Raw genomic sequence first — 115,343 nt, forward strand, 5'->3', positions numbered from 1 at the left:
TGTATTAGGCACGCCGCCAGCGTTCGTCCTGAGCCAGGATCAAACTCTCCGAAGAAAATTTGTGACTCATAAATGTTGCTGACTTAAAAATTTTAAAACGTTTGGTACGCTTTTGGTTTTGTTTAGTTTTCAAAGATCATTTTCGCTTCCTGCGAAGCTTTATTAGAATAACAAATCACCTTTACAAAGTCAAGCGTTTTTTTTACTTTTCTTTTTCTCAGGCACCGTTGCTCTCACACGTTTTTCGCGGCAACGAATAATAATATACCACGCTGATTTCCCCATTGCAATAGCATTTTTATCTTTTTGCAAAAAAAATGTTATAAAAGAAAACGCACTGAAATCAGCGCGTTTCTGACTCATTTTCTGAATGAAGGAGATTCAGAAGTTTTTGTTTCATTGAAAGAAATTCAGGCGATGTAAAAATATGCTCCGTTCTGGGCCGGCCGAAGGGAACGGGTATTTGTTCAATGATCCTGCCCGGCCTCGGAGAAAATACGGCAATCCTGTCAGAAAGATAGATTGCCTCATCCATATCGTGTGTGATAAAGAGAGCTGTTTTTCCAGAGGTTTCACATATTCTGATAAACCATTTTTGAAGATCAAGCCTTGTCATCGCATCAAGCTTTCCAAAAGGTTCATCCAATAATAGAAGGTCTCTGCCGCTCAGAAAGGCCCTGAGAAAGTTAGCCCTCTGTCTCATTCCTCCGGACAGCATAGATGGATAATGATGTTCAAATCCCTCAAGACCGAACTGCGGAAATAATGAGAGTGCTTCTGCGCGAGCTTTGTCTTTTCCTGTTCCCTGAAGCTCCAAAGGCAAAATAACATTTTCAAGAATCGTTCTCCATGGAAACAGGACATCGCTTTGAGGCATATACCCGGCGTGACCTGTTTGATTCGTTATATCTTTCCCTCTGTAGTGAACAGATCCGACGCTTGGGCTGTTTACCCCGGCGATGATATCCAGAAGCGTGCTTTTTCCGCATCCGCTTGGACCAATGATGCTGACAAATTCCCCTTTTTCTACTATAAGATCAGATGGAAGCAGGACGGTCTGATTTCCAGGATAAGTTTTGCCTGCTCCTTTAAGCGTCAGCATGCTACTTTCCATCCTTCGGCAAAAATTCGTTTGTGTAGGCTTCACTCGGTTCAATGTTTTCTTCAATCAGTTTCTTATCATACATCCAGTCCGCATACCGGTCCCAAACCTCTTCTTTTTGAATGCCCCATTGTTCTGCATCGCCCTTATAATGCTTACTTAGCCACTTCTGGCTCTCCTTTACAAGTTCTTTATTTATTTCAGGCACATGTTTAATGAGAATATCCGCTGCCTCGTCCGGACTTTCAATGGCAAACTCATATCCTTGTGCTGTGGCCTGCATGAAAGCCCCGACCACGTCCTTCTCTTTCTTTATTTTCGACTCGCTTGCAGCAAGGACTGGTGTGTAGTAGTTAAGCGCAGGGTCAAGATCCTTAAGATAGATATAATTCAGTTCGACCCCCTGTCTTTTAGCTTCAATTCCATCCCATCCTTCAAAAATCCATTGAAAGTCTGTATCCCTGCCTATCGATTTAAAGAAATCAGTCGCACCGAGCGTGACGTAATCCACTTTATCAAAGTCTGCGTCATCCTGGTTCATAACAGCACGGATCACTGCTTCTTCAGTTGGTGAACCCCAGCCGCCGTACCGTTTCCCTTCAAAATCTTCAGGCGATACAATTCCCTCTTCTTTCAAAGAGGCAAACGCGGATGTATTTTCCTGAATAATAGCTGCAATTGAAACGACCGGCAGGCCGGCAGATCGTGCATGCGTGATATTTTCCTGGTGGCTGACTGCAAAATCAATCTCGCCCGATGCAAGAATTTGGTCTGCGCTTACTCCCTCACCCGGTTCTACAATTTCAACGTCCAGTCCCGCTTCCTTATAGAAGCCTTTCTCTTTAGCAGCATAAATACCTGTATGATTTGTGTTTGGAAACCAATCCAGCATGACCTTTACTTTTTTTGTTTCTTCAGTTGAGGCGTTCTCAGCTGAACCGCATCCTGTCATCAAAATGGATGCACTGAATACTGTGACGAGAATTTTCCGCAGATTTTTCATTGAATTCCTCCATATCAGTTTTGCTTGTGCGCTTTGTACTTCCAGGGCATTGCCAATCTTGCCAGCAGTTCAATGGCAGCAAAGATTAAGAGACTTAGTGCAACAATAACAATGATCACTGCAAATACCTTTTCTGTTAGAAAAGACTGCGAGGATCTGGTGAGTATAACCCCAAGACCTTTGCTTGCCCCCAGCCATTCACCGATTACCGCCCCCATCACGCTGTATGTTCCCGCAATTTTCAAACCGGAAAAAAAATACGGCATAGAAGCGGGCAGCTTTAATTTAAGAAAGAGCTGGCGCTTACCGGCTCCCATTGTTTTCATCAGCTTGACCATATCCCTGTCAGCCTGGCTGAATCCGTCTGCCAGATTAATAGCAATCGGGAAAAAACAGACTAGCGCTGTTACAATAACCTTCGGCAGCATTCCAAAGCCAAACCAGATAATCAAAAGCGGTGCCAGAGCAATAATCGGAATTGTCTGCGAAAGAACGAGCAGCGGTTCCACAGCACTTCTAATCCATTTGGACTGGTCGATTAAAACAGCAATGGCCACACCTGCAGCTGCCGCAATTAAAAGTCCAAGCAATGCCTCAGAAAGCGTCTGAAGGATATGCACACCGAGCGTTCCTCTCATTTCAAACAATGTAAGAAAAATGTCTGTTGGCTTCGGCAGGATCCACTTCTCAATTTCAAAAAGCGCGACAGCCATTTCCCACATGAAAAGTAAAACAGTCAGAACTCCTGCCGGCAGCGCCATTCCAGGTAAAGATTCAGCGATATTTCTGGAGTTTTTCATCCATAGTTACTCCTTCAGCAGGGCGATAATGAATCTTCATATGCGTCATCACTTCGCTTGCACCTGCAGCGATACAGGCATCCTGAGCCTGTTTGACAATTTCAAGCAGATGATTGAGCTCACCTTCCATAACGGTCTCCATCGCGCCAACTTCATATTTGACACCCGACTGCTGCACCACTTCGATGGCTTTGTCGACAATCTCGTATGTATTCCCGTCTGCTGATTTCGGAAGTACCTGAAATGCTAGATTTACACTGGACATGATTAATTCCTCCTTTTCTTTCTGTGAATCTCTTAGAAAACGCAAAAAAGGCTGCCGGTTAGGGCAGCCTTAAGCATTCGCAAAGTTCATGGAAAATAGACTCTTTTCCTGTATCCCTCCGCTGGCATTACCCAGATCAGGTTAAAGGGTCGATACAAGAATCAGTATCCTCTCAGCCGAGTTCACTCAGCTCCCCCGCTTCTATAAGATTCATGGAAACTATAGCAAGTTTTACAGGACTTGTAAAGAAAGGAAAACACTTTCCGCTATTTTCTGAAAAAAAATAGAATTTAGGCTTGTCGAATTTTGCAGTTTCCTGTATAGTAGTGTCTAAATCATATATCGCATTTGACCACTTGGGGAGCCGCCGGCTGAGAGTGAACGTTATGTTCTGACCCGTTGAACCTGTTAAGTTAAAGCTTACGTAGGGATGTGGCGATGGATTCAAGTGATAACCCAACCAAAGCAGTGCGTGGAAACCATCCGACATTCCCCGCATTGCTTTTTTTCATGGAGAAAAGGCCCCGGTCGAATGCCGAAAAGGGGTAAAATCGTGCAAACAAATAAGCGCCTGGTTTTTTTATTAGAAGCAGCGATTCTTGCTGCAATTGCCTTCCTTTTGGATTTAGCAACAAGCTTTATTGGCAAAATGCCGCAGGGAGGTTCAATTTCACTTGCAATGGTGCCCGTACTGATCATGGGATTTCGCCACGGTCTAAAAGGCGGACTGCTGACAGGCTTTCTCCTCGGCCTTCTGCAGACGGTCATGGGCTATACGACCATTGTCCATCCTGTACAGGGTTTTCTAGATTACTTTGCCGCCTTTACAGTAGTTGGGGCCGGAGGTATTTTTTATAAACAGATTCAGAACTCACTTCATCGTTTAAACAAAGGGCGCCTGATCCTTTATGTCACACTTGCCGCTTTCCTTGGAAGCTTCCTGAGATTTGCAGCCCATACACTCGCAGGCGCCGTCTTTTTCGCTGAGTTTGCTGGAGATCAGCCGGTGCTTCTCTATTCAGCAGGGTACAATGCATCCTACATGATTCCGACATTTATCATCTGTACGATCATTCTTGTGCTGATGCTGCTGACTTCAAAAGCGCTGATAGTAAATAGAAAATAGAGAAAAGCACTGGAAATCCGGTGCTTTTTATCATAATCTCTTCTTTTTCAGCATGTATTAATAGTAATAGATTTCCTAATGGAGGCCATGAAATGAATCTCACATACTCCCTCATGCTGATTGCTTTTTTTCTATCCATCTGTCATTTTTTGTATGGCTACTTTGAAGCGCTGCGGATCAGCGGCGAAGATGGCCCTGTCAGAGGATGGTCCGTTGTTTTTTCATTTCCGCTCGGATTTGTTTTTGCCTATTTTGCAGCGGTTTTTAACCAGCAAATCTGAACAAAAGCGCAAGCGCCAAGGCCCGCTCCGATAGGCAGATAAGAATCCGGCGGAAAAGTCCGGTTTTGACTTTTTTGACGGATTTGTTCTGACAGAGGATCTAGGCGCTTCCGCTTGCCGATGATAACTTTGTTATGTTATCAACGGCCTTTTATTTTTTATAATTCCCTTAACAAAAAGTAGAACCCGGCAGATGTCTGCCGGATCTTTTTTTATGCCTCCGGCGGGATTCGAACCCGCACTCCTTTCGTAAGCATAGGCTAAGGGGAACACGCTTCCCTACGGATTTTCACCGGCAGGAATTCCGCCTGCCTCAGCATAGCTGCTTTTCGGTGCTTCTGAAACCTTTGCCTTGCGACCCGGTTCTACTGTTTCCGGCGCTCTTCCCTTCTAGAGCTACGGAGGCTTATTAAGAGTCCCTGCTTCACAGAGACTCCCGCGGGAGTTTACAGCAGGTTTTCTATTAAACTCTCAACATAGTCGTTCATGTTTCCAAAAGAATATCCTGTCATTTGTGCTTTTGTCACATCCAGCGTCCAGTCACCCGGAAGACCGTACGGGGACGCGTTTTCTTTTGTCACTTCCCCTGTAATGACTGCGGGTTTGTCTGCAGCTCTCTCAATCCTGCCGATCAGTTCTCTCAGGGAGAAATTGTCTTCAAACGCTATATTATACGCTCCTGTCAGCCTTTCTTTTCCTGCATGAAATAGAAAACCTGCAGCATCTTCAGATGAAGTGAAGCTGAAAGAAACATTGTCATTTTTCGCGCCAATGGGCTCTTCCTTTTTCACTTTGTCTACATGAAATAAGAAGCGCTCGGTGTAATCATCTGTTCCGATGACCAGAGCAGGCCTGACAGCCGCAACAGGCACTTTCGCATTCTGGAACAAATACGCTTCGGCACCGCGCTTTGCCTCCTGATAACCGGCCATTCCCCCATATTCTTTACGGTGTTTAAAGGTCGGTTCGAACAAGAGCGGGTCAAAATCCGTTTCCTTTCGCTCTTTGCCAAATTCATAGACAGCCATTGTTGATGTAAAGATATAATGGCCTATTTTACCCTCAAGCGCTTCATAAGCCGTTTTGGCTTCAAGCGGCGAGAAACAGGATTGATCATAGACAGTGTCCCATTGCCTTCCTTCAAAAGCCCGGGTCATTGATTCTTTCTTTTCCCGGTCAATGACAAGACGCTCAACCCCGTCTCCAAAATCATCCCGGGTTCTTCCTCTTGTTGCAACCGTCACAATCACTCCGTCCTCGAGCAGCTTATGAACAAGTCTCTTCCCAAAAAACTGTGTGCCTCCAAGTATTAACGCGGTTTTCAATGCAGTTTCATCTCCTTTTATGTATTCAGCCGCGCTGACAATTCCTTCAGATTCCAGCCGAATGCTGTCTCCGGATGATCGGTGCCTTCAATCTCGTACGTATCCTCTCCCACTTTTTCAGGAGAGTACCGTTCATAGAACCCCTTCGACGGGTTGTCATTCATCACCCACAGCATCATCGATTGATAGTTCAACTTTATCAGCTCCTCTGCTGCCGCACGAACCAGGCACTTACCAACACCTGAGCCTTGTGCTTCTTTCAGAAGATAGATGGCGTATAATTCGCCGTCATAGCCGTATTCCTGAGACCTGGACGGACCAAATCCCGCAAACCCGACAATTTTCCCCTCTTCATCTTCTGCAACGAACACAGTATCCGGATTTATCCTGCACCAGATTTTCTCTTTGCTTTCGTAAGTCATATTTTTTAAAAATGAATCTGCTACGATTCCCTTATACGTTGTCCGCCAGCTGTCAACGTGTACAATGGCAATTTGCTTTGCATCTTCTCTGGCAGCTTTTCTGATCAGTACCTTCATTTTTCAACACTCCTTGCTGACTAAAATTCGACAACTTTCAATAAAAACCCTGTTTCAAAAGGAGTTTCTTTTTTTGCAGAGAATAAGTTTATTAGACTTAATCAATTGGAGGCTTACCGTGAAAATCGTACTTCATGCCGCCCTGTCCATTTTTTATATCGTGTACTTTACCGCCGTCTTTTACATTTTATTTCTCTTTTTAAATATCCCGGCGTCTGTTATTTCCGGCACAATCATATGCCTGCTTCTCCTTGGCCTTTTTATCTATTCCGTATACGAAATGATTCACAGCAAAGAACGTAATCTTCTTTTTTTCAGAGGGCTGTCAGGAACGATCGCCCTTTCGGCAACAAGCATCGGCCTGATCATTACGCTGTTTTTCGTTGTGCTGATGAACATCATGACCACTCATGTGAATTACCAGAGCATCAGCCCGCGTGAAAAATTCGAATTCCAGGTCAATGCCTTTCTTCCGGTTGATCCATACGAAGATTACAAAGACCAGGCAATGACGAAAACAATCTCACATATGACCGTTTTTTATCCGTCACTTAAGAAAAAGGATCTTGAACTGGCAGAAAACGAATTTAAACAGGCAAGAGAAATAAGCAGGCGTCTGCTCGGCGAAATCGAGGATCAGCCTATAGACCTTCTTCTTTTAGACGAATCGCCTGATTCTCTGCACGAGCTTGATTATCTTGATTATATGGGATTTTACGACCACAACAAAAAAACGATGGCAGTTGTCATTCCCGATGAATACAATGCCTCATCTCCTGTTGTGATTGAAACGTTTTACCACGAGTATTCTCATTATTATTTAGAAAAGAAACTTGAGAAGCTTGGCATTGAGCCTTACAAAATCCCGATCTGGTTTAATGAAGGACTGGCTGAATATGCCGGGTATAACGGGAAAGAGGTGCTTATCCCCCTTCAGACTACCGTTTCTTTTTACGATCTCATCAATCCGGGAGACTGGGCAAATGCCCTTGAGAAAAGCACGGACGCAGACATTTATACTCAAAGCTATTATGCGGTAAAGATGCTTGCTGATGAATTTGGAGAAGAGATGATCCTCCAGCTGCTGAAGGAAACAAAAGCAGCCGGAAGCTTTGAAGAAGCCCTTAAAAATAAAACCGGATATACGTATGAAGAGTTAGAGAGAAAATTAAAAGAGCAGTAAAGATGCAAAGAGCACCAGGGAACAGCCCGGGTGCTCTTTGCCGTTTTACACGGCTTGTTTTTCAGGAATTTCTGCTTTGGTTTTTTTCTCAGTCATAAAAAGAAGCACACCGGCAACAATGATTCCGCCGCCAATCACCTGCGTAAGGAGAACCGTTTCCGCCAAAAAGAAATAGGCAAGGATAATTGAGCCCACAGGTTCAAACAGAATGGCGACCGAGATGACATTTGTCGAAATCCATTTCAGCGACCAGTTAAACAGCGAATGCCCAAGCAGGGTCGGCACTGCCGCAAGCAGAAGAAAATACATCCAGTCCTGCTGCGGATAGCCGCTGAGCGGATACTTCAGAGCCAGACAGTAGATTAGAAGTGTCACAGAGCTTACGGCATATACGATGAACGTATAAAGCGTCAGAGAGTGCCTTTTCCTCACGCCCTGGCCAAAAAGAAGGTATGCCGTGACCATCGCGCATGCAGCGAGAGCCAGAAAATCACCAAATAGAGCGAGGCCGCTGATCCTGAAATCCCCCCAGCTGATGACGGCACTGCCGGCAATCGCCAGCAGGGCACTTATTACTCCTCTGACTGAAACCCTTTCTTTAAAAAAGAAATACGTTCCGATAAAAGCAAACAGAGGCTGCAGCGTTACGAGAACAACCGAGCTTGCCACAGACGTGTAGTTCAGAGATTCAAACCAGAGGATAAAATGAAAGGCAAGAAGCACTCCGGCCAGGGCGGAATAGCTCCAGTCTTTCCGTGACATCGTCTTCAGCTGAGGCAGACATTTTGCCAGAAAAAGAGGCAGAACAAGCAGCGTGGAAAAAAACAGCCTGTAAAACGCAATAACCGGCGCAGGAGCAGATGTCAGTTTGACAAGAATAGCGGATGTTGAAACAGCCGCAACCCCCACAGCCAGTGCGATATATGGATATAAAGTTGTTTTATTCATGTTTTTTCTCCTTCACCATTCACTCTTCTCCATTATACTGCATGACGGACCCGGCAATTTGCAGAATATTATTTTCAAAACTTTCAAAAAATAGTTATAATGAAAGCGTAACCATTTTATTGTTCCGGGAGGTCCTATGCAATCACTCAAAAACAAAACCATCGGCCAATTACTGAAAGACACCGTTTCTGCATACGGAAATAGAGATGCGGTCGTCTATTCAAAAGAAAACATCCGCTATACCTATGATGAGTTTTACCGCGAGACAACAAAACTTGCAAAAGCGTTAATCGGACTCGGCGTAAAAAAAGGCGAAAACATTGCCATATGGGCCACGAATGTTCCTGAATGGCTGCTCCTTCAGTTTGCATCAGCCCGCATCGGGGCCGTGCTTGTCACTGTCAACACCAGCTATCAAAGCAGTGAACTCAAGTATTTGCTGCAGCAGTCCGACTCTGCCGCTCTCTTTTTAATCGACGGCTTTAAGGGAACATCTTACGTTGATCTGGTCCGCTCCATCACGACTGAAACCTCTTCAGAAAACAGCTCACAGCCTGCACTCCCTTACTTGAAGAATCTCATTTACATAGGACAAAACGAAGCACCGGAGGGAATGCTCAGCTGGAACGACCTTCTCATCCGCGGCATGAAAGTGACCGATGAAGAACTTGCAGAACGCGAGAGTCTGCTCACACCTGAAGGCGTTATAAACATGCAATATACGTCAGGTACAACCGGTTTTCCTAAAGGCGTTATGCTGACTCATCATAATATCGTCAACAATGGGTTTTTAGTGGCAAGTGCGATGAACTTGACTCATGAAGACCGCCTGTGTATTCCCGTTCCATTTTTCCACTGCTTCGGCTGCGTTCTTGGCGTGCTTGCCTGCGTTTCAGTCGGGGCGGCAATGGTTCCGATTGTGGAATTCGACCCTGACCTTGTTCTTCAGACGGTTCAAAAAGAAAAATGCACCGGGCTTCATGGTGTGCCAACGATGTTTATTGCAGAGCTGAACTCTCCTAATTTCAAAAAATACGATCTTTCCACTTTAAGAACAGGCATTATGGCTGGCTCCACCTGTCCGATTGAGGTGATGAAAAAAGTGATGAACGACATGGGCATGTCTGAGATCACAATCGCCTACGGACAAACAGAATCCTCGCCTGTTATTACGCAGACGACTGTAACAGATTCCATCGAACGCAAAGTGGAAACGGTGGGCAAGGCACATCCGCATGTGGAAGTGAAAATTATTGATCCCGTTACAGGAGAAGAAGTGCCAAGAGGCGTGCAGGGCGAGCTATGCACTAGAGGGTATCTTGTCATGAAAGGCTATTACAAAATGCCGGAGGCTACTGAGGAAGCGATTGATAAGCAGGGCTGGCTTCACACTGGCGATCTGGCCACAATGGATGAGCACGGCTATGTCGTCATCACCGGACGCCTCAAGGATATGATTATCCGCGGAGGCGAGAATGTCTATCCCCGTGAAATTGAAGAGTTCCTTTACCGCCACGAAGACATTATGGATGTTCAGGTGATTGGCGTTCCGGATGAAAAATACGGAGAAAGAGTCGCAGCCTGCATCGTTTTAAAAGAAGGTGCATTACTTACTGCTGATGACGTAAAAGCCTTCTGCAGAGGACAGCTGTCCCATTATAAAATCCCTGAATACTACACCTTTGTAAAAGACTATCCGATGACCGCTTCAGGAAAAATCCAGAAATACAAACTCAGGGAGCAGGTGAAACAGGAACTGGCCAGAGAACTGTCTGAAAAAAGCTGAAAAGAGATTTCCTGCGGGCAAGTTTGATAGAATAACGGCAGAAGGGAGAGATCACCATGCTCGACTATACATTGAACGTAAGAGAAGAACTGAAAAGAGAAACAGAACAAATGACAGATGAACAGCTGAACATGAAACCTTCACAGGACGTCTGGAGCCCCGGACAGATTCTCGACCATCTCTATCTGATGGAAACCGTCATAACAGGCGGGCTCAAGCACGTTTTGATGAACGGCGAGAAAAAGGATGCCTCAGAAAAAGCGCTTGAACTCGTCATTGACCGCTCACGCAAAGTGCCGGCACCTGAAAACCTGAAGCCGGCAGAAGGCCCATTTTCAAAAGAAGAGCTGTTCTCAAAACTTGACCGCTCTAGGCGTGAACTCATCAACTTTGCAGAAACAGCCCCTGAACACGAGCTGGAAGCAAAGGCGATGAAGCATCCGCATCTCGGAGAGCTTTCTCTAAAACAGTGGATTGAATTTATCGGATATCATGAAAAAAGACATCTTCTTCAGCTGCTCGAAGTGCGAAGTGCGGTTTCCTGAAGAGAGGCTCTCACAGAAGACATATAAAAAAGCGCAGACACCGTCTGCGCTTTTTCTGTTCCCGATTATGTACTCAGGAGCATCACCAGCAATACCACTTCTTCCAGATTTCCCATGACTCCTTAGGAACTTGCGGGAAACAGTCTTCCCATTCTTTCTTCGTATACTTTTTCCAGCCCCATCCCCACCAGAATTTGGTCCAGCAATAATAATACTTGCCGTCGTATTTCACCGTATTTGCTTCATACTTGTTTTTCTGGCTGCTTCCATAGTCATATTTCGTATTCTTGTCGCCAAAGAAATAAGAGAAGACCGAATCAAGAAACGAGTCGAACGAATTTTGCTGCGGCTGCGAATAATTGTATCCGGAAGCAAGAGCAGATGTCGGAGCAAAAAGAGCAGAAATAAGGACGAAAGCGATAACTGCATGTTTCCACTTTTTCAGAATGTTCACCTCCTTTTACAAAGATTTCCTGACATTAGTATTTTACACGATAAGTTCTCAATAAAGAACAAAATAGTGTAATAAGCCTATGTAAATTTTGATTCTTTTTGTCCACGAGACATCCAGATAAAGAAAATAATGGTATCATTTAATAGGTCGTACTTAAATAAAAGGAGTTTTGTAATCTTGAATAAAGGACTTAAAATTGCAGCTGCAGCTGCTATGGTATTTTTAACCGCCGGGGTGATTGGCGTCTGGACAATGGTTTACCTGAAAAACACCGGTGCTGGAGAAAATCCAACTGCCGCTGAAACCAACCGGCACCCTCAGCAAGTACAGGATTATGGGGACACAGAAAATCCTGAATACGCTGATGCAGGTGCATTCATCAAAGAATTTCATGGGTTCTATAATCAAACAACCGGCTGGGAAAGAATCAATGATCTGAACATGCCTGACCAAATTGCCCGGGCTGAAGCAGCCAAGGCCTATGCCGGTCATTTCATTCCCCTGACAGAAGATTCCGCTTTAAAAGCAGATCTTAAAGCCATCACCATGCATGCCGACAGTGTCATCGCAGGAAACGGTGACACTGTCCTGACTCTCCACCGTTATTTTCATGATTTAGATATTGCTGTAAATGGATATGTCCATGAGCAAATTTTCGGAGTAACCGAAAGCAAATAAAAACAGTCAAAATTTTTTTCGTTTTGACTGTTTTTTCTATTGCAACATAGTGAATGTCGGAGTATAATTTAGTATATCGCCAGAAGCAACTGGCACTAATTCTATTCGGGGCATTAGCTCAGCTGGGAGAGCGCTACGCTGGCAGCGTAGAGGTCATCGGTTCGATCCCGTTATGCTCCATATCCGGAAACCCTTGTGTAGCAAGGGTTTTTTTGTTTTATAAAATAATTGTCAAACCGCTGCTTTCTTTTATCCTTCCATCTGAAAACTGGCACCCTTCCCCATTTGACTTTCTGTCGCTCTTTCTTATATAGTTTAGTTAACTAAACTTTACTAAAACAACGAGGTCATATGATGAATGTTCTATCAAACCGTCGATTTTTATTCACCTGGTTGTCCGGTGTGTTTGTGACACTCGGATTTTCCATATTCTTTTTGAGTGTATCCTGGCTTACCATTGATGTGCTTGAACAGCCCGGTCTTCTTGGGATGATTATGACAGCCGTTTCTCTTCCAAGAGTGCTGATGATGGTCTTTGGCGGCGTATTTGCAGACCGCTATCAGAAAAGCAGGCTGCTGTTTCTGACAAACATCGTGCAGGCACTGCTCATGGCTGTGATGGTGCTGCTTCACGTGACAGAATCTTATTCGGTTACAGCTCTGCTTGTGATCGCTGTTTCCTTCGGGATTCTTGACGGTATTTCTTATCCTGCTCTTTCATCGCTCCTGCCGACTCTTGTTAAAAAGAAGGAGCTTCACCGCGCCAATTCGCTTTTTCAGGGGTCACTTGAACTGATGTTTGTGATTGGCCCGTTTCTGGCCGGGCTGCTTTTGACGCTTGGAGGATATTCTCTGAGCTTTGGAACCTCGAGTGCACTGATTTTCCTTTCGGCCGCATTGATTCTTCCGAAATGGATCGGCGACTCGGTGCCGGATGCAAAGAAACTGGCGATGCGCTTCGTCATAGACGATTTAAAGGAAGGGATTTCGTATGTGTTCAAAACGCCAGTGCTGCGGTCCGGAACGCTTGCCATCGCCTCTGTTAACCTGTTCGTGATGGGTCCTGTCATTATGAGCATACCCATTCTTGTCGGCGAGCGCGGAGGCACGCCATTTGATCTGAGTCTGATTGAAGGCGGACTTGCAGTCGGAACGTTTGCCGCAAGCTTCCTTATGCTGATGCTCAGGTCGGTGCACCGCGGTCGTTTTGTGTACAGGGCTCTCTTTTTAACTGCAATCGCGTTTTTCTTTTATACCCAGGCCCAGTCCATCTCGCTTCTCGCTCTTACAGCCGGGCTGAGCGGCTTTATGCTGATGCTGGTTTATCTTCCTGCAGTAACGGTCATGCAGGAACACAGTGATCAGGATAAGCTCGGCAGGGTGATGAGCATCATGGCGCTAGCCGCCTCCGGGCTTGAGCCTGTTGCCTTTTCGGTTCTTTCCGTTCTCGTCGCATTGTCCGTGCCTATTCAGACACTCTTGCTTGTCTTTGCAGGATTGATGCTTGCAGCGGGCATCTTCTTATACATCAAGGGCGGCACTCTGCGAAAAACACCTTAACCCGAAAGGAATGAAGCCTGTGGATTCGCTGAAAAAACAGCAAATTGTTCAAATGTACCGACAGATTGATGAGCTTGATCTGCTGCTGACACAATACTTTACCGATTTGAATGATTTTAATCTGACCTATCAGCAGGAACAAATCCTGTTGCTGTTTAAAAGACAAAAGACCTGGACAACAACGGAAATTGCCCTGCGCATGAATATTTCGAAGAGCGCAGTCAGCCAGGTGTTAAAAGTACTTCAGCAGGAGACATTCATCCGGAAGGAAAAAAACCCGGAAAACCTTCGCGAAAGCTTTATTCATCTTGATGTGCAGGGAGTGGCTTATTCCAAAAAAATTGACGAGATTGAAGATCGTCTGACTGAGGAATTATTTTCTCTCTTTGCTGAGGATGATTTGAATACGGTAACGAAAGCATTCAACTTGATGATTAATTATCTTAAAAAGTAATGTAACCTCCGGGAATACGAGTTGCAAAACTGGAAAAAACAAAAGAGAAAGAGCTGCAGCCTAAAGCATGCAGCTCTTTCCTTTACCTAAAACTTAAACTTTCTCAGTTCTTCCTGAAGCTCGCCTGCGATCTGGCTCAGTGAAGCAGCCGAAGCTGAAACCTCCTGCATGGCCGAAAGCTGTTCTTTTGAAGAAACAGCAGCACTTTTTGAATTCATGGATGTATCAGCCGCTGCGTTTGCAAGCGAGTGGATTCGTTCGTTTACGTGCTTGGATGCCCCTGCCATTTCTTTTGCATATCTGGACACGTCTTCAATTTTTTCAGAGACTAAATGGATGGAAGAAATGATGTTCTGAAAAGCATGACCGGCTTCGTTCATAGCCTCAGTTCCTTTTTTCACTTCGCCTTCCCCCTGTGCCATGGAAGAAATAGCAGTACTTGCATCATTTTGAATCTGGCCGATCAGCTCATCAATTTGATCAGCTGATTCTTTGGACTGTTCAGCAAGCTTTCTTACTTCATCGGCTACAATGGCAAAGCCCCTTCCGTGCTCGCCAGCCCGAGCAGCTTCAATGGCGGCGTTCAATGACAGAAGATTTGTCTGATCTGCAATTCCTGTAATCATTTCCGCAATTTTTCCGATTTCTTTTGACCTGTTCCCCAGGTTCGAAAGCAGGTTTGATGTGGTGGCAACAGAGGATTGTATGGCGTCCATTTGCACAACCGCTTTTTTTACTAGAATATTTCCTTCTGATGCCTGCTTTGCAGCTGTCTGTGATTCTTTTGAAACCTCAGCTGAGGATTCAGCAATCTGAAGGACTCCGCCTGCCATCTCTTCCATGGAGAGAACTGAGCGATTGGCACTTTCAGATGAAGTGGTGGCATCTTCTGCTATCCCCTGGATGGTCGCTGTCACCTGCAGGGCAGAGGCAGAAGACTGTTCTGCCGAAGCATCAAGCTGCTGGGAAGCTGCAGCAACCTGGCTTGAGGTTTCTGAAACCCGCTGCATAAACGCCTTTAAATTCACTGTCATCGCATTGGAAGCAAGAATCAGGCGGCCAATCTCATCCTGTGATTTCGTCTGGATCATGTCGCCGTTAAGGTCTCCTTCTGAAATAGTCTCAAGCCTGTTCACAATAAGTGCGGCAGCTCTTGAAATTCCGCCGGCACTGATCAGGCCGACAATGAGCGCTGCAGCAAATGCGAGCACGGATGCAACAATAATAATAAGTTCTGATTGGGAGCCAGTTTGAAGCGCCTCTGATGTTTGGTCCTTTGTAATGCTGTTTTGTATTTCTACAACATCAGACCAAGCATCAATGGCCTCCTGGCTGTATGGAAGGCATTTTTCCTCCATCAGCTGAATGGCCTCATCCTTTTGTCCGCTGTCGTACAATGGGATGATTTCTTCCACAACAAGCTTTCTCCACTTGATGGTTTTTTCATCGGCCTCTGTCAGAGCGGACTCTACTTCTTTGGAAATCTCCCCGTTTTTAATCGCCTCGTGGAGGACTTTTTCCTTTTCTATCGCCTGTTCTGTTTCTTCTAAAAATTGCTCTTTAAACTCATCCCGGTCAAACAAAATATAATCCCGCGCAATCTTCGCACGGTTTGCCACGCTGAATGTCATCGAATTTGCAGATTCCAAAAACGCAAGGTCGTTCTCTGTAATCTCCTCTACGTCTCCTGAAATCCGGTTGATTGTCACATAGCTGAACACGGCAATAATAACCAGCAGCATTAAGACAATGGCATAGCTCATTAAGATTTTCCATTTAATGCTTTTCATCTTTTCCTCCCCATGCGGAATCTCTTTCTGGTCATACGGCACAGCGCCGTCATGATCAGTCCTGTTCTTAATGGCCGGTTGCGCTACTTGCTCCTGATTGTCCAAGCGCCCATATATAGACAATCCATCACTGCATTCCAATTTTTTTATCACCATTATTATCGGACTGATTAATCATCACTTTAAGAGCTGCTTCTGGAAGGGGAAAAAATATTTTTGTGAGGAAGAAATCAGTTTTTACTAAAAGCCTGAATCCGTCTGTTTTTCAGTTCAGCCACATAGATTGTTCCATTCTTATCCACTGCAATATCATGAGGAATTTTCATCTGGCCTTCTTTACTGCCCCATGTGCCGAATCGCTCAAGTATTGTTCCTTGTTTGTCTAAGACAATGACCTGGCTTGTAACGTTTCCTTCTGCGCCGTCAAGGGAATCGCCGCCGTCCACAACGTAAATGTTTCCGTCCCTCGCCGCTTCTACACCAAACGGCCTGCCAATCTCCGGCATGTCCCAGCGGTCAAGATACTGTCCATTTTTATCAAATACCTGTATGCGTGCATTGCTGCGGTCTGCGACATAGATTCTGCCTTCGCTGTCGCTGCTTATTCCGTGCGGCAAGTTGAATTCTCCCGGCTGGTCTCCATGCTGATTAATCTGCCATTCCAGTTTTCCTTCACTATCAAATTTCGCTATTCTCCGGTTTCTGTAGCCGTCTGAGACAGCGAATGAACCGTCATCCATGACTGTTACATCTGTAGGACGCGCAAATGTGTATTCATCCATGAAAACAGGAAAGTTTGGAAGCAGATTTCGAATGCGGAGGCTCCATTCCATACCCGTCCGGTACTCACTCCCAAATGATTGCATAAGCTTCCCCTCTGGACTCAATTTAAAAACCTTGTTCAAAGAAACGTCTGTCACCCAGATATTATCCTCGCTGTCGATTTCAAGACCATGCGGAGATTTAAACATGCCTTCTCCCAAAGTTCTTTTAACCTTTTTTGTTTTTCCGTCCAAAACGACAATCGTTGGTTCTTTAATAAAATCTTTTCCGCTGTACTCTCCGCTTGCTCTGTGAAAATAGTAAATATCCCCTTCAGAGTTCACCGCCACACCGCTTGCTTCACCAGCCCTGCTTTTCTCTTCAGGCGTTTTCGGCCAAAGGACTTCAGCCGAGTATGTTTTTGTTCCTGTTATTTCAACCGGCTTTTCTTTAAAAATAATTTCTGATCCTCCCTGGCTGAACCATACGATTAATCCTGTGATGCTGAGTGCTGCCAAAAGAAGAGTTTTTATTTTATTCATGCTTTATTCCTCCAATAAACCTAGATAATGATGACTCTGCCTATCGTAAAGGAATCTTCTTCATTTATAAACGGACGTCAGGATGGAGTTGACTAGGACCTGAGACGCAGAAAAAAACACTCAGAATTTCTGAGTGTCTCAAACAGCGTCTATTTTTTTGAAACGGAAGAATCAATCAACTCCCAATCCTGAAACTCCCCTTCGCCTGCATTCTGTATCTCAGCGGCCGTTCCATTCTCAGGGGTGCCGTTTTCAACTCCCAGTACTTTGCCGCTGTTGACAGCAATGAAGCGGTAGGTTCCATCCCACTGGTCAGCAATTCTCCATTGCTGGTTGCCGTAGCCGAAATACTCCCATATTTGCACAGCGTCTCCGGCATTGACTCCTGAAGCATCCAGCACGAATTTGCTGTCGCCTGCGTGAATCTTATAAGCTCCGGGTGCAGCGTTTTCTATCTTCCATACATGTTCCCCGCCCGGCTGAAGTCTTGTTTTAGAGCCATTGTCCTTTCCTTCAGGTACAAGGAATTTCCCGCTTGTCTTCTCGGCGATTTTAAAGGAAGCCGTGCTCTCGATGATGGTCCTGCCGGCTATCTTCCCATTTGCAGTTGACGCAGTGATGATGCTTCGTCCGTGGCCTGTCATACGGATTTCTGCGCTGTCATCATCTGTTTTTTTGATTTCTGCTGCATCAGGATTACTTGAGTGCCATTTTAGTTTTTGATGCTTGCCTGTTACGGATGCAGAAAGCTTATGCACACCTCCAAGCGGAAGGGTCACTTTTTTATGATCCATGACGACTGCGGCAGAACCCTCACCTTCCTTCCAAACCCCTTTTAACGGGTACACATCAAGGGAAACAATTTTCACGCTTCCTCCTTTCGTGTAAAAGCTCATCCCGTCACTTGTTCCGTCAGGAAAGATCACATTGGAGAAAACGGCCGCGCCGTCGTTTCCGAACACCTCTACAGAAGATTCATCCACAAAGATACTGAATTTCACCCGCCTGTTCTTAGGTTCAGGGCTGGTTTCATGATAAGTCGAGAACTTGTCGGAGAAACTGACGTCTCCAGATTGAGACCGGTCAAAAAACACGATGCCCTCTGAAGCCTTGTAGCCCGCAATCGTTTTTTGAGAATCGGATTCTCTCAGCCCGAATCCGAATTCTGCCTTGCTGTTTTCAGGCAGTTCTATTTCCGCTTCAATTTCATACGATGTAGCATTTATATCCGCCAGCAGGTTTGCATCGTCAGGCTTCACAGTTTTGTTGCTCCACGAGAAACCGGCGCTTCTTAACTGCTCAAGCTCTTCAACAGGATTCTGGAACAATCTTACGCCTTCTCCAGGAACGGTTTTGAGCGTCAGTTCACGCGGAACCGACATTTGGCCTTTCCACGGTGATGTCGGGAAAGCGAATGGATAATCCCAGTTGCTCATCCAGCCCAGTGAGATTCTGCGCCCGTCTTCTTCCGGAATATCCGCAAACGACATCGCTGCATACATTTCCTTGCCGAACTCGTTTTTCAGCACTTTTCCAGCTGGATGATCGCTCTCGAAACGGTTTCCGTCAAAGGTCCCCGTAAAATATTCAGAATCCGACCCGCCTGTTTTCGGATTGGCACCGGTACTGATGGACAGCACCCATTTCTTTTTGGACGGATCTCCGTCTACCGGCAGCTGAAAGAAATCCGGGCATTCCCACACTCCCCCTCTGACGTAGTCACCATAGCCGAATGATTCAATCATTTCCCAGTCCAGAAGATTTTGAGATGTAAAGAAACGGATATGATCTCCTCCGGAAATGACCATCACCCACTGATTATGCTCCCCGTCCCATACGACTTTTGGATCTCTGAAATCCCAGCCTTCTCCGCCGTAGAATTCCCCGATATTCGGGATAATGGGATTGCCGTCATAAAATTCCCACGTCCGGCCTTTATCTTTGCTGTAGGCAACGCCGACCTTCTGATCGCCATTGTGTTTTTCAGGATTAAAGGAAGTATAGAAGGCAATCAGTCCGGAACCTTCTTTATCAAATAATCCGGACGCATTCGTTTTGTCTACTACAGCAGACCCTGACCAGGCGTGCCCCATTTCATTCCAGGGAATGGCAATCGGAAGCCTTTTCCAGTGAACAAGATCCGTGCTGACCGCATGCGCCCACTTTCCGCCGTCCTGATGGAAAAGATGATACTCTCCCTCATAGTAAACGAGGCCATTAGGATCGCTTGCATACCCCCTTGCCTGTGTAAAGTGATACTGCGGGCGGTAAAGCTCAGAATAATACGTGTCATGCTGTTCTCCGTATACATGCTGGAAAAAGGCTGTGCCGTTGTATACATTTAATCCGTATTTTCCGCTTGAATAGGCTGAGTCTTTTGCAGAAATGGCCGGATCAGCATAGCCGTCAAAATAGACCTTCAAATCATCTCCGACCGCATGAATCTCAACATGATAGAGTTTGCCGGGCTCTAAATTCCTCTCCGCCATGCCAAGGGTACGGTCTCCTTTCAAATCGAGCAAACGGATTCGGTTCAGATTGGGATCCAGTGTCAGCATGTAGCCTTCACTGGCATCCGCTTTTCCTCTGAAAACAAGACCTGCCGTACCGAATGGAGTTTGGGAATCTATTTTCAAATCGGCTTCAAGGACAAAATCATCCCCTTCTGTTTCAGCCATCCGAAAGGTATTTTCTTCTGGCGGACTCGTTCCTCCAACACCTTCAAGATGAGGCGCCCATTCTCCATTAACCGGCTGCCAGCCCTCCAGGTTGGACTGAAGATCACTCAGCTGAATGTTTTGAAAGACGGCATGTCCGTCAGCATGAAAACCCAAAAATCCTTTTGAATTTGAACGGTCTTCAGCTTCTAAAACCGGCTTACCTGCGTTTTGCCAAAATACCTGCAGGGAAGAGCCCTCTGCTTTGACCTTTACGTGATAAAGCGTTCCATGGTCAATCGTCATCTGTTTCTCTGCAAGTATCTTTTTCTTCTGAACGTCCACTAGCTGCACCTTGTCTTCTCCGGCATCAGCCTTTACCTGATATGCTTTTGTGCCGGTTTTGTCTGATCTGAAAAGCAGAGAGGCGGAGGCGTCCCTTTCTTTTATTAGGAGATTTGATTCAAAAATGAAATCTTTTGAAGAAACCGTTGAAACGGAATAGTGTTCCCCACCCTCTCCAGCCAGTGCTTCCAGCCCGTCAGGTCCAGCCTGCCAGTTTCCTTTTTTCATAGAAAGGCCCGTCAGGTTTGTCCGTATTTCGTGCAGCTTCACTTTGCTGAAATGAAGAGTTCCGTTCTCGGCCTGAAATCCTGTATATCCCTTTGAAAAGCTGTGGTCCGTAGCCTCCATAACGGTTTTCCCGTTTACAGAAACCGTTATGGAACGGCCATCTGCCACTGTTTTAACTTTTACGCCGTCTGAATTCTTCAGCTTCACCGGCACAGTTTTTAACGCGCGGCCTTGATTCAGCGTTCCAAGTGATATCGTGCTTTTTTTTGCATCAAGCCTCACTTTATACCCTTCTGTCCCTGTTTCATTTGCCCGAAAAACAAGGGATGCTGCACTTTTTTTCTCCAGTTTCATTGTTGCTTCATACTCAAGATAACCGGACGTTTCTGAATTCGACAGGATGAGAGCCGGCTGTTTTGCCGCTTTTCCCCTTAACGATCCGTCTGAATCCTTTGTCCAGCTGCCTGACAAAGCTGAATATCCGAAAATGGCAGTATTCCGCTCGTTCGCTGCCCCTTTGAACTCAGTTAAGGAAAAAGCAGAAAAAAGCAAAGCTGCCGCAGCTGCCAGTTTGAGAAGCGTTCTTTTTTTCATTTCATCCATCCCCTCCCTGCAATAATTAAGCGCTTACATTATTTCCTTTTAAAAAAACGGGACGTATTTAATCAATCCCGTTATCTGCTGATAATCTTTTGACCGTTTCAATTGAAGGCATTGCAGCAATGGCTCCAATCTTTGTACAGACTGCGGCTCCCGCCACGTTGCTGAAGGCCGTCATTCTTTTTACCGCTGCCATGTCAGAAGCGGCTTCTCTCGGATTCTCCCCGTCTGCAAGCTGATAAAGAAACGCGCCGACAAAGGCGTCTCCGGCACCCGTGGAATCGATGGACTTCACCTTTATACTTGAAACAGCGGCTCTTTCTTTCCGGTTTGAAACCACGGTTCCTGCACTTCCTAATGTAACGGCAATCAGCCCGCTGCAGGACTTGTGCAGCGCATCAAGGCCTGCCTGGATACTTTCTTCTCCTGAAATAAGCGCCAATTCCTCCCCGCTCATTTTGATAAAATCAGCGAGTTTCAATGCCTCTTGAGTAAGGCTAATAAACAGGCTTTCTCTTCCCTTCCACAAATCCTGTCTGTAGTTTGGATCGAACGAAATGAATTTTCCCATGCCCTTTGCTTTTCCCATTGTATCCAAGTACATGGAACGCAGCGGTTCTTCCAGCAGGGCTGTCGCCGAACCAAAATGGAGGATGGACGCCTGATTCCACTTTTCTTCATCTATATCCCGCTCCGTTAAAAAACCGTCTGCTCCTCTATTGAAAAGAAAGTCCCGTTCACCGTTTTTTTGAAGAGATACAAACGCAAGCGTCGTTTTATGATCAGGATCAAAAACAAGCATGGATGTATCTGCGCCCGCATCATCCAGCGTTTTCTTCAGAAACTGCCCGAACGGATCATTCCCGGCTTTGCCGCAAAAGGAAGCCCTGCCGCCAAGCTTGGCAATTGCCGCACAAACATTCGCGGGTGCTCCTCCTGCCTGCTTTTCAAACTTCTTTCCTTCTGCAAGATGGACATCCGGTTCCATGCAGTAAAAATCAATCAGTCCTTCTCCGATGCAAATAACAGACCTTTCCACATCCATCACTCCTGCCCCTTCCATATGGAGGAGAGTTCATGCACCTCGAGTGATTTGACATGTACCGTTCCGCCTTTTGACGCCACCTGCAAAACACTCTCCTTCGGCTGAGGAAAAATCAGGCCAGTGATGGCACATTCTCCGTCATTTCCGAAAATCTCGATGGATGATGCATCAAGCAGCAGCTGCAGACGGATACAGCGATTCTTCATCTTTAACGGCGCCTCCTGAACGGCAGGAAAGGACGCTGAAAAGTCAGATTCCCCGGAGTGTGTTCTGTCTGCTGAAAGGATTTCAGACTGCGGGTCATAACTGATGGCCGTTCTTTCTGTTTCTGAATGAAGGATCATCAGCTCCAGCCCGGCATCCCCCTCAAACTCAGCCTCCAGGTTCAGTTCCATCAAAGTACTTTTCAATGGAATCACTGCGTGTTTTTCTGCGGACACAAAAAGATCGTGACAGGTTTTTCCTGCTTTTCTAAGGTCCTGTATTTCCGGGACCGGTTTCTGGATAAGATGAAGGCCGTCTTTACCTGCAGAAAGTGACAGCTCCCTCGGGAACGTCATAGCGCCGCGCCATTCCCCTGTCGGCACTTGATTGGCATATCGCCAGTTGCTCATCCACCCCATGTATATGCGGCGGTCAGGAAGGTCTGAGAAGCTTACGCCTGCATAGTTGTCTCTGCCGTGATCAAGCCACAGCACCTCATCTTTTTCACGGTCATTCACAAAGGTTTCTCCGTTAAATTCACCGATAAAATACTGAGTTCTCGACCCCTCTGAGTAATCACCTGTATCACCCAGACTGACGAGCATGACCCATTTCTCCTTCCCTTCACCTGCAGGAAGCGGAAAGAGGTCGGGGCACTCCCAGAAACCCGCGTGTGATCCTTCTGCAAATTCACTCGCAAACTGCCAGTCTATCAAGTTTTCCGACTTATAAATAGTCGCACTTTGTCCTGTGGCAAGAATCATAATCCAGCGCTGCGTATCCATGTGCCAGAACACTTTTGGATCCCGGTAATCGGTCTTCGATTCATCTGTAAGAACGGGATTGCCGCTGTATTTTGACCAGGTCCGCCCGTTATCGCTGCTGTACGCAAGGCATTGCCGCTGACGGGCCCTGTCCGTGCCCGGATAGGTGTCATGACTCGTATAAACGGCGACAAGTCCCGGTTCATCACCGAAAAAACCGGTTGAGTTTTTCCAGTCAACGACCGCGCTTCCAGAGAAAATGGCTCCGTGTTCATCCGGAGACAGGGCAACCGGAAGATGCTCCCAGTGAATCAGATCCCTGCTCACCGCGTGCCCCCAGTGCATGGGACCCCAAACTGTGCTGTAAGGGTGATACTGATAAAACAAATGATATTCGCCTTCAAAATACACCATTCCGTTAGGATCATTCATCCACTTCTCCTTCGGTGAAAAGTGAAACTGCGGGCGGTATTTTTCTGATAGAATCGGCTTCACTTAAAAAACTCCTTTTTCATAAAATAAGAGGCTGCTGATGATTAAGCAGCCCCTGCATTCCGGTTATTGCTGGGTGCGGTCATACCCTTTCTGCTTAATCTCAAGCCACTCCTGCAGCCCCAGACGGTCAAGCTCGGCAAGGTATTCTTTCCATTCTGACTCTGCTTTGCCAGTTGTCATCCATTCTGCACGCTTTCGATTAATATAAGCAAACAGATCGGCTTCAATCGATGAAAGTTTATCAAGCTCTTCAAGCGAGAAGAAAACCTTCGGATACGTGTTTTCAGCTTTCATATGCGGGACCATGACTTCTTTCATTAAATCCAGTCTCCATGCTGCATCATCCGGCTTAGTAGTGACAGTGCCGTAGTACTCATCCAAAATGGCAAGCGGCCCGTTAATGCTCGTTTTCTGGCGGACTTCAACCGGAGCAGCTCCCTCAAGAGGCAGATGCTTCAGCATATTCGCTGCTTCGTCAAATTCAAAGATGTTTTGCTGCTTATCATCTCCGTATGTTCCCCAGTTGTTCTGAACAGACTGCAGCGGGTCGTAGAGCTGGTCAATCCACTTCGCAGTCAGTTCAAGATTTTTGTTAGAACTTGTAATGACCATTCTTCCTCTGTCAAAGCCCATTCCGTTTGTTCTCGCAACATTTACAGTTCCATCCGGCCCTGCCACTGGAGGCATAAGGTCATATTTCTCGTTCATGCCTGTGATATTTGCTTTATCCCATGTAAAATACATGCCGTACCGCTCATCTTTTCCTTTCGCGAGATACGTATTCCAGTCATGCTCAAATGCTTCAACATCGATCAGCCCTTCTTTGTAGAGATCACTGAAGTACATAATGGCATTTTTATATCCGTCCTCAGCAGCAGTCAGGATCACTTTGCCTTCGTTGCTTACAACTGTGTGATCCCAGTTATCTCCAAGCCCGAATGCCCCGAACAAGAAGGCCGGATCCTCGCCGCCGTGATTGATGATAAAGGACATAGGGATTTCATCCGCTTTGCCGTTGCCGTTTGGATCCTGCGTTTTAAAGGCGATCAATACCTGTTTCAGCTCTTCTGTCGTCTTTGGCATCTGCAGTCCAAGCTTGTTCAGCCATTCCTTATTGATCCACGGGAAATCATCGACTGAGTGAATGTTTTCTTTCCCCGTGCCAAGCTCTTCAATCCACGGGAATGCATAAATGTGGCCGTCTGGTGCGGTCATCATCGCTTTGTATTCAGGTGATGAATCAAGCACTTTTTTCAGATTCGGCATATGCTTTTCAATTAACTCTTCAACAGGAATAATGGCCCCGTCTTTGGCAAGCTTCAGCAGGTCATAATCGCCGTAGCCCGCATCCATAATTGCATCCGGCAAATCGCCGCTTGCCATGGCAAGGTTTCTCTTTTCTGCAAACACATCGTTCGTATAGTTCTTCCACTGGATCTGAACACCCGTTTTTTCTTCCAGACGCTTATAGAGCAGTTTTTCATTTGGATCCTTCGGCGCAAGCGGCGAGCTTTGCGTGATAAACTTAAGCGTCACCTCTTCCTTCAGCGGAAAAGAGATATCCTTTAATTCATAATCCTCAGAGGATGCGACATTTTTGCTTGTGCACCCGGATAGTAATACAGCTGCAATTGCGGCTGCCCCTACAGCTTTTTTCACGTGTTTCATGACCATTTCCCCCAATGTTTGTTATTTTAATGAACCAACCATAACCCCTTTTTCAAAATACTTCTGGAAAAACGGATACATAATAATCAGCGGAAGGCTTGAAATGACAATCGCTGAATATTTGATCATCTCAGAAACCTTGGCAAGCTCAGCCATTGCCAGCTGATCGCTGATCATGCCGGGTTCAGCCTGGTTCTGAATTAAAATAGATCTTAAGACAAGCTGCAAAGGATGCATGTTCGGATCTTCCAGGTAGATCATTGCATCAAAGTATGAGTTCCACTGTCCCACAAAGGCATACAGAGCAAGAACAAAAATGATCGGTTTTGAAAGCGGTATGACAATTTTGAAGAAAATCAGGAGATCTGACGCCCCGTCCACTTTTGCCGCTTCATGCAGTTCATGGGGAATTCCCTTAAAGTACGTTCTTGCAAGTATGATATTCCACACATTTACAGCCCCCGGGAGCAAAATCGCCCAGACTGTATTCAGCATGCCAAGGTCCTTCACAACCAGATACGTTGGAATTAAACCGCCGCTGAAAAACATCGTAACCAGGAAAAACGTCATAAACGCGTTTTTCCCGACAAACCCTTTTGTCGCAAGAGGAAACGCAGCAAATATGGAAACGACAACAGTTATAAAGGCAAATCCAGCGGAGTAAAGCATCGCATTCACAAATCCCCGCACCATGGAATCATCCGACAGAATCCGTTTGTAGCCTTCAAGGCTCCAGTCAGAGACGTTAAAGGAAAGTCCCTGATTCAATAGAACCGTCGGATCCATGAAGGAAGCGATTACGACATAAACCAGCGGCACAAGAACAACAAGCACTGCCAGGCAGAGAAAAACGGCATTCAGAGACAGGATGATCCGGTCAACGCGTGTATGTTTAATCATGAAAATCCTCCTCTCGGATTAATAGAGTCCTTCTCCCTCGTTCAGTTTTTTGACCACAAAATTCACAACCACAAGTAAGATGACATTGATAACGGAGTTAAACAGGCCGACTGCAGTTGAATAGGCGTAATCTCCAGCCTGAAGGCCGATTTTGTACACGTAGGTCGGAAGAATTTCCGACGTTGGAAGGTTCATGGCTGTCTGCATTAGAAATGCTTTTTCAAAGCCGATCGCCATGATGCCCCCTGCACCTAAAATAAAGATAATAGCCATAAGCGGTTTTAAAGCAGGCAAATCAATATGAATCATCCGCTGCAGAATATTGGCCCCGTCAATCGTTGCAGCCTGATGCAATTCCGGGTCCACATTCGCAAGTGCGGCCACATAGACGATGGACGACCATCCCGCAGCCTGCCAGATGCCTGAAAGAATATAAATGGATCTGAAATATTCCGGATCGGACATAAACATGACCGGCTTGCCTGTAAGAAATGAAATGAAGTGATTCACCGGGCCTGTCGGAGCTAGAAAGATAAACAGCATCCCTACAATGACAACAACCGAAATGAAATTGGGCGCATATAAAAACAGCTGAATATTTTTCTTAATGGCCGCTCTTCTGACCTGATTCAGCATCAGAGCTAGAACGATCGGAATCGGAAATCCAAGCAAAAGCCCGTACAGACTGAGCTTAAGCGTGCTCATAAAAATTGTTTCAAAATTGGGCGAGGTCAAAAACTCCTGGAAATGCTTAAGGCCAACCCATTCGCTTCCCCAGATTCCCTTTATCGTGCTGAAATCTTTAAAGGCAATGATTGCTCCGTACATCGGAACATACTTAAATACAATTGTGAGAATAACAGCAGGCGCAATCAGCAAATACAGAAAGTAATTCTTTTTCACATACTCCCATTTGTATTTGGGTTTTGCCTCCGGCTTTATGATGACAGCGCTCTCATCTTTTGCCTTAACTGCCTCCTGCATACAGCTCCCCCCTTTACAGAAAACACATATAAGCGCTTTCATAACGTTGCAGAGATCTTTATCTGTTGTCCCTGTACATTCACTTTATCAAATGCTCCATTCAAAAAAGTTTGATTTCTTTGGAAGAAGGAGTTTAATATTTTTGGTTCTTCTAGAAAGCAAACAGATTAAACGTCTAGTCCTGCGGCTGAAGTTAGGGGGATGGACACACCTGTGCTGCTCAAAAAAACCGATCCACATAGGATCGGTTTTTTGAGTCTTTTTTATTGTTTTTTCCATAACCGCAACATAGTTCTCTTCCTACAATTTCTGCCGCTGTGACTCCGTTGCTTGTTTTGTAACAATCTTCTTTCCCTTTATTTTTGTCAAAGAGAAACAATTCAACACATAATACCGTTTTTCCTTAATTTATCGTCACCCGGTCCACCGTCAACACACCTTTAAATCAAAAGACTTATTTTAAACAACATTTTAATCCATATCCTCAAGAGCGCTGTCTATTTTCATGACCGCCCGATTAGCGGATTCTCTCACGTCTTTGCCTCCAATGCCTATTTCTTCGAACAACTCCTTCAGGGTATCGCTTATTACCGGATAGGCCGGGGAGACCGTGCGGTTTTTGGAGTACTTTAACGCCTGCTCAACAAAGATATTTTTTGGATAGACCGCAAGCTCGGGAAATGTTTTGGAGACGGAAAATCTCGCAGGCATATCACCCGTTATTTCCACATATTTTTTGGAACCTTCATAGCCCGTCATGTACTGAATAAATTCCCATGCTTCTTTCGGATGCTCTGATTTTGATGAAATTCCAAGGGCCCATCCTCCGTTTGGCGTCACCTGGCGGATGCCTTTAGGCAAGGGGGCGACACCGAAGTCCTCTCCAAGTTTAAAATCAGGATAGTTCCGTTCAATTTCCTCAAGCATCCACGAGCCGAGAACCGACATGCCGAGATGGCCTGTTACAAACGGGTCGGGAGGCATTTCTACGGAGGCAGCTTTATGAAGGTGGTAAAGATCCTGATAAAATTGCAGAGCTTCGACTGCGTTCTCCGAATTTAAATAACCGTCAGCCGTTGTTCCATCAGGACTGAGCACATCTGCACCGAATTGCCACAAAAGCGGAGTTTTGAAGTAGGCCGGTGATTCCCCGTCGCTGAACCCCTGCCCCGGGTCTATTCCAACTATTTCGTTTTCGGGCTGATTGATTTTCACAGCAAGCTCTGCCGCCTCGCTCCACGTCATCGGCTCAGACGGGTCTTCTGACGGAAGCGGAATTCCCGCTTTTTCAAACAGCTTAATGTTGTAAAAGAGGGCGACACCGGATTCAGCAAGGGGTGAAAGGTAAATTTCATCTTCAAATTTCATGCCCTCAAGTGTGGAAAAAGGAATATCCTCAAGCTGACCTTCTTTCTTCATTTCCCTGTCGATTGACCGCAGCGCACCTGCATTGGCATACAGGGCAAGATTCGGACTGTCGATGGACATCACATCAGGAGGACTTCCTGCCGCAATCTCTGTTCTCAGCCTCAGCTCATAGTCACCGTAAGGAATAGCATTCATATTGATGCGAATGCCCGGATGTGACGATTCAAAATCAGCAATCAGTTCTTTGTAAGCCTCGTTTTCAAGCCTTGTGCCATAATTTCTCCAGAAGGTTAATTCAATTTCCGCAGATTCTTCAGTCACGCCCTGACCGCTTTCATCTTTATCCTCAGAAAGGAAAAAGACGGAACCACCATAGGACCCTGCCGCTAACAACAGAACCGCAAGAACAGACAGACAGATTCTTTTTTTCATCTGTTTTCATGGCCTCCCGGTTCATCAAGGTTCAGTGCAGCTTTCCGGTATTCCGCGGGAGTCTGTCCCGTCTGTTTTTTAAATACAGTGCTGAAGTAGCCTGAGTTGGAAAATCCCGTCAAATATGCAATGTCTATTACTTTCAGTTGCTTGTCTGTTAACAGTTCGCAGGCATGCCTGATTCTAAGCTCCGTTAAATAATCACTGAAATTCTTTCCAACATGGAGTTTAAAACGCTCGGATAAGTAGGCGCTGTTTATGTGAAACTGTTCAGCAAGCGTGCTCAGCGATACTTCCTGGGCATAATTCAGCTCAAGATAGCGGCGAACATTTTCTACTATTGACAACCCGTTTGGAGATGAGCGAAAAACGTTTACATGAAGGATCACCCGGCGTGCAAATTCTGTTATGTGTTCGCTGACCATTTGATGGGATGTCAGCTCCCCTATGCTCTGCTGGCAGGTCCACATCCTTTCGTTGATTTCCGGTCTGCTCATATCGTATTTCACGGCAAGTGATTCCAGCAGAAGCAGAAGCCTGCCAGCCGTAAATGAAAAGGAAAATACAGATCTTGCTTTTGCTTCATCAAGCGTTTCATTAAGCAGCAGAATACCTTCTTTCATGCTGCCGTTTTCAATGGAAGCAGCTATTTTTTTCTCCATATGCGGGGAAAGGGCGGATGCATCCTTTTGAAGCGTTCCGTCAGTCATTTGAGGTTTTTCATCCTGAGCGCTCTGACTCCAGGCAAGCAAAGATGAGATATAGCCCGACTTCAATTCACTTACACTCACCGGACTTCCCAAGCCGATGACCGCTTCAGCACCAAGATACTTTCTGACACATGTCTGCACTTTCTTCACAATGGTTTCAGCACTGGGTGAATACGTGTCAGAGCAATGAAGAAAATGGATCATGTGTGCATAGCTCGGATCATGAAACACCGCAGTCTTTTCATACGTCCCGGCTATTTCCCTGCACATCATCCGGAATGGAAGCCATAGTTCGTTTTCGGAATCCGCAGCAGTCCTAAGATCCGCTGTAAAAAATTGAACTTTCTTCATTTGATCTGCCAGAAACCCCAGCTTGAAGTGATGGAGTCTTTTCTCCTCAAATTCAGACCACCCCTGCTTAACAAGCTGCAGTACACACTGTTCCTTCATTTCCTCAAGCTGTGTATGAACGAGCCGAGTCAATTGTTCAGATTCAAGCTTTTTCTTTTTATCCGCAGCAATATCTTCTTTCACTCTCCTTAAAGCCTCCGCGAGGTCATTTGGCGCCACAGGTTTTAATAAATAATCCTTTACTCCTTCAACCAGAGAGGAGCGAACATATTCAAAATCCGAATAACCTGATAAAACGATGACTTTTACATGAGGAAATTCACGGCTGCATCTGCCTGCAAATTCAATCCCGTCCATAACAGGCATCCGTACATCCGTTATCACGACATCCGCACATGTCTCTTTCACGAGTTCAAGCGCCTCTTTCCCATTAGACGCTTCCCCTGCAATCTCAAATCCTTCCTCTTCCCAGTTTGCTTTCATTTTTAAACCCCTGCGGATCTGAATCTCATCATCCGCCAGTATGACCTTCATCATGTATATCCCCCTCAATTCCTTTTATACATAATGCAATGCTTGTACCGGCACCTTCTTCTGACTTTATATGAAGGGAAAACCTTTCACCGCAGAAGAGCTTCAGTCTGCCGATTACATTCCTTAAACCGATGCTGTTTCCTGAACTGTTCAAAACCGTTTCAAATTCTTTCTCATCTTCCATCAGTTTTGATAGGACTTCCCTTGACATGCCTATGCCATCATCTTCTATGACAATCTTTACCTCATGATCACGCAACTCCGTCCTGATCCTGATGACCGCTTCGGTTTTTTCAATCATGCTGTATTTGACCGCATTTTCCACAAGCGGCTGAATAATAAATTTACAGATGGGAAATGAGGCAGCATCCTTGTCCTCTTCTACAATGAATGTAATAGCCCCCTCATACCGCAGCTTTAAAATCTCAATGAAGTCGCGGATGTATGCAAGCTCTTCTCCCAGTCTGACGATATCTGTCTTTGTGTTAAGAGAATACCTCATCATTCTTCCAAGATAGACGCTGACATCAAGAACTTCCTTCTGTTTATTCTGCAGGGCAAGACTTCCGATCACTTCAAGTGTATTATTTAAGAAATGGGGGTTGATCTGCAGCAGCAGTGCCTTGTATTCAGCATCTTTCCGCCGGAGATTTGCCTTAAATTCTGTTTTAATCAATTCATTCAGCTTCTCAATTGTGTGATCAAACACTTTAATGGCGTAGCCGACCTCATGGTTATGGGTTTTAATCGTCGGCATGAACTGCCTTGCACCTTCCAGATTTCCTTTTTCAACAAACTTCATGGCGTTGGTCAGCTTTCCAAGCGGCCGGACGATAGTTGACGACAGGATGTAAGAAGCAAGAATCGTCAGCAGGAAAATAACGGCGCTGATCATCAATAAGTTCCGCTGCAGCCTGTCAATTTCCGCAAACAGTTCAGCCCTTGTAATTTCGCTTACCAGCGTCCAGTTGCCCACCTTCAGTTTCTGAAAAAACACCAGATACTCTTCTCCGTTATAAGCTGTTTCAATTAAACCGTCAGACTCACTTTTCCTTTCAGTGGATAACAGCGTCCCCTTCAGAACAGATTCAGGGGTTTTCACTTTGCCTGTCAGCACATTCTCTCCTCTTCCGTCCAGCAAATAAACGCGTCCGTTTTCACCGAGCTTAATCTTTCCAAGGGCCGTCTCAAGAAGCGCTGTTGGAAAACTGACTTTAATAATGCCGGACAAATCCAGCATCTGCATATCAAAAAGAGGAATCAGATAGCTGTTCACCTCAGTTTCCCTCATCGCCTGATGAAGCTGATACTGATCCCGGTGATGACTGATCCAGCGCTTTTCCTCCCTTGTAAAATCCTTGTACCAATCTGTTTCAGCAAGCAGAGGATTATCTCCCCACGTCCCTTTTCCGCTGTTTAGAAAAACGGATATGTCCATGCCGTTTGAATTATTGATCATCATCGACGAGAGCAGCATTTTCAGCTGGTTTTTAATCAGCAGCCTCTCATCTGACGGAACAGCAGGATCACTTTCTGCACGCAGCCAGTCCTGGGTGGTCTGATTGACAAGAACCTGCTTCCCGAGATCCTCTGCCTGAGAAGTGAGCGAATCAATGTAAATCGAATACTGCTCCATCATATCAGCCGTTGAATTCTTTGTCTGATCTTCTATAACAGACGCAAACCAGGCAGGAATTAATAGAGACAGTATTAAAAACGGAACGGTCAGGAGAATTGTAAATATCATAAAAAGTCGGTTTCTAAGTGAATAAAACATGCTGCCCCCCGGTCACTCTTCGATTATTTCCTCTTCTTTTTCTTACAGTATATAACAACCAGCGCGCACCAGGGCGGATGATTTGCGTTTTTTGGGAAGCTCGGCATTTACATGAAGCTGTTTTTTTTAACAAGAAAAAAGCAGCGCTCATCTGAACGCTGCCTCCTGTCTGCTTATTTACGAATCCAAACCGCACCGGCGGAATTGTCTTTCGCTTCTCCTACTACCTGGAATTTCAGGCCGTAGTTTGGAACTTTTCGTCCTGCATCCGGAATGACATCATTGATGTAGGATCTTGAATCATCAAAGAATGTTACTCCCTTTAGTCCGTTGTAGCTGTATTCGCCGCGTGTCGGGCTGTCTACATACCATGAAGGTGACTTGTCATATGAGAATGCTACATCTGCAATCTGGTAGCGTGTCGATTGAGTAGTTGTCAGTTTGCCGTCAAGCTGGCCGTACAAAGGCAGCGGATGAGAATCTACCACTCCAAGGAAGCCTTCACCTGGATGTTCGCCGACCCAGTTGTCTGTGAAGCTGTCATCTGCATACCACACGACCATGCCTGTGTTGTATTTTGGTCCGCGTGAGAACGCAAGGGCTTTATCAGAACCTGCATAGTTTCTCCACTCAAGATAGTAGTGATGTTTAGCAAGGTACGTCCCGTCAAATGCCTGGAAACCGTTTAAAGTAAACTTCGCTGCACCTTCTGCATCATCGGTGAAAAGCTGTTCGCCGTCAGCCGTTAAAACCGCGTTGTCGAGTGCAAAACCTTCAGGTGCAAGACCTCCGTCTGTCGAGTAATCAAAGACAATCTTTACTTTTTTACCTGCGAATTCGCTCAAGTCGTATGACTTGTCGATCCATTTTCCGCCAGTTGTTCCCTTAGTTGCGTCTCCGTCTGTTACATCTCCGCCGAGGATTTCAAGAACTTTGCTTCCGTCAGCTGTTTCTGCTTTTACAGTTAAAGCATCACATGCACAGCCGTATTCGATTTCATAATTTGCTTTGAACGTGAATTCTGCACTTGTTTTGCCTGTAAGGTCAAATTCAGGAGTTTCCATTACAGTGTGTAAGTTATCACCTTTCGTACTGTGATAGTATTTTTCACCAAACTGCGGCTGGATTGTACTTTTCACTTCTTTTTCCGGAAGGTTTACTTTCACAATACCAGGGTTGTTTGACTTAGTTACACTTTGATCAATAAAAGCTGCCGTTCCTTCAGCCGTTACGTCCTTGTAGTCGATTTCGTGAATGTTGGCCCAGTTTCCGCCCATCATCGTCTGGAAAAATTCTTTATTCTGCGGAGAAAAACTTGTCGGTTCTGTTCCGGCAATCTCTCCGTTCCAGCTTCCGCCGCTCATGATGGACCATGAAGCAACCGGCTCACCCTGTCCTGAATACTGCGTATCATACTCATCAGGAAGGCCTAAATCGTGTCCGAATTCATGGGCAAAAACGCCGACTGCCCCGTCTTCAGGCTGGATAGTGTAATCAAATGCAGCCATATTACCGCCCCAGTAATCCACATCAGCCTCTGTGCCAGGTACAGGGAATACACCGTCAAGTGTCCAGCGGTGTGACCAGATTGCGTTGCTCTCAAGCTTTCCGCCGCCTGCTTCCTGGCCTGTTCCCGCATGAACAATCATCAAGTGGTCTACAAGGCCGTCCGGCTCATTTTGATTGCCGTCACCGTCAAGGTCATAAAGATCAAATACATCATAGTCTGCAAGATTCATACCTGATGCTGCTGCAGCTTTAAGAGATTCTTTTACTAGATCACGGGGTCCAAGCGGGGCAAGATTATCGTGTCCCCCTGCAGAATTATCGTCCCCGTAGTCAGCTGCTTTTCCCGGAACCGTAAGCCACTCAGAAACTGTACCGTCTACTGTATAGCTTCCGCCGGACTGCTCTTCATAGAATTGCTTAAAAGTAGGAACTTTTTTTCCGTCCAAAAGCTGAAACGGCTTGTCCCCGAACAGCATGTTTTCATAATGCTCTTTGCTGAAATCATTTGAATACATGTAGCCTTCTTCTTTACTAATATTGTTGTGTTTAAAATCTTCAAACTCAACAAGCAAAATCAAAACCTTATCTTCTCTTACTGCTCCTTCATAATTTGCTTGTCTAGCAGGTTTCACGTTAACAAAGCCGTCTTTTTTGCCTTTTTTCAGCTTATCATGACCTTTAGTGAGCTGCTTTGTGAGCTGCTCTTTTTGTTTCGTTAAAAAGTCTTTTGACTTTTCATCCAGATCATATTCTGCATGTGAATGACCATCTTCTGTATGCAGATCGGCAGCAGGTTTTTCACCTTGCTTTTTTTCAATATAGTTTTTAACAGCTGCGGCAGTCTCTTTGTCGCTCGCCTTTTTTGGGATGATTCCCTGTTTCTTCAAAGCGTTAGCCAGGCGCTCTTCATTTATGATATTCATATCAATCGGCGCAGACAAAGCCGTTTGTGTGTCTTCCTGCACTGGCTGCTTGGCGAAAGCTGCCGGTGCAAACAGGCCTGCCGTCAAGCTTGCAGCCAGAATCGACGTTCCAAGTTTCTTGCTCCAGTTATTCAAGTGCGGTCCCCTCCCAATTTGTAAGAACATGTAGAATTTTCTGTTTTTTCTACACGTATAAAGATACCATACTATGAAAAACTTGGAATTGGCCTATATCCCTATAATCGGAAATATTTTACTAGTATAATAGATCATCCGAATGGAAAAAGAACTGAAACAATGGACCTATATTAATCTGAAGGCATGAAGGAAGAAGGAAGCATAATCCATCAGCCACCCCCAGAAAATCCGCCTTTTCATTCAATAGTGTATTGAAATAGACGATGCTTGGAGGGAAACGATGGAGTCCTACGTAAAAGATTCTCTGCAAAAATGGAAAGAAGACATGCTGCAGCAAAAAAACGAAATTGATGCTGAGTACGAGAAAGTTAAAAGCGAACTTCAGCTGTATTCCTATAAGTTCGGCATTACGAAACAAGTGATTCAATCCACGATTAATGACGAAATCATCAGCACAATCAAAACCACTTACCAAAAGCCGTTTGAAGAAAAATTCAATGAACTGAAACTGTACATAAAAGAATTGGATGAAAAGCGAAGAGTTTATCAGATGTTTGTTGAGAAGATTGAAAAAGTAAGCGAGACAGACGAAAATTAAGCAGAAATCCCTGTGGCGGATTTCTGCTTTTTTTTGTGTAGCAAAACGTCTGTTTTTGGGGAGGTACGTTTTCCGGTTTGAGATCATCAAACTGCCTTACACCTCTTTTGAGGGCACTATTCCCTCAGTTCAGAACCACCAAACAAGCTTTCCCTCTCTCTTGAGGGCACTGTTCCCTCTGTTCGGAACCACCAAACAGGCTTTCCCTCTCTCTTGAGGGCACTGTTCCCTCTGTTCGGAACCACCAAACAGGCTTTCCCTCTCTCTTGAGGGCACTGTTCCCTCTGTTCGGAACCACCAAACAGGCTTTCCCTCTCTCTTGAGGGCACTGTTCCCGCAGTTCGGAACCACCAAACAGGCTTCCCCTCTCTCTTGAAGGCATATTCTCACTGTTCGGGATCATCAAACAAACATCACTGCTCTTTTGAGGGTGCTTGTTTGCAATACATCGTCCTTTGACATGACAGCATGCACCGATTCTGAAACAAGCAACATCACCTTTTCAGAAATAGAAAAAAAGCCGGTCTCCCGGCTTTAATGAAGATACTTTCCATGATCAGGAATGGCCAGCTTTTCAAAGTCCCTGCTCAAAAGGGCAAGGCCGTCACGCAGTTCTTCTCCTGAAACAGGCACACCATGTCCTGTAATTGCTGTGGAAGGCTTTAAGGATTCGAGTGTTCTGACAGATTCCCATGCTGCCTGACAGTCCGTCGTGAAATATCTGGGCGGACCTGAGATTTCCTGTTTTTGTGTAAACACTTTATAGAGGGAGTCCTGCCTCACGGTTACAAACGCATCCCCTGCTAGCAGCGTTCGGTCGGATTCTCTGAAAAATGAGACATGTCCCGGTGTATGGCCGGGAGTATGGACCCATTTCCAATCTGAAAGTCCAGGAATCATTCCATCTGGTTCAAACGGCTTGACCCTGTCTTTAAGATTGATGGATTCGTTCGGGAACATTTTCGAGAGTTTCGCGACCATTCCGCCTTCTGCACTTGGGTCCGGTTCTGGATAATCTTTCTGGCCTGTTAAAAATGGGATTTCCAGTTCGTGGGCATACACCGGCACCTGCCACTGTTCAACGAGTTCTACAATTCCTCCCACATGGTCAAAATGCCCATGTGTCAGCAGAATCGCTTTTGGAGCAGCATCAACTCCGCCATGTGCTTCGAACGCTTTTTTAATCGCGTCTGCAGAGTGGGGCATCCCTGCATCAATGACATACCAGTCTTCCCCGCTTCTCATAAATACAACGTTTACCACCTGATTTGTATAGCAGTAAACCCCGGGAAGCACATCAATTTCAAGTCCGCTCATCACAGATGTTACCGGGATGAACTTATGCTCAAAGGGGCTCTCCATGTTATCGTCCATCGCTGATACCTCCTGATTTTCATTCAAGAAGTTAGTATCCTCACGATCCTGACAATCTATTCACATACAAGAACCTGTCTAGAGAACATCTGTTTTCTGACCGTGCATCTGTCGATGATGGCAAAGCCGGCTTCAAGAATCATGTGATCCATCGTTTCACTCGTGACAATGACTGCACGATCTGCAATGCGTCTTGCATGCCTGATGATATCAAGCTGCTCCTCAGGGGTAGCATGTGTATAAAGATTGTAAGGCATATCGATGATGGCCGCGTCATATTTTCCATTTACCTCTTCAATAGGAGATACTTTCACATCACACTCATAGCCAAAATGGGCAATATTTTCTCTGGAGCCATCCACGACAAGAGGGTTGATATCACGGCCGACAATGTCAATTCCCATTGAAAGAGCTTCAACGAGTACTGTTCCTATTCCGCAGCAGGGGTCGATTGCCTTTACTCCGGCAGGATGCGGGACCGCAATGTTAGCCGCTGCTCTGGCAACTCTGGTACTGAGAGCGGTTGAATACTCCCGAGGCTTTTTCACATGGTGCAGATATACAGGTTCGGCTTTTGTATAGTTTCCGAAATACCAGCGTCCTTCGTGTACTGTAATCCCAAATATCTGATCAGGATTCCGGACATCTGCATCTGCTTTAAACGGCCAGCCAACTCTGCGTTCAATCTTCCGCCGTTCATCATAGCTGATTTGTTCTGGTTCATCCAGGTCATTGATTTTCAGAAAAATGATCTTAAAAGTGTTCGTACCGATATCAATCTTGCCAACCTGCTGAACGATATCCTCTACTTCATTTCCTTCATATAAAATCTCTATGCGCTCTTTCATAAAAGGGCTTCTGCTTGGATCAATGCAGATGCTGCTTTTCAGGCAGTATCCATCCGGCTGAACGCCAAAAAAAGACCGCATTTCAAGCTTGCATAGTTCAAGCTCTTCTTTTGTGCTTGCAAACGTATAAATATAGGCCGGTTTCCGGCTTTGATTCTGCAATCATTTCCCATCCTTTAGCGTTAAAAATATGCGTCTATAAAACCATAGCTGTATTCTAAAAGAAAAGCAATTCTTCCGGCGCGTAAAAATGACTTTCCAGGAGAATCCTACCGATAAAAGGAGAGTGATTGATCAATGAAAGATAAACACACTCAAGATCAAACGTCCGAAGGATTAAATCAAATTTTTGAAATCATAAATGCAAAAGGGGATCAAGGAGAACTGACAGACATTGTGAATCAGGCTGACGAGCATCTCCTCTGCAGCGACGACCTATTCGACCGGCAGCTTTTTGCGATCGTGGACGATACTGTCAGCGAAAAGGAAGAATAGAAAAGCATGGGCCATATAAGAGAACTAAAAAATCCGAACTGATTGATTGTTGAATAGTTCGGATTTTTTCTAATGGATCAGCTTTCTCGGTTCCTTATGACTCTTCAGCTCTCTCGCAACCGCACGAAGGGTGCTTTCCACGCTTCTTATGACCCTTTAGCTCTCTCGCATCCGCGCAAAGGGTTCTTTCTCGGTTCCTTATGACCCTTCAGCTCTCTCGAACATGCACGAAGGGTTCTTTCCACGCTTCTTATGACCTTTTAGCTCTCTCGTATTTGCGCGAAGGGTTCTTTCCACGCTTCTTATGACCCTTCAGCTCTTTCGCATCCGCGCAAAGGGTTCTTTCTCGGTTCCTTATGACCTTTCAGCCCTCTCGCATCTGCTCGAAGGGTGCTTTCCACGCTTCTTATGACCCTTTAGCTCTCTCGCTTCCTCACGAAGGGTTCTTTCCACACTTCTTATGACCCTTCAGCTCTCTCGAACATGCACGAAGGGTTCTTTCCACGCTTCTTATGACCTTTTAGCTCTCTCGTATTTGCGCGAAGGGTTCTTTCCACGCTTCTTATGACCCTTCAGCTCTTTCGCATCCGCGCAAAGGGTTCTTTCTCGGTTCCTTATGACCTATCAGCTTCTCGTATTTGCGCGAAGGGTGCTTTCCACGCTTCTTATGACCCTTCAGCTCTCTCACATCTGCTCGAAGGGTTCTTTCCACGCTTCTTATGACCTTTCAGCTCTCTCGCAACCGCACGAAGGGTGCTTTCCACGCTTCTTATGACCCTCCAGCTCTCACACATCCGCACGAAGGGTTACTTCCCGGATTCTAATGACCTTCCCCCGGATCATTCACTTTCTAGCTTCATGCACCTTCAAAAGTTTTCCCTTAACAGTGGTCGTTTTCATGGCTTTTAAAACGGCAGGCCCTTTTCCGTTCAGAATATCTACGTATGTGACATTTTCCTGTATGGAAATGATCCCAATGTCATCCGCCGTGATGCCGGGAAGGTTTGAGATTGTCCCGACAAAATCAATGGCTCTGATTTTCTTTTTCTTCCCGCCGTTAAAATAAAGTTTCATGATGCCTTTATTCAACTGGGCACTTTTGTCTTTTTTCATAGCGGGCCTCGCTGAAAGTTTCTTCTCAAAAGCCGGCTTGGCAGCTGCCGTTTCTTCATGAGTTGGAGCGTCTGTTCTGCGAATGGCAAATCCGATATAGTCCTCAATCTCCGCTGTCATTCTTTCTTCATTCGGCACAGAAAACGTTATCGCTTTCCCTTTTTTGCCTGCTCTTCCGGTTCTGCCTGTTCTGTGAACATAGCTTTCTTTTTCAAGGGGAAGATCGTAATTGATGACAAGAGATACATTGTCAACGTCAATTCCCCTTGCCGCGACATCTGTTGCAATTAAGTAGCGGAACGCTCCTTTTTTGAAATCATACATAACAGAAAAACGATCTTCCTGAACGAGTCCGCCATGAATTTTTCCGCAAGGATAGCCAGCACGGCTGAGCTTCCTCTCTAGCAAGTCCACCCTCTCCTGCGTTCTGCAAAAAAGAATGCAGCTGTCAGGATTTTCGATCACCGTTACTGCTTTTGCAAGTGAAAATTTATCATCCTCTGAAACGGTGATGAGCGAATGGTCAATGTCAGACGTCGTTAATCCAGATGCCTTTATTTCAATTTGGACCGGATCGTTCATATAGTTGTCGCACAGCTTTTCAACATCATCAGGAAGCGTAGCTGAAAAAAGCATCGATATCCGCTCTTTTGGCAGTTCTTCCATAATGGCCGCCACTTGATCGATAAACCCCATATTCAGCATCTCATCAGCTTCATCTATGATTAAAAAGCGCAATTTCTCGAGGGGGAATGTACCTTTTTCAATGTGATCAAGTACTCTTCCGGGTGTGCCCGCAACGATGTGCGTCTTTTGCTTCAATTCTATTTTCTGACGTTCAAATGGCTGTTTCCCATAAATAGCCGCTGCTTTAATTCGTTTAAATCTCCCGATGTTTGTGAGATCTTCTTTTATTTGTGCAGCAAGTTCCCTTGTCGGTGTCAAAACAAGCGCCTGCGGCTTATTCTCCTCCCATTCAACAAGCTCGCACAGAGGAATGCCGAAAGCTGCTGTTTTTCCGCTGCCTGTCTGGGATTTAACCACAAGATCTTTTTGCTGCAGGGCAGCCGGAATCACGAGCTTTTGTACTTCAGTCGGCTGGTTATAGCTTAATTTATCTAAAGCTTTAAGTAGATCAGAGCTTAACTTGTAATCTGAAAATCCGTTTTTCATTTGTCCTGAACCTCAATTTCATTTGTTTTATCACATGTGCTCCGGGTAAATATCCATTATACCCTTTATTAGACGGAATTAGATTTATGACCACAAAAAAATACCGTAAATCTCCTGGGAGATTCACGGTATTCTATCAATCTATCAGTTTAAAACTTTTACATTTACTTCGCGCTTGCCAAATGCCACTGCTGCATCTTGTGTAGGAATGAACACATCAATGCGGTCGCCTTTAATCGCTCCGCCTGTGTCCTCTGCTGTTGCATAGCCGTAGCCTTCAACATATACTTTTGATCCAAGCGGAATCACATTAGGATCAACTGCAATCACTTTTTTGTCAGGATTTGCTCTTAAATCAACGCCGGTAGCCGTTGTTCCTGAGCAGCCTTCACAAAAAGCGGTATAAGCTGTTGCTGTAACTGTCATTTCTTTTGCAACGCTCTCTTCTTTTACATCATTTTCTGAAACCGCGCTTGCAGAAGCCTCATTTACAGACGGATTTGTGTCTTTAGGCTTTTCGCTAGGTTTTGCAGGGGCAGGGGCAGGCTTGCCATTATCTGCATCACTGTAAACCACTAATTCCTGTCCAGGGTGGATCATGTCGCTTTGAAGTTCGTTTTTACCTTTAATATGTTCAACACTTGCTCCGAATTTTTCTCCGATGCTCCATAAAGTGTCTCCGGCAACGACTGTGTAAACTTCCTCATCTGATACTTTTAATGTATTGTCTGCCATGATTATGTCTGATGATAAGCCGTTCCAGCTCTTAATATCTTCCACTGAAACGTTATGTTCTTTGGATAGGCTGTAAAGAGTGTCACCCTTCTCCACTACGACCTCTTCTGCCTGTGCGCTAAATCCTGCTGTCGTTGTTAGTGCAGCAGCTGCTGCTAATGAAAAGATTGTTTTTTTCATTATTTTTCCTCCTCCTTCAGCAATCGATGTTTCCCATCTTAGCATAAAAAAGAGGCTTGTAAAAAACAGAGAGATAATAAATCCATTACAAATGTAACAGCACGATAACAATTACCTTACCAAATAACTGAAAATTCCCACTATATTCCTTAGTTTCCTGCAAAAAATAAGTGAAATTAGTTCGTTTTTCACCATATCCAAATACTAAATTTCTTTTTATCAGGACATATGGTATGGCCCTTTATAAGGGATGCACGCTAAAATTTCTTCTCTTTATATGAAACAAACCGCCACGTTAATCCGTCTTATATGTAAGAAGAAAAACCAAAGGGGAAATGAACATGGGGAAATTACTGAATAAGCTGGATATGACAAAACAAGATCTGCTGTTTGGCATTGCAGGGTCATTGCTGATTGCTTCATTCGTGCAGTTTATCGCTTAATAACGTGAAAAACCCCTTGGACAAAAGGGGTTTTTTTTATCAGACGACTGCCGCTTCCTCGGATCTTCCTCTATTGCGTTTCACGGCATATGCTACCGCAGCAGCCCAGCCGATAATGATAAATCCGTAAACGAATGGTGTAATCGATGCATCCGTATCCCAGGTTGTCAGCAGCGTTCTCGCGTTAGTCAGCACGATGAATCCTCCTACAAGGACGCCAAGAAGGTGGCCGGGAAGCTTCCTTACAAGCCAGGCGGCAATCGGTGCAGCGATGATCCCTCCAATCATTAGTGCCCCAACCCACAGCCAGTTGACCTGCTCCCATCCAAGAGAAAGCAAAAATCCAAGTGTTGCTGATACGGCAATGGCAAATTCACTCGTATCAACCGTCCCTACCACTTTCCGTGCTGAGGCTCCTTTTTGCGAAAGCAGCACTGGCGTTGCAATCGGTCCCCATCCGCCTCCGCCGGTTGCATCAGCGAACCCTGCAATCAGCCCAAGGGGAATTGATTTTTTTCTTGTTAATGCAAGGGATTGATTTTGTTCCCTTGCTTCCAAGTGAAATAAGAAACGGACAAGGACATACAGCCCTAAAGCAAGCAGGAAAACAGCAATAAACGGTTTTGCCAGATCTCCGGGCAAATTACTTAGAAAGCACGCTCCCGCAAATGCTCCGATTGAGCCCGGAATGATCAGCTTATAGACAGCCTGTTTATCCACGTTTCCAAACTTAATGTGTGAAGCTCCAGATGCTGCTGTAGTGACTACTTCTGCCAAATGCACAGATGCCGAGGCAACAGCAGGAGCAATCCCGAAAGTCAAAAGCAGTGTAGTAGATGTTACCCCGTACGCCATCCCCAGTGAACCATCAATTAACTGTGCTAAAAAACCAATAAATGCAAAAATAATAAGCTTTCTCAAAGCCTTCTCCCCTTTCTGAATAAAAAAAGGTCCTTAACATTATGTTAAGGACCTTTGGTTATCCAATCAGTCTGATTTTTTTAAATTTTCAATTTGTATTTTTATTATACATAATTCCTATGAGTTTACAAGGGATTGTGTGAAAATTTTTTTAGATCAATTTTTTCATTTTTAGTAACCAGCCTTTCTGATAAACTAAAGCTACTTCATCCTGAGAATAGAGGAGTGAAAGAAGCAATTGATTTTTGGACCCCGCGTTTTGAAAACAGGAATATCTGTCACGCTGGCGCTTTTTATCTGCTCCCTTGCAAATCTTGAGTACTCCGTATTTGCCGGGGTAGCCGCCATCTTTACAATCCAGCCTTCCATCTACAGGACATGGAAACAGGTTCGTGAACAATTTCAGGCCAATACACTCGGTGCGCTGCTCGCCCTGTTTGCTCTTTACTTTTTCGGCAGCAGTCCTCTCGTCATTGGAGTCGTTGTCATCTCTGTGATTGTAATTTGTCTGAAGCTGAAAATGGAAGCGTCCATCTCATTGACGCTTGTAACCGTTTTGGCCATCATGAGTGCACCGGGGCAAGAGGATTTTATTTATGTGCTGAACCGGTTTGCCGTCATTCTGATCGGAATTGCTTCAGCCTTTGTTGTCAATCTCCTGATTCTTCCGCCGAAATATAAAGAGAACTTTTTTTCAAAAGTGCAGACCGTTTTTGAAACGATGTCTCTTTTATTGAGAACTGCTGTATCGGATGAGCTGACTGAATCGTACTATCAGGAAAAAAGGAAAGAGTTCAGAACTGACCTGCAGCAGCTTGAAGACTTATATGAACTTTTTGATGAAGAACGGGAAAAGATGGCAAAGATCAATCCGCTGAATGTAAGAGAAATTGTCGTGTTTAAACAGATGCTCAAAACCATTCAGCAGGCTGCCGATGTACTGAAAGTCATCGAAGAGCATTACTTTCAGAGCAGAACCACACTGGCAGAGGATCAGTTGTTTGATGATCAAATTGAACAGCTGACGAAATGGCATGAGTATTTGCTGCTCAAATATGATGGAAAAATTAAACTCAAGGACCGGTTTGAAGATGACCGGGTGACAAGAGAAACAAGAGTTTTTCTTATTCAAATGATGGAAAGAGACTCTGAAAAAATTGAAAATCAGAGATTGAATGTTGTAGCATCCGCTGTCTATGAATATGCCTTCCAATTGCAGCGGCTGGATCAGCTGGTTGGAAGTTACGCAAAAAAAGCAGAAGGTGTATAAAAAAAGTCCAGCCAAACGGCTGGACTTTTATGCTGAGCGCAGCTGCCTTTCTGCAGATGCATCTTGAGCAGGTCTTGCTTTTTTGATTTTAGGTACGGGTATAACATAGCCGCTTAATGGAATAAACTGCAGCAGCCTGATAAATGCCACTCCAATGACCATGACAGCAAGGAACAGCAGCGGAGTGTTGCCGACTGTCCAAACGCTGTTTGGCAGGTATTCAACCATAAGATATAACGTCATCGGATGAATGAGATAAATGCCCATTGAATACTGGCCAATGATCATCAGCGGCTTTTTGATGACTGTCAGTTTTGTAAGAAGCGGGTACATTCCAATGGTAGCAATACAAATCAGCGGAATGTTGAACAGGTTTGTAAGTCTTCTGTTGGAAACCTGTCCAGTGATACGATACTCCACAACTGCTCCGGCAGAAACAACCAGTGCAAAAGCAAGCATCTGCCATGGACGCTTAGTCGCAAAGCCTACAATCTCTTCCCAGAAATAAGCAAGGACTCCGCCAAACGCAAAGTAGAAAAGCCAGATCGGCATAAAAGTCTTGCTTGCGAAAAACGCTCCAAGCGCTCCTTCGACACCTGGATTAAAGCCAAATAGTTTGTAGCTGATCACTAATGAAATAAGAGCAAAAACAATCATAAGAAGTTTAGATCTGACGATTTTTTGAAGCAGCGGAAAAATAAAATAAAACTGAACCACTATTGCTATAAAGTAGAGGTGGTAAAACGATTCTCCCAATAACAGCCTCTGCAGTTCTGCGCCAAAGCCCTGAAATTCCAGACCATCATAATGAAAAACCAGATAACGGTAAGCAAAGCTCCAGATAAGGAACGGGAGCAAAATTTTTGAAAAGCGCGAAGTAATGAATTTCTTTGTATCAAATCCCTTTTTTCTTACTTGGTAAAAAAGGAGAAAGCCGCTGAGCACAGCGAAAATGGTTGTTCCAAATCTTCCAACCTGATTAATAAAATACGTAAACCAATGCCATGTTTGAGCATTTGCATAATAATGAGTGGCCGTAACGTGTACGCCAACAACAGCCATACAGGCAAAAGCTCTTAAAAATGAAATTTCAAATAGGTAATTTCTGTTTTTTTGTTTAGTAGCACCAGATGACTGAACAGACATAACCTGACCTCCTTGTTCTCAAAGTATAAGTTTATTGTAGATGCAACGGACAAACAAGTGTCGATTTTTGTCAAAATAAGTACTTATGTATGAAATTGAAAAACGTGACATTTCCTGCATGAATTTTGTAAATCCCTGCAAAGCCAATATGACGGGAACTGAGCGTATTTCCCTGTAAAAGATGAATTCTGAAAAAATGAATAGCAGGACCCTCTTTTTTGGTAAAAGTTTCTTCCGTTCTTCCGCCAATGTTATTCCCGCTAAGAGAAAAGGCTTACGTGTGAATGAGGTTTTCTGATTGAAGCATCCTATAGACTATACATAACCGAAGGCGTGTTGCTGATGAATAATATATACGAGTGTTTAATTGTTGGGGCAGGAATTGCGGGGCTTCAGGCAGCCATTCAGCTTGGACGTTACAGAAGAAAGGTGATTGTCATTGATTCAGGTGAAGGACGTTCTTCCCTTTGCAGAAGCTACCGCAATATTCTGGGCTGGCCAGACGGAATCAGCGGCGAGGAACTGAGAACGCTTGGAAAAGCACAAGCTGAAGAAACAGGCGTGCACTTCTTTAGCGGCCGCGTAGTCAGGCTGAAAAAAGCAGGAAATGCTTTTGAGGCTGAAACGGCATCAGGAGCCGTCTATTACGCAAAGAGAGTTCTGCTTTCGACTGGACTATCTGACAGAATGCCGGAGCTTCCTGGCCTAAAAGCCTGCCTCGGCCTCAGTGTCTATGTGTGTCCCGATTGTGACGGCTATGAGGTCAGGGATAAAAAAACCATTGTGCTCGGCGCGGGAGCTGCGGGTGCAAACATGGCGCTTACCCTTTCTTATTGGACCGATTCTATCGTGTATGTCAATCATGAACAGCAATCAATTCCTGAAGACCTGATTCTGAAGCTTCAACACAAAGGAATTATAAGTGTGGATAAGAAAGCTGATGAAGTTTTAACAGAAAACGGATCTGTGTTTAAAGGAATTCGTTTTGCAGACGGGACGCTGCTTGAGGGTGATTGCGGCTTTCTTGCTTTCGGAGGGAACACTGTCCATACCGGGCTTGCAGCAATGCTTGGTGCTGAACGGCTTGAAAATAAGCATGTCCTGACAAATCCCAGGACAAAGGAAACAAGCGTTAAACATGTATGGGCTGCAGGAGATGCAGGCGTGCATTCTGAGCAGGTGACCATTGCAATGGGAGAAGGGTGTCAGGCTGCGGTCTGGATTCATAAGAGCCTGATGGACGGAGAATAGCAGCGGGCTGCTGTTCTCTTTTGTTTTGCCCGTGTTATTATGGGGTCTTGAAATCCGCACCTTATCATTGAAAAAATAGTTTAAAAGACTTAGTATTTAAAGAGAGTGATTTTTTACTAATTTTACATAATTTAAGCAACTTTACAAAAAGCTATTTAACTTAAGGAGTGGATGAACGTATGGGTGTGACGCTCAGTAAAGGTCAAAAAGTGGATTTAACGAAATCAAATCCCGGCCTTCAGAACGTAATTGTCGGACTTGGATGGGATGTAAGCAGGCACGGGGCATCCTACGACCTTGATGCATCAGCATTCCTGGTCGGTCAATCCGGCAAGGTAGGCAGCGATCAGGATTTTGTTTTTTACAACAATCCGTCAGGCGGAAACGGTTCGATTCTGTACACCGGAGATAACAGGACAGGTGCAGGGCATCAGGATGATGAGCAGATTCAAATTAATTTAAGCGCTGTCCCTCAGCACATTCACCGCATTGCGTTTACAATTACGATTCATGATGCACAGGCAAAGCAGCAGAACTTCGGACAGGTTGAAAATGCCTATGTCCGCATTTTCAATCCGCTTAACAATGATGAGCTGATCAGGTTTAATCTTGGCAGAGATTTTACTGTCGAAACCGCGATTGTTGCAGCTGAGCTCTACCGCCACAACGGCGAGTGGAAATTTAATGCAATTGCAAGCGGATTTCAGGGCGGCCTTGCAGCCTTGTGCCGAAACTTCGGAGTAACGGTGGATGACGAACCGGCACCGGCAGCGGGAGTTCATTCAAGCGGATTTCAGCCGCAGCAGCCAAGCTATTCCCAGCAGAATACGTATCAGCCTCAGCAGACTGCCTATTCTCAGCAGTCCGCGCCATCGTACACTCAGTCTCCTCCGGCCTATTCACAGCAAAGCTACAGCCAGCCGCAGCAGACATATAGTCAAGGATCTCAGACATACGGCGCGGAGACGATCAGCTGTACACGCTGCAGTTCAACGAACGTACGCACAGGCGAAAAGGGCTTCGGTCTTGGAAAAGCTGCTGTAGGCGGTTTGATTCTTGGACCTGTAGGACTGCTTGGAGGATTTATCGGAAAAAACAAGTTAAAGTTCACGTGCAACAGCTGCGGCAATTCCTGGTCTCCGAATCAGACGGATTACGCCGAGTGGGCTAATCAGCAAAAGAACAAGGCTATGGAGCTTTTCCAGAAATATAAGAGTCAGGACGTCCTTGAAGCCGTTGTTGCCGCCTGTGCACTTGTAGGCACGGCAGATGGCCGCCTTGATCAGGCTGAGCGCCAAAAAATGATTGAGTTTGTGAATCAAAGTGAAGAGCTTCGTGTCTTTGACACAAATAAAGTCATTCAGCAATTTAACGTATATGTTCAAAAAATGGAAAGAGATCCGATTATCGGACGTGCTGAAGCCTTTAAAGCACTTGGAAGAGTGCGCACGAAACCGGAAATTGCGAGGCTTGTTGCCCGCTATTGCATCGCCATCGGTTATGCGGACGGCCATTTCGATCAGAATGAACAAAAAGCTGTTGCAGATATCTGCTATGAGCTTGGACTGAATCCAAACGAGTTTTTGGCTTAGGAACAAAAGCGTAAGCGCCTTTTTGAAATCCGATAGGCAGATAAGAATCCGGCGGAAAAGTCCGGGTCCCGCCTTTTTTGTCGGATTTGTTCTGACAGAGGATCTAGGCGCTGGAGCTGGACGCGGATAGCTTTGTTAAGCTATTCAATCCATGAATATCATTATTAATATCCTTAACAATTAAAAAATGCCTGCAGGAATCTGTCCCGCGGGCATTTTTTTACTGTGAAAACTTTGTCACATAATCTCACAAACCAGAAGTCTTTCTGATTTTTCTATCGTAAAATAAAAGAAAAAGAAAAAATTTTTTTATCCTTCCCTTACCATATATACTCCCCTTCTCGGTTTTACGACTGAAGGATACCGTTCAATTACCTTTACCATGAATGCGGATGGAGACGATACCCGTTTCCCGGTCTGCGCTTCCAGATCGTCTGCAATTTGTTTGGGAGTGGCCACTTTCCTGGCCCTGAGCAGATGAAAAGCAGCCGCAATCAATTCATTTGACTCTTTTTTCGTATATCTCACAGTTCTCCATTCCCTTCTGATAATAGTGCTATTTCATCTATTTTACTTTGAATGGCGCCTTAAATCTACAACGTTTTAAACCGCTAAAGCGTCAAATGAATTATTTACTATACTCCTATATTTTCTGTGGGCAGCCCTTTTTGGAAAAATTTTATAAGCCCATGCTATGAACAGATTTGACAGAATCAGGTATAATAGGTTCATCACAAACAGAAATGGGTGACAGATTCTGAAAGAATTTATTCTTCTCATGGCAGAAGCTGTGAATAATATACACGACCTTATCAATTCAATGGCCTATCAGACGTTTGGGTTAAATGTGACGGACAAAGACCTTCACTTCTGGATTATGGGCTTCATTGGAATGGCTGTGTTTCTCTTTGTCTACCTTCTTTCGAAATGGCTGTCAAAGCTTCCTTTTGGAATAACAGCTCTTTCCTTTCTATACACAATGACGTTTATGTTCGTTCTTGTTTTTGGGATAGAAATTCAGCAGGCTCTTACAAGACGCGGGAACATGGAATTTATTGATGCCATTGTCGGACTGTGGGGCTTTGTCGCACTATTTTTAGTTTATATAGCGCTCATCCTTGTTGTTTTGGTGATTAGAAGTCTTTTCAGAAAAATAACCAGTAAAGAGGATATAGACGCTTAATCAGGAGCTCTCAAATGAGGGCTCTTTTTGTATGGAGATTTATCCGAATGCTCACAAAGAGAACCTCACGGAGTTTTACAAACTGAAAGGAAAAGCCGCATCTATGCCTGACCTGCCTGAGCAAAGCACTACTTCCTTGTCAGGCCCTTTCGGAACCAGACATAGAATATGCGGATAATGATGATGATGGAAAGGTTAATGAAGAAGGTCAGGAACCAATGATACTTCCTGTACTCCATTAAATCTGTATACTCTGCAAGAAGCCAGGCCATGAGCTGGATGCCGAATGCACTGGCAATGAAATAAGCTGCTTTCAGCAGAAGCCTATTTTGTTCAGGATAGTTCAGGTTAAACCAAACGGCAATGGCAGGATAAAACAAGTAGTACAGGGTCAAGCTCATCTTTGTCGCATCCGGAAACTCCCTGAACGGAAAAACCATCCTGCCTGACAGGGTTTGTATGTACACATACAGCCAGCCCACAGACTGTGCAAACAGGAAGATCACTTGAGCCTCTCTCCGTTTTTCTTTTGGAACCTTCAGCAGCAGATACAATATTGCAGCTCCCCAAAGAGAAGCAAGGACAATCATTTCACGCATGGCTGTCACCTTTTGAAACCATTCCCTTCCTGTACCATTTTACGTACTGATGGTTAATCATCAGTACCAGCATGACGGAAAAAAAAGTCCAGTGCCATTTCCATTCGTCATATCTGACTAGGTTCGTATAGGCTTCCAATATGACTTCTGCAACGGTAAATACCCCGGAGAAGATAATAGCGTAAACCCATTTTACAATCAGGCTTTTGCGTGATGGATAATGGATGCTGAAAAGAATGGCCAGCACGGGAAATAGGAAAAACTCAAACGTAAAGCTTGATTCGTTGACTTTGTTTTCAATGCTGAAAAGCTGCACCGGGTAATGGATCCAGCCCATTTCAACAACAAAAAGTCCTGCAATCCACGTAATGGAGCCAAGGGAAAGAAACGGAATCCATGCTTCCCTCGCCCTCTCTTTCGGTACAAACTTTCCTATTAATAGGATGCTGAGCACAATGGCTCCGGCAATAATCCATCTCTCATGTATCATAGCGTCCCTGTCCATTTCTGTTTTTGTTGAATCTTCTTTAACCTTCTGTCAATACAGGAGGATTCTGGAATTCCCCCTGTTTTATTACTATTGGTTCATCTTTTGCCAATTATGTGAGAATACAATAGGATGTTGAAATTTTTTATGATAAAGTGAGGGTACAAAGGGCATTTACTTTTTGATACGGGAGAGAAGTTGATGAAGACTAAGGCTTTGTGCCAATTTTTAAGAGAGCAGTCTGATACTATGTCAGACAAATGGCTCAGTGCAAGAACCGTTGAACCAGTATCTGTTTATTCCATTGATGTACCTGATAAAGTCACAGCAGATCTTCGCGATCAAAATCAGCAATTCATTCATACCCTTATCAATCTCCTTGAGAACCCCGCAGCTGACCGGCTGAGCAGCTGGGCTCAGGAAATCGCTGTAAAACGCGCCGCTTCAGAAACTCCTCTATACCGTACCATTCAGCAATTCAGACGCTTCAGGCTGATTTTTCTGGAAACGGCCGAAGCCTATATCTTAAGCCATGAAGATGAATTTACCATTCATGACCTTCTGTCTTTCAGCAAACAAGTACACTCAGCCTTTGATCACGCCATCGAACTCTTTACCCGCTATTATCATCAAGTATCAGACGCAAGAATGGAAGCCCATAAAACCATGATTTACAAGCAGACAACACCCGTTATTCCAATCTCAGATGAAATCGGGGTTTTGCCGATTGTCGGTGATCTTGACATGCACCGCGCATCAATGATTACAGAAAGTGCCATCTCAAAAGCGGAACAGCTTAACCTGAGCCACATTGTGATCGACCTCTCCGGCGTTTTGGTTATTGACACGATGGTTGCCGGGCAGCTTTTTAAAATGATGCAGATGCTGAAGCTGCTCGGAATTCAGGTAACCATTACGGGCATCCGTCCCGAAATCGCTCAAACTTCCATCCAGCTTGGAATTGATTTTGGAGATCTCGCTACATTTGGACAGCTTAAGCATGCCCTGAGATACCTATATAAGAAATGAGCCCTTTCTAAACTGCAGCCCCATACCTCCACCTGCCAAAGCAGATTCTTCACGCTGTTCCCTTCTCCCGAAAAGTGATAGATTAATAGGAAAGGAGGAGAACCGAATGATTCTTACTGGAATGATCCTTGATACTGAAACGACTGGCCTGTCCCCTGTTAATGATGAAATAATTGAGATTGGCTATATCCTTTTTACTTATGATGATGAGCGGGACCTTTACTTAGATACACTGGAAGAAGGCACTTATCTAAGAGAACCGCTCTCTGCCTCTGCCAGAAAAAACTACCCATTTGCTTTCCGCATTCATGCCATTCCGTTTGAAGACGTGAAAGGCAAGTCATTTGATGATGACAAAGTAAAAGCGGCCATAAAAAAAGCAGATTTTATCATTGCCCACAATGCTTCGTTTGACAAAAGCTTTACGGTCAAAATGTACCCTGAGCTTTTTTCAAAAAAGTGGTACTGTTCCGCTCGGAACATCCCTTGGAAAACATACGGATATTACAGCGCGAAGCTTATCAGCCTGCTGCACAGCCATAAGCTTGCATCTTCGCAGACTCACCGCGCTCTTGATGATGTCAGACAGCTGAAACAGCTGCTCACGAGTTCCAATTATGAGGGGAAATCCTATTTGAAGGTTGCCCTTTCCTCTGCATCGCCTGTGAAAAAGACGGTTATGTGCCCTCTCTCAGGCGTTAAACAAAAACAGGCAGACGGAACGAGCCCCCAGACTTACATTCCTTCTCTTTCCGCAAAAGACATCCTGTCTCTGACTAAAGAGGAAGGGAAAGACCGGTATCTTGTCTACACAGAAACAGGCCGCTATATCGGCTTTATCGGCGCAGCAAAAAGCAGACAAATAGAAGCCTCTCTTCGTGAAGGTTTGGGGATGAAGGCAGAAGTATCAGAGCTCTCGGTGAATGAAAAAGGAGAGCATCACTGCACCGTATCAGTGACAATTGAACCGGTTAAGAAAAAGCAGACTGCACGGTAATCGGACAGCACATCCCGACGCTGACACCTGACAGAATCGTGAAAAAAAGCCGGACAAAACATAAGAGCGTATTCTTACCCTAAATTGATGCCGCCGATGATGATACCGTACGAAAACGGATGAATCGTACGCTATTCGAACACCGGCTGGGATTATACCGTACGAAAGAGCGTGAATCTTATGCTATCTGACCAACGGCAGCTGATTATACCGTAAAAAACAGATATAAAAACCCGACAACAGAAGAGAAAATAGAAAAAGGGTGAATTTGAACGAATCAAATTCACCCTTTTTATATTTCCCACTCTTTTTACTTATCATTCAGAATGCTCTCTTCAAGTACAGCCGACTTGTCGCCGTACACCTTTTCAATATGCTGGAGTCCCCATGCAGACAGCGATTCAAGAACGCCGGTTACGGACCAGCCGTATTCCGTCAGCTCATATTCGACTTTTGGCGGAACCTGATTGTAGATGATCCGCTTGACGATTCCGTCCTCTTCAAGCTCCCTGAGCTGCTGGGTTAGCATTTTCTGGGTAATGCCGGGCATCAGTTTTTTCAATTCGCCTGTCCGCTTTTTTCCCCGCATTAAATGGCAGAGAATCACGCATTTCCATTTGCCGCCAATCACTTCAAGAGCAGCTTCTACGGGAATGTTGTACCGCTTTGCTTTCACCTGATCCTGCCTCCGCATTCACTTATTTTTTATCTGCCGGATAAACGACGCCAATCTGTTTTCTGGCTTCATCCATCACGTTCATCACCGCAATGGAACGGTTATAGGTGTTAATAGACGATTCATAAAGGTCATTTTGAATCAGATCAATGAATTCCTTCATTTCATAGTACATCGTTTCTTCTTTTTGCGGTCGCGTAATATCTTCGATTCTGCCGTCGCGGTAATGTATTTCCACTTTCCCGATTGTACTGATTCTGTCGATGACGATCGTCCCGTCCTCTCCATGTATTTCGGAAGGCAGGGCGGAATCAGAAATTTTCGAGTACATCATAACAGCATCCATGTCCTTGTATTGAAGAAGAATGCTTCCTTCTCCGTCAACGCCTGAATCAAGCATCAGCCCGCTTGCTTTAATTGTCTCCGGCTCTCCAAACAGGACAAGAGAAGGATACAGTGCATAAACACCTATGTCCATAAGAGAGCCATTTGAAAATTCGGGTTTAAATGCATTCAGAACCGTTCCCGAGCGGTATGCGTCATATCTTGAAGAATACTGGCAGTAGCTTGCCGTATATCTTCTTACTGTTCCAATTTTATGAAGGTTTTCCTGGATAGCTTTAAAGTTTGGCAGGAAAGTGGATTTCATTGCTTCCATGAGCAGGACGCGGTTTTCTTTCGCGGCCTCAATCATTTTTGTCACTTCTGCTGTGTTGGAAGCGAGCGGCTTTTCACAGAGAACGTGTTTTTTATGGTTCATAAACAAGATCGCCTGTTCTGCATGCAGCGAATTCGGACTTGCTATGTAAACGGCATCGATTTCATCGCTTTTTGCCATGCATTCTAAATCTGTGAATGTTTTTTTCACGTTATATTTAGCAGCAAATTCTTCCGCTTTCTCGCTTGATCTTGAGTAGACGGCTGTAAGCGAAAAATCTTCAACCTGCATAGCGGCCTGAAGCAGGCGGTCTGTAATCCAGTTGGTTCCAATAATTCCAAAGCGTATCAACGTTAGTTCCTCCCAAAAATCAATTTCTGTAATACCTTACCATATGCAGGGGCAAACGTCTCAAGTGACGCTTGCTTAAATTAGTTCCACCTCTACAGATTCAATGCCCTGAACGTTTTTTATATCTTCGTACACATCAGACGTATAGCGGTCATTTTTTATCAGCAGGATTAAGTCAACGGTTCTCATTTCCCGGTCAACAACATCCTTGATTTTGACATATTTGATTTTCATATCATAATCACGGAGAATTTTCAGCACGTCAGATATACTCACGTTAACCGGAACCGTCAATTTTACTTTCAGTTCTTTAAGACGGAGCGTGCGGGGTCCGATTTTTTTTACAAGCGGCGCAATGATTTCAATTGATCCGATCATGAAAACAAGGGCAATCAAAGCCTCCTGATAAAAGCCGGCACCAATGGCAATGCCAAGTCCTGCAGCTCCCCAGATCATCGCTGCAGTCGTCAGGCCGCTGATGACATCATTGCTTCTCCGGAGGATGGCACCTGCACCAAGAAAACCTACTCCTGATACAATTTGAGCAGCAAGTCTCAGCGGGTCCATCGGCCGGTTGTAATCATTTGAAAAAGTATAGGCTGCCTCTATTGAAATAACGGTCAATAGACACGAGCTCACTGCGATAATAATGGTGGTCTTGAGTCCGAGAGGCTTTTTCTTAATCTCGCGCTCAAGCCCGATGATAATTCCGACAAGCAAAGATAAAAACAACTTAAGAATCGTATGCTGATGAACGATGATATCCTCCAACTCTGTTCCCCCTTTCTCTTTTTATAGTGTACTCTTTTAATGTTTGAAACATTATACCATTCGCAGGCATGTGAATATATGTGATGCAAGTAAGACCCTGCATTCTCCTGATGCATGGCAAAAAGACACCCTGCATCGCAGGGTGCCTTGCGTACCGCTTATTCTTCTTCAGCGAATGCTGTTTTTTTGCGTTTAAATTTGCCCATGATTTCATAAACGATCGGCACGATGATGAGAGTAAGAAGCGTTGAACTTGTCAGTCCGCCGATGACCGTTACTCCAAGTCCTTTGGAGATAATGCCGCTTCCGCCTTCAATGCCGATGGCAAGAGGGATGAGCGCTCCGATTGTAGCGATGGCGGTCATCAGAATCGGGCGCAGACGTGTTGTTCCTGCTTCAAGCAGAGCTTCTCTCGTTGAAAGTCCCTCGCGTTCTTTGTGAATGACGCGGTCAATCAGAACGATTGCGTTCGTGACAACAATTCCAATCAGCATAAGTGCTCCAATCATGGAGTTGATGCTGATCGTTTCTCCCGCAATCCAAAGTCCAACAAGAGCTCCAATTACTGTAAACGGAAGAGAGAACAGGATCGCGAACGGTGCAAGTCCTCCTCCAAACGTAATGACAAGCACGAGATAAACAATGGCAACAGCTGCAAGCATCGCAAGTCCAAGCTGAGTAAAGGATTCCTGAATATCTTCCGTTACCCCTCCTGTGTCGATATCAACGCCTGAAGGCAATGAGAGTTTATCCACTTCCTTCTGAACCTCACCGGATGCTTTTGCCACATCATCTGTTGTCAGTTCTCCGGAAACCTGAACATAAATGCGTCCGTCGCGGCGTGTCACTGTATCAGAGGTCTTCCCCTCTTCAACTGAGACAACATCTCCGATTTTCACTTCCTGACCCAGTGGAGACTTAATCGTTTTTTCGGTCAGGTCCTCTGCATTTTCAAACGTTTCTTTTTCTGTCTGCAAATAGACGTTGATGTCTTCCCCGTCTTTTTCAACCTGGGTCAGAACCGGCCGGTCACGCTGCGGCATCAGTTCCATGCCGATTTGTCCGGCAGTCAGGCCAAGCTTGCTCAATTCCTCCTGGTTTGCGACAAGAGTGAACTCATCGTACGTTTCAGCGAGGCTTGAGCTTACATTTTTAAAGCTGCCGTTGTCCTTCATGATCTTTTCAATTTCTCCGACAATCGGTTCAATGTCTTTCAGTTCGTTGCCATACACGAAGAACTGAACTTCATTGCTTCCGGCGCTTTGCGTGAAGTCCTGTGCAGCCCACTCGCCCTGTTCTGCGTCTGCCTGAAGGTCTTCAATGACCTTCTCTTTTTCTTTTTCAAAGTTTTCTGTGTCGTCCTCATATTCAATGAAGAATATCGCACTGTTCGTGTCACCCGGATTCATCGGGTTTTCGCTTCCAAGCGAGTATTGGACAAGCGAAACGTTTTTGCGGTCAAGCAGCATGCTTTCTGCGTTTGTTACCACTTCTTCAACCTGTTCTTCTGTTTCGCCAGGTGCAGGTTTATACGTCGCATAAACAAGCTTCTGTTCTTCAGAAGGCAGGAAGCTGACACCGATGACAGGCACAAGGAACAAACTTCCGACAAGCAGCAGGACGGCAAGAATAGATGTGATCCATTTATGGTTCAATGTCCAGTTCAAAATACTTCTGTAGGCAGCCGTCATTTTCCCCGGCTTATGTTCATCGTGTTTTTTAGCGGTCTCTCCGTACAGTCCTTTCTTAAAGAAACTGTGTGCAAGCATTGGCACGATTGTAACAGCTACAACAAGAGACGCCAGAAGTGCAAAGACAATCGTCAAGGCAAATGGAAGGAACAGTTCTCCGATCACTCCATTAACAAGTGCAAGCGGTAAGAACACCGCGATTGTTACGATTGTTGAAGACATAATCGGAACAAACATTTCTTTGGTTGCTTCTCTTACAAGCGCCATGCCTTTCAGTTTTTCACCCTGCAGAGACATTCTGCGGTAAATATTCTCAATAACGACGATCGAGTCATCGACGACACGCCCTATGGCAACGGTCATCGCTCCAAGTGTCATAATGTTTAATGTGATGTCCATTTGTTTCAATAAGAGAATTGCAATCAATAAAGAAAGAGGAATGGACACAACCGAGATTAACGTTGATTTAATATCCCTCAGGAACAAAAGGATAATGATTATGGCAAACAATGCTCCAAAAGCCGCTTTGCTCAGCATCGTGCTTACGGATTCTTCAATCGGCTCCGCCTGGTCAAGAGTCGTCTGCACATCAAGGTTTTTATATTCTTTTTCGTAGGTTTTAAGCTCTTTTTTAACAGCATTTGCTACATCAACTGTGTTGGCATCAGCAGATTTTACAACCTGAATACCGATTGCTTCTTTGCCGTTTGTGCGGGAAATCGATTCGGCTTTCCCGACTGATTGAATGTCTGCAATCTCAGAAAGTTTTACAGTCGGCAGCTCGGCAGCCTGAGGAGCCTGTGCTCCAGGTGCTGTCTGAGTCTGTCCTGCAGGAGGAGCTCCAGCAGGTGCCTGTGCGCCAGGGTTTTGTCCTGCACCAGGGTTCTGTCCTGCACCAGGTGCCGCCTGCTGCATGCCGGCATCTGCTCCTTTAGGCGTGACAGGAATCTCAAGGTTTTTAAGATCATCTATTGTGACGATATTTCCATCAACAACAACAGACTGCTCTTTCTCGCCGAATGTATAAAGCCCAAGCGGGAAGTTTACATCTGCGCCTTTAATGATATTCTGGACCGTTTCCTGATCCATGTTGTATTCTGCAAGTTTATCTTCTTTAAAGGTGAACTGCACTTCTTCTACCTGCTGGCCGGATACCTGAACAGAAGATACACCGTCAAGACCCTTCAAAGAAGGGACGATGTCATCCTCCACGAGTGTGGTTAACTCGCTGAGTGACTCCCCATCCTCTGAAATGCTTAAAGCCAAAATAGGAAATGCGTTAATGCTGAGTCTTGAAATATCCGAATCATTGACTCCTTCAGGAAAAGACAAGTCTGCTACAGTGCTTTTCACTTCTTCTTCCGCTTTATCCATATCTTTTTCAAACTCATATTCAATTTGAATGGAAGAGGCGTTCTGGAAGGATGTAGAGCTCACTACATTTACTCCGCCAAGATTCTGGACTGCCTGTTCAATCGGTTCCGTTACTTTTTCAGCAACTTCTTCAGGAGTAGCTCCAGGATAAACAGTTGTCACGGTTACAATGGGAGTTGTAATATTCGGGATTGTCTCAAGCTTCATGTTTATGCCTGAGTAAAGTCCTGCCACTGTCACAATAATTGTCAGCAGCCATACAGCAAATTTGTTCTTCAGGACAAAATTAATGATGGAATTCATGTGATCCTCCGGAGATGATTTTTTTAAAGTTTATTGACTGACTGGTCATAATAATTAATAATATAAATGACCAGTCGTTTGCAGTCAATTATAATAAGCATGTTCCAGTATGAATTTTATGTAAATGTGAACATTCAGTCATAAATCAGCTGTACTTCAGGAACATTATGGTGAGAACAGAAGATGGCCAATGCACGTGTAAGGAGAATCAGCGAATGAAAGAAAAAGAAAAGCGGATCATTGAAGCGGCGATGAGCCTTTTTGCAAAAAAAGGCGTAAGCTCAACTTCCATTCAGGATATCGTCAATGAATGCGGCATTTCAAAAGGGGCTTTTTACCTTTACTTTAAATCCAAGGACGCTCTTTTGCTTGAAACGTTCAAGTATCATTTTGAGCTCATCCATTCAAAAATGCAGTCTGTCCGAAAAGAGGAGCTTGAACCCCGCGCACTCTTGATTAAGCAATTATCCTGCCAGTTCAGTGAAATTAATAAACATAAAGATTTCATCATCATGCAGATGCGCGAAAATGCCGTGCCGAACAATCCATCTGTCGCAGCATTTATTCAGAAAATGAATGCTGAAGCAAGTCTCCTTGTTAAGAATGGGCTGGCTTCTATTTACGGAGACTCCATAAATCCATTCATCTGGGATATGACGGCGATCCTGCAGGGGATGATTCATTCCTATTTAAAGTACATCATTTTTGACAAAGCCGAGCTTGATTTTGAAGCACTCTCTGTTTTTCTTGTAAACCGGATCGATGATATGGTATCAGGGCTGATCCGTTCAGACGAAAAGCCTATTCTTTCGGGAGATGAACTGACTCTTTTTTCCCCATGCTCAGGTATCAGCAAAGAGGATCTGCTCCATGCTATTTCCCATTATAAACAAAAAGTTTCAGGAGATTTGCTTGTGACCCTGGAAGTACTTGAGTCGGAAATACAGGAAGCAGAACCGAGAACAGCCGTTATTCAGGGGATGCTTGCAAACTTCAGCCAGGATTCTGCTTTATCAGATTTAAAAGACAGCATTGCTTATTATTTCCAAATAAAATAGGAACAAAAGCGCAAGCGCCAAGGCCCGCTCCGATAGGCAGATAAGAATCCGGCGGAAAAGTCCGGGTCCCGTCTTTTTTGACGGATTTGTTCTGACAGAGGATTTAGGCGCTTCCGCTTGCCGAGGATAACTTTGTTATGTTATCCACAGCCTTTTACTTTTATAATTTCCTAAACAACAAAAAAACAAGAGAGGCCTCTTCTATTTCCTGAGACCTCTCTTTTTTATGGAGCTAATGGGATCAGCTTCTTTTTATAGAGTGCAGCAATGACGTTCATTAAAGCTGCAGGAATTTTTTTAGGGAAATATGCTTTTCTGTAATATTTGTGAAAAGCGGTTTTCAGGTCATTCCACTGTGTACAGTCTTTCTTTTGGCGAAACCTGGCAACATCAATCATCATGATGCTGCCGTCTGACGTAATGAAAATGTTGCGGAGGTGAATATCGGACGGATTTAATCCTCTCATTTTTGCAGACAAAAGGGCACTGTCCACTTCCGCAATGTGTTCGTCTGTAATGGAAATTCCGCTGCTGACACATTCAAACAGGGTGCTGCCTTCAATGTAATCGATGACCAGAAAGTTTTCACCTGCTTCATACAAAGAAGGATAATACTTAATCCCCTTAAGGGTCCTGTAAATGTCAGCTTCCTCTTTAGCGACATGTGTAAAATCAGGAAAGAACACTTTTAACGCTTTTTCTTCGCCGCTGAGCTTAAAGACGAATGCACTCCTGCCTGCTCCAATGAACGTCAGGGACGGATCGTGGCCCAAAAGCCTTGCCTTCGTTCCTCTGCCGCCTATTTTCACGCTGTCAGCGAGCTTGCTCCAGACTGTCATAGGAAAACCTCCATTCGTTTTAAACCTCTTTTACTATTACGAGCCAAGCTGCTCGATCTGATCCAGAATCTGCTTCATTTGATTTATATTTTTCATCATCTCTGAGTCTTCCAGCATCTTTAGGGTGTACTCTCCGTTCTCCAGCTGCTGCAGAGCCGAATCAATGCCGCTTTCGAGCGATTCACTGTACGTTATGAGCTGACTATGGGCATCCTGAGCTGCACCAGGTGCCTCAATCTCTTTAAAGGTTTGAATTTCTTCTTTCATATCAAGCAGGCTTTGCTTCAAATCCTCTCTTGTCTGAGCGCTTCCGGCGGCTTTTTCAGCAAGCGCAGGTGCCTCTTCAGCAAATGCTGCTGCCTCGTTCATGTAATCTTTTGCATCATTGGCGTACTCAAGCGTCGAATTGACCTCCTGGAGAAAAGAACATCCGCTTAGCAATACGACGGTTAACAGAGCCATAAGTTTCATCATCCACTTCATTTAAACCGCTCCCTTCTTTTAAACATCTGCTATTCCATCTGTAAATGCAAAAAAGACGCTGCGGCCGATAAATTGGCCGAGCGTCTTTTTTAAAGAGACTTCACCAATAAATCGGCAAAGGTCTCGCTAACAGCGGATGCTGCCAGCAAAGCCGGGGAAACGGTCCCGTAATGACGACTTTGCTGTTAAAGCTACTCCCCTTTAAGGAATAGATATGATGTTGTTTTTATTATACCGTGAATGACCAGAATCAGTCAATTCCGGCCTCTCTGAATCACACCGTTGCTTTTTCGCCCATGACAAAATAAAATCCTGAAGATCTGATATCACTTGCTACGCTGTGAAGTCCTTCTTCCTCAAGTTTTGAACACAGTTTTTCGGCATTCTGAAGATCAAAAGCAAGCATTTCTTCTTTACCGAGACCGGAGATCCGGACATCATCCAGAAGATGAGTAAAGTCTTCATCTGCAAATACATTAATGCCCACTTCATAGGCAATGGCCCCAGTATCAGAGCCGTCAAGATTGATTTCTTCTGATTTTAAATACCAGAAATCGTAATAGATGATGTCAGACATAATCGCATTCCTCCATGAATTGTTGGTGAATGCATTGTACCAGAAAAAGGGCCTGCGTGTAAAAAAACGGGCGCCCATTCGTTCAGCGCCCGTTTCAGGATTATTCTTTTGCGTCTTTCTTGAGGATCCCCACCATAACCGCCGTGATGACGGCTCCTGTTAAAATAGCCGCGATGTAAAGCAATGGATTTCCGTCAACAATCGGAATGACAAATGCTCCTCCGTGCGGGGCACGAAGTCCGATGCCAAAGATCATTGTCAGTGCTCCTGCAGCAGCTGAACCAATGACAGCTGCCGGAATGACTCTGGCAGGATCTGAGGCTGCAAACGGGATGGCTCCTTCTGTAATAAAGGTTGCTCCCATTACATAATTTGTTTTCCCTGCTTCTCTTTCAGCTTTTGTAAATTTCTTTTTAAAGAATGTCGTAGAAAGGGCAAGCCCAAGCGGAGGAACCATTCCCCCTGCCATAATAGCGGCATGAGGGGCAAAGTTGCCGGCATCGATCATGGCGATTCCAAAGGTGAAGGCCGCTTTGTTGATTGGCCCTCCCATATCAACTGCCATCATTCCTCCAAGAATTAACCCAAGCAAAACAAGATTGCCAGTTCCCATGCCTTTCAGCCAGACAGTCAGCCCGTCATTAATGGCCTTGACCGGTTCAACGACAACAAACATCATAATCAGTCCGGTCAAAAGGATGCCAAACAGCGGATACAGCAGCACCGGTTTAATTCCTTCAAGTGAACCCGGCAGACCGCTGAACGCTTTTTTAAGTCCGACAACAAGATAACCTGCAAGAAATCCGGCAATTAGGCCTCCAAGGAACCCGGCTCCGCCAGTTGCCGCCATCAGCCCGCCGACCATACCCGGTGCAAATCCCGGCCTGTCGGCAATACTCATCGCGATGAATCCTGCAAGAACAGGAATCATGAGATAAAAGGCGTTGCCTCCGCCAATCGTGCTGAGCGCTTCTGCAATTGGATGATAAGAAGGATCATCCGGATTGGCAGCGTTGATTCCAAAGACGAATGACAGGGCAATCAAGATCCCGCCTCCAACTACAAACGGGAGCATGTTGGACACACCGCTCATTAGATGCTTGTAAAAACCGGATCTTCCGGACTTGCCTTCTGCAGATTTTTTTGGTTCTCCGCTTGCTTTATAGATTGGAGCATCCTGGTCAAGAGCTTTTTGAATGAGCTCCTGCGGCTTGCGGATACCCTGTGCGACAGGAACCTGTATCACATGCTTGCCTGCAAACCGGTCCATCTCCACCTGCTTGTCGGCAGCGACAATAATGGCTGCAGCTTCTGCAATGTCTTCCTCTGTCAGCGCATTTTTAATGCCGCCTGATCCGTTTGTTTCCACTTTGATGGGGACATTCATTTCTTTTGCTTTCGCCTTGAGGGCATCAGCTGCCATGTATGTGTGGGCAATTCCTGTCGGACAGGCAGTTACGGCAAGAATCATTTTTCCTGAAGCAGCCGGTTCTGAAGCTTCTTCCTCTTCCATTTCCTTTTCTTTTTCATTGATTGCGTTCAAGATTTCATCTTCTGTTTCGGCATCCTCAAGCTTCTTCTTAAAAGCAGGATCCATCAAAAAGCCGGACAGTCTGGAAAGCGTTTGCAAATGCTCGTTATTTGCGCCCTCAGAAGCAGCAATCATAAAGAACAAATGGGCAGGCTGACCGTCGAGAGATTCATAGTCTGCTCCCTGTCTGGAACGGCCAAAGGCGATAGCCGGTTCTGCCACTGCATTCGTCTTGGCGTGAGGAATGGCAATTCCTTCGCCGATTCCTGTTGTACTTTGTTCCTCTCTGGCCAGAATTGCTTTTTTATACCCTTCTTTATCTTTAAGTTTTCCAGAGTTGTGAAGAATCTCAATTAATTCATCTATCACTGCCGGTTTTGTGCCGGCGCGCAAATCCAGAATGATTGTATCCCGTGTCAATAAATCTGTAATTTTCATTGTTTCTTCCCCTTTCCCTCTTTATATCTCTCTGACTGTTATCTTTTCAATTAATTGCCGGACTAGTTTCTCTTTTGCCAGATCCTCAGAAAAGGCAGTAGCACTGCCGGCTGCAACTCCCTGCCTGAATGCTTTTTTCACATCGCCGTTCATCGTATATCCTGCAAGAAATCCAGCTACAACTGAGTCGCCGGCTCCTACTGAATTCCTGATCTCTCCAGCTGGAACATTTGCAATGAACGCCGATTCCTGATTGACAAATACAGCACCGTCTCCCGCCATGGAAACAATGACATTCTGAACACCCTCATCAAGAAGCTTTCGTCCGTATTTTACAGCCTCTTCAGCACTGTGTATGTCTGTGCCGAACAATTCTCCAAGCTCATGATGATTCGGCTTTATCAGAAACGGTTTCATGCTGAACGTATTCTTTAGTGCATTGCCGAAGGCATCGATCACCGTTTTCACACCGGCATCCCGGGCAATTCGGGCTGCCTCTCCGTAAAAATCTTCTCCGAGACTTTTTGGTATGCTGCCTGCAAGGACAAGAATGTCGCCCTCCTGCAAGGCAGATATTTTCTTCAGCAGCTGCAGCTTTTGGGTTTCCGCGATTTCCGGACCCTGCCCGTTTATTTCCGTTTCAGCGCTGGATTTGAGTTTAATGTTTATTCTTGAATATCCATCTGCACGGATAAAATCACTTGTGATTTTTTCTTGAGCCAGGAAATTCTCGATAAAGTCGCCGGTAAATCCTGCGGTAAATCCGATGGCCGTGCTGTCTGCACCCTGGCGCTTTAGCATCCTTGACACGTTGATGCCTTTTCCGCCCGGAAACATATTCTCGTTTTTCGTGCGGTTAATTTGACCTTCCTTAAAATCATCGACCCCAATCACGTAATCGATGGAGGGATTCAGCGTACATGTATAAATCATGGTGCCACAACCTTTATCACTGTTTTTTCCATATATTCATAAGCGGCATCTTCTTCAAGTTCATTAGTGAGAATGACAGCCTCACTGAGGTCTGCAATTTTTGCAAAAGACCATTCATTGAACTTCGACTCATCTGCCAGTACATATGCCTCCTGAGACAGAGAAACAGCAAGCCTCTTCATTGCCGCTTCTTCCGGGTCTGGAGTCGTAAACCCTGCTTCGGCGTGAATGCCGTTCACGCCCATGAAACATTTATCAAAACGGTACGAACTTAACCCTTTCTGAGCTTCACTGCCAATCAATGCCCTTGTCTTAGGCTTAACCATTCCTCCTGTTAAGAAAGTCGGAATGCCCTGTTCAAGCAGCGGTTCGAGATGGGTAACGCCATTTGTCACAACCGTTATCTCTTTACCCTTCAGGTAGGGAATCATCTGCATCGTCGTCGTTCCCGCGTCTATATAAATACTGTCGCCGTTCTTCACAATCGCCGCGGCTGCTTTGGCAATCCGCTCTTTTTCTTCCGAATGTCTCAGGGCCTTTTCGCTTACACTGAGCTCTTCGCCTTTTTGATGGAGAAGAGATGCTCCCCCATGAACACGCTTAAGCTTTTTTTCTTTCTGAAGCTGGCTTAAATCTCGTCTGATGGTTGATTCTGATGAATCCGTTGCATCTACCAGCTCCTGTATAGTCGCTACTTGCTTTTCCTGCAAAACCGACAGGATCAAGCGGTGCCGTTCTTGTGTAATCATAGCGCCCCTCCGTCTGTTTCAACTTTATGACCTAATAGTAACGTAAGCCCTTTCAAAAATCAATCAAAAACATCCAAAAACAATCAAAAATGTTCATACCATTCATAAACACAGTCAAAATCAATCAAAAAAAACTGTCCGATCTCTCAGACAGTTCCGTTTAATCCTATATTTTGAAGCTTCAGCTGCTGCACAGCAAACTCTCTGTACATCGTATGCGATTCGAGCAATTGTTCATGTGTTCCCGAACCGGTCACTTTTCCTTTGTCCAAAAAGATGATTTTATCAGCATCGATGACTGTTGACAGTCTGTGGGCAATTACGAGCGTTGTTCTGCCCTTCATCAAATTGCCGAGTGCTTTTTGGACGACAATTTCTGAGTGGCTGTCAAGGCTTGATGTTGCTTCGTCAAGGAGCAGCAGCTTCGGATCGCGCAGCAGCGCTCTTGCAATTCCGATCCGCTGCCGCTGTCCGCCGGAGAGCTTGACTCCTCTTTCTCCGACCTGTGTATGATACCCCTCTGGAAATTCTTCAATAAACTGGTGGGCATACGCCATTTCAGCAGCCCGGACAATCTCATCGTCTTTGGGCTCACGGGTTAATCCGTAGCAAATGTTTTCTTTGACCGTCCCTGATGTGATGGGACTTTCCTGCGGAACATACCCGATTTGCTCTCTCCATGACTGAAGGGAAAACTCTTCAATTCGATCTTCTCCAAGAAAGATTGCTCCGCCGGTTGGCTTGTAGTAGCGTTCCATCAATGAAAATAACGTTGTTTTGCCGCTGCCGCTCGGACCTACAATGGCAGTCGTTTTTCCCGGTTCAATTTCCATCGCCACTTTGGTCAAAATTGGGTCATTCTTATAGGCAAAATCAACCTCCTGAAAGATGATCGGTTTTGCAATGCTCTTTACTTCTTTTCCTGCAGATAAGCTTTCTTCTTCTTCCCCAAGGATCTCGATCATCCGCTCTGAGGCTCCCATTGCTTTTTGAAGCTGAGTAAAAAACGCCGTAAACTGGGTCATCGGGATGACGATCTGAAACAAGTAGAGAATAAATGCGACGAGATCTCCAGATGAGATGGCGCCGGACTGCACTCTGAATCCTCCGTATCCAAGGATAATGACTAACAGCGACATAATGACAAAAGAAATCAGCGGTCCGATCAAAGCATGGATTTTTGCTTCTGAGAGGCCAAAGGAAAACAGGCGGAAAGCCCCCTCTTTACCTGATTCATATTCTTTTATTTCAGCGTTCGAGGATTTCACGAGGCGGACATGGGACAGCACTTCACTTAATAGAGAAGTAAACCGCGCTGTTTCGTCCTGAAGTCCTTTTGAAACCTTGTACATTTTTCTTCCAAGCGGAAGCAGAATCAAGATTGAAAGAGGAATCAGGGCAAGCATAATCACCGTCATCTGCCAGTCTAGGTAAAGCAGAATGCCGAACGAGCCGATTATGGCGATGATGCCTGTAAAGAAATTGGTGATGTGATCTGTGATCAGCCCTTTTAAAATGGCTGTATCATTTGTCATCCGGCTGATCATTTCACCTGTCTTATGTTGATCGTAAAATGAAACCGGAAGATGAATATGCTTCTTCCACAAACGTTCTCTAAGCTTTGCAACCACATGCTGTCCGACATAATTCAAAAGATAAATGGAAATTCCGCTCGTAACCGCCTGTGCGACAAAGGCTGATAATAAAAGCACAATATGGAAGGCTTCAATGCTCTCAAAACTGAAATCGTCAATAAGATTTTTTGTGAAAAGCGGAATAACAAGACCCGCAAGCGTGGAAATGACGCTTAGAATGCCTGCAGCAGCCAATCTCGCTTTAGACGGTTTTGTGTCGCGTATCAGTTCATAAAAAAGCCGCAGTCTGTCTCCGTATCCTTGTTCTTTCATTGTTTTTTCCCCCATCATGCATACTCATCATCTATTATACAGATATCTCCAGAAAAGAATAAATACAAGCCCTCTGCCTTCCTGCATGTATTCCATAAATAAGGAGATGATAGTACTCAAGTATAACTAACCAAGAAAGCAGCGTAAAAGATGGAAAATTTCACTGGATCCAATCAGCACAGGCGGTATAAAGCTCATTTGAGCATGTTTGGGACAACTCAATTCCACTTAAGAAACCCATACATTATTGCATGGTGGTCCGCGGCATTTCCCGGATTCGGCCATCTCCTTCTGTCCAAATATTTCAGGGGGCTGCTCCTTTTCGTATGGGAAGTCTTTATTAATATGCAATCTCATTTGAACATCGCAATGGTTTATTCGTTCTGCGGAGAAATTGATAAAGCGCGCGAAGCCCTTGATTACCGGTGGACCCTCTTATATATTCCCGTCTACATATTTGCCATCTGGGACAGCTATCGCACAACGGTCGATTCCAACCGGGTCTATCTGCTTGCCGAACGTGAAAACGCACCCTTTAACACCTTTACAATCGGAGCCATGGAAATCAACTATTTAGACAAGCGCAATCCCCGAATGGCTGTCGTCTGGTCCTTTCTGATGCCTGGAACCGGTCAGCTGTATATTCACCGCCTTATTACCGGATTTTTCGCCCTGATCTGGACGGTTGTTTTCGTTTATTATTCCAAGTGTCTTCTCGCTGTTCATTTTCTGTTTTTGGGAGAGATTGAGCAGGCAACGAACATTCTGAACCCATCATGGCTGATGTTTGTACCTTCAGTATACGGATTCGCTGTTTATGACTCATACATCAATACAGTCGAGAACAACAAGCTGTTTATAGATGAACAAAGAAATTTTTTGATGACTAATTACCAGAAATACCGGGTCAGCTTTCCTGACAGAGTTTGAGGGGTGATTTCCATTGCAAGTATTTGCTGCGTTTGATCACTGTACATATCTGGAGCTTGCGATTTCCAAAATCGAGCAAGAAGGCATACATAAAGAAAGAATCCTTGCAGTGCCTTTAAAAGCGAATGACGATTCCGTCAAATTGATGGATTCTATCCATCATTCCGATGGCATCAGTCTTTTTGATACAGGTGCAGCCCTTGCTACTGCATTTGCCGTCATTGGCGTCAGCATAGGGTTTAAGCTGGCATGGGGACCTGTTTACTGGGGTCTGATCGGGGCAGGCAGCGGTCTGCTTTTAGGGTTTGCCATCAATTTGTTCTACTATACGGTCATAAAAAAAAGAAAACTTAAAATTGGCGGAAGCGCCAAAAAAACCGAAGTCGTCCTTGTTATTGAATGCCGTGAGGAAGTGTTTTCACGCGTGGAAAAAATATTGAAGGAGCACTATGCACTGGGGATTGGCTATATAAAATAAAACAGGCAGCCGCAACAAATCCGGCTGCCTTTCTGTATGTTCTAATTTGTTAAAACGGCTGCTGCATCAGGCTTCAAGTTCAACTTGAGAAGAATCGCCGTTATACACATCCGTATCCAGTTCATTTGTCGCCTTTCCAGTAAGCACTCCGGCTGTCATGCTTCCGCTGACATTAAGAGCCGTACGACCCATGTCAATTAAAGGTTCAACTGAAATTAAAAGACCTGCTAAAGCAATCGGCATATTCATGGTTGAAAGAACAAGAATGGCCGCAAATGTAGCCCCTCCCCCAACGCCTGCAACACCGAATGAACTTATGGCAACAACGGCAATCAGGGTGAAAATAAATGACGGGCTGAGCGGATCAATCCCGACTGTCGGCGCAATCATAACCGCCAGCATGGCCGGATAAATGCCCGCACATCCATTTTGCCCGATTGTAAGACCAAATGAACCTGCAAAGTTTGCAATTCCTTCAGGCACACCAAGCTTTTTCGTCTGTGTGCTGATATTAAGCGGCAGCGTGCCTGCACTTGTACGTGAAGTAAACGCAAAGGCAAGGACAGGAAATACTTTTCTTACATACGTAACCGGGTTTAATCCTGCAAGTGTAAGCAGCAGCAAGTGAATAATAAACATAACGAGAAGTGCGACATATGAAGCGATGACAAATTTCCCAAGCTTCAAGATGGAATCAAGGTCGCTTGAAGCAACTGTTTTTGTCATAATAGCAAGCACGCCATATGGAGTCAGACGCAGAATCAACGTAACGACGCGCATAATCACGGCATAAAAAGCATCCACTATTTTAGCAAACAGCTCCGCATGCTGGGGCTCTTTTCGCTTAACCCCAAGAAACGCAAGGCCAAGAATAGCTGCAAAGATCACAACGGCAATGGTTGAAGTCGGACGGGCACCTGTGAAGTCAAGGAACGGATTGCCCGGAAGAAGCTCAAGAACCTTCTGCGGGAAGGTCTGATCCTGAATTTCCGTATATGTAGCGTCAAGAGCTTCTCCTCTGGCTGTTTCAGCCTCTCCCTGCTCAATTTGAACCGCTTCTAAATTAAATCCAAGCGACGTTCCAATGCCGATTGCGGCGGAAATGGCTGTTGTTCCAACCAGAATTCCCAAAACCAGGATGCTGATTTTTCCGATATTCCCCGAAAGCTTCAGTTTCGTAAACGCACTGAGGATTGATATGAATACAAGAGGCATGACGATCATTTGAAGCAGCTTGACATAACCGCTCCCCACGATGCTGTACCAGCCGATTGATTCAAGAAGAACCTCGTTTTCCGGTCCGTAGATAAACTGAAGGGCAAAGCCCAGCACAATCCCTAGGCCAAGGGCTGCAAACACCCTTTTAGAAAACGAAACGTGTTTCTTTTGCATATAAAAAAGCAAGAATATGAGTCCAAGAAGAACAGCAATATTCACAATTAACAAAAATGCTGACATAGCATTTCCCCCTAACATTTTCCTGTAGTATTAGAAAAATATAAATCAATTAAACCAATCAGTCAAGTAGGAATTACCGGCGGCCAACACTCAAACTTTATGTCCGCTTTTAAGGAATTATGCCTTAATGGTTCCGCTTGCGCCCGCAATCTCATAATTTATGAGAGCAGCTTTAAAAGGAGGAGCGTGTCTGACGTGATAAAAATTAAAAATGCCTATCAAAATGAAAATATCTTAAATACGAGTGTATTAACCGCCGAGCAGAAAGAGATTCTTGATCTGATGGTAAAGTATGAAGAGGTTTATTCATATGAGCATTTCAGCCAGTTCAAATTCGAAATGGATCTGCGGACCGAAATTGTAAAAGCATCCTCCGCCCTCTATCAGAGCGGGGTCAAGTTCACGACGTTTGAGTATTCCAAATGCAATCCGGTTTTTTGGGACCTGACGAGCCAGGGAGCCATAGTCATTAAGCCCGGCGTTCCTCCTTCAGTCGCCTTGATGGACGTTTACAACAATGGTTCCCTATATGCATTTGAATGTGCGACTGCAATGGTAGCCGTTTTTTACAGAGCCGTGCTGGAAATGATTGAAGAGTCCTATTTTAACCGCCTGTTTGACGGGATGATTCTATATGACTGGCACTATGATGACGATCTTGGGGTTTTTACGAGAAGAGGAAATGATTATCTTCCAGGTGATTGCCTGTACTTTAAAAATCCTGATTTTGATCCTGAAAAGCCGCAGTGGCGCGGTGAAAATACAATCGATCTTGGCTATGACCTGTACTACGGACACGGAATCGGCATTAAAGATTCTGAGGGCATCATAACCTCCCTGAACAAATACAGAAAGCAAGGTGCTGTGAGATCAGCCTACCTTCTTTCTCAGGTAACGCGGCTTGATTACAGATACTTGTATCCGTATAAACGGAGTGACAGAGAGGAAACAGGCGCCTATCCGCTTGCAGATGGAACCATTACGGCAACGAGACTGGGGGACGTATTTTATTTAAAAGCCTGATTTTCCAGCAAAAAAAGCCGCCCTTATTTAGGCAGCTTCAGCTGATCATTATGAAAATATTTGCGCTGCAAGTAGTATTGTTCACGCCCAAGATATTTATTTACCATCAGCTCCATTTCGCCAAGGTCATTTCTTGTCACGAGCGGATCGAGCTGATTCCACTTAACAACTCTAATAAAGTAGTAATCTTTAATGGGGGTGAACAAAACGGGGGAATTCGGCCATTGATCAAACCAGAATTCGATTCTTCCCCTTTTTTTGTACGAATAATGAATAATCTTCATTTTCATCACCTATTATAAGAATACATGTTCTCCTTTGAAAAAGAAAGCTTTAATCGGCTGAACCGCCTCTTAAAATCGCTCTGACAGGACTTCCGTCACCGTCTGTAAGTTTTAGAGGCAGAGCAATCAGCTCATAGGTCCCTTCTTCAGCCGAAGTCAGATCCAGCCCCTCTAAAATAAAGATGGACTGCTGAAAAAACGAGTGATGGGCAGGCAATTCTTTGCTTTTCATAAAATCGACCGAAGGGACATCCACTCCGATCAGCTTAATGCCAAGGCTTCCAAGGTACTCTGCAGCATCAGGGTGAAAATAAGTGAACTCTTCGGGAAACCGGTTTGAATCCTCCCAGGAATCAGTCCGGATCAGCAGACGTTCTATTCCCGCCAGATCCATTTTCTTCAGAATGTGAGCAGTAATGACCTCCTGGCCGCGAATGTGAATGACTTTTGCTGTGCCGCAGTAAATGGAGAGATCAAGTTCATGAATCCGCTTCCCTTCCGAGTCAAAATGATAGGGGGCATCTACATGAGTTCCCGTATGGGTGCTCATCTCCACCTTCCCGACATTAACGGACCCGCTCGCTTCTTTCGTCCACATCAGTTCAAAATCAAACGGAGTATCCCCCGGCCAGACAGGCGTGCTGTTTTGCAGCGGTCTTGAAATATCAATGATTTTCATGCAATCACCTCCCGTATATTTTCAAACTGCTCATATCGTTTTTCCCTCATTATCGTTTTTAGAAACTGCACTGTCTTCCAAATCTCTCCATAAGAAGTATAAAAAGGTGCAGGGGCCAGTCTGATAATATTCGGAGACCTGTAGTCAGGAATCACTCCATCCTGTTTCAGCGCTTTGCAGATTCTTGCAGCCTCAGGATGCATGAGAGCAACATGACCTCCGCGCCGTGCATCTTCCTTCGGGTTTACAATCTCAAATGAAAAACCTGATAGCTCTTCTTCGATTAAATCCATCATCACTCTGGTCATACTCAGAGATTTTCTGCGGATGGCAGCCATCGTTGCTTCCTTGAACATCTCTAGAGATGCAGATAATGGCGCTGAACTGAAAATATGCGGAGTTCCAATTTGATAGGCCCCTGCAGAGTCTGCGGGCTTAAAAGTATGCTCCATATCAAACTGCTGCTCTTTATTTGAGCCAAACCAGCCGCTCAGCCCGGGTCTCTTTATGCCAAGATGCTTTTCATGGACAAACAGTCCTGCTGCGGCACCCGGTCCTCCGTTGACATATTTATAGTTGCACCAGTAAGCAAAATCAGTCCCCCATTTGTGCATCTCATGAGGAATGGCCCCCACTGAATGGCAGCCGTCAAAGCCGATGATAATCCCCCGCTCGTGAGCGGCCTTCGTAAGCCTTTCAATATCAAGCAGCTGGCCGCTTCTGTACAGAACAGTCGGCAGAACAGCCATCGCCACATCTTCTGTCATGCAGGCAATAATCTCGTCTTCATCAAGCGTCTGACCGTCTTTGCTTTTCACCTTGACTAAGTGTGTATCAGGATCTAATCCTTTTAAAGACAGCTGACTTTGAAGAGCGTAAATGTCAGAAGGAAAATTCAGTTCATCCGCAAGGATTTTCGTCCTTTTTCCTTCTGGCTTGAAAAAACTGGCTGCAAGCTGATGAAGGTTTACGGTAGTAGAACCTGTCACAATGACTTCATGCGGCTTTGCCCCCACTAAAAAAGCCGATTGCCCGCCAAGTGTTTCAGACAGGTAGTACCAAGGTTTATCGCCTTTCGTCCAGCCGTCTATTCCGTGCTCCTTCCAGGCCTCAAGCATTTGGAGCAAAGCAGCTTCAGTCCGCTTTGAAGGGAGGCCAAGAGAATTGCCATCCATATAGATAATGCCTTCTTTTAAATAAAATTCCTGTCTGTAGCAGGCCAGTTCATCCTGCTTATCAAGTGCTGACGCTTTATCTGGATCCATAGTGTGAAGCCTCCTTCATCCGGTTTTCTGTTTGACTGATTACCTGATTTAAAAAAACGTCTGCCGGCACTTTTTCATGAATCATCCTTAGACCCTGGCCAGCCCAGACAGACATATTTTCAGTGTTTCCCGCTTCAGCAGCCTCGCTCCTAAGCCGCTTGGTCAGATTGTTTTGCAGAGGATAAGGGAGGACATCTGATTCATACGGCTCCATTTTCCGGATAAAATCATTTGAGATTCCCCGCGCATATTTTCCTGAGAATGCTTTCGTCAGTACCGTCTGATCTTCTGTGCCTGAGACTATTTTATCTTTATATGCTTCCGCTGCACCGCTTTCAGTACATGGAATAAACGCACTCCCCAACTGCACTCCTTCTGCACCGAGCATAAGTGCCGCTGCAATCCCTCTTCCATCCGCTATGCCGCCGGCAGCAATCACCGGCACCCGAAGCGCATCAGCTGCCTGCGGAATAAGCGCCATGGTTCCGACCCCTGCATCCGGAGAGTGATGGAAGGTTCCGCGGTGTCCTCCTGCTTCACTGCCCTGCATGACGATCAGATCTGCTCCAATTTCTTCGAACATAAGCGCCTCATCAACGGATGTCGCTGTGCCAATTACTGTCCTGCCTGCTTTTTTCAGTTCTGCTGCAGCTTCTTTTGAAGGCAGCCCGAATGTAAATGAACAAACAGGCACCTCCTGCTGAAGAATGACTTCAAGCTGCTGTTCATAATTATGGCGGTTTTCTTCATCTGAATAAGAAAGGTCCCCCGCGGGAAGCCCCCATTGCTTTAATCGATCCGTCATCCTTTTTATCTCTGCCTCACTGGCATAGACTTCTTTTTCAGGCACAAAAAGATTGACGCTGAACGGTTTCCTCGTCAAGCCTTTTATTTTTACAACCTGCTCCTTAAGCTGTTCCGCAGTTAAATAACCTGCTCCGACAGATCCCATCGCTCCGAAGCCGCTGACAGCAGCCGCCAGTTCAGGTGAAGTAATGCCTCCCGCCATCGGTGCCTGAATAACCGGATAGGTGATGCAAAGCTTGCGGCTTACAGCTGTTTCATTCCACCCCACACATATTCCTCCTCATCCAGAAGTGAACTGCCTACCTTCTTCTACATGCATGCAGCCGTTCCCTGCCGGACTCAGGAGGAATGATCCGGAGCAAAATCCGTTATCCTTTTACCCGGTTGTGCTAAAATGGTAAAAAATAGACACTCAAAGATAGGAGCTGTTTGAAGTTGGATGAGCTGTGTCCCCTTTGCAACCCTCAAATGATAGAAGATCAGAAAATTGTCCTGTCCAACGACCATTGTCTCTTTCTTCAGATGCCCCAAAACATCCTTATTGGTTCAGGCCTGATCGTCCCAAGAAAGCACCGCCCTACTATGTTTGATTTAACGCAGGATGAATGGAATGCAACATACAGTCTGCTTCAGGAAGTGAAAGAGCTGCTCGATCAAGAGCACGAGCCTGATGGCTATACGATCGGCTGGAATACAAATGAATCCGGAGGGCAGCACATTTTTCACACCCACCTTCATATCATCCCCCGCTTCGAAGACGAACCATATGCCGGAAAAGGCATCAGGTACTGGCTGAAGAGCAGGGAGAATCTGCGGCCTTCCCTCTCGGACGAAGATTAAAATCGGTCAAACTTGGGTAAAAAAAGAGAAAGACCGCTGACAAAGGAGTGTTACCGATGATCATTGTATACATAAGCATTGCGCTTGTTGTCCTTGCCCTTATCTATCTAGGTGTCTCATCCATCCGCACCTTCAAAAAATCACAGCCTGTGCTGCAGGACCTTCAGGAAACGGCAAACCGCCTTCAAAAACAAACCGAAAGCATTCAAAATGAAACAACCAGACTCTCCGCCACTCAGGAAAAAATTATGTCTGACGTAGAGTACAAAAAGAAAACCGTTCAGGAAACAATTGAAATCGCGAAAGAAACACCGGAAACTCTAAAGAGCTTTAAAGAGTTTATTCCTTCTAAAAAAGAAGAACGCGCTGCACACAGGGTTCGGGGCTGAGAGGAGCAGATCACTTTGGTGGTCTGTTTTTTTGTGTGGAGGGGATGCAGGTGGGGATGTTATTGGATCGGTTGTTCAGTTTAGTGTCATCAAGCTCAGTCTCTTTCTATGTTGATGGTCTTATCGCGCTCTAGAATGCCATCAAGCACGAGATTTTTTCTGTTGATAGTGCTTATCACGATTATTAGTGCCATCAATCACGAGATCTTCCGTGTTGATGGTTCTTATCACGCTTATTAGGAACATCAATCCTGAGATTTTTTCTGTTGGTGGTTCTTATCAGGCTGTTGAGTGACATCAAGCACGAGATCTTCCCTGTTGATGGTTCTTATCACGCTTATTAGGACCATCAAGCCTGAGATTTTTTCTTTTGGTGGTTCTTATCAGGCTGTTGAGTGCCATCAATCACGAGATCTTTTCTGTTGATGGTTCTTATCACGCTTATTAGTGCCATCAATCACGAGATCTTCCCTGTTGATGGTTCTTATCACACTTAATAGGAACATCAAGCCTGAGATTTTTTCTTTTGGTGGTTTTCATCATGCTGTTGAGTGCCATCAAGCACGAGAACTTTTCTGTTGATGGTTCTTATCAAGCTTAATAGTGCCACCAATCACGTGATTTCCCCTGTTGATGGTTCTTATCACGCTGTTTTGTGCCAACAATCTCAGGTTCCTTCCCAGCTGATGATCTTATTATTCCACAGCAAAAAAAGCACTGATTCTCATCAATGCTCACACCCACCATGTTTCTCCGATTTTCATGACGTTAAGCTTATCAGGGTCAAGTCCACGTTTCTCCCATTCTGCAAAGAGCCTCTCCAAAGCTTCAGGTCCTGTATCGTCGGCCAGCCTGAATGCACCGTAATGCATGGGAACAAACGGCCCTTTCGCGTTCAGATCAAGGTAAGCTGTGACTGCATCCTCTGGATTAATGTGCGATACCTTCATAAACCACTCAGGCTCATAAGCTCCGATAGGCATCAGAACGGCATCGACAGACATTTTTTCACCGATTTCTTTAAAGCCGCGGAAATATCCGGAGTCACCGGCAAAATAAATAGAGTGGTCCTTGTGTTCAATGACCCATCCTCCCCAGTGGGAAGTATTTGTATCCCACAGGGTTCTGCGCGTCCAGTGCTGAGCAGGAACGAATGTAAATCTGACGTCCTCTTGGTCATAGGCTTCCCACCACGCAGCTTCTTTCACGTTCTTATACCCTCTTCTTCTGAAGGAAGCACCAAGACCTTCGGGCACGTAAAAAACCGGGTCCCCCTTGAGCTTTCTGATCGATGCAAAATCCAGGTGATCATAATGTCCGTGAGATATCAGGACAGCGTCGATTTCCGGAAGTGCCCGGATTGGCATTCCCGGTTTCGTCAATCTCCTCTGCATGCCCATCCGCTCTGCCCAGACCGGGTCAGTAAGGATATTGATGCCGCCAGTCTGAATCAAGAACGTAGAATGGCCAATCCAGGTCACACTGTTTTTTGAACGGTTAGCCGACACTTCTTCCGACTGAGGATTATCCAGCCTTTCAATGGAGACCGACAAATCCTTCTTTTTCGCTTTTCGCTCTTTCATCCATTTTCTGAAATCGGAGAAGCTTTTCGTATTTTCCACTCCGTCTAAGTTACGATATCTTTTCCCCATCCGCCTGCACCTTTACATAAAATGTCCGGGTTCTCGGCCCGTCGAATTCACAGAAGTAGACTCCCTGCCAAGTTCCGAGCAGCAGGAGCCCTTCTGTAATAATCACATGCTGCGAGGAGCCGACAGTGCTCGCTTTCATATGAGCAGCGGTGTTCCCTTCCGCATGCCTGTCCTTTTCTTCAAACCACGGATAGACTTCGTCAAAGCGTCTGATCATGTCTGTTTTCACATCAGGATCCGCATTTTCATTGATTGTGATTCCTGCAGTGGTGTGCGGACAATAGATGACAGCAGTTCCTTCATTGGTGCCGTATTCCTGAATCAAGTTCTCAACTTGTACAGTGATATCAATCATTTGATCTCTGCTTTTCGTTTCCAGTTTAAATGATTTAAGCACGTTCATCCTCCCTTTCTTTTTAAGGCTTCCTTTTCTAAAGGATAGCTTATTTCCAAAGGATGATACAAGAAAAGAACCCTGTACTCAGGGTTCCATCTCTGAAAGACTGCTCTTTCGGTCCAGAATCGTTTTTATGACAAGCTTTATTAGTTCACCGGGCTGATACGGTTTAATCAAACAGCCTGCTGCGCCAAGGTCTGCTGCTTTATCCTTTTCATTAAGAGCTGTTGATATAAAAACTGGGATTTCTGCAAGATGTGGGACCTGTTTTAATCGGTCCAGAACATCCCACCCATTTAAATCATCATCAGAAAGCAAAATATCAAGAACGACAGCATCCGGCCTCAGTGAAACCGCCTCTGCCAGAGCCCGGTCGCCCCTCAGCATCACGGCGGTGCTTAGTCCCATTTCCTCAAATTCTGCTTTAAGCAGACTTGCGAAGTTTTCGTCATTTTCAATTATCAGGATATTGGCAGATGACAATCCATCAGTTTCAGGGGCAGGTGAATGACCTGAGTCATCATGCAATGGCAATGAAACCGTAAAGGTGCTTCCTTCCCCAATCTTTGAATGAACGGAAATCTCGCCGCTGTGTGCTTTTATGATTTCTTTCACGATCGAAAGCCCGAGGCCTGTTCCGCCAATTTTTCTGCGGTCGGAATTGTCTGCGCGGTAAAATTTCGTAAACAGTTTGTCCTTTGCATCTTCAGGAATTCCAAGCCCTTCATCTTTTATCTCCACTTTCAGCCAACCATTCTCTTCAAACAGAATAACCGAGATATTTCCGCCGTCCGGAGAATATTTGACGGCGTTTCCGGCAAGATTCTGAAAGGCCTGCTTTAACATATCTCTGTCTCCGAGAACCATGGCGTTTTTGGCGCTTGTATGAAAATAAAACCGATGTTCGGAAGTCAGGACCTGCTGCTCTTCAACGACTTCCCCCAGAATGACCGAAAGATCTCCAAGCCTCTTTTCATAGGTCTGTTTCCCTGATTCCAGCCTCTGAACATCAAGGAAATTGTTAATCAGATTGGTCAGGCGCTTTCCTTCCTGATAAATGGTCGATAAGTATTTTTTCCTTCTCTCCGGTTTCAGGTCTTTATACAGCATCAATTCCGTAAAGCCAAGGACGCTTGCAAGCGGGGTCCTGAGCTCATGGCTGACCGTGCTGACAAATTCAGACTTCATTTGATCCACTTCGTACTCCTTCGTAATATCGCGGTGGACCATTACCGTTCCAAGGCGCCGTCCATTCCTGTATAACGGTTCTGCATAAAGGTTTACTACGGTCCCATTATTCATTCTATAGGTAAAGCTGTCCTGCACAGGTTCACGCGAAAAAATGACCCTTTCCAAAAATCTCCCAAGCTCCACAGGATCTGACACGACAGAAGTGAAATGGCTGAACCATTCATCAAATGAGGCAAAAGCCAAATCCTCGCCTCTGCATAAAAGCATGCTGCTCATGGTTGTGTTAACTTGCAGACTTACTCCGTTCAGATCAACCAGCTGAATGCCCTCATGGATGGTATTCAGAATGTGTCTGACCATTTCCCTGTCCTGTTCAGCCTGCTCGTAAAGCTTCAGCTTGTCCAGTGAAAGAGCAATGTTTTTGGTCATTGATGTGTATTCAGCTATCTCTTTTTCACCGAACTCCTCATTAAACTTCGTGAAGATCATGATCGCTTCTGTACGTTCGCCGGATGAGAGAACCGGCAGATAAAGATCATAGGAATACTGCGGTGATTCGTGGTATCCGGTTTCCTCAGGATCTGCAAGACGCTTATAGACTTTTGCCTGCTTTGTCTTTTTCACTCCATCTATGAGCCCTGAATTCATATTGCCAAGAATGGTTCTGACCGCCGTTTCTGACAGTGATACCGCTGCATAGTGTTCAGGATGGTCAGCCATGACGACAATGCCCTTATCTGCTTTTGAAATACGGCACATGGCAGTGATTATGCTTGTCAAAAGCTTATGTTTATCAAGTGTATTTGCTATGCTGTTGCTTAGTTCATTCCGGAGTGTGAGCTGCGACTCTCTTTCCCACATTTTTTCAAGAGCTGAACGCAGTTCATCCTGCTGAACCTGAAGTTCGTCCTGCTGGGCAATCAGTTCTTCATTCTGGGCTGTTAAATCCTGTTCTTTTTCAGCAATGCTTTTGCTCATTTTTGAAAAAGCAACGTGCAAAAGCCCCAGCTCATCCTGCCGGTTTGAGCTGCTGTCAAAAATGACATCCTTGCCTGCTGCAATTTCACCCGCTGCAGCTGTAAGGATCTGAAGAGGCTCCTGCATTTTTCTCAAATACCTTCTGATCATCGCAATCAGCGTGCCAATCATGAAAACAAGCACGATAAGAAACAAAATCTGACTGATAAACAGGCTGCCGGTAAACTGCTCCCTGTTTTCATTGATTTCCCGCTCAATTTTGGCACTGTAATCTTCAAGTCCTGTCTGAAAAACTCTTACTCTTTCAGATCCTCCTTCAACAGCTGTTCTGGTTACTTCGGATGTATTTCCCCGTTCATATGCTGCTACCGTTTTCGGAAGAAGATCCAGAAAATAAAGTTGATAAAAGGTGCTTGCCTGCTGAAGAAAGGCAAGATCATAGTCATTTTCAGCAAGTGCTTCCAGATCTTCGTATGCCTTCAGGACGGTCTCTTTTTGTTCCATTCCCCTGTTGTAATAAAGTTTGTTTTTGCCGTTCTGACCATAGGCGAAGTAGGCCCTGAATTCGGAAATCGCCTTATTGTAGGAATCGTTCAGGACAATCGTTGCATTTTCTTTTAAATCAAGCTGACGGTTGCGTTCTTTAAATTCTTCAGTTATGGCATTTTGCCAGAAGACATAAACGCCAATTACTATGGAAAACAGAATAATTGCCGCTGCCGCCATCAGTCCAAATTGCCTCGTAACACTTTTCTTTACCAATCTATTAATCACTGCTTAAAATCTCCTCCACTTTGTCCATAAGCATGAGTGGACTGAATGGTTTGGAAACAAATTCATCCGCTCCTGCCTTGAGGACGCTCTGCTGATCGGCAGCCTGGCTTTTGGCGCTCAGCATTATCACTTTCGCTCCGGACTGTTTTGGATGTTTCTTTATTTTCTTAATGAGCTCCATACCCGTGTATACCGGCATCATATAATCGAGGATGATCAGCTCATATTCATGCTGCTGAATAAGCCTGTATGCTTCTTCCCCGTCTGATGCTTCATCTATCTGGTGACCGAGGTCTTCAAGTGTGTCTGTTATAAGCATGCGAAGAACTTCCTCATCTTCTGCCAAAAGAATTCTGGCCATTGTCTGTGCCTCCTAATCCCGGTTCAGAATGCTTTTAATGTTCATCTAATTTATCGTCAGTTTTTTATCGAATGTTAAGTATGTCCGCTATTTTTCCAGGATGGTTTTCATCATAGGTACATACGCTTTCCAGAAAAATCCGTCCGTTCTCCCCTTTTTATCGGAAGAGGTTAGTTTTTTCCAGTCTGTTATTTTCGATGCCTGATAAAAGTCAGGTATATCATTCGCATCTGCGTAGTCCCCTGCAAAATAATAAGCATGATAGCCATGGTCTGAATGATGAAGCACTGCCGGCATGGAGAGGGGAACTCCTTTTTCCGAGAGCTTCGCCTCGGTTTGAGCATTCACATGAAGATGATAGGATGCCAGCACTTTTGCTCCTGCAGGCTCCATGATGTCAAACCAGTAGTTGTACTTCAGTTCAGCATCAAGCCCCAGTTCCTTTTTCCCCTGCTTTGTAAAAGAAAAGCTCAAAGGATGCTTTCCTCCAAAGTCTTCCTCAGGAACGATCATGAGCTCTTCTTTTTCACTGACGAGTATCAGCCCCTGCCCGCTGAAGCGATACGTTTTGCTGTGCTGCGTTTCATAGGATCTTTTAACCCATTCAGGCACCTCATCGCTTCCAAGGTCCAAAAAATACCGCCCCGTCCACCCGGTCCACTCGAATCCAAATAAGTCTTCAAGTTTCCTTCTCGCTTCTGGCTCAGTGGGCTCTGCAAACGTATTAAATTCCGCAAAAATGGTCTGGGCGTTTGTTTTGACCGACTGCTGGATTCTGTCTGCTTCCTCAAGGGTCATCCCTCCATAGATCAGCTCTCCGGACTTATTTGAACGCACCCCGTATGAGTCTGCAAGGTAAAGATGCGAATAATGGCTGAGGTCACCTGGCAGTTCGCGGATCTTTTTTGAAGCAGGCAAATAGCCTGAATAATCATCCGCCAGGCTGTAGCTTGTTCCGTCTTCCTTTGTTTTTTTCATATGATTTAACAGCCAGGTAATTCCTTTGTGCTCTCTGAGGGTATCATCCTCCGCTGTTTTGTTGAAAATCAGCATTGGAAGTTTTTCCGTATCCTTCAGGAAAATCCAGTGCCAGAGGGGTGCCGAGAGCAGGACAGCGGCAGCAAGACACGCACAAACAAGTACTCCGATTTTTTTATTCACTTGAAACTCCTTTTCTGACCATGTCTCCCCAGCCCTTTCTTCCGGTTATGACATCAATTATTCCTTCTATTCTCCAGAACACCGTCAGCCGCCTGTACCAGAAAGATTCTGTTATGGCGTAGACAAACAGCACGAAAAGCTGGCTGACATGGGGGTATTTTTCCATGCTCCATTCTTCCAGCAGAACAGCCGCAACAGAGAAGAGAGAACCGTAAATTACAGACAAGAGGAAGAACATTAGAGCAACGTCCACATAAACATCGCCTCTGAACCAGGCAACAATCAAGAGGAGATAACCCGCCAGTTCCACAATCGGCCCTAAAAATTCAACGAAAAAATAATAGGGCATCGAAATCAGTCCAATTGATTTATATTTTGGGTTCAATAGAAGCTTCCTGTGTATCCAGATGCTTTCAAACAGGCCTCTGTGCCACCGCTTTCGCTGTCTTCTTAAAAATCTTGCCGATTCAGGCGCTTCTGTCCAGCAAACGGGATCAGGGACATAGACAATCTTTTTATTAAGCTTTCTTTCCTTGATCATTCTGTGAAGCCTGACGACAAGCTCCATATCTTCTCCGACAGTATGGGAATATCCTCCGGCTTCAATGACCCACCGTTTTGAAAAAACGCCAAAAGCACCGGATACAATCAGCAGCAGATTTGTCCTGCTTAAGCCGATTCTTCCAGCCAGAAACGCCCGTAAATATTCGATGACCTGCATGACAACCAGAGGTTTGTCAGACAGGCCGACCGCAGTCAGCTCACCGTTTCGGATCGTACATCCATTTGCAATCCGGATGCTTCCTCCTGTCGCAATGACGTCATCCCCAGATTCAATTATCGGCTTTAACACCTTCAGAAATGCATTTCTTTCAATGACGGAGTCACCATCAAGGGAACAGAAGTAAGGGAAACGGGAAAAGTTAATCCCTGCATTCAGAGCGTCTGCTTTTCCGCCGTTCTCCTTATCAATTACATACAGATTGGGATAAAGATCTGATTGATATACTGCTTTGATTTCCTTTGTACTCAGCTGTTTTCTCACAACCCGGCTTATTTTCTTTAACTGAAAACGCACAATTAATTTCTCGAGTGTGTCATCTGTTGATCCGTCGTTAATGACAAGCATTTCATATTCAGGATATTCAATACTGATAAGAGAGCGGATCGTTCCGTAGATTCCCGCTGACTCATTATAGGCAGGGACAAGAATGGAAACGGGCTTTGTATAAACGGAATGCAGAAGCTCCTCATAGGGTTCGGTTTTATTCAGGTTGAACTGTTTTCTCACCGTTAAAAGCGAGACGATGAGCATTCCGCCATATACAGCAACGACAAAGCACATATAGCCGAGCAGAACCCAGGCTGACGTCTCAAGAATTGTATCGAACAGACTCATTTCTGCCGCCTCCTTTTGAAATCCACTCAAGGGCCATGTCTCTTGCAAAAAGATCATCCGAATGATGAATGACTTCCTCAAGCAGCTGTTTTCCGTTTTTAAATGTAAAAATGGTTTTAGCTGCTTCCAGCCTGACCATATATTCTTTATCAGAAAGAAGATCCTTCGCTGCTTCTAAAAAGACTTCCGCTCTCAATGAGCCAATCACTTTCAGCGCCATCATTCTTTCAAGCCAGTCAGGCGAATAGATAAAAGGTTCAATGATGTCCGGTTTTACTGGAAGGACCATATCAGCAGCTGCTTTTAAAGACCTCAATTTTTCTTCCTCGTCACCTTTCATAAGCAGCTGTTCAATCAGGCGTTTCTGTTCAAACAGCTGCATATCCCCTATTAGAGTAATCAGATTGTACCTTAAGCGTTCAGGAAGGTCCCCGTATGTTTGATAAAAGGTGCGGAGATGATCAGGCCCGCAGTTCTGCAGGATGCTCACGATGGTAAAATCCGACAAATGCCTGCTGCTGTTTATCATTTGTTTAAGAAAGCCCTCATCCCCGGACGAGGCAAGAATTCTTGAAATCACCGCTTCTTCCTCGTTCGTCAAATGACGTTTTCCGGCAAGCTGCTTTACTTCTTGAAGCAAATGATAGAGTCTTATATTTTCAATGATATAGAGTGCATTCATTCTTGAGCTCCAGCTAAAAGACTTCAATTCTTTTTTCAGCCATCCTGTCAAATGTTTTTTTGCGAGAGCTGTCATTCTTATTTGCATGGTTTCATCCTGAAGAACATTGCTGTACTCAAGCAGCAGGTCACTCAGCGCACGCCTGCCCGGATACTGAAATTCGGCTGAATCATCTCTTAGATAATTGAAAAGGGCAAGTCTGCACGCTTCTTTAGATTCGATCAGGCGTTTTTGTTTTCTTTTTCTGATGGTTTTCGCTGCAGATAAATAGACAAGCAGAACTGTCAGCAGAAGAAACGACCAGACCAGAAGCAAAAAAAGCTGACGGGGCGTCAGTACATCCATTATTTCGTCATCCTTTTTGCAAGATGATAAAGACGGGTTTCAAGCTCTTCAAGTCTGAACGGTTTGGTCATGTAATCGTCCGCTCCAAGCTGCAGGGCTCTCGCTGCGTCTCTTCCGCTCTTGCGGGATGTCAGCATCATGACCGTAAATAGATGCTGGTTGGGCAGAGCTCTGATTTTCTGCAGCACTTCTGTTCCATCCATTTTGGGCATCATTCCATCCAGAACAATAAAGTGATTTTCCCTTTTACTTAAAGGATGCGCTTCAAGAAATTCCATGCCGTCTGGATACAACCCGATATTCAAACAGTACTGATCCAGCAGCGGACTCTTTCGGAACACATCTTCAAGAATGGTTCTTATAATCGGATCATCATCGACGACAGCAACATTCAGCACTTTTTCAACTGGCTCTGTCACAGTTGACCGGTAAACCGCGATTGCGTTTCTTCCATTTTCTTTTGCCTGATAGAGCGCGGCATCCGCACATTCAATCGCATGTTCGACACTCATAGCCTGTTCAGGCGGGACGGCCATTAATCCTGCCGAAAACGTGCAGGAATATGAGGTATGATCCGGACGCTTAAAAACGTGGGCTGAAAACGATTCCTTAATTCTCCCGATGACTTCCATTGCTTCTTTTTGACCTGCATTGGGAAGCAGGATAATAAATTCCTCCCCGCCGTACCGGATGACCGTATCACTGTTTCTCAAGTTGTCTCTCAGGCACTGGGAGAATTCTCTTAATACTTCGTCGCCTTCAAGGTGACCGTATGTATCATTGATTTTTTTAAAATAATCAAGATCAAGCATAGCAAGCGTGAAGAAGCTCCCCTCCCGCTTCATGCGCGCTGCAAGCCTTGTATAGGCTGGATTCAGAAATTTTCTGTTATACACCTTTGTCAGTTCATCAACGACAATCAATTCTTCCAGCTGCTTTTTCCGTTCGATCTGGCGTCTGATCCTGACCAAAAATTCTTCCATATCAAACGGCTTCAGGATGAAATCGTCAGCGCCGTATCTATAGCTGTCAAGTCTCGTTTCCCTTGATGCATCTGCGCTGATCATAATGGCAGGTACATACTTTTTCTGCATCAGTTCTTTCAGCTGCACAACAACCTCAAACCCATTTTCCTGTTTCATATGTCTGTCAATCACCACACAGTCAGGCGCGAGATCGTAATAGGCTTTCATGGCACGGTCTGAGTCTGTAAAAATAGCCGCCGTAAATCCATGCAGCTCCAGTTCTTCCTTTAAATACATTAAGAGGGTAATGTCATCATCTATGAGCAGAATAAGTTCGTCTCCTGAAGAAATGCGTTTTTCCCTGTTTGGCACAGTCTCTTCCTCAATGTCCATTTCTGCTTCATAGCATGCTGATATCAGAGGAAAAAGAAGGTTTTGCAGTTCTGGCAGCCTCCATGTGTCTTTCTTCCGCTTTTCCGCCAGAAGCAGCTGTGCCGCTGCAGCCTTTCCCACCTGCTCCATTCCGATCGTTGGAGCTGTTCCTGCAAGCGAGTGCAGAAAACGTATGACCTCATCCTGTTCAACTGCGTGCTGGTATCCATACCATCTGTCAATCTGCTCTCTTATTTTTTTCAGCAGGCGCTGTTTGTACTTCTTCAATTAGACCTCTCCTGACACTTATAAGTTCAACTTCATCATTTTACTATTGCAAGAAACATTTGGAAACATCCAGAAGTCCCCGTTAAGAAAAGCGCAGGCACAACAGATCAGTAAGCACCCGAAAAGCCCTTATTCCTCCTTTTTCATCCTAAAAAAAACTGCCTAAAGGAATCATCCTTATAGGCAGTTTTTAACATTAAAAAATATATACACGTGTCTCAAACGGTTTTAATGTAAATGAAGTTGTGTGGTTGTGCTTATCTGTTTCATAGTTTTGAAGCACTAGGTTATCGCTTGAAAGCGGCAGACCGCTGTACTGATAAAATGCGTTTTTGTTGCTGATGTTCGAAATAATCAACGCTGTTTTACCTTCAAACGTACGGGTATAAGCGTAAATTTGTTTATCCTTTGGAAGGATTAAGTCATATGTTCCATAAACAAGGACATCATTTTCTTTTCGCAGATCAATCATCTTTTTATAGAAATGGTAGACAGAGTTTTCATCTTTCAGCTGCTTTTCAACGTTTGTTTCCTTGTAGTTTTCATTAGCACCGAACCAAGGAGTTCCTGTTGAGAAGCCGCCGTTTTTCTCATCATTCCATTGCATTGGCGTACGTGAATTATCACGGCCTTTATGCCAGATGATTTCCATGATTTCTTCGTGTGAGCGTCCTTTTGCCGTTTCAATGCGGTAAAGGTTTTTCATGGCTACATCGTCGTAATCATCGATGGATGGAAGGTGAACATTTTTCATGCCGAGCTCCTGTCCCTGATAAATGAACGGTGTACCCTGCATCATAAAGTACATAGCGCCAAGTGCTTTTGCGCTTTCTACAAGATAGTCTTTGTCATCGCCCCATGTTGAAACAGAACGCGGCTGATCATGATTTTCAAGGAAAAGAGCATTCCAGCCGTTTCCATCAAGGCCCTTCTGCCATTTTGTAAGAGTTTCTTTCAGTTTGACAAGATCAACCGATCCTTCAAGTCCATTGTCCCAAAGGCCAAGGTGCTCAAACTGGAAGATCATGTTGAAGATTCCGTTTGTATCTCCGACCCAGTCCTCAGCCTGTTCAAGCTTAACGCCGTTCGCTTCGCCGACTGTCATGATGTCATAACGTGCAAACGTTTGCGCTTTCAGCTCGCTCAAATGCTCCATTATGCCCTCAACATTCATGTGGTAATCAAATGATGAGACAAAATCAAGACCGTTTGGATTTGGAAGATCCGGGAACCCTTCTTTTTTGTTGATGTGGGAAATCGCATCTACACGGAAGCCGTCGATTCCTTTATCAAGCCACCAGTTGATCATTTCATAAACTGCTTGTCTCATGTCCTGGTTTTTCCAGTTTAAATCCGGCTGCTTTGTTGCAAAAACGTGCATGTAGTATTGATCTGTTTTTTCATCATATTCCCAGGCAGAACCGCTGAAAATACTTTCCCAGTTGTTTGGCTCTTTGCCGTTTTTGCCGTCACGCCAGATGTACCAGTCGCGCTTTTCATTGTCTTTTGACTCGCGTGATTCAATGAACCATGGATGCTCATCACTTGTATGATTAACAACAAGATCCAAAATCAGCTTCATGTCTCTTTTATGGACCTCTGCTAAAAGCTCATCAAAGTCTTCCATTGTTCCGAAATCAGCCATGATGTCCTGATAATCGCTGATATCATATCCGTTATCTGCATTTGGAGAAGAGAAAATCGGACAAATCCAGATGACATCGATTCCAAAGTCCTTCAAATAATCCAGTTTAGAAATAATTCCGCGGATATCACCGATACCGTCCCCATTCGAATCCATAAAGCTTCTTGGGTAGATCTGGTAGGCAACCGCTTCTTTCCACCACATTTTTTTCATATACAGCACTCCTTTATTTCAACCTTAACGTCCAGTAAGACGAACGGGTAAGTGTTTCAAGTAAAAAGTATTCGCTTACATTTATGCTAAGTTTTCATTTCTAAAAAGTATTATACTCTAATTGTGTTAAAGATTGAACAATTTCCTTTGAATTCCTCAAAAAACGCTGAGTGCAGAGGAGAAACTGCCTTTATAGCCACATCATTTTGCATAAAAAAGAAAAAAGCTATCCGCTCCGGATAGCTTTCTCCTCTAGTCACGCAATTTTAGAGCTGACTTCAGCTGTTTTCTTCTTCAGCCAGTTCTTGCCTTCGACCATGCGGGAGACCATCATGCTGCTGACGTTATCGCCTGTCGCATTCAGCATGGTTGCAGGAGGATCAATGATCGTTGAGATCGCCGCAATAATCGGCAGCGCTTCAGGCGGGAACCCGTAAAGCGTAAGAATAAGCATTTCGCCGATCATTCCCCCGCTCGGGATCGCTCCCATGACCGTTCCGACAAGGATGGCTACTAGTATCACGCTTGTGATCGTGCCGAATCCTGAAAAGCTCATGTCAAAAATACCGAATAAGAACACAATTTTCAGGACGCCGCCAAGAACGGAACCATCTTTATGAAGAGCGGCACCAAGTGGCACTGTCGTTTCCCTGATATCTGCACTGACACCCATTTTTTTCGTCGCCTCAAGGTTAACCGGGATGGATGCTGCACTGCTGCATGTTGCAAGTGAAGTGATTGTAGGAGACAGCATGTTTTTCCAGAAAACATTCACTCCCTGTTTCTTGCCGGCGATGAATGCGTAAACCGTAAACGCAATGATAAAGTAAATAAAGGCTGCTGCATAATACATCACACCTGCTCTGAAATAAGTGCCAAGGAGCATCGGGCCGTATTCTCCAACAAGAGTTGCGAAATAAGCGCCAAGTCCGATCGGTGCATAGTACATAATGATGGAGACAAGTTTCATCAGCACTTCAGAACCGGACGAGAGAAAGCTTGCAAACGGCTTTCCTTTTTCCCCGATCATGGAAACGGAAAGACCGACCAATACAGAGAAAACGATCATCGCAAGCATGTTGTTTCTTGAGAACAGCTCGACAAAATCAGGAACCGTAAACGTGCTGACAATCTGATCAGCTAGTGTTACATCCTCCATCGCCTCCGGCTTTTCAAGCTGCAGCGTCACACCTTGTGCAGGAGGGATGATTTTTACGACAGCCGTCATGTAAATCGCTGCAATTAATCCTGTAAACAGGAACACAGCGAGCATGCTGCCCATAATCTTTCCAAGCCGCTTCGTTCCTCCCATATTTGCAATGGATGAAGCAATCGTAAAGAAGACAAGCGGTACAACAACCGTAAACATGGCATTTAAAAACAAATCGCCGAACGGCTTTAAAAACACAGCTTTTTCGCCAAACATCAGTCCGATAATACCGCCAATCACGACTGATGAAAGGAGAATAAGCGGAAAACGGTAAGCTTTCATGTTAAATCCCTCTTTCATATCAATAAGAACCAACTAATGCTATCAGAGGAATGGACTTTTTTCAAGAATGGTTTACTGGAATTTTCAGCGGCACAAAAAAACAGGCAATCACTCAGGATCGCCTGCGGCTGTTTCAATTTTCTTTTTGGCTTCAAGTGTTATGATGTGATGGCCTTCCATATCCGTTACAGTAAATTCATAGCCGTCTGCGGTGATTTTATCTCCTTTTTGAACGTCAATCATTTCGGTGAGGATCCATCCGCCGATTGTATCCACATCTTCGGAATCAATGTTTGTCTGAAGAAGATCATTTACTTCCTCAATAAGCGCTTTTCCGTCAAAAATGTAGTGGGTATCGCTTTTCTTTTGCACATTCGGGAGTTCATCGATGTCAAATTCATCGCGGATCTCCCCGACAATTTCTTCAAGAATATCCTCAACTGTCACAAGTCCGGCTGTTCCGCCGTATTCATCGACAAGAATGGCCATATGAATCCGGTCCTTTTGCATTCTTAGGAGCAGATCCTGAATCGGGATTGTCTCAATTACTTTTATGACCGGCCGGATGTAATTTTTAAGGAGCACGCCGTCTTTTGACATATACAGCGCATCAAGCACTTCCTTAATGTTCACAAGACCGATGATGTTGTCTTTGTCTTCGTGTTCAAGCGGATACCTGGTGTATCTTTCGCTTCTCATGATTTCAAGGTTTTCTTCGAATGAATCTTCCAGTGCAACAGTAACCATTTCTGTTCTTGGGACCATGATTTCTTTTGCAATCCGGTTATCAAATTCAAATATTTTGTTCACATACTTATACTCGGACTGATTGATTTCCCCGCTTTTCAAGCTTTCTGACAAGATGATGCGGAGCTCCTCTTCCGTATGGGCCATCTCGTGTTCAGATGCCGGATGCAGGCCAAACATTTTGACAATCATCTGGGCAGACCCATTCAGTGTTTTAATAAAGGGAAACATGATTTTATAAAAAAGAATAAGCGGCCTCGAAAGATTCATCGTGACCCATTCCGCCTTCTGAATGGCAAGGGTCTTTGGGGCAAGCTCCCCAATGACCACATGCAGATACGTGATCGCCACAAAAGCAAGGACGAACGATAAAATTCCTGACAGCGACGGATTGACTCCCCATGAATCAAACAGTGGATGAAGAAGCCGTTCGATGGTCGGCTCCCCAAGCCATCCCAGACCGAGAGCTGTAATTGTAATCCCAAGCTGGCAGGCTGAAAGATATTCATCAAGACTTCCCGTTACTTTTTTGGCAGCAATCGCTTTTTTATTTCCTTCTCCTACGAGCTGATCAATTCTTGAGCTTCTTACCTTTACAATGGCAAACTCTGCAGCGACAAAAAAGCCTGTAGCTGCAATTAAAAGGGCGACTAGAAGTAGATTTGTGGCAATCAAAGAGTTCCCTCATCCTTCATGGACAAGGGTCACCTCCTTTCATAAGGTGAAACCCGGATTCCTTTTTATTTGCTTTTATTCTTTGCTTTTTCGCGTTACTTTAGCATTTTATTTATTTCCAGGTTCTTTTCAGCCTGAAAACCTCCTGAAAGTATCCCCAGACGGAAACAGGAGCCATGATCAGCTGGTAGCTTAAAACGAAGAAAAAGAAGCCTGTAATATTTTTTCTTACTTTTAAATCAAGTTCTCTGAACACTTTTTTCTGATAGGTATAGATGCTCAAATAGCTGATCAGGGTAAGAGGCAGAACAAAAAGGGTCATCGGCCCGACAATCCAGTAATGACCGAAAAAAGCGAGAATCAGGCCGGGAATCCAGAAAACGGTATACGTAAAATCCAGATACGGCATGATGAAATTAATGCCCGTCAGGAATTTCGCGAAAATGGCCGGCTGATGCCAAGGCTTCATTTCCTTCAGTGCTTCAATCATCCCCCGCGCCCACCTCGACCGCTGCCTGGCAAAGTGACGGAAGGAAGCCGGTACTTCTGTAAACGCAACTGACAAAGGCTCAAAGTACACTCTGTACCCGTGATGCAGAAATCGCCAGGTCAGAACAATATCTTCCCCGATTGCTTCCGGCCATCCTCCGGTTTCCCTTACAGCAGACGTTTTGTACAAACTGAATGCCCCCTGTGCAACGAGCGTTCCCTGATATAAACCCTGAAGCCTTTTGATTGCTGCAATGCCGAGGAAGTAGTCCCACTCCTGCATTTTTGTCAGAAGATTGTCCCTGCTGTTTCTGACAAGAATCGTTCCTGCTACAGCACAAACATCCTCCGGGGAACTGATCATCCTTGAAACAATGCGCCGGACAGCACTTTTGTGTAGAAGCGTATCTGCATCAAGAGTAAGAACGAAATCCGTCATTGTTTCATTTATGCCTTTGTTTAGAGCATGGTATTTTCCCGGATTTTCTTCATGGAGGAGACGCACAGGAATGCCATAGGAAGTCCCTGCTTCCATGGCTTCTAATGTGGTGGAGTCCTCAGATCCGTTATCCACTACAATCACTTCAAGACTTCCCATGTAATCCTGATTGGCCAAATACCTGATTGTCGTCCCGATATTTTTCTCTTCATTCTTAGCGGCAATCAAAATGGTGACCGGAATCGCAGGACTGCTGTTTTTATATGGGGGCTGCCTGTCAATCAGCAGGCTGGTGATCAAAAAGGCATTTAAAAATCCCGGTATGTAGGCAATGCCTCCAATAATGAAGATGGCAAGCGGCAGCCCCGTCAGCTCAGCAAGCTCCCTCAGCCATGGAAGAGAAAGGAAGACAGAGAAGAGCATCCACATAAAAGCCGCGGTCTGGCTGATCCAAAATTTCTTTTTAACGCTCACGTATCGCTTTATCACCATGTCTCAACCTTTTCACTTGAGTTTTCTTTTATCTTCCGCAATCCCTGACTATGCATACATAAACGAAACAAGTAGAAAAAACGGGAGAAACTTGCACATACTACATAAAAGCATGTTTGAAATCAAGGAAGTGATGAGATGAAACTGTCTGATGAGGAAAAGACTGCACTTAGCGAGGCCATCGACAAAATGAATGAGGGGCTTGATGTATTCATTCAATTCTACAATGATGCTGAAGAAGAAAAGCCGGTGATTGAATTCAAAGAAGATACTATTGCTGCTATTGAAAAAGCAATCGAAGCCTATGGAACAGAAACGGTTTCGGAGAAAATAAATGCCATTATCCGTGAGGTCCTATCATTTTTACCAAACAAAAAATAAGGCAGGTGTGAGCTTTGAGATCAAATAAACTGCTTGTAGACTGGCTGAGATGGCCTCTCTATGTCCGCATTATTTTAATCGTGATGCTGATTGTCCTCCTCTTTGGACAAGTGATATCCCTAATAGAACCAGACGTATTCCCGACCGTTTTTGATGGAATCTGGTGGGCGCTTGTCACCGTGTCCACCGTCGGATTCGGCGATTATGTTCCAGAAACGGTTGCCGGAAGATCAGTAGGCATTGTACTCATCCTTATTGGTGCCGGATTTGTTACGACCTACTTTGCCACATTGTCGGCGGCAGCTTTTCAGAAGCAGCATTCTTACCTAAAAGGAGAAACGGCCTACAAATATGGAAATCATGTCGTGATTATTGGATGGAATGAAAAATCAAATGAGCTTATTGAGACTCTGCAAAAGGTAAAGCCCTATAAAAACATCGTGCTGATTGATGACACTCTCGAGGAGTCTCCATTAATTGAAAATCTGCATTTCATTAAAGGCAATCCCACTATTGACCGGACACTTAACAAAGCAAACATCGAAAAAGCTGATGCTGCCATCATCACGGCCGATCAGTATAAAAGTGAAACGGATGCCGACATGCAGTCGATTTTAATCCTGCTTGCCTTAAAAGGCATGAACCCTGAACTCTATACGGTTGTCGAGCTTGTTACCGGGATGCATGTGAATAATGCCAAAAGAGCGGGAGCCGATGAAATAATCAAATCCTATCAGCTTTCAAGCCACTTGATGATGAACAGCTACCTGGCCAAGTACGGGTTGTCGAGTGTATATTCGGAACTGAATCCCGCCAACGGAAACTACTTTAAAATCATTCCGATTCCTCCTGAGCTAGTCGGAAAAACCTTTCACGATGCCAGCCACAGTCTGCTTGAAAAAGAATACTTGCTAATTGGCATCAAAAAAGGAGATCAGACGAAACTTAATCCGCCGATCTCCCAGATTCTTAAAGAAGAGGATCTTCTGATTATGATTACTCATTAATCAAGCAGCAGATCCTCAAGCTCTTTAACCAACTCCCTGCCTGCATCTATATATTTCTCCGGAAAATCGGCATCTTTGTCCTGCGGCTCCTGAAACTGGTCAAACGATGCCTTTACATTTCCAATATGAACATTGTCATCAAGACCTATCTGATATTTGTGGGAAAGCAAGTAGGGACTTGAGAGCGTGACGGTTGTATTCTGCGAATCCAGCTGGCCGTCAGCTGCCGTAAACGGAACACGCAAAAACTGATAGCCCACCTCATCATCAATCTTATAATCAAACGAACCGTGATCATAGTCCCAGCCCCCGCCGATAGCATACCCAAGCGGCTTTAATTGCGTTTCAAGATGATACAGCTTGAACGATTTCCCTTCCAGTTTCGATGGAATTTCAATCATGAGATTCGACCTCCTTTTTAAGGTAGGTTCTCCTGATAACCGTTTTTTATGACGAAGGGAAGCGGGGGGAATGACATATTTCGGGAGGCTTGCTTACCCTCTCAAATCGATTTTCAGTTTGAGAGGGTACGATTCCTCGCTTTGCTTACCCTCCCATATCGTTTTTCGGTTTGAGAGTACGATTCCTCGCTTTCCTTCCCCTCCCATATCGTTTTTCGGTTTCACAGGGTACGATTCCTCGCTTTGCTTACCCTCCCATATCGTTTTTCGGTTTGAGAGGGTACGATTCCTCGCTTTCCTTACCCTCCCATATCGTTTTTCGGTTTCACAGGGTACGATTCGGCTTCTATTTTCACGCAAAAAAAGCAGGCCGGATAGATTACTCCGGACTGCCATTAAAAATTATTTCAAGCGCTTTTCAAGCTCAGCTTTAACCTCTTCAAATCCCGGTTTGCCAAGCAAAGCAAACATGTTTACTTTGTAAGCTTCAACACCCGGCTGGTCGAATGGATTCACGCCAAGCAGGTATCCGCTCATCGCACAGGCTTTTTCGAAGAAGTAGACAAGATAGCCGAATGTGTACTCGTTCATTTCCGGAAGGTTCACAATCAGGTTTGGGACGCCTCCGTCTGTGTGAGCAAGCATCGTACCCTGGAAAGCTTTCTTGTTGACAAAGTCAACTGTTTCGCCTGCAAGGTAGTTCAGGCCGTCAAGGTCATTTTCTTCTGATTCGATTGTAATCTCGTGACGCGGTTTTTCAACGTTAAGGACGGTTTCAAAAAGATCACGGCGTCCCTCCTGCACGTATTGGCCCATTGAATGCAGGTCTGTGGAGAAGTTTGCTGAAGCAGGAAAAATGCCTTTTTGGTCTTTTCCTTCACTTTCGCCAAACAGCTGTTTCCACCACTCTGAGAAATACTGAAGGCCAGGCTCATAGTTAATGAGCATTTCAATCGTTTTGCCGCGGTTATACAGCGCGTTGCGAACGGCTGCATATTGGTAAGCAGCATTTTCTTCAAGCTCAGATGTTGAGAAATCGTTCATGGCAGCGGCTGCGCCTTTCATCATTTCTTCAATATCCGCTCCTGCAGCAGCGATTGGAAGCAAGCCGACAGCAGTGAGAACAGAGTAGCGTCCGCCAACATCATCAGGGATGATGAAGGACTCGTACCCTTCTTCTGAAGCAAGTGTTTTTAAAGCACCGCGGGCTTTGTCTGTTGTCGCATAGATGCGTGTTTTTGCTTCTTCTTTTCCGTACTTTTCTTCAAGCAGCTTGCGGAAAATACGGAAAGCAAGAGCAGGCTCAGTTGTTGTGCCTGATTTTGAAATGACGTTGATAGAGAAGTCGCGTCCTTCAATCAGGTCCATCAGGTCTTTCATGTAAGTAGAGCTGATGTTGTTGCCGACAAAAATGATTTGCGGCGTTTTGCGCTGTTCTTTAGACAATGCATTGTAGAAAGAGTGGTTCAGCATTTCAAGGGCAGCACGCGCGCCAAGATAAGATCCGCCGATTCCAACGACTAAAAGAACATCTGAATCAGATTTGATTTTTTCTGCACTTTTCTGTATGCGTGCAAATTCCTCTTTATCGTATGCCTCAGGAAGGTCAACCCAGCCAAGGAAGTCGCTTCCCGCTCCTGTTTTTTCATGAATTGAGTGATGCGCAACTTTTACAAAATCGCGCAGGTATGTAAGCTCATGCTCACCAAAAAATGACAGCGCTTTTGAGTAATCAAAACGAACATGTGTCATTGCAGTTCCTCCATCGTTCCTAAAATTTTAATCCTCTTTCACTTTAACGAAACTGTGTTTGTAAATCAAGCGGACCAAAAAATGAAAACGCGATCATTTAAAAATAAATGAAAACACCCTGCAGATGCAGGGTGCCTGTGCCATTAAAGTGAAGCTTTCAAGATGGCAAGAACATCTTCTTTGTTCAGCTTTTTAAAGTTGCCGAACTCGCCGTTCGCCATTGCTTTATCTGCAATCAGATCAAGTTTTTCGTCTGTGATGTCGTAGTCAGCCAGGCGGCTTGGTGCACCGAGGCTGCTCCAGAATGCGCTGAGCTTGTCGATTCCTTCAAGTGCAACATCGCGGTCTGATTTGCCTTCTGTATCCACTTCAAACACGCGGACAGCAAGCTGTTTGAAGCGGTCAAGGTTCTCATCAAGCGTATGTCTCATCCAGTTAGGGAACAGGATGGCAAGGCCGCCGGCATGAGGAATATCATAAACAGCTGAGACAGCATGCTCGATATTGTGAGTCGCCCAGTCGCCGCGGTAGCCCATCTGAAGAGATCCGTTCAATGCGATCGTTCCTGAATAAAGGATCGTTTCGCGCAGCTCATAATTTTCAAGTTCTTTCATCAATTTTGGTGCTGTTTCGATGACTGTTTTCAGAGTCGATTCACAGAAACGGTCCTGAAGCGGTGTGTTTTTTGTATGATGGAAATATTGCTCAAATACGTGAGACATCATGTCAACCATGCCGTACACGGTTTGATCCTGAGGAACTGTGTACGTGTTGACAGGATCAAGAATAGAGAATTTCGGGAATGTCAGCGGACTTCCCCAGCCGTATTTCTCCTGTGTTTCCCAATTTGTAATAACGGAACCTGCGTTCATTTCTGAACCTGTCGCAGCAAGCGTCAGAACAGTTCCAAACGGAAGAGCCTCTGAAGGAGTATGCTTTTTGGTCACGATGTCCCACGCATCTCCGTCATATTTAGCTCCGGCCGCAATGGCTTTTGTACAGTCAATGACACTTCCGCCGCCTACAGCAAGAAGGAAGTCAATGTTTTCGCTTTTGCAGATATTTACGCCGCGGTGAACGGTTGAAAGTCTTGGATTCGGTTCTACACCGGAAAGTTCAAAGACGTTTGATCCGGTTTTCTCAAGTTCAGCAAGTACTTTATCGTACAGCCCGTTTCGTTTAATGCTTCCTCCGCCATAAACCAGGAGAACATTTTTGCCGTACTTTGGCACCTCGGTCTGAAGCTGCTGTAGCTGGTCTTTTCCAAAAATTAATTTCGTTGGATTATGGTATGTAAAGTTTTCCACAATCAATCGCCTCCTTACTTTTTATAAAATAAGTATGACCTGTTTGGAATGTTTTTTGCAAGAAATGCGCTTGTAAAAGCTTTTTTTTAGCATGTGAATAATTTTGATGACATCTCCGCATTCTATTAGTGAATTCTTACACCCAAGGAGGTTATCAACATGAGCGCATTACAGCGTATTGCACTTGTACTTACGATTATTGGAGCAATCAACTGGGGGCTAATCGGCTTCTTTCAATTTGATTTAGTGGCAGCTATTTTTGGCGGCCAGGATGCTGCCCTTTCAAGAATTATTTATGGACTTGTCGGAATCGCAGGTTTAATCAACCTTGCCATTCTCTTCAAGCCGGCAGCTGAGCTCGGCCGTACAGAACCAAAACCGGAAGCACGCTAAGATCAAAAGCGGAAGCGCCTTGGTCAAATCCGATCGGCAGATAAGAATCCGACGAAAAAGTCCGGTTTTGACTTTTCCGTCGGATTTGTTCTGACTGAGGATTTAGGCGCTTCCGCTTACCGAAGATACCTTTATCATGTTTTCCGCAACCTTGAACAAATTATATTTTTAAGCACAGAAAAAGCACCGGATCCTGATCCGGTGCTTTTTTCATGAAAAAAAAGAATCCATCCAGCCGGATGCATTCTTTTCACGTGCTTATTTGTTTGTTTGTTTTGATTGCTCGATCCACTCTTCAAGCTTCTCTTTAAGCGTGTTGAAACCTTGTGGAGTTTCGTTTGTGTAAGCTGGAGTAGCTTTTACTGTAGCCTGGCGCTTTTTTGGCTTCTTTGGAGCTTCTGTTTGTGCAGGAGCTTCTTGAGTTGCGCGGATAGAAAGGCTGATTTTGCCTGCTGCTTCGTCAACAGAAAGTACTTTTACTTGTACTTCGTCTCCTACTTTCAGCTGTTCGTTAATGTCTTTAACAAAACCGTGTGCGATCTCAGAAATGTGAACTAGTCCTTGTGTAGACTCATCTAATGCAACAAACGCACCGTAGCGCTGGATTCCTGTTACTTTGCCTGTGTAAACAGAACCTGTTTCGAATTTTGTACTCATGGTAACACTCCTATATAAGTTGATTTTTCTCGTTTAATATACGCAATTTAAAACTATATCATATCCGGCCTGTTTTTACAATAACAATTTAGTTACTGTCAAGTAATAAGCTGCTGGCTTTCATGATGTTAACAAAATCACCGTTTTCTTGAGAACGCCAAAAACCCCAAAAAAACCGGGCATAATCCGCCCGGTTTCTCATTAGTTATACACAACCTTAGATGTATAGTCACTTATATTTATCTTTACGGTCATCTTCATTGACGAACCATCCCTGTGAATCAGTTCAAATACGGCTGTGCTGCCATCTTCGCTGTATGTTTCATTCAGTTTAACCGTATTTGCGGAAAGAACCCGGAACTGTTTGGCTTTCTCTTCTAGATCTGATTTAAATTCTTCTTCTGAAGGTGCAGATTCGTCTTTTGCCATAAGATCATAAGCAGTCCCCTCATCTCCGGTAACTGTGGCGTACAAATAAAGGCGGAGCACGTCAGCCGGCTGCAGCTCGTTCAATGCTGTGCTGTCCCCGTCAGTATAGGCCCGATAGGCAGTTTGGATGCTGCTTGATACAGGCAGGAGCTGAATCTCTCTTCCCCTGAAAAAAGATACCTCAGGCTTCAGGCTCTCGGGCACGTTCACCTTATACTGCCAATATTCCTCTTGTGACTTGAAGGCGAAATTCTGCGCTTTCAAAAACTCATAGTATGCAGATACAGCTGATGTCGTCTCACGATTCGGATAGTCTTTCATGAGCTGTTCAAAGGCTGATTTCCATTCCTCTTTCAGTCTGAACTGCTCATCCACAGCCATAGTATTGTTGAGCCCTTTAAGCAGGACGGTGAGCCAGAACTCATAGCGCTCTTTTAATTTTTCACGGTATTTAAAGTTTGGGTTCTGCAGAATGAACTCTTCAAGAGCAGCAGTCCGCTCTGCCAGTTCATTAACGGGAACAGCGAGAGCTGCATCCATGGCAACCTGTGCCTGGTTTTCCGTTTCAAAATACTTCTTCATTTGCGGACTTGGGTCAAGTTCGTTTTCAAGGAGTTCTAAATCCGGCTGGAAATTGATCATGCCTTCCCCTTCGTGATAAAAACGGTAGCCGCTGTTTCTGATCTCCTCAATAACCGGCCCTGCTTCAGGATGATCGGAGCCTTTTTGGTTCAATTGGTCAGCGAAAGCATTTACATCCGTATACTGAAGAGTGCTTGAAACAGTCAGCCACTTTTCAAAGAAATACTCCTCCATCATCCTCTGTTTTTCAAGAAGGCTGATGATCTCTGCATCCCTTATCTCTTCTCCTTCTTCTGCCTTTGTTCTTAAAGCAGCGAGCTGTGCTGCAGGAGATGAGACGTTCTGTTCAACTGTCAGCTTGACTGTCTTAAAATAGTTGTCAAGTTCCTGAATGGACTGATAGGAATTTCTGCCGTCAAATTCCCGGACTGCATCTTCTGCTTCCTGAATAAACGGATACAGCTCTGCGTCAGGCATCTGAATCTCTGCCTTGAAAGCAGCAAGTCTTTCCTTAAACAGGAGGTCAAGCTCGCCTCGTTTAGCTTCAATTTCTTCTGCAGAAGGCGGCACCTGCACAGCAGGAGGCTGTTCACCTGTTCCGCCATTTCTCTCATTATTCTGCACAAGCAGCTGTGCACCAAGCAGCCCTGCTATCAGCATGACACCCGCAAAGCTTGCAGCATATAGCGTTCTGGCTTTGAAGAAAGGATTATTCTTCTGCTTTTCAAGCTTGATGCGGTCCATTATATGATCAGCTGATGTTTGCACTGGAAGCTTTTCATAGGAATGCTTTAAGCTCGATAGCCGTTTCTCAAAAAGCTGATCATCCATGTGTTTCACCTTCTTTCTTTTCGTGTTCCTCCACAATTTTTTTCAGCATCGTTTTTCCTCTGAGGATGCGTGTTTTAACAGTAGAAAGCGTTATTGACATAATTTCAGCGATTTCTTCATATTTCATTTCGTGGAAAAAATACAGAACAATCGGGATTCGGTATTTTTCATCGAGTTTCTGAAGGCACATGTGAAGGGCCCTGTCTTCCTCATTTTGAATAACACTCGATTCCACCTCAGGATAATCCATCGCAGGTTCATTTTGAATTTTGAACACTTTCTGCATGTTTGACATGCGCTTTCTGGCTGCATCCCTTGTCACATTGAGAGTAATTTTATAAAGCCATGTAGAAAATTTCGCCTTTGAAAATTGGTCCAAAAACCGGTATACCCGGATAAATACTTCCTGGGTAATGTCATCTATATCATCACGCCGGTTTCCAAGCTGATACGCAAACCGCTCGACTGTCGGCGTATATTTTTCAACCAGCTCCCTGAATGCACTCATATTCCCCTTCTTTGCCCGCCGCACTAATTCATCATCGTTCATAATCTGCCCTCCTTATTACACCTGTGAAACGGGAGATGCATACAGTTTGTTTCATGCTGATGGACGCAAGATGCAAATTTTTCAAAAAAACAGGTTTAACTCAAATTTAAGGGGGGAATACTATCAGCGTATAAGCTTTCTAGTATTCCCCCCTTTTGTTTTTAGGACAAGACCTTTAAGGTTTTGTCCATTTTTTATTTTCTGCAGTTTTCCATAAATACAGCCATTCTTCTAAGCGCTTCCTGAAGCTGCTCAAGGGATGAGGCATACGAACAGCGTACAAATCCTTCACCGCTTTCACCGAATACATTCCCCGGAACCACAGCCACTTTTTGTTCAATCAGCAGCTTTTCAGCAAACTCTTCCGAACTAAGTCCTGTTTCTTTTATTGAGGGAAAGGCGTAAAATGCGCCCCCGGGCAGATGGCAGGACAAACCGATTTCATTCAGTGTCTCTACAAAAAAGTTTCGTCTGCGGCGATAGCTTTTTTTCATTTGCTCAACATCCTGCATGCCGTTTTTCAAAGCTTCAATGGCCCCGTATTGAGCCATCGTCGGTGCGCACATCATAGCGTACTGATGGATTTTCAGCATGGCTCCTGAAAGCTCAGCCGGCGCAGCGATGAAGCCGAGCCTCCACCCTGTCATGGCGAACCCTTTTGAAAAGCCGGAAATCAAAATGGTGCGTTCGCGCATTCCGCTCAAGCTCGGAAAGCTCGTATAAGCTTCATCATATGTAAGTTCCGCATAAATCTCATCAGCAAGCACCACCAGGTCGTGCATTTCAGCCTGCTCTGCGATCAACTGGAGTTCATGCTTTGATAAGACCGCTCCTGTCGGATTGCTTGGCGAGCATAACAGCAGTGCTTTTGTCCGCTCCGTCAATGCTTCTTCAATCAACTGGGGCCGAAGTTTAAACTGGTCATCTGCCCGCGTATGCAAAGGTACAGGCACTCCTCCAGCGAGCGATACAAGCGGAGCATAGGAAACAAAGCAAGGTTCAGGAATGAGCACCTCATCAAGCGGATTCACAATGGCTCTTAATGCGATATCCAGCGCCTGGCTAGCCCCCACCGTCACAATGATTTCATCTTCATGCCGGTAAGATACATCGAATTTCCCGTGAAGATATCGGGAAATTTCCTGGCGCAATTCCAAAAGACCGGCATTGGCTGTGTATGATGTAAACCCCTGTTCAAGCGACAGGATGCATGCTTCTCTTACATTCCAGGATGTAACAAAATCCGGTTCCCCGACGCCAAGCGAAATAACACCTTCCATGCTTGCCGCAAGATCAAAGAACTTGCGGATGCCGGAAGGCTTCAGGGCTGAAACTGTATGTGATAAATACTTCGATTGTGTCATGGAGACACCACAATCCGTTTGTCTTCATCGTCCTGTTCGTAAATCTTCCCGTCATGTTTATATTTTTTTAAGATGAAGTGTGTCGTTGTTGAAAGGACGGAGTCAAGAGTTGACAGCTTGTCCGAAACAAAGTGTGCAACCTCTGACATCGATCTTCCTTCTATAACGACGGACAGATCATATGCCCCTGACATGAGATAAACCGATTTCACCTCATTGAACCTGTAGATTCTTTCAGCAATCGCATCAAACCCTGTCCCTCTTTTTGGCGCGACTTTTACGTCAATCATCGCTGTGACTCCCTCTTGCCCATCCACTTTCCGCCAGTTGACAGTTGTCGAGTAGTCGATAATGACCTTCTGCTCTTCCAGGCGTTTAATTGTGAGGATGGTTTCTTCAACGCTTAGCTGAACCATTTTTGAGATGTCCTGCGGCGTGAGCCTGCTGTTTTCTTCAAGGAGCTCAAGAATTTCTGTTTCTTTTTGGGTAAGCTTCATTTTCTTTTCCTCCCTTTCCTTTAAGAATGTTCTGATAATTATAGCATGAACAATTGAAAACAAACACGCATTGTTCCGTTTTTTTTCGGGAAAAACCGGGTAGATTTTACAAGAGTTATTTTCGGACGGCAGGTTAAAATAGTAAAAACTTTTGCTGCCGGCACTCCATCGCCGTCAGCTTTTGCAAATCATGTCTTTTTCAAGGAATTAAGAATAAATGCTGGAGTGAATGATTATGGTGATATTGGATAACAAGCAGGAGTTTAAGATGCATGTTCAGGGGATAGGGGTCCACTATGAGGTGTATGAAAATCCCGGCAAACCTGTGATGGTTTTAATACACGGCTTTCTTTCTTCCACATTCAGCTACCGCCGGCTGATTCCATTTCTCCGCCATGAGTATCATCTCATTGCTGTTGATCTTCCGCCGTTCGGCCGGTCGGAAAAATCGATCGCGTTCGTTTACTCATACCGGAACATGGCTAAAGTTGTGATTGAGCTTTTGAAAAACCTGCAAGTGGAACAAGCAATCCTCGTAGGGCATTCCATGGGAGGGCAAATTTCCCTGTACGCATCAAAAGAAATGCCTGAGATGGTTAAAAAAGTTGTGCTTTTATGCAGCTCAGGCTATATGAAAAGGTCGCATCCTTCGCTCATATTCGGCTCTTATTTTCCTTACTTTTACCTCTGCATCAAGCACATCATGAGCAGACAGGGAGTCTGGAAAAACTTATGCAACGTCGTACATGACCGCTCGATGATTGATCAGGAAATGATGGATGGCTATATTCAGCCATTTTACGACGACCGTATCTTCATGGCGCTCTCGCGGATGATCAGGGACAGAGAAGGTGATTTGCCTGCAGAAGATCTGCGGAAAATCGAAACACCAAGCCTTCTTATTTGGGGACAGGAAGACCGGGTTGTACCCGTCCATATCGGAGAGAGAATGAACAGGGATCTTCCAAATTCTCATTTCTTCTCATTAAAGAACACGGGTCATTTAGTTCCTGAAGAACGCCCTGATTTTGTATCTGAACGCATTTTTGAATTTTGCATGTAAGTGAAGGAACAGAAAAAATGCAGCTTAGAACGGCTTATCATCGTTCACAAGCTGCATTGTTTTTGATCAGCAAAAGCTGTACCGCCATTTTTTCACACTCTTTTAAAGGAATAATCTCTTCAAAAGAGAACTCATAAACAGCCTGTATTTTTCGGGAAAGCTGTGCCGGTGTTTCAGAGACGTGCACCGCCTGAAGGACATCAAATACTTCCGTTTCATATGCTTCCGCACCGTACTTCAGCGGATCCCATTTATATAACAGCCCGAGCATCTGCTCATTCGCTTCTCTCATTTCCACTGCACATCACCCAAACCTTTTTCTTTTGCATAACGTTCCATACATATTTTATCATAAGGTTTTAAAGGAGCAACATCCGGAGAAATCAAACTGGAGAGTGATAATCATGAGCATGTTTGATCAGGAAATCAACAGATACAGGACTCACTCAGTAAAATGGGATTATTCCGAGGAGATCTTCGGTGTGAAAGATGTTTTCCCCATGTGGGTCGCAGATATGGATTTCCGTGCACCTGATGAAGTAATTTCCGCCCTGCAGGAACGAGCATCGCACGGTATTTTCGGCTATACTTCAGCAGGTCCAGAAGCGAAGAAAGCCGTTCAGTCATGGATGAAAGCGCGGCACGGCTGGGATGTAACCCAGGAATCCATCATTTTCAGCTCAGGAGTGGTTACTGCCCTGAGTATGGCCATTCAGTCCCTAACAGACCCTGGAGACGCAGTACTGATTCAGTCTCCTGTTTACCACCCTTTTTTTGACATGACAGAGAAAAACGGCCGCACACTTGTAAACAATCAATTGAAACTTGAAAATGGCACCTATCAAATTGATTTCGAAGATCTTGAAAAGAAAGCAGCTCATCAAAAAGTGAAGCTCATGCTGCTTTGCAACCCGCAGAACCCGGGCGGCAGAGTGTGGACAAAAGAAGAACTCGAGAGGATCGGAGAAATATGCGCAAAGCATCATGTCGTTGTTGTTTCGGACGAAATCCATTCAGACTTGATGCTGTTCGGCCATAAGCATGTCCCTTTTGCATCCCTTTCCAAAGAGCATGCCCGAAACTCTATAATATGCATGGCACCAAGCAAGACATTCAATCTTGCAGGGCTGCAGTCTTCAGCCATTATCATTCCGAACAAAGAAATCCGGACAAAATATGAGGAATATCAAAAGCGGCAGGGGTTCTTTACCCTTAATACCTTTGGCATAGCCGGCTTAACTGCAGCCTACACACATGGTGAAAAATGGCTGGATGAGTTAAACAGCTACCTTGAAGAGAACGTGAACACAGTGATTTCATATATTCAAGAGCATTTGCCCAAGCTTAACGCGATAAGGCCTGACTCGACTTACTTAATCTGGATTGACTGTACACAATTGCAGAAAACAGATGCTGAAATAAAGGAATTGCTGCTTCAAAAAGGAAAGCTTGCGCTTGAGGATGGGACCAAATACGGCCCCGGCGGAGAGGGTTTTGTCCGCATGAATATCGGATGTCCCCGCTCACTAGTGCTTGAGGGACTGGAACGTTTAAGAGAGGCGTTCTCATGATCTGAAAAATCCGCGGTTCACAGCTGCGGATTTTCGGATTGTTTAGAAAATTATAAAAGTAAAAGGCTGTGGATAACATAACAAAGTTATCCTCGGCAAGCGGAAGCGCCTAAATCCTCTGTCAGAACAAATCCGTCAAAAAAGGCGGGACCCGGACTTTTCCGCCGTATTCTTATCTGCCTATCGGAGCGGGCCTTGGCGCTTGCGCTTTTGTTCTTGCACGCAAACAAAAATTGTCATTTTGGGAGTTTTTCGAATCTTCTGATGGTATAATGGACTCAGAATATAGCAAAGGTGAGAATCCGTTGATTATTCCTATAGAGTCTGTAAAAGAACTGATACTTCATATAACCTTTCTTTTGTTTCCTGTTTTTCTCTATCAGACCGTTTGGCTCAGCAGGCCGTTCAAGTCCCCTCCAAGCAGGAACAAAATTCTTATTTCCCTTCTGTGCATCCCTTCTGCCCTGCTTTGCCTGACTTATCCGCTTCACACAATTGAAAGTGTAAGCTTTGACCTGCACGCCATACCTGTTATAGTAAGCATCCTTTATGGAGGACCCTTTTCAGGTGCTGCGGTCATTGCCTCCGTTCTCGCCTACCGGTTTTATGCCGGAGGACACTGGCTTCTTCTCAGTCTCGTGACCATTCCTTTTTACACCCTTTTATCCTTCTACTTTCAGCGTTCCTGGTTTTCCTTTAATAAACGGCGAAAAATGATGGTTATTCTTTTAATCGGCAATGCCAAAACAGCTATTACCTATGCTTCCCTGTATCTTTTTCATTCCTTTGGATGGGTCCCTGATGTTTTTTCAGGGGAGGGCCGGAAGTATTTAATTATCGGCTGGATTTTTTTGAACTTCGCTTTGTTTTTAACCTACTATGCCACCGAATACATTCGTGAAAATGCCATCATGAGATATCAGATTATCCGAAATGAAAAGCTGTCCATACTGAGCGAGCTTGCTGCGAGTGTTGCCCACGAAGTCAGAAATCCGCTGACGGTTGTAAGGGGATTCATCCAGCTGATGGGGCAGGAAATACGCGACAATGAACAAAAAAACAAGGATTATCACGAATTAGTATTATCAGAGCTTGACCGCGCTCAGGATATTATTACCGATTATTTGAGTCTTGCAAAACAGCACTATATCGAAAAAGAGAATGTTTCCCTGACTTCTTTGCTTTATGAAGTGGATCAGCTGATGCGCTCCTATGCCAATTATAAAACAGTTGCGATTGAAGCGAGCATTCAGGACGGGCTGATGATTGTGGGGGACCGCTCAAGACTGAAACAGGTATTTATTAATCTGCTTAAAAATGCAATTGAAGCCGTTCCTGATTTAGAGGGACAAGTGGAAATCAGGGCTTATTCATCCCATGAATTTGTGAGAATCAAACTGACGGATAATGGCTGCGGAATGAGTGCAGACCAGCTTCAGAGACTTGGTGAACCCTATTTTACTTTAAAAGAGAAAGGAACAGGTCTCGGACTTACAGTGACGTTTTCGATCATTCAGCATCATGGCGGGACGATCCGCTATCAGAGCACATTAGGCGGAGGAACAGCTGTGACCGTCTCTCTCCCTATCGAAGCTCTCAAATGAATAAAATCGAATGTTTCTCTTATTTTGTTAATAAACTGTTTATAGGACATGGACGAAATGAACGTAAGGAGGGGGTACTCCTGAAAAACCGATTTATGCTGATTTTTCTGCTGACCCTGTGCCTGTTGACTGCAGCTTTTTCCATCCCAAAACAAATGGGCAATGGTGCAAGCGCCATTCCAAACGAAACCATGCAGCAGGAAGCTTCCCTTGCAATTGATACGGTTTTGACCATCCATTTCAACTCTTTTCAGAGGGCGCTGACGCTGAATGAAGAAGTTTTGAGCATTAAGCCTGTTAAAGACAGCGGGCAAAAGTGCTATGAAACAACCATTCAGTTCTACACATTTTTTGGACTGCCCCTGTCAAAAGTGAAGGCTGACTGCAATGAAATTGAAGAAGTAAATTAGTACGACCAAAAACGGCCTGCTCGGCCGTTTTTCATTTTCAGGAAATGCCGGAGTCACATTGTCACCCGCAATGCCCAAAGCCTGCTAATAAAAAAACCAATCCCGAAAACAGCGGAATTGGATTCTGAAATTACTTGTTCTTATCAGCTGCTTTTAGGTTTCTTTCAAACTCTTCTGCTTTCAATTCCTCTTTTCTTGATACCTTTTTAATCAGCATAAAGGCTGCAATGGCCAAAAGGAAGAAGATGAACATTGTGATGCCGGCGGGAAGGTACTCAGACTTGTCTTCCGGAAAATATAAAAACAGCCCCATAATGAAAGCGTTTAACAATTTAATCACTCCTTGTCCCCTTTACTATAGCAAGAATTCATGGCTTCCTCTACTTTTGATAAAAATTTTTCTCAAGGACTTTGCTATAATGGATGTAAGAACGTTAAAAAAGAAAAAATGGGGATTTGCACCATTTTTTATGGGAGGCATAAACTTGAAAGAAGAACTCAGTACCGGAGAGATCGTGACAGGCATCTATAAAACCGGCAAATATATCGGCGTGATTACAAACGTGCGTCCTGAACACTACTTAGTGAAAGTAAAAGCCGTTCTTCGGCACCCCGCTCAAGGCGACCTGCACATGCCAAAAGAAGCGGACGTTCCTCTTTTTCATGAACGCAGAGCTCTTGCAGAAAACGAACAAACCAATATCCCTAAAAATATGGTGCGCAAATATGACGAAACCGTACCTGCATACAAAGATTCCCTTGTTTCCGCAGTGGCAGCAATCGAAAACGAACTAAAAGAAGATGCTCGTCCCTGGGCAGTCAAGTCTCTTGAGAAAATACAGCTTCTTAAAGCGGATTATTTTAAAATCAAATGAGCCAAATCACTTGCTAGTGATTTGGCTCTAAGTTGCAAACTTGTTCATAACTTTCGAAAAATCAATTCTGTCTCCAATGGTTGGCGGGGCAGGTTTCTGCAAATATCGTTTGTCATTTTCCACCAGGTTGTAAATATTGCAGGTTGTAAGAGCATCATCGAGTGCACAATGATGTCTTCCTGTTCCTTTCTTGCCGTATTCTTCAACAGCCTTCCACAGACCTGTCTGGTTTCTGTCACCAAAAAACTTTTTGTATTCCATGGATAAATCTCTGAACTTCGCATGAAACGGGAATTCCACATTGTTCTTAAGGCAGTTTTGGCGCAGTACCTTCATGTCCATATTTCCCCATGTAATGACTGTGGTGTTGGGATAATTTCCAAAATCTTTTAAAATGGCGATCAGGTCAAGAAACGAAATGCCTGAGTTGACTTGAGACTGGGATATGTTTAAAAAGGATTTGCAGCGGTTTGTTAAAAAGGGAAACTGTACGGGTCTTACATAAGAGGAAAATTGTCTGTGAGCAGTTTGATTGATGACGGAAACGATTCCTACTTCGATTATTTCAGGATAAAATCCGCGAGGGTTGGCTTTTCCTTCGGGCATAGTAAATTCAAAATCAACGAAAATTAATTGCTGAGGAGCTTCCATTTCTCCCCCCTCCTTTCTCCAAAAATTCATCATTTCCTTTTTATTACTATTATATCACCTTACGCGAAAATATAGCTTCATTTTTCGAAAAATAATGAATATGCCCCCATAATATTTCAAAAAACGAAAGGATTAATTTATAATATTAAGGGACACGAAATAAATAGTGGGTATTCTACCAGAGAAGGTGTTTTTATTTCTATTCAGAAACGCAATTTTCTCATCATGTGGACGGCTAATTTCTTTGTTGCAGCTAGCGCGACAATGATTATGCCATTTTTGTCTTTGTTTTTGAGTACATTCGGTGATTTTTCAGATGACTATATTCGCAGATGGTCAGGATATGTGTTTGGTATTTCCTTTTTAATGGCCTTCCTTGTTTCTCCGCTGTGGGGCAGATTCGGCGATAAATACGGATATAAAAAGATCCTGATCATGACCGGAGCAGGTATTGCCACAAGCATCTTTCTGATGGGGTTTGTTCAATCCGTGCATCAGCTGTTTGTTCTCCGTCTGGTGATGGGGGCAGTGACCGGTTTTATTCCTACATCTCTTGCCCTCATATCCGCCCAAACCAAAAAGGAAGAAGCCGGCCGCACCCTTGGCACTCTGCAGATGGGAACCGTGTCAGGGGGACTGTTCGGACCGCTGATCGGAGGTCTCCTTGCTGATCAATTTGGCTTTACCTACACATTCTTCATTACATCCGCCGTCATTTACATATCTGTTTTGCTTGTAGCCTTCGGCATCAAAGAAAAACCGCTCAGAACAAAAGAAGAAGGAAAGAAATCATATACGCGCAAACAGGTTCTGCAGCATATTTTCAAATCTCCGCTGCTTTTGACCATTATGTTTCTGACGCTTCTGATCCAAATTGGAAACTTCAGCATTCAGCCCCTCCTTGCCCTTTATGTAAGCGAACTTCACGGCCCTGTCAATCTAGCGTTTTTCTCAGGCCTGGCTTTTTCCGCAACAGGAGCAGGCAATTTGCTGGCTTCCAGAAAATGGGGCGCTCTCGGTGACCGCATCGGACATGAAAAAGTATTGATCGGCCTGCTGATTGCATCTGTTTTTTGCTTTATTCCCCAGGCCCTTGTAACCACACTTTGGCAGCTGATGATTTTCCGCTTCCTTTTCGGCCTGGTGATGGGCGGCATCATTCCCTGCATCACGGCCTTTATCAGACAGACCGCGCCCGTTTCTATGCAGGGAGAAGTGCTCGGCTACAACACAAGCTTCAAATTCCTCGGGAATGTCGCCGGTCCTGTATTAGGAGGAACCATTGCAGGCGGATTCGGCATTTCAGCCGTTTTTTACGTAACAGCAGGACTCTTTTTATCCGGAGCGATCCTCTTATGGAAAAGTGTCCGCACAGAACAAAAGCAGCTGGCAGAAGCCAGCTGACTGAGGCTGGGACATAATTATATACAGCACTTTGGTCCGAACTGGGAGATAACTAGTTCGGATTTTTCAATGCTTAGAACTGGATAACACCATTCCCCGTAGTGTGCCACTTTTCACAGAGATGGAGCTTCATTTGTGGCACTATTCCCATTAGTGCTGCCACTTTTCACAGAGATGCAGCTTCATTTGTGGCGCCATTGCCATTAGTGCTGCCACTTTTCACAGAGATGCAGCTTCATTTGTGGCGCAATTGCCATTAGTGCTGCCACTTTTCACAGAGATAGAGCTTCATTTGTGGCGCCATTCCCGGGATTAGCATGATTTTTAAATCTTTATTTAAATTTCTTGTACTGTTAAAAACATTTTTTCATCCCCTTTTCCTCGGAGGAAATATATTCTAAAAAACAGAAGGAAATGGTATTATGAATAGAAAAGCGGATCCGACCGTTCAGCCCTGACAGGCAGAAAGATTCGGGCCATTCATCATACCAATAAACCTTAAAGGCGTGTGACATCATTGCGTTCAATTACAGGCTGGATATGTCTTCTGGCAATGTCCCCTCTCCTCATTTTCTTATTTATGCTCTCAGGAGAAGAAGTAAAACAAGTAAAAGCCGTTTCAACTGTTTTAGATGAACGGATTCCTTTAACAGACATTCCCATGATTCAAAACAGCTACATTCTTGACCAAAATGGAAGCATCGCTTCAGAAATTGTCAACTCACGGGAAAACAGAAGATTTGTTCCTTTGGAAGAGATACCTGAAGCAGTAAAAACGATTTTCATTGTTTCAGAGGATCAGCGTTTTTATGAGCATATCGGATTTGACCCGGCCGGCATGACGAGGGCAGTCCTTGTGAATGCCAAAACTCAGTCAGCCGATCAGGGCGGAAGCACTATTACACAGCAGCTTGCAAGGAATGTCTTTTTAACTCATGAAAAATCATATAACCGCAAACTGAGTGAACTCTTATATTCGTACCACCTTGAGCGGACCTTTTCAAAAGAAGATATCCTTGAAGGGTATTTGAATGCTGTATATTTTCACAATGGTGTTTACGGCGTAGAAATGGCAAGCCAGTATTATTTCAGCAAGCCGGTAGGGAAACTGACCCTTGCCCAGACAGCCTTTATCAGTGCCATCCCGAACAACCCTGCCCTGTATGATCCTATTACCAATTTTGAAAATACGAAAAAGCGGCAGGAACGGCTCCTTAACGAGCTTCTTGAAGGAAAGTACATAACGGACGAACAATACCGCGCTGCTGCAGATGAAAAAATCCGGTTAAATACCCATACGAGAACAGACCGCTATCCGGATTACATCACGTATGTTCATGATGAACTGAAGCAGCTGATCGCTGAAGAAGAAGGGTACACCATCAAGCTTTCAAAAGCGGACAGTGCAGAAAAAGAGCGTTTGAACGAGCAGCTTAAAACCCGCTTGCAGGATGTGCTGAAGAGCGGAGTGCGCATCCAAACTGCTCTCGATCCTACTCTTCAGATACATGTTTCGGATGCTTTTAAAAACCATCTGACAGATCCGTCTGTACAGGGGGCAAGTGTGGTTATTGACCACCGGTCTCATGAAATTAAAGCGATGTACGGAGGAAAGGACTATAAAAAGTTCGACTTTAACCGCGCCTATCAGGCATACCGCCAGCCCGGATCGGCCATAAAGCCACTGCTTGACTATGTGCCGTATCTTGAAACCACAGGGGCAGGCCCGGATACCATGATCAGCGCAGAACCATTTTGCGACAAGGAGTATTGTCCAAAGAATTACGATGAAAAAACGTACGGCCGGGTAACGCTAGAGACAGCCTTTAAGCGATCCTATAATACACCGGCCGTAAGAATGATGAATGAAGTTGGGGTTAAAAAGGCCTTTTCATACTTAGAGCCTTTCAAATTCAGCAGAATTGTCAAAGAGGATTACAGACTTCCTGTTTCAATCGGAGGATTCACATACGGCTTCTCCCCTCTTGAACTCACACAGGCCTATTCTGCTTTTGGAAATGACGGTGTTTTTTCTAAAAGCCGTGCTATTAAAAGTGTGACGGACCTTGAGGGAAACCTGTTATATGAATGGAAGGACGAGCCGGTTCGTGTTTGGCAAAGCGCAACGAACACGAAAATGCGGTCGCTTTTGACTTCAGTGACCGAGAGCGGAACTGGAACGAAAGCAAACCATTCAGCTGCCTATACAGGAGGCAAAACCGGCACGACTAATGATTACAATGATTTATGGTTCGCTGGATTAACGGATGCCTATACAGCTGCTGTCTGGATTGGAAAAGACAAAGCAGAAAGCATTGAGAGCCTTTCAACAGCAGCACCGCATCAGCTGATTTGGAGAGATATCACAAAGAACCGCTAGTTTTTTCGTTTTAGGATTGGGGAATAGAAAAAGAAACAGCTAAAAGCAGGTGAGTGACATGACACACAGCAAAATTCTTTTATTTGACGGTGTCTGCAATTTCTGTGACGGAACCGTTCAATTCGTCTTAAAACACGACAAGAAAGAAGCCTTCTCCTTTGCCTCCCTCCAATCGGAAGCCGGCCAGAGCCTGCTCAGGAAACACGGACTTCCCCTTGAAGATTACGACAGCTTTGTCTATCTCGATGAAGGGAAGGTTCATACAAAATCCACCGCAGCTCTGCGCGTTCTCAAAGAGCTCGGCGGAATATACAAAGCAATGTATCTTTTGATTGCCGTTCCAAAGCCGATAAGAGATGCCGTCTACATGATGATCGCAAAAAACAGATACAAATGGTTCGGAAAAAAAGACGCCTGCACATTGCCGTCTAAAGAAGTCAGGAAAAGATTCCTGTAAAACTTGCCCGATATAAAGAGAAAGCCCCTCAAAATTGAGGGGCTTTCTCTTTATATCGGCAGACTGGCCAAAAGGCTGTTATACAGCTTCATGCAAATAAAAAGAATACCGAACAAAAAAACCGACCAGAACAGTACGTGAAACAGAACAAGGCCAATCAGCGAAAAGGATGTCAGAAAAAAACTGAACTGATACACGGCAAAAATGAAGTAGCAGATCGTTGCCAATAGAAAAACCGCAATAATCGCTGCGCCAAACTGAACAAGCAGCAGGGATACCCCGCCTCCTGCAAGGTAAAAGGCAGAACCGAGCCTGATTTTCTTCAGGCTTTCCCCCTCAGCATCCTTTGAGAAAAACAGAAGTGAAAGCTCTGTCACGGTATCAGAAATCAGCTTAAGTGCAGAAAAAACCATAAAATAAATAAGGGCAAAAACCGTGAAAAGAGCTAGCTTGATGCCGCTCTCTGAAAAGAATTCCAGCATCCCGCCGTATACGCCAAGCCTCTTCAGAAGTCCTACAATTTCAGAAACAGTCGAAATTGAAAGCGATGTGCTGAACAGAAGAATAGCGATAAGGGGGAAGTAGCTGGTGAAATACGTATTTTTCATTCCATAATCTCCTAATCCGTCAGAATACTCATTTAGTATGAACGAATGAGGTCCGGGTGACAAGAAGGAAATGGAAAAAAGAGAAGAGGCGTCATTTTGGTGTCTGATTGATGCATAGGTCAGCAGCGGAATACGGGACTGGCAGTCATATTTCGGCTGTTGGGAGCAGAATGATGACAGTTGGCTGTAATTTCGCGATAGTTGGTTGTAATAAAAACAATGTTGGCTGTAAAACTGCAATAGTTGGTTGTAATCTCACGATTGCTGGCTGTAAAACTATAATTGCTGTCAAGTATCGTTTATAGGGGGCAGCAATACCACGAATTTTGGCCAGAGCAGATGAATTGATTCACCCATGAGCCAAATTTGTCTATAACACGCAACGAAACCGCCTGATCCAGACGGTTTCGTTTACTTATTGACGATTCTGATATATTCTCTCGGTTTGAATTTTTCTAGCATCCATTTTTCTTCGTTAGATAAATAGAACGGCTCCTGTTTTTCAGACCATTCAGAATCGCTCTCGGATTGGTATCCGGGATTGTAATATGGCTGTTCTGCTGATTCGTTTGCAGCCCATGCGGCGGCAAAAAGAACGGAAAACAATGCGGCTGCCGTGATGATCTTCTTTTTCAGCATATGGATCACCTCAGCAATAGGTTTCTCATTCTCTCACCATGCTATACAAAAAAATCCCGTTATTTTTTGCCTGATTTTAGCTTTCTCTTCTTATTTAATAGAACGATAAAAGCTGGTTAATACTAGATGTGTGAGAAATGCACGATCGAAATTTTTACGTTATAATTGCATTTAGGGTCTTATGACCGTGAAATTTTATTATAAGGAGGTTCAAAAATGACGTTATTGCATGCGGCTATCATCTCACCATTTCTTCTGGCCATTCTGATACCCTTCCTTTATAAATATTTCAGAAACATACATACAGGCTGGTTCGTCCTTATTCTGCCTGTTGTTTTATTTGGCTATTTTCTAAGCTTTATCGGTGAGACAGTGACATCAACCGTGAAATGGATTCCGTCTCTTGGAATTAATTTTACGGCGTATGTGGACGGGCTTGGATTGCTTTTTGCTTTGCTGATTACAGGAATCGGAGCGCTCGTTGTCCTGTACTCCATTTATTATTTATCTAAAGAAAAAGAAAAATTAAATCATTTTTACGTATATTTGCTGATGTTTATGGGGGCCATGCTCGGTGTGGTTCTATCTGACAATGTCATCGTTCTTTATACGTTCTGGGAATTTACGAGCCTTTCTTCTTTCCTTTTGATCGGCTATTGGTACCACAGAGAAAAATCAAGGTATGGTGCACTGAAGTCGATGCTGATCACGGTATTCGGCGGTCTTGCCATGCTTGGAGGCTTTGTGCTGCTCTACTTAATGTCCGGCACATTCAGTATTCGCGGAATGATTGATGCTGTTCCTCAAATGATGGAGAATCCGCTTTTCATTCTGGCACTGGTTCTTGTGCTTCTCGGGGCGTTTACAAAATCGGCACAATTCCCGTTTTACATCTGGCTGCCTGATGCGATGGAAGCGCCGACTCCGGTCAGTGCTTACCTGCACTCAGCCACGATGGTAAAAGCGGGTATTTATCTTGTCGCAAGGTTCAGCCCTGTTTTTGCGCTTACCCCCGAATGGTTCTGGCTTGTTTCCCTGTTTGGAATCGTGACACTTTTCTGGGGATCGCTGAACGCGGTCAAGCAGACAGATTTAAAGGCCATTCTTGCGTTTTCAACGGTCAGTCAGCTTGGATTAATTATGTCTCTGCTTGGAGTCGGTGCGGCGGCGCTGCATTATGACTCGCTTGATGATAATTACTTTACAATTGCAACGGTTGCGGCCATTTTCCACTTAATCAACCATGCCACGTTTAAAGGCAGTTTGTTCATGGTCGCAGGTATTGTTGACCATGAAACAGGCACACGCGACATCCGGAAACTCGGCGGCTTGATGAGCTTTATGCCGATTACATTTACAATTGCGGTTATTGGTGCCTTCTCGATGGCCGGTCTGCCGCCGTTTAACGGGTTCTTAAGTAAAGAGATGTTCTTTACAGGCATGATTCATGTAACGAAAATGGATATTTTCAACGCTGATACGTGGGGTTTGCTTTTCCCTGTCCTCGCCTGGATTGCAAGCGTCTTTACATTCCTGTACAGCATGGTGCTTGTATTTAAGACGTTTACCGGTCCTGTTCAGCTTGAAAAACTTGAGCGAAAACCGCATGAAGCGCCGATCGGCATGCTGATACCGCCGATTATTCTAGCTTCACTCGTTGTTATCTTCGGTTTTTTCCCGAACCTGCTTTCCTACACGTTAATTGAGCCGGCAGTGGAATCCATTCTGCCTTCGCTTCTCCCGGAAGGAAAACAGTTTAAAGTGCATATTTACTTCTGGCACGGTCCTACACCCGAGCTGTTCATGACTATCGGCGTAATTGTGATTGGAACCCTTCTCTATTTAACTCTTGGAAAATGGAGAAAAGTCTATGATCTGTTCCCGAAGAAGCTTGCACTAAACAAATTGTATGACGCGTCTTTAAACGGAATGGAACGCTTTTCAAACCGTTTCACCCGCTTTTATATGACCGGGTTTATCCGCGACTACCTTGCGTATATCTTTGTGTTCCTGATTGTGATTACACTTGGAACGATGGCTGTTAAAGACGGATTTGCGTTTACGCTTGACGG

General features: G+C 44.7%; 104 protein-coding genes, 1 tRNA gene and 3 riboswitches (1 of these 108 running past the window's edge). Of the genes, 35 read left to right on the top strand and 70 right to left on the bottom strand.

Annotated elements, in window-relative coordinates:
* Positions 1 to 343 precede the first annotated feature (343 nt).
* From ACTSEZ_RS09975 to ACTSEZ_RS09990, 4 genes are read right to left on the bottom strand one after another with little or no spacing between them, the layout of a single operon-like run.
* Positions 344 to 1,102 carry an ABC transporter ATP-binding protein gene (locus tag ACTSEZ_RS09975; RefSeq protein WP_369734096.1) on the bottom strand — a complete coding sequence of 253 codons (759 nt, stop codon included), beginning with the start codon at positions 1,100 to 1,102 and terminating at the stop codon, positions 344 to 346.
* Between the two features lies 1 nt (position 1,103).
* Positions 1,104 to 2,105 (bottom strand): ABC transporter substrate-binding protein, encoded by a 1,002-nt coding sequence (locus tag ACTSEZ_RS09980; protein WP_369734097.1) that lies wholly within the window; start codon positions 2,103 to 2,105, stop codon positions 1,104 to 1,106.
* A gap of 14 nt (positions 2,106 to 2,119) precedes the next feature.
* Positions 2,120 to 2,905: an ABC transporter permease gene (locus tag ACTSEZ_RS09985; RefSeq protein ID WP_369734098.1), complete on the bottom strand. Its 786-nt coding sequence runs from the start codon at positions 2,903 to 2,905 to the stop codon at positions 2,120 to 2,122.
* A complete protein-coding gene (locus ACTSEZ_RS09990) occupies positions 2,880 to 3,173 on the bottom strand; it encodes a thiamine-binding protein (protein ID WP_369734468.1) in 294 nt (97 codons plus the stop codon). The genes ACTSEZ_RS09985 and ACTSEZ_RS09990 overlap by 26 nt, the downstream gene beginning before the upstream one ends.
* Before the next feature lie 92 nt (positions 3,174 to 3,265).
* Positions 3,266 to 3,377: riboswitch (TPP riboswitch) on the bottom strand.
* A 140-nt stretch (positions 3,378 to 3,517) separates the two neighbouring features.
* Positions 3,518 to 3,618: riboswitch (TPP riboswitch) on the top strand.
* A 105-nt stretch (positions 3,619 to 3,723) separates the two neighbouring features.
* On the opposite strand from ACTSEZ_RS09990, the gene thiT reads away from it, so the two are divergent.
* A complete protein-coding gene (gene thiT / locus ACTSEZ_RS09995) occupies positions 3,724 to 4,296 on the top strand; it encodes an energy-coupled thiamine transporter ThiT (protein ID WP_369734099.1) in 573 nt (190 codons plus the stop codon).
* A 92-nt stretch (positions 4,297 to 4,388) separates the two neighbouring features.
* On the top strand, positions 4,389 to 4,577 hold the full coding sequence (locus ACTSEZ_RS10000) for a hypothetical protein (RefSeq protein WP_369734100.1): 189 nt from the start codon (positions 4,389 to 4,391) through the stop codon (positions 4,575 to 4,577).
* A 446-nt stretch (positions 4,578 to 5,023) separates the two neighbouring features.
* Here the strand turns inward: ACTSEZ_RS10000 and ACTSEZ_RS10005 are convergent, their stop codons facing one another.
* On the bottom strand, positions 5,024 to 5,902 hold the full coding sequence (locus ACTSEZ_RS10005) for an NAD-dependent epimerase/dehydratase family protein (protein WP_369734101.1): 879 nt from the start codon (positions 5,900 to 5,902) through the stop codon (positions 5,024 to 5,026).
* A 17-nt stretch (positions 5,903 to 5,919) separates the two neighbouring features.
* On the bottom strand, positions 5,920 to 6,441 hold the full coding sequence (locus tag ACTSEZ_RS10010) for a GNAT family N-acetyltransferase (protein WP_369734102.1): 522 nt from the start codon (positions 6,439 to 6,441) through the stop codon (positions 5,920 to 5,922).
* A 118-nt stretch (positions 6,442 to 6,559) separates the two neighbouring features.
* Between ACTSEZ_RS10010 and ACTSEZ_RS10015 the strand changes: the two genes are divergently transcribed.
* Positions 6,560 to 7,624, top strand: coding sequence for a peptidase MA family metallohydrolase (locus tag ACTSEZ_RS10015; RefSeq protein WP_369734103.1), 1,065 nt, complete (start codon positions 6,560 to 6,562; stop codon positions 7,622 to 7,624).
* Between the two features lie 45 nt (positions 7,625 to 7,669).
* Here the strand turns inward: ACTSEZ_RS10015 and ACTSEZ_RS10020 are convergent, their stop codons facing one another.
* Positions 7,670 to 8,572, bottom strand: a complete 903-nt coding sequence (locus ACTSEZ_RS10020; protein WP_369734104.1) for a DMT family transporter — start codon at positions 8,570 to 8,572, stop codon at positions 7,670 to 7,672.
* Positions 8,573 to 8,708: 136 nt separating this feature from the next.
* Here ACTSEZ_RS10020 and ACTSEZ_RS10025 point away from each other — a divergent pair, with 136 nt between their 5' ends.
* Entirely contained in the window at positions 8,709 to 10,358 is a 1,650-nt protein-coding gene (locus ACTSEZ_RS10025; protein ID WP_369734105.1) for an AMP-binding protein, read from the top strand.
* A 56-nt stretch (positions 10,359 to 10,414) separates the two neighbouring features.
* Positions 10,415 to 10,903 (top strand): DinB family protein, encoded by a 489-nt coding sequence (locus ACTSEZ_RS10030; RefSeq protein ID WP_369734106.1) that lies wholly within the window; start codon positions 10,415 to 10,417, stop codon positions 10,901 to 10,903.
* A gap of 82 nt (positions 10,904 to 10,985) precedes the next feature.
* Here the strand turns inward: ACTSEZ_RS10030 and ACTSEZ_RS10035 are convergent, their stop codons facing one another.
* Entirely contained in the window at positions 10,986 to 11,357 is a 372-nt protein-coding gene (locus tag ACTSEZ_RS10035; RefSeq protein ID WP_369734107.1) for a hypothetical protein, read from the bottom strand.
* 177 nt (positions 11,358 to 11,534) lie between these two features.
* On the opposite strand from ACTSEZ_RS10035, the gene ACTSEZ_RS10040 reads away from it, so the two are divergent.
* The 4 genes from ACTSEZ_RS10040 to ACTSEZ_RS10055 all read left to right on the top strand — a co-directional run bounded on the left by ACTSEZ_RS10040 (position 11,535) and on the right by ACTSEZ_RS10055 (position 14,049).
* The gene (locus ACTSEZ_RS10040) at positions 11,535 to 12,035 is read left to right on the top strand and encodes a hypothetical protein (protein ID WP_369734108.1); all 501 of its coding nucleotides are present in this window, start codon (positions 11,535 to 11,537) and stop codon (positions 12,033 to 12,035) included.
* Between the two features lie 107 nt (positions 12,036 to 12,142).
* Positions 12,143 to 12,215: transfer RNA gene (locus ACTSEZ_RS10045), tRNA-Ala, on the top strand.
* Positions 12,216 to 12,389: 174 nt separating this feature from the next.
* On the top strand, positions 12,390 to 13,595 hold the full coding sequence (locus ACTSEZ_RS10050; protein WP_369734109.1) for an MFS transporter: 1,206 nt from the start codon (positions 12,390 to 12,392) through the stop codon (positions 13,593 to 13,595).
* Between the two features lie 10 nt (positions 13,596 to 13,605).
* A complete protein-coding gene (locus tag ACTSEZ_RS10055) occupies positions 13,606 to 14,049 on the top strand; it encodes a MarR family winged helix-turn-helix transcriptional regulator (RefSeq protein ID WP_369734469.1) in 444 nt (147 codons plus the stop codon).
* Positions 14,050 to 14,135: 86 nt separating this feature from the next.
* Here ACTSEZ_RS10055 and ACTSEZ_RS10060 read toward each other — a convergent pair whose 3' ends face one another.
* From ACTSEZ_RS10060 to ACTSEZ_RS10115, 12 genes are all read right to left on the bottom strand, one after another.
* Positions 14,136 to 15,839 (bottom strand): methyl-accepting chemotaxis protein, encoded by a 1,704-nt coding sequence (locus ACTSEZ_RS10060; RefSeq protein WP_369734110.1) that lies wholly within the window; start codon positions 15,837 to 15,839, stop codon positions 14,136 to 14,138.
* Between the two features lie 63 nt (positions 15,840 to 15,902).
* Positions 15,903 to 15,987: riboswitch (cyclic di-GMP riboswitch) on the bottom strand.
* 82 nt (positions 15,988 to 16,069) lie between these two features.
* Positions 16,070 to 17,143: a peptidyl-alpha-hydroxyglycine alpha-amidating lyase family protein gene (locus tag ACTSEZ_RS10065; protein ID WP_369734111.1), complete on the bottom strand. Its 1,074-nt coding sequence runs from the start codon at positions 17,141 to 17,143 to the stop codon at positions 16,070 to 16,072.
* Between the two features lie 149 nt (positions 17,144 to 17,292).
* Positions 17,293 to 20,967: a GH32 C-terminal domain-containing protein gene (locus ACTSEZ_RS10070; RefSeq protein WP_369734112.1), complete on the bottom strand. Its 3,675-nt coding sequence runs from the start codon at positions 20,965 to 20,967 to the stop codon at positions 17,293 to 17,295.
* A 67-nt stretch (positions 20,968 to 21,034) separates the two neighbouring features.
* The gene (locus tag ACTSEZ_RS10075) at positions 21,035 to 22,018 is read right to left on the bottom strand and encodes a carbohydrate kinase family protein (RefSeq protein WP_369734113.1); all 984 of its coding nucleotides are present in this window, start codon (positions 22,016 to 22,018) and stop codon (positions 21,035 to 21,037) included.
* The gene (locus ACTSEZ_RS10080; protein WP_369734114.1) at positions 22,018 to 23,481 is read right to left on the bottom strand and encodes a glycoside hydrolase family 32 protein; all 1,464 of its coding nucleotides are present in this window, start codon (positions 23,479 to 23,481) and stop codon (positions 22,018 to 22,020) included. Before ACTSEZ_RS10080 ends, ACTSEZ_RS10075 begins: the two co-directional genes overlap by 1 nt.
* 63 nt (positions 23,482 to 23,544) lie before the next feature.
* The gene (locus ACTSEZ_RS10085; RefSeq protein WP_369734115.1) at positions 23,545 to 25,149 is read right to left on the bottom strand and encodes an ABC transporter substrate-binding protein; all 1,605 of its coding nucleotides are present in this window, start codon (positions 25,147 to 25,149) and stop codon (positions 23,545 to 23,547) included.
* A gap of 21 nt (positions 25,150 to 25,170) precedes the next feature.
* Positions 25,171 to 26,049: a carbohydrate ABC transporter permease gene (locus tag ACTSEZ_RS10090; protein ID WP_369734116.1), complete on the bottom strand. Its 879-nt coding sequence runs from the start codon at positions 26,047 to 26,049 to the stop codon at positions 25,171 to 25,173.
* An 18-nt stretch (positions 26,050 to 26,067) separates the two neighbouring features.
* Positions 26,068 to 27,033, bottom strand: a complete 966-nt coding sequence (locus ACTSEZ_RS10095) for an ABC transporter permease (RefSeq protein ID WP_369734117.1) — start codon at positions 27,031 to 27,033, stop codon at positions 26,068 to 26,070.
* A 471-nt stretch (positions 27,034 to 27,504) separates the two neighbouring features.
* On the bottom strand, positions 27,505 to 28,833 hold the full coding sequence (locus ACTSEZ_RS10100; RefSeq protein WP_369734118.1) for an ABC transporter substrate-binding protein: 1,329 nt from the start codon (positions 28,831 to 28,833) through the stop codon (positions 27,505 to 27,507).
* Complete coding sequence (locus tag ACTSEZ_RS10105) at positions 28,830 to 30,431, bottom strand: response regulator transcription factor (RefSeq protein WP_369734119.1); 1,602 nt, start codon at positions 30,429 to 30,431, stop codon at positions 28,830 to 28,832. The genes ACTSEZ_RS10100 and ACTSEZ_RS10105 overlap by 4 nt, the downstream gene beginning before the upstream one ends.
* A complete protein-coding gene (locus ACTSEZ_RS10110) occupies positions 30,406 to 32,175 on the bottom strand; it encodes a cache domain-containing sensor histidine kinase (protein WP_369734120.1) in 1,770 nt (589 codons plus the stop codon). The genes ACTSEZ_RS10105 and ACTSEZ_RS10110 overlap by 26 nt, the downstream gene beginning before the upstream one ends.
* Positions 32,176 to 32,378: 203 nt before the next feature.
* Positions 32,379 to 34,772 (bottom strand): immune inhibitor A domain-containing protein, encoded by a 2,394-nt coding sequence (locus tag ACTSEZ_RS10115; RefSeq protein WP_369734121.1) that lies wholly within the window; start codon positions 34,770 to 34,772, stop codon positions 32,379 to 32,381.
* Positions 34,773 to 35,055: 283 nt separating this feature from the next.
* On the opposite strand from ACTSEZ_RS10115, the gene ACTSEZ_RS10120 reads away from it, so the two are divergent.
* Positions 35,056 to 35,373 (top strand): hypothetical protein, encoded by a 318-nt coding sequence (locus ACTSEZ_RS10120; protein WP_029283903.1) that lies wholly within the window; start codon positions 35,056 to 35,058, stop codon positions 35,371 to 35,373.
* A gap of 534 nt (positions 35,374 to 35,907) precedes the next feature.
* Here ACTSEZ_RS10120 and ACTSEZ_RS10125 read toward each other — a convergent pair.
* Together ACTSEZ_RS10125 and ACTSEZ_RS10130 are read right to left on the bottom strand one after the other, a co-directional pair.
* Positions 35,908 to 36,747, bottom strand: a complete 840-nt coding sequence (locus ACTSEZ_RS10125; RefSeq protein ID WP_369734122.1) for an MBL fold metallo-hydrolase — start codon at positions 36,745 to 36,747, stop codon at positions 35,908 to 35,910.
* A gap of 56 nt (positions 36,748 to 36,803) precedes the next feature.
* Entirely contained in the window at positions 36,804 to 37,757 is a 954-nt protein-coding gene (locus ACTSEZ_RS10130) for a TRM11 family SAM-dependent methyltransferase (RefSeq protein WP_369734123.1), read from the bottom strand.
* Positions 37,758 to 37,892: 135 nt separating this feature from the next.
* Between ACTSEZ_RS10130 and ACTSEZ_RS10135 the strand changes: the two genes are divergently transcribed.
* Complete coding sequence (locus ACTSEZ_RS10135) at positions 37,893 to 38,090, top strand: hypothetical protein (protein ID WP_369734124.1); 198 nt, start codon at positions 37,893 to 37,895, stop codon at positions 38,088 to 38,090.
* 843 nt (positions 38,091 to 38,933) lie between these two features.
* Here the strand turns inward: ACTSEZ_RS10135 and ACTSEZ_RS10140 are convergent.
* From ACTSEZ_RS10140 to ACTSEZ_RS10150, 3 genes are all read right to left on the bottom strand, one after another.
* Positions 38,934 to 40,376 (bottom strand): DEAD/DEAH box helicase, encoded by a 1,443-nt coding sequence (locus ACTSEZ_RS10140; RefSeq protein ID WP_369734125.1) that lies wholly within the window; start codon positions 40,374 to 40,376, stop codon positions 38,934 to 38,936.
* A gap of 144 nt (positions 40,377 to 40,520) precedes the next feature.
* Positions 40,521 to 41,291, bottom strand: a complete 771-nt coding sequence (locus ACTSEZ_RS10145) for a 3D domain-containing protein (RefSeq protein ID WP_369734126.1) — start codon at positions 41,289 to 41,291, stop codon at positions 40,521 to 40,523.
* 482 nt (positions 41,292 to 41,773) lie between these two features.
* Complete coding sequence (locus ACTSEZ_RS10150; RefSeq protein WP_369734127.1) at positions 41,774 to 42,655, bottom strand: sulfite exporter TauE/SafE family protein; 882 nt, start codon at positions 42,653 to 42,655, stop codon at positions 41,774 to 41,776.
* A gap of 238 nt (positions 42,656 to 42,893) precedes the next feature.
* On the opposite strand from ACTSEZ_RS10150, the gene ACTSEZ_RS10155 reads away from it, so the two are divergent.
* Entirely contained in the window at positions 42,894 to 43,925 is a 1,032-nt protein-coding gene (locus ACTSEZ_RS10155) for an FUSC family protein (protein WP_369734128.1), read from the top strand.
* A gap of 27 nt (positions 43,926 to 43,952) precedes the next feature.
* Here ACTSEZ_RS10155 and ACTSEZ_RS10160 read toward each other — a convergent pair whose 3' ends face one another.
* The gene (locus ACTSEZ_RS10160) at positions 43,953 to 45,071 is read right to left on the bottom strand and encodes an acyltransferase (RefSeq protein WP_369734129.1); all 1,119 of its coding nucleotides are present in this window, start codon (positions 45,069 to 45,071) and stop codon (positions 43,953 to 43,955) included.
* A gap of 342 nt (positions 45,072 to 45,413) precedes the next feature.
* Here ACTSEZ_RS10160 and ACTSEZ_RS10165 point away from each other — a divergent pair, with 342 nt between their 5' ends.
* A complete protein-coding gene (locus ACTSEZ_RS10165) occupies positions 45,414 to 46,322 on the top strand; it encodes an NAD(P)/FAD-dependent oxidoreductase (protein ID WP_369734130.1) in 909 nt (302 codons plus the stop codon).
* Between the two features lie 179 nt (positions 46,323 to 46,501).
* A complete protein-coding gene (locus ACTSEZ_RS10170) occupies positions 46,502 to 47,914 on the top strand; it encodes a TerD family protein (RefSeq protein ID WP_369734131.1) in 1,413 nt (470 codons plus the stop codon).
* Between the two features lie 309 nt (positions 47,915 to 48,223).
* On the opposite strand, the gene ACTSEZ_RS10175 is transcribed toward ACTSEZ_RS10170, so the two are convergent.
* Positions 48,224 to 48,442 (bottom strand): Rok-like winged helix domain-containing protein, encoded by a 219-nt coding sequence (locus tag ACTSEZ_RS10175; RefSeq protein ID WP_029283913.1) that lies wholly within the window; start codon positions 48,440 to 48,442, stop codon positions 48,224 to 48,226.
* Between the two features lie 262 nt (positions 48,443 to 48,704).
* On the opposite strand from ACTSEZ_RS10175, the gene ACTSEZ_RS10180 reads away from it, so the two are divergent.
* On the top strand, positions 48,705 to 49,097 hold the full coding sequence (locus ACTSEZ_RS10180; RefSeq protein ID WP_369734132.1) for a hypothetical protein: 393 nt from the start codon (positions 48,705 to 48,707) through the stop codon (positions 49,095 to 49,097).
* A 128-nt stretch (positions 49,098 to 49,225) separates the two neighbouring features.
* Here ACTSEZ_RS10180 and ACTSEZ_RS10185 read toward each other — a convergent pair whose 3' ends face one another.
* Together ACTSEZ_RS10185 and ACTSEZ_RS10190 are read right to left on the bottom strand one after the other, a co-directional pair.
* Entirely contained in the window at positions 49,226 to 49,696 is a 471-nt protein-coding gene (locus ACTSEZ_RS10185) for a CBO0543 family protein (RefSeq protein ID WP_369734133.1), read from the bottom strand.
* The gene (locus tag ACTSEZ_RS10190) at positions 49,689 to 50,186 is read right to left on the bottom strand and encodes a CBO0543 family protein (RefSeq protein WP_369734134.1); all 498 of its coding nucleotides are present in this window, start codon (positions 50,184 to 50,186) and stop codon (positions 49,689 to 49,691) included. Before ACTSEZ_RS10190 ends, ACTSEZ_RS10185 begins: the two co-directional genes overlap by 8 nt.
* 198 nt (positions 50,187 to 50,384) lie before the next feature.
* Between ACTSEZ_RS10190 and ACTSEZ_RS10195 the strand changes: the two genes are divergently transcribed.
* Both ACTSEZ_RS10195 and ACTSEZ_RS10200 read left to right on the top strand, forming a co-directional pair.
* Complete coding sequence (locus ACTSEZ_RS10195; RefSeq protein ID WP_369734135.1) at positions 50,385 to 51,212, top strand: STAS domain-containing protein; 828 nt, start codon at positions 50,385 to 50,387, stop codon at positions 51,210 to 51,212.
* 106 nt (positions 51,213 to 51,318) lie between these two features.
* Positions 51,319 to 52,209 carry an exonuclease domain-containing protein gene (locus ACTSEZ_RS10200; protein ID WP_369734136.1) on the top strand — a complete coding sequence of 297 codons (891 nt, stop codon included), beginning with the start codon at positions 51,319 to 51,321 and terminating at the stop codon, positions 52,207 to 52,209.
* A 310-nt stretch (positions 52,210 to 52,519) separates the two neighbouring features.
* Here ACTSEZ_RS10200 and ACTSEZ_RS10205 read toward each other — a convergent pair whose 3' ends face one another.
* The 4 genes from ACTSEZ_RS10205 to ACTSEZ_RS10220 all read right to left on the bottom strand — a co-directional run bounded on the left by ACTSEZ_RS10205 (position 52,520) and on the right by ACTSEZ_RS10220 (position 58,033).
* Entirely contained in the window at positions 52,520 to 52,885 is a 366-nt protein-coding gene (locus ACTSEZ_RS10205; RefSeq protein WP_369734137.1) for a winged helix-turn-helix transcriptional regulator, read from the bottom strand.
* Between the two features lie 22 nt (positions 52,886 to 52,907).
* Positions 52,908 to 53,894, bottom strand: a complete 987-nt coding sequence (locus tag ACTSEZ_RS10210; RefSeq protein ID WP_369734138.1) for a Gfo/Idh/MocA family protein — start codon at positions 53,892 to 53,894, stop codon at positions 52,908 to 52,910.
* A gap of 75 nt (positions 53,895 to 53,969) precedes the next feature.
* The gene (locus ACTSEZ_RS10215) at positions 53,970 to 54,656 is read right to left on the bottom strand and encodes an MgtC/SapB family protein (protein WP_369734470.1); all 687 of its coding nucleotides are present in this window, start codon (positions 54,654 to 54,656) and stop codon (positions 53,970 to 53,972) included.
* A gap of 167 nt (positions 54,657 to 54,823) precedes the next feature.
* Entirely contained in the window at positions 54,824 to 58,033 is a 3,210-nt protein-coding gene (locus ACTSEZ_RS10220; RefSeq protein WP_369734139.1) for an efflux RND transporter permease subunit, read from the bottom strand.
* 215 nt (positions 58,034 to 58,248) lie between these two features.
* Here ACTSEZ_RS10220 and ACTSEZ_RS10225 point away from each other — a divergent pair, with 215 nt between their 5' ends.
* On the top strand, positions 58,249 to 59,091 hold the full coding sequence (locus tag ACTSEZ_RS10225; RefSeq protein WP_369734140.1) for a TetR/AcrR family transcriptional regulator: 843 nt from the start codon (positions 58,249 to 58,251) through the stop codon (positions 59,089 to 59,091).
* Positions 59,092 to 59,315: 224 nt separating this feature from the next.
* Here ACTSEZ_RS10225 and ACTSEZ_RS10230 read toward each other — a convergent pair whose 3' ends face one another.
* The 7 genes from ACTSEZ_RS10230 to ACTSEZ_RS10260 all read right to left on the bottom strand — a co-directional run bounded on the left by ACTSEZ_RS10230 (position 59,316) and on the right by ACTSEZ_RS10260 (position 66,548).
* Complete coding sequence (locus tag ACTSEZ_RS10230) at positions 59,316 to 59,930, bottom strand: protein kinase family protein (protein ID WP_369734141.1); 615 nt, start codon at positions 59,928 to 59,930, stop codon at positions 59,316 to 59,318.
* Positions 59,931 to 59,966: 36 nt separating this feature from the next.
* The gene (locus ACTSEZ_RS10235) at positions 59,967 to 60,413 is read right to left on the bottom strand and encodes a DUF6376 family protein (RefSeq protein WP_369734142.1); all 447 of its coding nucleotides are present in this window, start codon (positions 60,411 to 60,413) and stop codon (positions 59,967 to 59,969) included.
* Between the two features lie 274 nt (positions 60,414 to 60,687).
* The gene (locus ACTSEZ_RS10240) at positions 60,688 to 60,990 is read right to left on the bottom strand and encodes a hypothetical protein (protein WP_369734143.1); all 303 of its coding nucleotides are present in this window, start codon (positions 60,988 to 60,990) and stop codon (positions 60,688 to 60,690) included.
* A gap of 100 nt (positions 60,991 to 61,090) precedes the next feature.
* Positions 61,091 to 62,959: a PTS fructose transporter subunit IIABC gene (locus ACTSEZ_RS10245; protein ID WP_369734144.1), complete on the bottom strand. Its 1,869-nt coding sequence runs from the start codon at positions 62,957 to 62,959 to the stop codon at positions 61,091 to 61,093.
* 21 nt (positions 62,960 to 62,980) lie between these two features.
* The gene (pfkB, locus tag ACTSEZ_RS10250; protein ID WP_369734145.1) at positions 62,981 to 63,892 is read right to left on the bottom strand and encodes a 1-phosphofructokinase; all 912 of its coding nucleotides are present in this window, start codon (positions 63,890 to 63,892) and stop codon (positions 62,981 to 62,983) included.
* Positions 63,889 to 64,641, bottom strand: coding sequence for a DeoR/GlpR family DNA-binding transcription regulator (locus tag ACTSEZ_RS10255; RefSeq protein ID WP_369734146.1), 753 nt, complete (start codon positions 64,639 to 64,641; stop codon positions 63,889 to 63,891). The genes pfkB and ACTSEZ_RS10255 overlap by 4 nt, the downstream gene beginning before the upstream one ends.
* 146 nt (positions 64,642 to 64,787) lie before the next feature.
* Positions 64,788 to 66,548 carry an ABC transporter ATP-binding protein gene (locus tag ACTSEZ_RS10260; protein ID WP_369734147.1) on the bottom strand — a complete coding sequence of 587 codons (1,761 nt, stop codon included), beginning with the start codon at positions 66,546 to 66,548 and terminating at the stop codon, positions 64,788 to 64,790.
* A gap of 150 nt (positions 66,549 to 66,698) precedes the next feature.
* On the opposite strand from ACTSEZ_RS10260, the gene ACTSEZ_RS10265 reads away from it, so the two are divergent.
* Both ACTSEZ_RS10265 and ACTSEZ_RS10270 read left to right on the top strand, forming a co-directional pair.
* Positions 66,699 to 67,478 carry a hypothetical protein gene (locus tag ACTSEZ_RS10265; RefSeq protein WP_029283936.1) on the top strand — a complete coding sequence of 260 codons (780 nt, stop codon included), beginning with the start codon at positions 66,699 to 66,701 and terminating at the stop codon, positions 67,476 to 67,478.
* Between the two features lie 13 nt (positions 67,479 to 67,491).
* Positions 67,492 to 67,956, top strand: coding sequence for a hypothetical protein (locus ACTSEZ_RS10270; RefSeq protein ID WP_029283938.1), 465 nt, complete (start codon positions 67,492 to 67,494; stop codon positions 67,954 to 67,956).
* A 66-nt stretch (positions 67,957 to 68,022) separates the two neighbouring features.
* Here the strand turns inward: ACTSEZ_RS10270 and ACTSEZ_RS10275 are convergent, their stop codons facing one another.
* Positions 68,023 to 69,414, bottom strand: a complete 1,392-nt coding sequence (locus tag ACTSEZ_RS10275; protein WP_369734148.1) for an L-cystine transporter — start codon at positions 69,412 to 69,414, stop codon at positions 68,023 to 68,025.
* Between the two features lie 195 nt (positions 69,415 to 69,609).
* On the opposite strand from ACTSEZ_RS10275, the gene ACTSEZ_RS10280 reads away from it, so the two are divergent.
* Complete coding sequence (locus ACTSEZ_RS10280; protein ID WP_369734149.1) at positions 69,610 to 70,437, top strand: protein-glutamine gamma-glutamyltransferase; 828 nt, start codon at positions 69,610 to 69,612, stop codon at positions 70,435 to 70,437.
* Between the two features lie 23 nt (positions 70,438 to 70,460).
* On the opposite strand, the gene ACTSEZ_RS10285 is transcribed toward ACTSEZ_RS10280, so the two are convergent.
* The 4 genes from ACTSEZ_RS10285 to ACTSEZ_RS10300 are packed head-to-tail and all read right to left on the bottom strand — an operon-like array spanning position 70,461 to position 73,740.
* Positions 70,461 to 70,721, bottom strand: coding sequence for a protein YuzH (locus tag ACTSEZ_RS10285; protein ID WP_342825373.1), 261 nt, complete (start codon positions 70,719 to 70,721; stop codon positions 70,461 to 70,463).
* Between the two features lie 49 nt (positions 70,722 to 70,770).
* On the bottom strand, positions 70,771 to 71,400 hold the full coding sequence (gene kynB, locus ACTSEZ_RS10290) for an arylformamidase (protein WP_369734150.1): 630 nt from the start codon (positions 71,398 to 71,400) through the stop codon (positions 70,771 to 70,773).
* Entirely contained in the window at positions 71,397 to 72,665 is a 1,269-nt protein-coding gene (gene kynU / locus ACTSEZ_RS10295; RefSeq protein ID WP_369734151.1) for a kynureninase, read from the bottom strand. The genes kynB and kynU overlap by 4 nt, the downstream gene beginning before the upstream one ends.
* The gene (locus tag ACTSEZ_RS10300) at positions 72,652 to 73,740 is read right to left on the bottom strand and encodes an NAD(P)H-dependent flavin oxidoreductase (RefSeq protein WP_369734152.1); all 1,089 of its coding nucleotides are present in this window, start codon (positions 73,738 to 73,740) and stop codon (positions 72,652 to 72,654) included. Before ACTSEZ_RS10300 ends, kynU begins: the two co-directional genes overlap by 14 nt.
* A 200-nt stretch (positions 73,741 to 73,940) precedes the next feature.
* Here ACTSEZ_RS10300 and ACTSEZ_RS10305 point away from each other — a divergent pair, with 200 nt between their 5' ends.
* Both ACTSEZ_RS10305 and ACTSEZ_RS10310 read left to right on the top strand, forming a co-directional pair.
* The gene (locus ACTSEZ_RS10305; protein ID WP_369734471.1) at positions 73,941 to 74,312 is read left to right on the top strand and encodes an HIT family protein; all 372 of its coding nucleotides are present in this window, start codon (positions 73,941 to 73,943) and stop codon (positions 74,310 to 74,312) included.
* A 56-nt stretch (positions 74,313 to 74,368) separates the two neighbouring features.
* Positions 74,369 to 74,701 carry a DUF948 domain-containing protein gene (locus ACTSEZ_RS10310; protein ID WP_051865584.1) on the top strand — a complete coding sequence of 111 codons (333 nt, stop codon included), beginning with the start codon at positions 74,369 to 74,371 and terminating at the stop codon, positions 74,699 to 74,701.
* 734 nt (positions 74,702 to 75,435) lie between these two features.
* On the opposite strand, the gene ACTSEZ_RS10315 is transcribed toward ACTSEZ_RS10310, so the two are convergent.
* From ACTSEZ_RS10315 to ACTSEZ_RS10370, 12 genes are all read right to left on the bottom strand, one after another.
* Positions 75,436 to 76,353: an MBL fold metallo-hydrolase gene (locus ACTSEZ_RS10315; protein WP_369734153.1), complete on the bottom strand. Its 918-nt coding sequence runs from the start codon at positions 76,351 to 76,353 to the stop codon at positions 75,436 to 75,438.
* Complete coding sequence (locus ACTSEZ_RS10320) at positions 76,334 to 76,756, bottom strand: secondary thiamine-phosphate synthase enzyme YjbQ (protein ID WP_369734154.1); 423 nt, start codon at positions 76,754 to 76,756, stop codon at positions 76,334 to 76,336. Before ACTSEZ_RS10320 ends, ACTSEZ_RS10315 begins: the two co-directional genes overlap by 20 nt.
* A gap of 78 nt (positions 76,757 to 76,834) precedes the next feature.
* Positions 76,835 to 79,693 (bottom strand): ATP-binding response regulator, encoded by a 2,859-nt coding sequence (locus tag ACTSEZ_RS10325; RefSeq protein ID WP_369734155.1) that lies wholly within the window; start codon positions 79,691 to 79,693, stop codon positions 76,835 to 76,837.
* On the bottom strand, positions 79,686 to 80,054 hold the full coding sequence (locus tag ACTSEZ_RS10330; protein ID WP_203288635.1) for a response regulator transcription factor: 369 nt from the start codon (positions 80,052 to 80,054) through the stop codon (positions 79,686 to 79,688). Before ACTSEZ_RS10330 ends, ACTSEZ_RS10325 begins: the two co-directional genes overlap by 8 nt.
* An 87-nt stretch (positions 80,055 to 80,141) precedes the next feature.
* Positions 80,142 to 81,215 carry a hypothetical protein gene (locus ACTSEZ_RS10335; protein ID WP_369734156.1) on the bottom strand — a complete coding sequence of 358 codons (1,074 nt, stop codon included), beginning with the start codon at positions 81,213 to 81,215 and terminating at the stop codon, positions 80,142 to 80,144.
* A complete protein-coding gene (locus ACTSEZ_RS10340; protein WP_369734157.1) occupies positions 81,208 to 82,614 on the bottom strand; it encodes a glycosyltransferase family 2 protein in 1,407 nt (468 codons plus the stop codon). The genes ACTSEZ_RS10335 and ACTSEZ_RS10340 overlap by 8 nt, the downstream gene beginning before the upstream one ends.
* Complete coding sequence (locus tag ACTSEZ_RS10345) at positions 82,589 to 83,641, bottom strand: HEAT repeat domain-containing protein (RefSeq protein ID WP_369734158.1); 1,053 nt, start codon at positions 83,639 to 83,641, stop codon at positions 82,589 to 82,591. Before ACTSEZ_RS10345 ends, ACTSEZ_RS10340 begins: the two co-directional genes overlap by 26 nt.
* Positions 83,641 to 85,266, bottom strand: a complete 1,626-nt coding sequence (locus ACTSEZ_RS10350) for a GGDEF domain-containing response regulator (protein ID WP_369734159.1) — start codon at positions 85,264 to 85,266, stop codon at positions 83,641 to 83,643. The genes ACTSEZ_RS10345 and ACTSEZ_RS10350 overlap by 1 nt, the downstream gene beginning before the upstream one ends.
* A 196-nt stretch (positions 85,267 to 85,462) precedes the next feature.
* Positions 85,463 to 87,124 (bottom strand): glycoside hydrolase family 13 protein, encoded by a 1,662-nt coding sequence (locus ACTSEZ_RS10355; RefSeq protein ID WP_369734160.1) that lies wholly within the window; start codon positions 87,122 to 87,124, stop codon positions 85,463 to 85,465.
* Positions 87,125 to 87,380: 256 nt separating this feature from the next.
* On the bottom strand, positions 87,381 to 88,616 hold the full coding sequence (locus ACTSEZ_RS10360) for a dicarboxylate/amino acid:cation symporter (protein WP_029283974.1): 1,236 nt from the start codon (positions 88,614 to 88,616) through the stop codon (positions 87,381 to 87,383).
* A gap of 108 nt (positions 88,617 to 88,724) precedes the next feature.
* Complete coding sequence (locus ACTSEZ_RS10365; protein ID WP_029283975.1) at positions 88,725 to 90,038, bottom strand: hemolysin family protein; 1,314 nt, start codon at positions 90,036 to 90,038, stop codon at positions 88,725 to 88,727.
* A 112-nt stretch (positions 90,039 to 90,150) separates the two neighbouring features.
* A complete protein-coding gene (locus ACTSEZ_RS10370) occupies positions 90,151 to 91,395 on the bottom strand; it encodes a glycosyltransferase family 2 protein (RefSeq protein WP_369734472.1) in 1,245 nt (414 codons plus the stop codon).
* 201 nt (positions 91,396 to 91,596) lie between these two features.
* Between ACTSEZ_RS10370 and ACTSEZ_RS10375 the strand changes: the two genes are divergently transcribed.
* A complete protein-coding gene (locus ACTSEZ_RS10375) occupies positions 91,597 to 91,839 on the top strand; it encodes a hypothetical protein (protein ID WP_029566178.1) in 243 nt (80 codons plus the stop codon).
* A gap of 14 nt (positions 91,840 to 91,853) precedes the next feature.
* Positions 91,854 to 92,846, top strand: coding sequence for a potassium channel family protein (locus ACTSEZ_RS10380; protein ID WP_369734161.1), 993 nt, complete (start codon positions 91,854 to 91,856; stop codon positions 92,844 to 92,846).
* On the opposite strand, the gene ACTSEZ_RS10385 is transcribed toward ACTSEZ_RS10380, so the two are convergent.
* The 3 genes from ACTSEZ_RS10385 to ACTSEZ_RS10395 form a co-directional block, all read right to left on the bottom strand.
* Positions 92,843 to 93,247, bottom strand: coding sequence for a YugN-like family protein (locus ACTSEZ_RS10385; RefSeq protein WP_369734162.1), 405 nt, complete (start codon positions 93,245 to 93,247; stop codon positions 92,843 to 92,845). The two genes, ACTSEZ_RS10380 and ACTSEZ_RS10385, sit on opposite strands and share 4 nt — an antisense overlap.
* A gap of 402 nt (positions 93,248 to 93,649) precedes the next feature.
* Positions 93,650 to 94,999 (bottom strand): glucose-6-phosphate isomerase, encoded by a 1,350-nt coding sequence (locus ACTSEZ_RS10390; RefSeq protein ID WP_029566092.1) that lies wholly within the window; start codon positions 94,997 to 94,999, stop codon positions 93,650 to 93,652.
* A 143-nt stretch (positions 95,000 to 95,142) separates the two neighbouring features.
* Positions 95,143 to 96,306 (bottom strand): iron-containing alcohol dehydrogenase, encoded by a 1,164-nt coding sequence (locus ACTSEZ_RS10395; protein ID WP_369734163.1) that lies wholly within the window; start codon positions 96,304 to 96,306, stop codon positions 95,143 to 95,145.
* Between the two features lie 159 nt (positions 96,307 to 96,465).
* Here ACTSEZ_RS10395 and ACTSEZ_RS10400 point away from each other — a divergent pair, with 159 nt between their 5' ends.
* Complete coding sequence (locus ACTSEZ_RS10400) at positions 96,466 to 96,699, top strand: DUF378 domain-containing protein (protein ID WP_029566094.1); 234 nt, start codon at positions 96,466 to 96,468, stop codon at positions 96,697 to 96,699.
* A 258-nt stretch (positions 96,700 to 96,957) separates the two neighbouring features.
* On the opposite strand, the gene yugI is transcribed toward ACTSEZ_RS10400, so the two are convergent.
* From yugI to ACTSEZ_RS10425, 5 genes are all read right to left on the bottom strand, one after another.
* On the bottom strand, positions 96,958 to 97,356 hold the full coding sequence (yugI, locus tag ACTSEZ_RS10405) for a S1 domain-containing post-transcriptional regulator GSP13 (protein ID WP_369734164.1): 399 nt from the start codon (positions 97,354 to 97,356) through the stop codon (positions 96,958 to 96,960).
* Between the two features lie 201 nt (positions 97,357 to 97,557).
* Positions 97,558 to 99,198 (bottom strand): hypothetical protein, encoded by a 1,641-nt coding sequence (locus tag ACTSEZ_RS10410; RefSeq protein ID WP_369734165.1) that lies wholly within the window; start codon positions 99,196 to 99,198, stop codon positions 97,558 to 97,560.
* Positions 99,191 to 99,748: an RNA polymerase sigma factor gene (locus tag ACTSEZ_RS10415; protein WP_369734166.1), complete on the bottom strand. Its 558-nt coding sequence runs from the start codon at positions 99,746 to 99,748 to the stop codon at positions 99,191 to 99,193. Before ACTSEZ_RS10415 ends, ACTSEZ_RS10410 begins: the two co-directional genes overlap by 8 nt.
* A 194-nt stretch (positions 99,749 to 99,942) precedes the next feature.
* A complete protein-coding gene (locus ACTSEZ_RS10420; protein WP_369734167.1) occupies positions 99,943 to 101,112 on the bottom strand; it encodes an aminotransferase in 1,170 nt (389 codons plus the stop codon).
* Positions 101,109 to 101,609, bottom strand: a complete 501-nt coding sequence (locus tag ACTSEZ_RS10425) for an Lrp/AsnC family transcriptional regulator (protein ID WP_369734168.1) — start codon at positions 101,607 to 101,609, stop codon at positions 101,109 to 101,111. The genes ACTSEZ_RS10420 and ACTSEZ_RS10425 overlap by 4 nt, the downstream gene beginning before the upstream one ends.
* A 235-nt stretch (positions 101,610 to 101,844) precedes the next feature.
* Between ACTSEZ_RS10425 and ACTSEZ_RS10430 the strand changes: the two genes are divergently transcribed.
* Entirely contained in the window at positions 101,845 to 102,672 is an 828-nt protein-coding gene (locus ACTSEZ_RS10430) for an alpha/beta fold hydrolase (protein ID WP_369734169.1), read from the top strand.
* A gap of 37 nt (positions 102,673 to 102,709) precedes the next feature.
* On the opposite strand, the gene ACTSEZ_RS10435 is transcribed toward ACTSEZ_RS10430, so the two are convergent.
* Positions 102,710 to 102,964, bottom strand: a complete 255-nt coding sequence (locus ACTSEZ_RS10435) for a DUF1871 family protein (RefSeq protein ID WP_369734473.1) — start codon at positions 102,962 to 102,964, stop codon at positions 102,710 to 102,712.
* A 112-nt stretch (positions 102,965 to 103,076) separates the two neighbouring features.
* Here ACTSEZ_RS10435 and ACTSEZ_RS10440 point away from each other — a divergent pair, with 112 nt between their 5' ends.
* The 3 genes from ACTSEZ_RS10440 to ACTSEZ_RS10450 all read left to right on the top strand — a co-directional run bounded on the left by ACTSEZ_RS10440 (position 103,077) and on the right by ACTSEZ_RS10450 (position 106,257).
* Positions 103,077 to 104,243, top strand: a complete 1,167-nt coding sequence (locus ACTSEZ_RS10440; protein WP_369734170.1) for a MalY/PatB family protein — start codon at positions 103,077 to 103,079, stop codon at positions 104,241 to 104,243.
* A gap of 305 nt (positions 104,244 to 104,548) precedes the next feature.
* Positions 104,549 to 105,847 (top strand): ATP-binding protein, encoded by a 1,299-nt coding sequence (locus tag ACTSEZ_RS10445; RefSeq protein ID WP_369734171.1) that lies wholly within the window; start codon positions 104,549 to 104,551, stop codon positions 105,845 to 105,847.
* Positions 105,844 to 106,257: a hypothetical protein gene (locus ACTSEZ_RS10450; protein WP_369734172.1), complete on the top strand. Its 414-nt coding sequence runs from the start codon at positions 105,844 to 105,846 to the stop codon at positions 106,255 to 106,257. The genes ACTSEZ_RS10445 and ACTSEZ_RS10450 overlap by 4 nt, the downstream gene beginning before the upstream one ends.
* Before the next feature lie 130 nt (positions 106,258 to 106,387).
* On the opposite strand, the gene ACTSEZ_RS10455 is transcribed toward ACTSEZ_RS10450, so the two are convergent.
* Positions 106,388 to 106,597, bottom strand: a complete 210-nt coding sequence (locus tag ACTSEZ_RS10455; protein WP_369734173.1) for a hypothetical protein — start codon at positions 106,595 to 106,597, stop codon at positions 106,388 to 106,390.
* A 145-nt stretch (positions 106,598 to 106,742) separates the two neighbouring features.
* Here ACTSEZ_RS10455 and kapB point away from each other — a divergent pair, with 145 nt between their 5' ends.
* On the top strand, positions 106,743 to 107,132 hold the full coding sequence (kapB, locus tag ACTSEZ_RS10460; RefSeq protein ID WP_369734174.1) for a kinase-associated lipoprotein KapB: 390 nt from the start codon (positions 106,743 to 106,745) through the stop codon (positions 107,130 to 107,132).
* Between the two features lie 27 nt (positions 107,133 to 107,159).
* Here the strand turns inward: kapB and kapD are convergent, their stop codons facing one another.
* On the bottom strand, positions 107,160 to 107,783 hold the full coding sequence (gene kapD, locus ACTSEZ_RS10465; RefSeq protein ID WP_369734175.1) for a 3'-5' exonuclease KapD: 624 nt from the start codon (positions 107,781 to 107,783) through the stop codon (positions 107,160 to 107,162).
* 225 nt (positions 107,784 to 108,008) lie between these two features.
* Between kapD and ACTSEZ_RS10470 the strand changes: the two genes are divergently transcribed.
* The 3 genes from ACTSEZ_RS10470 to ACTSEZ_RS10480 all read left to right on the top strand — a co-directional run bounded on the left by ACTSEZ_RS10470 (position 108,009) and on the right by ACTSEZ_RS10480 (position 112,024).
* Complete coding sequence (locus ACTSEZ_RS10470; protein WP_369734176.1) at positions 108,009 to 109,187, top strand: MFS transporter; 1,179 nt, start codon at positions 108,009 to 108,011, stop codon at positions 109,185 to 109,187.
* Positions 109,188 to 109,740: 553 nt separating this feature from the next.
* The gene (locus ACTSEZ_RS10475; protein ID WP_369734474.1) at positions 109,741 to 111,567 is read left to right on the top strand and encodes a transglycosylase domain-containing protein; all 1,827 of its coding nucleotides are present in this window, start codon (positions 109,741 to 109,743) and stop codon (positions 111,565 to 111,567) included.
* A gap of 58 nt (positions 111,568 to 111,625) precedes the next feature.
* Positions 111,626 to 112,024: a thiol-disulfide oxidoreductase DCC family protein gene (locus ACTSEZ_RS10480; protein WP_369734177.1), complete on the top strand. Its 399-nt coding sequence runs from the start codon at positions 111,626 to 111,628 to the stop codon at positions 112,022 to 112,024.
* A 50-nt stretch (positions 112,025 to 112,074) separates the two neighbouring features.
* Here ACTSEZ_RS10480 and ACTSEZ_RS10485 read toward each other — a convergent pair whose 3' ends face one another.
* On the bottom strand, positions 112,075 to 112,632 hold the full coding sequence (locus tag ACTSEZ_RS10485) for a DUF5366 family protein (protein WP_369734178.1): 558 nt from the start codon (positions 112,630 to 112,632) through the stop codon (positions 112,075 to 112,077).
* A 411-nt stretch (positions 112,633 to 113,043) separates the two neighbouring features.
* On the bottom strand, positions 113,044 to 113,271 hold the full coding sequence (locus tag ACTSEZ_RS10490; RefSeq protein WP_369734179.1) for a hypothetical protein: 228 nt from the start codon (positions 113,269 to 113,271) through the stop codon (positions 113,044 to 113,046).
* Between the two features lie 216 nt (positions 113,272 to 113,487).
* Here ACTSEZ_RS10490 and ACTSEZ_RS10495 point away from each other — a divergent pair, with 216 nt between their 5' ends.
* Positions 113,488 to 115,343: the 5' portion of a Na+/H+ antiporter subunit A gene (locus ACTSEZ_RS10495; RefSeq protein ID WP_369734180.1), read on the top strand. The gene runs 535 nt beyond the window's last position; only the first 1,856 of its 2,391 coding nucleotides appear in the window; it begins with the start codon at positions 113,488 to 113,490; the stop codon falls past the right edge of the window.

This window comes from Metabacillus mesotrionivorans, assembly GCF_052171315.1.
Taxonomy (GTDB): Bacteria; Bacillota; Bacilli; order Bacillales; family Bacillaceae; genus Bacillus_P.

Bases quoted from the DNA above. Each gene is read 5' to 3' on its own strand.
- ACTSEZ_RS10355 (WP_369734160.1), bottom strand. From the start codon at position 87,124: ATGAAAAAAATGTGGTGGAAAGAAGCGGTTGCCTACCAGATCTACCCA.
- ACTSEZ_RS10225 (WP_369734140.1), top strand. From the start codon at position 58,249: ATGAAAGAAAAAGAAAAGCGGATCATTGAAGCGGCGATGAGCCTTTTT.
- ACTSEZ_RS10390 (WP_029566092.1), bottom strand. From the start codon at position 94,999: ATGACACATGTTCGTTTTGATTACTCAAAAGCGCTGTCATTTTTTGGT.
- ACTSEZ_RS10245 (WP_369734144.1), bottom strand. From the start codon at position 62,959: ATGAAAATTACAGATTTATTGACACGGGATACAATCATTCTGGATTTG.
- ACTSEZ_RS10135 (WP_369734124.1), top strand. From the start codon at position 37,893: ATGAAAGATAAACACACTCAAGATCAAACGTCCGAAGGATTAAATCAA.
- ACTSEZ_RS10265 (WP_029283936.1), top strand. From the start codon at position 66,699: ATGGAAAATTTCACTGGATCCAATCAGCACAGGCGGTATAAAGCTCAT.
- ACTSEZ_RS10000 (WP_369734100.1), top strand. From the start codon at position 4,389: ATGAATCTCACATACTCCCTCATGCTGATTGCTTTTTTTCTATCCATC.
- ACTSEZ_RS10475 (WP_369734474.1), top strand. From the start codon at position 109,741: ATGTCCCCTCTCCTCATTTTCTTATTTATGCTCTCAGGAGAAGAAGTA.
- ACTSEZ_RS10440 (WP_369734170.1), top strand. From the start codon at position 103,077: ATGAGCATGTTTGATCAGGAAATCAACAGATACAGGACTCACTCAGTA.
- ACTSEZ_RS10345 (WP_369734158.1), bottom strand. From the start codon at position 83,641: ATGGATGTACTGACGCCCCGTCAGCTTTTTTTGCTTCTGGTCTGGTCG.
- ACTSEZ_RS10420 (WP_369734167.1), bottom strand. From the start codon at position 101,112: ATGACACAATCGAAGTATTTATCACATACAGTTTCAGCCCTGAAGCCT.
- ACTSEZ_RS10070 (WP_369734112.1), bottom strand. From the start codon at position 20,967: ATGAAAAAAAGAACGCTTCTCAAACTGGCAGCTGCGGCAGCTTTGCTT.
- ACTSEZ_RS10145 (WP_369734126.1), bottom strand. From the start codon at position 41,291: ATGAAAAAAACAATCTTTTCATTAGCAGCAGCTGCTGCACTAACAACG.
- ACTSEZ_RS10410 (WP_369734165.1), bottom strand. From the start codon at position 99,198: ATGGATGATCAGCTTTTTGAGAAACGGCTATCGAGCTTAAAGCATTCC.
- ACTSEZ_RS10240 (WP_369734143.1), bottom strand. From the start codon at position 60,990: ATGTCTGACATCATCTATTACGATTTCTGGTATTTAAAATCAGAAGAA.
- ACTSEZ_RS10340 (WP_369734157.1), bottom strand. From the start codon at position 82,614: ATGAGTCTGTTCGATACAATTCTTGAGACGTCAGCCTGGGTTCTGCTC.
- ACTSEZ_RS10255 (WP_369734146.1), bottom strand. From the start codon at position 64,641: ATGATTACACAAGAACGGCACCGCTTGATCCTGTCGGTTTTGCAGGAA.
- ACTSEZ_RS10305 (WP_369734471.1), top strand. From the start codon at position 73,941: ATGATAGAAGATCAGAAAATTGTCCTGTCCAACGACCATTGTCTCTTT.
- ACTSEZ_RS10030 (WP_369734106.1), top strand. From the start codon at position 10,415: ATGCTCGACTATACATTGAACGTAAGAGAAGAACTGAAAAGAGAAACA.
- ACTSEZ_RS10260 (WP_369734147.1), bottom strand. From the start codon at position 66,548: ATGAAAGAACAAGGATACGGAGACAGACTGCGGCTTTTTTATGAACTG.
- yugI (WP_369734164.1), bottom strand. From the start codon at position 97,356: ATGAGTACAAAATTCGAAACAGGTTCTGTTTACACAGGCAAAGTAACA.
- kynU (WP_369734151.1), bottom strand. From the start codon at position 72,665: ATGGATCCAGATAAAGCGTCAGCACTTGATAAGCAGGATGAACTGGCC.
- ACTSEZ_RS10190 (WP_369734134.1), bottom strand. From the start codon at position 50,186: ATGATACATGAGAGATGGATTATTGCCGGAGCCATTGTGCTCAGCATC.
- ACTSEZ_RS10125 (WP_369734122.1), bottom strand. From the start codon at position 36,747: ATGGACGATAACATGGAGAGCCCCTTTGAGCATAAGTTCATCCCGGTA.
- ACTSEZ_RS10100 (WP_369734118.1), bottom strand. From the start codon at position 28,833: ATGAAAAAAAGAATCTGTCTGTCTGTTCTTGCGGTTCTGTTGTTAGCG.
- ACTSEZ_RS10220 (WP_369734139.1), bottom strand. From the start codon at position 58,033: ATGAATTCCATCATTAATTTTGTCCTGAAGAACAAATTTGCTGTATGG.
- ACTSEZ_RS10370 (WP_369734472.1), bottom strand. From the start codon at position 91,395: ATGTGGATGCTCTTCTCTGTCTTCCTTTCTCTTCCATGGCTGAGGGAG.
- ACTSEZ_RS10050 (WP_369734109.1), top strand. From the start codon at position 12,390: ATGAATGTTCTATCAAACCGTCGATTTTTATTCACCTGGTTGTCCGGT.
- ACTSEZ_RS10375 (WP_029566178.1), top strand. From the start codon at position 91,597: ATGAAACTGTCTGATGAGGAAAAGACTGCACTTAGCGAGGCCATCGAC.
- ACTSEZ_RS10330 (WP_203288635.1), bottom strand. From the start codon at position 80,054: ATGGCCAGAATTCTTTTGGCAGAAGATGAGGAAGTTCTTCGCATGCTT.
- ACTSEZ_RS10235 (WP_369734142.1), bottom strand. From the start codon at position 60,413: ATGAAGTGGATGATGAAACTTATGGCTCTGTTAACCGTCGTATTGCTA.
- ACTSEZ_RS10320 (WP_369734154.1), bottom strand. From the start codon at position 76,756: ATGAACGTGCTTAAATCATTTAAACTGGAAACGAAAAGCAGAGATCAA.
- ACTSEZ_RS10485 (WP_369734178.1), bottom strand. From the start codon at position 112,632: ATGAAAAATACGTATTTCACCAGCTACTTCCCCCTTATCGCTATTCTT.
- ACTSEZ_RS10085 (WP_369734115.1), bottom strand. From the start codon at position 25,149: ATGAAACACGTGAAAAAAGCTGTAGGGGCAGCCGCAATTGCAGCTGTA.
- ACTSEZ_RS09975 (WP_369734096.1), bottom strand. From the start codon at position 1,102: ATGCTGACGCTTAAAGGAGCAGGCAAAACTTATCCTGGAAATCAGACC.
- ACTSEZ_RS10470 (WP_369734176.1), top strand. From the start codon at position 108,009: ATGTGGACGGCTAATTTCTTTGTTGCAGCTAGCGCGACAATGATTATG.
- ACTSEZ_RS10110 (WP_369734120.1), bottom strand. From the start codon at position 32,175: ATGATATTTACAATTCTCCTGACCGTTCCGTTTTTAATACTGTCTCTA.
- ACTSEZ_RS09985 (WP_369734098.1), bottom strand. From the start codon at position 2,905: ATGAAAAACTCCAGAAATATCGCTGAATCTTTACCTGGAATGGCGCTG.
- ACTSEZ_RS10450 (WP_369734172.1), top strand. From the start codon at position 105,844: ATGAATAAAATCGAATGTTTCTCTTATTTTGTTAATAAACTGTTTATA.
- ACTSEZ_RS10360 (WP_029283974.1), bottom strand. From the start codon at position 88,616: ATGAAAGCTTACCGTTTTCCGCTTATTCTCCTTTCATCAGTCGTGATT.
- ACTSEZ_RS10400 (WP_029566094.1), top strand. From the start codon at position 96,466: ATGAGCGCATTACAGCGTATTGCACTTGTACTTACGATTATTGGAGCA.
- ACTSEZ_RS10165 (WP_369734130.1), top strand. From the start codon at position 45,414: ATGAATAATATATACGAGTGTTTAATTGTTGGGGCAGGAATTGCGGGG.
- ACTSEZ_RS10105 (WP_369734119.1), bottom strand. From the start codon at position 30,431: ATGATGAAGGTCATACTGGCGGATGATGAGATTCAGATCCGCAGGGGT.
- ACTSEZ_RS10430 (WP_369734169.1), top strand. From the start codon at position 101,845: ATGGTGATATTGGATAACAAGCAGGAGTTTAAGATGCATGTTCAGGGG.
- ACTSEZ_RS10185 (WP_369734133.1), bottom strand. From the start codon at position 49,696: ATGCGTGAAATGATTGTCCTTGCTTCTCTTTGGGGAGCTGCAATATTG.
- ACTSEZ_RS10415 (WP_369734166.1), bottom strand. From the start codon at position 99,748: ATGAACGATGATGAATTAGTGCGGCGGGCAAAGAAGGGGAATATGAGT.
- ACTSEZ_RS10010 (WP_369734102.1), bottom strand. From the start codon at position 6,441: ATGAAGGTACTGATCAGAAAAGCTGCCAGAGAAGATGCAAAGCAAATT.
- pfkB (WP_369734145.1), bottom strand. From the start codon at position 63,892: ATGATTTATACATGTACGCTGAATCCCTCCATCGATTACGTGATTGGG.
- ACTSEZ_RS10055 (WP_369734469.1), top strand. From the start codon at position 13,606: ATGAAGCCTGTGGATTCGCTGAAAAAACAGCAAATTGTTCAAATGTAC.
- ACTSEZ_RS10120 (WP_029283903.1), top strand. From the start codon at position 35,056: ATGGAGTCCTACGTAAAAGATTCTCTGCAAAAATGGAAAGAAGACATG.
- ACTSEZ_RS10435 (WP_369734473.1), bottom strand. From the start codon at position 102,964: ATGAGAGAAGCGAATGAGCAGATGCTCGGGCTGTTATATAAATGGGAT.
- ACTSEZ_RS10060 (WP_369734110.1), bottom strand. From the start codon at position 15,839: ATGAAAAGCATTAAATGGAAAATCTTAATGAGCTATGCCATTGTCTTA.
- ACTSEZ_RS10275 (WP_369734148.1), bottom strand. From the start codon at position 69,414: ATGTCAGCATTTTTGTTAATTGTGAATATTGCTGTTCTTCTTGGACTC.
- ACTSEZ_RS10315 (WP_369734153.1), bottom strand. From the start codon at position 76,353: ATGGGGAAAAGATATCGTAACTTAGACGGAGTGGAAAATACGAAAAGC.
- ACTSEZ_RS10200 (WP_369734136.1), top strand. From the start codon at position 51,319: ATGATTCTTACTGGAATGATCCTTGATACTGAAACGACTGGCCTGTCC.
- ACTSEZ_RS10090 (WP_369734116.1), bottom strand. From the start codon at position 26,049: ATGATTAAACATACACGCGTTGACCGGATCATCCTGTCTCTGAATGCC.
- ACTSEZ_RS10170 (WP_369734131.1), top strand. From the start codon at position 46,502: ATGGGTGTGACGCTCAGTAAAGGTCAAAAAGTGGATTTAACGAAATCA.
- ACTSEZ_RS10075 (WP_369734113.1), bottom strand. From the start codon at position 22,018: ATGGATGTGGAAAGGTCTGTTATTTGCATCGGAGAAGGACTGATTGAT.
- ACTSEZ_RS10025 (WP_369734105.1), top strand. From the start codon at position 8,709: ATGCAATCACTCAAAAACAAAACCATCGGCCAATTACTGAAAGACACC.
- kynB (WP_369734150.1), bottom strand. From the start codon at position 71,400: ATGAAAATCATTGATATTTCAAGACCGCTGCAAAACAGCACGCCTGTC.
- ACTSEZ_RS09980 (WP_369734097.1), bottom strand. From the start codon at position 2,105: ATGAAAAATCTGCGGAAAATTCTCGTCACAGTATTCAGTGCATCCATT.
- ACTSEZ_RS10230 (WP_369734141.1), bottom strand. From the start codon at position 59,930: ATGACAGTCTGGAGCAAGCTCGCTGACAGCGTGAAAATAGGCGGCAGA.
- ACTSEZ_RS10065 (WP_369734111.1), bottom strand. From the start codon at position 17,143: ATGAATAAAATAAAAACTCTTCTTTTGGCAGCACTCAGCATCACAGGA.
- ACTSEZ_RS10310 (WP_051865584.1), top strand. From the start codon at position 74,369: ATGATCATTGTATACATAAGCATTGCGCTTGTTGTCCTTGCCCTTATC.
- ACTSEZ_RS10425 (WP_369734168.1), bottom strand. From the start codon at position 101,609: ATGAAGCTTACCCAAAAAGAAACAGAAATTCTTGAGCTCCTTGAAGAA.
- ACTSEZ_RS10095 (WP_369734117.1), bottom strand. From the start codon at position 27,033: ATGCAGGAGGCAGTTAAGGCAAAAGATGAGAGCGCTGTCATCATAAAG.
- ACTSEZ_RS10285 (WP_342825373.1), bottom strand. From the start codon at position 70,721: ATGAAGATTATTCATTATTCGTACAAAAAAAGGGGAAGAATCGAATTC.
- ACTSEZ_RS10140 (WP_369734125.1), bottom strand. From the start codon at position 40,376: ATGAAAAACGGATTTTCAGATTACAAGTTAAGCTCTGATCTACTTAAA.
- ACTSEZ_RS10490 (WP_369734179.1), bottom strand. From the start codon at position 113,271: ATGCTGAAAAAGAAGATCATCACGGCAGCCGCATTGTTTTCCGTTCTT.
- ACTSEZ_RS10195 (WP_369734135.1), top strand. From the start codon at position 50,385: ATGAAGACTAAGGCTTTGTGCCAATTTTTAAGAGAGCAGTCTGATACT.
- ACTSEZ_RS10480 (WP_369734177.1), top strand. From the start codon at position 111,626: ATGACACACAGCAAAATTCTTTTATTTGACGGTGTCTGCAATTTCTGT.
- ACTSEZ_RS10385 (WP_369734162.1), bottom strand. From the start codon at position 93,247: ATGATTGAAATTCCATCGAAACTGGAAGGGAAATCGTTCAAGCTGTAT.
- ACTSEZ_RS10020 (WP_369734104.1), bottom strand. From the start codon at position 8,572: ATGAATAAAACAACTTTATATCCATATATCGCACTGGCTGTGGGGGTT.
- kapD (WP_369734175.1), bottom strand. From the start codon at position 107,783: ATGGAAGCTCCTCAGCAATTAATTTTCGTTGATTTTGAATTTACTATG.
- ACTSEZ_RS10160 (WP_369734129.1), bottom strand. From the start codon at position 45,071: ATGTCTGTTCAGTCATCTGGTGCTACTAAACAAAAAAACAGAAATTAC.